We start from the raw sequence: 94,797 nt of genomic DNA, 5'->3' as shown, positions 1-94,797 counted from the left end.
CGCGTCTTATCAGGCCTACAGCCGTTGCCGAATGTAGGCCGGATAAGGCGTTTACGCCGCATCCGGCAATCAACGCCTGATGCGTCGCTGTCGCGTCTTATCAGGCCTACAGCCGTTGCCGAATGTAGGCCGGATAAGGCGTTTACGCCGCATCCGGCAATCAACGCCTGATGCGTCGCTGTCGCGTCTTATCAGGCCTACAGCCGTTGCCGAATGTAGGCCGGATAAGGCGTTTACGCCGCATCCGGCAATCAACGCCAGATGCGTCGCTGTCGCGTCTTATCAGACCTACAGCCGTTGCCAGATGTAGGCCGGATCGCATCAGGCAATTGTGGGTTACGATGGCATCGCGATAGCCTGCTTCTCTTCAAGCAGCTTCTCGACCACGCCAGGATCGGCAAGCGTCGAGGTATCGCCCAGGTTGCTGGTATCGCCCGCCGCAATTTTGCGCAAAATACGGCGCATAATTTTGCCGGAGCGGGTTTTAGGCAGGGAGTCGGTCCAGTGCAGCACGTCTGGCGTCGCCAGCGGGCCAATCTCTTTACGCACCCAGTTGCGGACTTCTGCGTACAGTTCTGGTGACGGTTCCTCCCCGTGATTAAGCGTGACGTAGGCGTAAATCGCCTGGCCTTTAATATTGTGCGGAATACCGACCACCGCGGCTTCGGCTATCTTCGGATGCGAAACCAGCGCCGATTCAATCTCCGCAGTCCCCAGACGGTGACCAGAAACGTTCAGTACATCGTCCACACGCCCGGTGATCCAGTAATAACCATCTTCATCACGACGCGCGCCGTCGCCGCTGAAATACATATTTTTGAAGGTGGAGAAATAGGTCTGTTCAAAACGTTCATGATCGCCAAACAGCGTACGCGCCTGGCCCGGCCAGGAGTCAGTCATCACCAGGCTGCCTTCGGTCGCGCCCTCCAGCGGATTGCCTTCATTATCTACCAGTGCCGGTTGCACACCGAAGAACGGACGCGTTGCCGAACCGGCTTTCAGTTCGGTAGCGCCAGGAAGTGGGGTAATCATGAAACCGCCGGTTTCGGTCTGCCACCATGTGTCGACCACCGGGCATTTCTCGTTGCCGATCTTCTTCCAGTACCACTCCCACGCTTCCGGGTTTATTGGCTCGCCTACTGAACCGAGAATGCGCAGCGACGAACGGTCGGTGCCTTCAATCGCTTTATCGCCTTCCGCCATCAGTGCGCGAATGGCTGTTGGCGCGGTATAGAGAATATTGACCTGATGCTTATCCACCACTTGCGCCATACGGGCAGGCGTCGGCCAGTTTGGCACACCTTCAAACATCAGCGTGGTCGCGCCGCAGGCCAGCGGGCCGTACAGCAAATAACTGTGCCCGGTAACCCAGCCCACATCGGCGGTACACCAGTAGATATCACCCGGATGATAATCAAAGACGTATTTAAAGGTGAGCGCCGCGTAAACCAGATAACCGCCGGTAGTGTGCAGCACGCCTTTCGGTTTTCCGGTAGAACCGGAGGTATAAAGAATAAACAGAGGATCTTCGGCGTTGACCTCTTCCGGCTGGTGCTGATCGCTGGCTTGCTCAACCAGGTCGTGCCACCACAGGTCGCGGCCTTCCTGCCAGCCGATTTTTCCGCCAGTACGCTTCAGTACAATGACATGTTCAACGCTGGTGACATTCGGGTTTTTCAGTGCGTCATCAACGTTTTTCTTCAGCGGAATGCTGCGCCCGGCACGCACGCCTTCATCAGAGGTGATCACCAGTCGTGAGTTAGAGTCGATAATGCGCCCGGCCACCGCTTCCGGCGAGAAGCCGCCGAAAATCACCGAATGCACCGCGCCAATACGGGCGCAGGCCAGCATTGCGACCGCAGCTTCCGGCACCATTGGCATATAAATCGCCACAACATCGCCTTTTTTAATGCCCAGCCCGAGCAGGGTATTGGCGAAGCGGCAAACGTCGCGATGCAGCTCTTTATAGCTGATATGTTTGCTCTGGCTGGCGTCGTCGCCTTCCCAGATGATGGCGGTACGATTGCCATTTTCTTGTAAATGGCGATCAAGGCAGTTTACCGCCAGATTCAGCGTGCCGTCTTCGTACCATTTAATCGAGACGTTACCCGGAGCAAAGGAGGTGTTTTTCACCTTCTGGTACGGTTTGATCCAGTCGAGAATTTTTCCCTGTTCGCCCCAAAAAGTATCTGGTGCGTTAATGGATTGTTGGTACATCGCCTCATACTGCTGAGGGTTTATCAGGCAATGGTCTGCGATGTTGGCAGGAATAGTGTGTTTGTGAATTTGACTCATGCTTTTGTTCTCCTTGTAGGATGTTAATAATATGTGGCATAAGCGTTAAATGTAGGGGTATTGGTAGTTTTGTTTAGTATTTGGGCGGCAGATCACGCAAAAGCAGAATAGTGCAAATAAACGGCAGGGTATTTTTGAAGGTCACTAACAAAAGTTGATTAATTCTTTGAGGAACATGCAGTTATGCATACCGTTGGAAACGGGAAAAATACCGACTAACTCTAAAGTGGTATTTTACATGCACTTACAATTGATTAAAGACAACATTCAGAGTGTGGTTATTTGTTACACATAGGGGCGAGCAATGTCATGACAGTGTATGTGCGGTTACTGTCATGAAAAAACAATAAAAACTGCCATTGCCTCAATGGCAAAATTTGGATGAAGCCCCTATGACAAGGATAAAAATAAACGCACGCCGTTTCTTCAGCTTGTTGGTTCCTTTTTTCTTTCTCACTTCTGTTCACGCTGAACAAACGGCCGCTCCCGCGAAACCTGTAACTGTGGAAGCGAAGAATGAAACCTTTGCCCCGCAGCATCCCGATCAATATCTCTCCTGGAAAGCCACCTCGGAACAGTCAGAGCGTGTTGACGCACTGGCGGAAGATCCACGACTGGTGATCCTGTGGGCGGGGTATCCTTTCTCGCGCGATTACAACAAACCGCGCGGCCATGCCTACGCCGTTACCGATGTGCGCGAAACCCTGCGTACCGGTGCGCCGAAAAATGCCGAAGATGGCACGATGCCAATGGCCTGCTGGAGTTGTAAAAGTCCGGACGTGGCGCGTTTGATCCAGAAAGACGGAGAAGATGGTTACTTCCACGGTAAATGGGCGCGCGGGGGCCCGGAAATCGTCAACAACCTGGGCTGCGCTGACTGCCATAACACCGCTTCGCCAGAGTTCGCCAAAGGCAAACCAGAGTTAACTCTTTCCCGTCCGTATGCGGCACGTGCGATGGAAGCCATTGGTAAGCCTTTTGAGAAAGGTGGTCGTTTTGACCAGCAGTCGATGGTCTGCGGTCAGTGCCACGTGGAGTATTACTTTGACGGTAAAGATAAAGCCGTTAAGTTCCCGTGGGATAACGGCATGAAAGTCGAAAATATGGAGCAGTATTACGACAAAATTGCCTTCTCCGACTGGACCAACTCCCTGTCGAAAACGCCGATGCTGAAAGCGCAACACCCGGAATATGAAACCTGGACTGCGGGCATTCATGGCAAAAACAACGTGACCTGCATCGACTGTCACATGCCGAAAGTGCAGAACGCGGAAGGCAAACTCTACACCGACCATAAAATTGGCAATCCGTTTGATAACTTCGCCCAGACTTGTGCGAACTGTCATACCCAGGACAAAGCCACGCTGCAAAAAGTGGTCGCGGAGCGTAAACAGTCGATTAATGACCTGAAAATCAAGGTTGAGGATCAACTGGTTCACGCTCACTTCGAAGCGAAAGCGGCACTGGATGCAGGCGCTACGGAAGCCGAGATGAAGCCGATTCAGGACGACATCCGTCATGCCCAGTGGCGTTGGGATCTGGCGATCGCTTCCCACGGCATTCATATGCATGCACCGGAAGAAGGTCTGCGGATGCTCGGCACGGCGATGGATAAAGCCGCTGATGCGCGTACCAAACTGGCGCGCCTGCTGGCGACCAAAGGTATCACCCATGAAATCCAGATCCCGGATATCTCGACCAAAGAGAAAGCCCAGCAGGCAATTGGCCTGAACATGGAACAAATCAAGGCCGAGAAGCAGGACTTTATCAAAACGGTGATCCCGCAGTGGGAAGAGCAGGCACGTAAAAACGGTCTGTTAAGCCAATAACCCCGTTCCGCCTCGCAAGGGGCGGAAAACACAATGGAGTGAATATGAGCGTATTACGTTCGTTATTAACTGCCGGGGTGCTGGCGTCGGGCCTGTTGTGGAGCCTGAACGGAATTACCGCTACCCCTGCAGCGCAGGTATCTGATGATCGCTACGAAGTTACCCAGCAGCGTAACCCGGACGCCGCCTGTCTGGACTGTCATAAGCCAGACACCGAAGGTATGCATGGCAAACATGCTTCCGTTATCAACCCGAATAACAAACTGCCGGTTACCTGCACCAACTGTCACGGCCAGCCGTCGCCGCAACATCGCGAAGGGGTGAAAGATGTGATGCGCTTTAACGAGCCGATGTACAACGTTGGAGAGCAGAACAGTGTCTGTATGTCCTGTCATCTACCGGAACAGTTGCAAAAAGCATTCTGGCCGCACGATGTTCATGTCACTAAAGTGGCGTGCGCCAGTTGTCATTCCCTGCATCCACAGCAAGATACGATGCAGACGTTAAGTGACAAAGGACGGATTAAGATTTGCGTCGATTGCCACAGCGATCAGCGCACCAATCCGAACTTTAACCCGGCGTCTGTTCCGTTGCTTAAGGAGCAGCCATGACCTGGTCTCGTCGCCAGTTTCTCACCGGCGTCGGCGTGCTGGCAGCCGTCAGCGGCACCGCAGGGCGCGTGGTGGCGAAAACGTTGAATATCAATGGCGTGCGTTACGGCATGGTGCATGACGAGTCGTTATGCATCGGCTGTACCGCCTGTATGGATGCTTGTCGGGAAGTGAACAAGGTGCCGGAAGGTGTTTCGCGCCTGACGATTATTCGCAGCGAGCCGCAGGGCGAATTTCCTGATGTGAAATATCGCTTCTTCCGTAAGTCTTGCCAGCACTGTGACCATGCGCCGTGCGTTGACGTCTGCCCGACCGGTGCATCTTTTCGCGATGCCGCCAGCGGGATTGTCGATGTTAATCCTGATCTCTGCGTCGGTTGTCAGTACTGCATCGCCGCCTGTCCGTACCGCGTGCGCTTTATCCATCCGGTCACGAAGACCGCGGACAAATGCGACTTCTGCCGTAAGACCAATTTGCAGGCCGGTAAGCTGCCCGCGTGCGTTGAGGCTTGCCCGACGAAGGCGCTGACATTTGGCAATCTGGATGATCCCAACAGTGAAATTTCAAAACTGCTGCGCCAGAAAACCACTTACCGCTACAAGCTGGCGCTGGGAACCAAGCCGAAGCTGTACCGCGTGCCGTTTAAATACGGGGAGGTAAGCCAATGACTCAGGCTTCCGCATTTCATTTTGAATCGCTGGTGTGGGACTGGCCGATTGCCATCTATCTGTTTTTAGTGGGAATTTCTGCGGGGTTGGTGACGCTGGCTGTGTTGCTGCGTCGTTTCTATCCACAGGTGGGCGGTGCAGACAGTACGTTGCTGCGTACCACGCTGTTTGTCGGGCCTGGCGCGGTGATCCTCGGTTTGTTGATCCTCGTCTTCCACCTGACGAAGCCGTGGACCTTCTGGAAACTGATGTTCCACTACAGTTTTACCTCGGTGATGTCGATGGGGGTGATGCTGTTTCAGCTCTACATGGTGGTGCTGGTGCTGTGGCTGGCGAAAATCTTTGAACAAGATTTGCTTGCCCTGCAACAACGCTGGTTGCCGAAGCTGGGGATCGTGCAAAAGGTTCTGACCCTGCTGACGCCTGTTCATCGCGGGCTGGAAACGCTGATGCTGGTGCTGGCGGTGTTGCCGGGGGCTTATACCGGTTTTCTGCTGTCGGCGCTGAAATCGTATCCGTTCCTCAATAACCCGATTCTGCCGGTGCTGTTCCTGTTCTCCGGCATCTCGTCCGGTGCGGCAGTGGCGCTGATCGCCATGGCGATACGCCAGCGCAATAACCCGCATTCCACGGAAGCGCACTTTGTTCACCGTATGGAAATACCCGTTGTATGGGGTGAAATCTTCCTGCTGGTGGCGTTTTTCGTCGGTCTGGCGTTGGGCGATGACGGTAAAGTGCGGGCGCTGGTGGCAGCATTGGGCGGCGGTTTCTGGACAGGGTGGTTCTGGCTTGGCGTTGTCGGGCTGGGGCTGATTGTGCCAATGCTGCTCAAACCGTGGGTGAATCGCAGTTCCGGCATTCCCGCCGTGCTGGCGGCGTGTGGAGCCAGCCTGATCGGTGTGTTGATGCTGCGCTTTTTCATTCTCTACGCTGGGCAGTTGACGGTGGCGTAGGCCAGAAAAGAGGTGGTTTCTGGACGTATTCCTTCCTGAAGTCGGTTTTCTGGCGTTGTTGTTAAGTCTCGGGGTCAACGTGTTGACCCCGTTGACGACCTTCGTGGGTGTGCGACTGCGCTGGCCTGCTATGATGCGGCTCACCAGCATCGGCACTCTGGCACAGTTCGCGCTCCTGCTGCTTGCCTTTGGCGTACTGACGTATTGTTTTCTCACCAGCGATTTCTCGGTTATTTATGTCGCTCAACATAGCTACAGTTTGCTGTCGTGGGAACTCAAACTGGCGGCGGTGTGGGGCGGTCATGAAGGTTCGTTGATGCTTTGGGTGCTGTTGCTTTCCGCCTGGAGCGCGCTGTTTGCCTGGCATTATCGGCAGCAAACCGGGTCGCTATTTCCGCTCACGTTAGCCGTTTTATCTCTCATACTCGCCGCGCTGCTGCTGTTTGTGTTGCTGTGGTCTGATCCCTTTGTGCGCATATTCCCACCAGCAATCGAAGGCCGCGATCTCAATCCGATGCTGCAGCATCCAGGTCTTATCTTCCATCCGCCGCTGCTTTATCTCGGCTATGGCGGTTTGATGGTGGCGACGAGTGTGGCGCTGGCGAGTTTACTGCGCGGCGAGTTTGATGCAGCCAGCGCCCGTGTCTGCTGGCGATGGGCGCTGCCGGGGTGGTGTGCATTAACGGCGGGGATCATCCTCGGTTCCTGGTGGGCCTATTGCGAACTGGGTTGGGGCGGCTGGTGGTTCTGGGACCCGGTGGAAAACGCCTCCTTATTACCCTGGCTTTCTGCCACTGCGCTGCTGCACAGTTTGTCTCTGACTCGTCGGCAGGGAATTTTCCGCCACTGGTCGCTGTTGCTGGCGATAGTTACGCTGATGTTGTCGCTGCTGGGTACGTTGATTGTTCGTTCCGGCATTCTGGTTTCGGTTCATGCGTTCGCGCTGGATAACGTTCGCGCCGTGCCGCTGTTCAGCCTGTTTGCACTGATTAGCCTTGCGTCTTTGGCGCTGTATAGCTGGCGGGCGCGGGACGGTGGCTCTGCGGTGCGTTTTTCGGGGGTATCGCGGGAAATGTTAATTCTCGCAACGCTGTTACTGTTTTGCGCGGTGCTGCTGATCGTACTGGTGGGAACGCTGTATCCGATGATTTACGGCCTGCTGGGCTGGGGGCGTCTCTCCGTTGGTGCGCCGTATTTTAATCGCGCGACATTACCGTTTGGTTTGTTGATGCTGGTGGTGATTGTGCTGGCGACGTATGTCTCTGGCAAACGTGCACCGCTTCCGGCGCTGCTGGCACATTCTGGTGTGCTGTTATTTGCCGCCGGGATCGTGGTTTCCAGCATTAGCCGTCAGGAGATCAGCCTGAATTTACAGCCGGGTCAGCAGGTGACGCTGGCGGGTTACACCTTCCGTTTTGAACGCCTCGATCTGCAAGCCAAAGGCAATTACACCAGCGAAAAAGCGGTAGTGGCGCTGTTTGACCATCAGCAACGTATTGGTGAACTGACGCCGGAGCGGCGTTTTTATGAAGCGCGCCGTCAGCAAATGATGGAGCCGTCTATTTGCTGGAACGGCATCCATGACTGGTATGCAGTGATGGGGGAGAAAACCGGGCCAGATCGATACGCTTTTCGTTTGTATGTACAAAGCGGCGTGCGCTGGATCTGGGGGGGAGGGTTGTTGATGATTGCGGGTGCATTGCTAAGCGGATGGCGGGGGAGAAATCGCGATGAATAAATTGCTTCTCACGTTACTGTTGATATTTGCCTGTTTTGCACACGCCCAGGTCGTAGACACCTGGCAATTCGCCAATCTGCAACAACAGGAACAGGCGTTAAATATTGCCAGTCAGTTACGTTGCCCGCAGTGTCAGAATCAGAACTTACTGGAATCCAACGCGCCGGTGGCAGTCAGTATGCGTCATCAGGTTTACAAGATGGTGGCGGAGGGGAAAAGCAAAGCTGAGATTGTCGGCTGGATGACCGAACGCTACGGTGATTTTGTCCGCTATAACCCACCGCTGACCAGCCAGACGCTGCTCCTGTGGGCGCTGCCAGTGGTGTTGTTACTGCTGATGGCGCTGATCCTCTGGCGGGTGAGGGGGAAACGATGAAACAGCCTCAAGTGCCGGTAAAAACGCTGGTGGCGCTGGCGGTTGTGATGGCGCTGCTCTGTATCGGCGGTTATCTGTTAAGTCCGAAATGGCAGGCGGCACGTGCGGAGTATCTGCGCCAGCGCGATCCGTTACATCAGTTTGCCAGCCAGCAAACACCGGAGACACAGCTTCAGGCATTGCAGGATAAAATTCGCGCCAACCCGCAAAATAGCGAACAGTGGGCGCTGCTGGGCGAGTATTACCTGTGGCAAAACGATTACAGTAATTCGCTGCTGGCGTACCGTCAGGCGCTGCGACTGCGCGGTGAGAACGCTGAACTGTACGCGGCGCTGGCGACGGTGCTTTATTACCAGGCCAGCCAGCATATGACCGCCCAGGCTCGTGCGATGATCGACAAAGCCCTGGCGCTGGACGAAAACGAAATCACCGCCCTGATGCTGCTGGCTTCTGATGCGTTTATGCAGGCGAACTACGCGCAATCCATCGAACTATGGCAAAAAGTGATGGATCTCAACTCACCCAGGGTAAACCGGACACAGTTGGTTGAGTCGATTAATATGGCAAAACTGCTGCAGCGGCGATCGGATTAATCATCCGGAGCTGAAGATTATGTTATTGAGCTGCATAAAAATTAACCGAATGAACGCATTCAGAAAATAATCACCAATCAGTATTATTGCAAATTAAACAAATAAAAATCTTTCCATAACAAATGGTTATGCATTAATCTTGCCATAAACTCGCGTTATTATGCATTAATGCAGCGAAAAGCTCTGTTGTTAAAGGGTTGCGCAACATACCGCGCAAATGATACTGATCATAAGCGTTAAAAAAATCTACAAACCAACGCAACACAATTCATGCCCTGGCAGTATGTCACGTTCTCACGTTTTTGAACGGGAGAGCGGCGCTCCATTGAGGAAGTTATTCTGATGAAAAATATAAAATTCAGCCTGGCCTGGCAGATTCTGTTTGCTATGGTGCTGGGCATTCTCCTGGGAAGTTACCTGCACTACCATAGCGACAGCCGCGAATGGCTGGTCGTCAATTTGCTCTCTCCGGCGGGTGATATTTTTATCCACCTGATCAAAATGATTGTTGTGCCGATTGTTATCTCCACGCTGGTTGTTGGGATTGCAGGTGTTGGTGATGCTAAACAACTCGGACGAATTGGCGCGAAAACCATTATCTACTTCGAGGTGATCACCACCGTCGCTATCATTCTGGGGATCACTCTGGCGAACGTCTTCCAGCCCGGTTCCGGGGTGGATATGTCGCAGTTGGCGACTGTCGATATTTCGAAATATCAGAGCACCACGGAAGCGGTACAAAGCAGTTCCCACGGCATAATGGGCACTATTTTGTCGCTGGTGCCGACGAACATTGTGGCGTCGATGGCGAAAGGCGAAATGCTGCCGATCATCTTCTTCTCGGTGCTGTTTGGTCTGGGACTTTCCTCCCTGCCCGCGACGCATCGTGAACCGTTGGTGACCGTGTTCCGCTCCATCTCCGAAACCATGTTTAAAGTGACTCACATGGTGATGCGTTACGCGCCGATTGGTGTGTTTGCGTTGATTGCGGTGACAGTAGCTAACTTTGGTTTTTCTTCTCTGTGGCCGCTGGCGAAACTGGTGCTGCTGGTGCATTTTGCCATTCTGTTCTTTGCTCTGGTGGTGTTGGGAATTGTGGCGCGCCTGTGCGGGTTAAGCGTCTGGATCCTGATTCGTATTCTGAAAGACGAGCTGATTCTGGCGTACTCCACTGCCAGCTCTGAAAGTGTGCTGCCGCGGATTATCGAGAAGATGGAAGCCTACGGCGCACCAGCATCAATCACCAGTTTCGTGGTGCCAACTGGTTACTCCTTTAACCTCGATGGTTCGACGCTGTATCAAAGTATTGCCGCTATCTTCATCGCCCAGTTGTATGGCATTGACTTGTCCATCTGGCAGGAAATCATTCTGGTACTGACGCTGATGGTGACCTCGAAAGGGATTGCTGGCGTGCCGGGCGTGTCGTTTGTGGTGCTGCTGGCAACGCTGGGTAGCGTGGGGATCCCGCTGGAAGGCCTGGCGTTTATTGCCGGTGTTGACCGTATCCTCGATATGGCGCGTACTGCGCTGAACGTGGTGGGTAATGCGCTGGCGGTGCTGGTAATTGCCAAGTGGGAACACAAATTTGACCGCAAAAAGGCGATGGCCTACGAGCGTGAAGTGCTGGGCAAATTTGATAAGACTGCGGATCAGTAATTGAAGATTGCCGGGAAGTTATATCCACCCGGCAATGTGTGGATGCCTGATGCGACGCTTACCGCGTCTTATCAGGCCTACGCCAGACTGCACAATAGCCTGATTTAGCGTAATTTTTGTAGGTCGGATAAGGCGTTTACGCCGCATCCGACACCCCAATTTTAGCCATTAGTTAACTTTTCAAATTCTTCACATCCGGTATCAAACCCTTCCATACAGCTCAGGTTCAACCAGTGCAGCGCCTTTTGTTTGTTCTTCTCGATAAAACCTTCTTCACCGTTTAAGAACATCATTCCCGCCCAATACTCGGAATACCCGGTACGGGAAATGGTAGAGCTACGCTTGAAATACCAGGTTGCTTTGTCATCGTCGGCCTTGATGCCCACGCCGTTGGCGTAAATTAAGCCAAGCAGCATTTGGGCATCAACGGCGGAGTCGTTCTCCAAATCTTCCGAGGCGTTTTCTAACAGTGAAATCGCTTTCGGATAATCCGGTTTACCTGCCTGGGTATTAACCAGAATATGTGCCAGCGTCACTTCACCTTCTTTACTGCCCGCTTGCACCGCTTTTTCGGCAAGCACTTTTGCTTGTGGATAGTCCAGACTGACCGGATTAGTGATTTTGATCTGCGCTAACAGCGCGCAGGCATCGGCATCACCGCTGTCAGCGGCTTTCTGTGCCCAATATTCGGCTTTGCTCAAGTCGCCGGAGCTAAACCAGCTATCGGCAAGAAAATATTGTGCGCGTTTATCTCCGGCCTCTGCTGCCTTTACATACTGGCTGCCTGGCTCGGAGTCGTCCGCGTGGGCAAAGAATGTCAAAAATAACATCAAAGTGATAATTTTTTTCATTTTGATAATGAGGTTTGGTAGGGTATAGACAGTATAAAGTGTTCGGATGGACAAAAAAACAACTGTAAAAAGACCTGCAGGCAGAATGATTTAATGCGATGTAAGGATTTTTAATCCATCCGATGCTCACCTTTTTCCAGAGCGTTGCGATCGAAAAATCGCTGAATTTTCCCTCCATCCATCATTGCCGCCCGGTCAGACATGTGCGCGATGACATCTGCATCGTGGCTGACCAGCAGATAGGTCATTTGGTGCTTCCGCTTCAGTTGATTCAACAAATTAAGAATTTCCGCTTGTACCGACATATCCAGTGCTGAGGTGGGTTCATCCAGCAGAAGAAGTTGTGGCCGTAATAATAGGGCGCGAGCAATAACCACACGTTGTCGCTGACCACCGGAAAGTTGATGCGGGTAGCGGCGAGCGGCGTCGGCAGGTAAACCAACTTGTTCCAGTGCGGTATGGACGTGTTTTTCTATTTCACGTTCACCACGGATTTTGAGCGGTTCAGCCAGCGTTCGCCACAACGTATGATTGGGATGCAATGAGGCATAGGGATCCTGAAACACCATTTGCACATTGCGGCGGAGATCGCCCTGAAAACGCATGCCTGGTTTGATGGTGCGCCCAAACAGCGATACCTGGCCGCGCCAGTCGCGCTGTAATCCGGCAATTACGCGCAAAATTGTGGATTTTCCACAGCCTGATTCGCCAATTAAGCTAAATGTTTCTCCGGCATTAACCGAAAAACTGGCGGCTGAAACTGCGGTTTTCTCAGCAAAAGTAACCTGCAAGTGATTAATTTCAACAATCGTCATGGTATTTCTCCGGCGTCATCGCCGTCCTGTCCAGCGTCGGCAGCATCTGTCCGTAAGTTTGCGCACTCGGGCGGCAAGTCCACAGTGTGCGCGTGTAAGGGTGTGTTGCTGTGGGTAGCGCATCGGCGCGCATTTCATCCACCTTACTTCCCTGATACATCACCAGCACCCGGTGGCAAAATTGGGCAACTAATGGCAGGTCGTGACTGATCAGCAGCATCGCCATCTGTCGTTGTTCACACAGGGTCACCAGCAGTTCCAGAATCTGATTGCGCAGGCGAACATCCAGTGCCGATGTTGGCTCATCGGCAATCAATACCCGGGGATTGTTGATGAGCGCAATTGCAATCATCACTCGCTGCCCCATCCCGCCAGAAAGTTCTCGTGGATAGCTTTGCAACACTCGCGTATTAAGGCCGACAGCCTGAATTGCGGTATTTATTTTCTCTTCTTTTTCGCGGCGACTCAGGCGTTGGTGAAGCGTAAGTGCCTCTTCCAGTTGCGCTTTCACAGTTTTCACAGGATTAAGTGCATAACGCGGATCTTGCAATACCATTGCGATATCGTTACCGCGCAGTTGTTGCCATCCACGCGCGTTAAGGGTGAGCGCATCACGACCCAGGATGTTAAGTGTGTCTGCGGTTACCACTCCGGGTTTGCGTACCAGCCCCATCAGGGCGCGGGCGGTCATCGACTTACCCGAACCTGACTCACCGACCAGCGCCAGACGCTCATTGCCTAATGTAAAACTGATATTGTTAACGACCCGGGAACCCGGATAGTCGACACAGAGATTGTTGATACTAAGGCTCGGATCAGTCATGTTGTGGCTCCAGAACATCGCGCAAGCCATCGCCCAGTAGATTAAAGGCCAGGCTGGCAATTAAGATAATTGCGCCGGGCGCGGCGGCAATCCACCATTGATCGAAAATGACCTGCATACCATCAGCGATCATGGCTCCCCATTCCGCCATTGGCGGACGAGCACCAAGACCAAGAAAACCCAGGCCAGCAGCCGCCAGAATGATGCCTGCTAAATCCAGCGCCAGGCGGACAATGGCCGATGGCAGGCACAATGGCAAAATATGACCAATAAGCAGACGCCAGCCGCGGATGCCCATCATCTCTGCAGCAGCAAGATAATCACTGTGTCGTAGACGTTGGATCTCACTGCGCGCCTGACGCGCATAATCGAGCCAGGTGGTTAACGCCAGCGCCAGCGCGCCGTTAACCAGCCCCGGCCCCAGCATGGCAACGAAAGCAAAGGCCAGAATCAAACGCGGCATTGACATCACCACGTCAGTAAAACGCATCAGCACGCGTTCCAGCCAGCCGCCATAGTATCCGGATAAAATGCCAATCAGCAGACCGACCGGGAGTGTAATGATGGTCACCAGTGCCACCAGACCCAGCGCTGGTCGGCTGCCGTAGATTAAACGTGAAAGCAGATCTCGCCCGTAACTATCTGTTCCGAGCCAGTGCTGGCTACCCGGCGCTTGTAACCGTGCAGCCGCATCCTGCCAGTTAGGATCGTGAGGAGCCAGCCACGGCGCGAAGAGCGCAATTAGCATCAATAACAGGATAATTATCAAACCGCAGAACGCGGCGGGTGAATGACGCAAACGGCGTAAAAAGAGAAACATCGGCATCAGCGCAACCTCGGATCGGTCAGCCAGACCAGCAGGTCGGTGAGGTTATTTATCAACACAAAGCAGACGCCAATCAGCAATGTTCCCCCCATGATTGCTGTAGTGTCGCCCGCGAACAGAGCCGTGGTGAGATAGCGCCCAATGCCAGGCCATGAAAAGACAGTTTCTGTCAGTACCGCGCCTTCCAGCATCGATGTATAGGCGAGAGCGATAACGGTGAGCAAGGTGCCGCGAATGTTGGGCAAAACATGACGTAGCAAAATTGTCATCTCGCTGGCCCCTTTGGCGCGCGCCAGCAGAATATATTCTTTATTCATTTCGCCAAGACAAGCGGAACGTGTCAGGCGCGTAATACTGGCGAGTGAGAAGTACGCCAGTAATAAAACCGGCAGTATCAAATGGTTGATGGCATTGGTAAACGCCTCGCGATCGCCAGAAAGCCACGTATCAATCAGCGCAAATCCGCTGCGGGGTTCAATGGTGAATTGATAAATATCATCCAGCCGGCCCGGTCCGGCACTCCATTGCAGTCTGGCGTAAAACAGTGCCAGCATCAGCAGACCAAGCCAAAAAATGGGGACGGAATTTCCCAGCAGAGTCAGTGTCCGCACGGCGAAATCCAGCGGTGAACCGACATAACGGGCGCAAAGTACACCCGCAATAACGCCGACAACGGAGCCGACAATAAGCGCCAACGTCGCCAGTTCCAGGGTCGCCGGAAACGCCGATAGCAAGTCCTGGAGAACCGGTTGCCCGGTAGCGCTGGCAATGCCGAGATCGCCGTGAGCCAGATTCACCAGGTAATGCCAGAACTGGACGGCTAACGGTTGATCTAACCCTAACTGGTGGCGCACCTGATCATAGGTGGACTGGCTGGCGTGATCGCCAACGATTTGCAGTACCCGATCGACCGGTGAGAGGGCCGAAAGCGCAAAGGTAATCAGCAGCAGGCCGAGCAACGTCAGAGAGACGGTAAACAGTCCCTGCAAGAACGCGAGCAGAGGGCGTTTGCCTCGCCATCTCGCGTGAGTGGAAAAAGCGGCAGACATGATCTTTCCATACAGTGAAAAATCAGCGACTGGTCTGCAGTGCGGACCAGCCCTGGTAACCGCGCCCGATAACGTTGTCGGGCGCGAGTGGCGTACAGGATTATTTGGTTACCTGATCAAACCAGACCATATCGGCATTCAATCCTTGTTGATAACCCTGCACATTATCACGCATGACAATTTGCGTTTTGCCTTGATCAATAAAGACATACGGGGAACTACGTTGCAGTTCTTGTTGCATTTTTTTATATAAATCAAGACGTTTAGCATTATCGGGTTCAGCGACTGCCGCCAGCGTTTCTTTGTTCAGTTCCTGGATTTTCCAGCTATTTAACCCGGCAACGGTGCTGGATTTGCCATCGTTATAGGCGAAAGAGCTGGCGTTGGAATGTGCGTCAAAATAATCAGGCAACCACATACGAATGGCCCCCTGATGCTGATGGGCGCGAACCCGTGAGTAAACCTGGCTCCCCGCGGCTGGCAGCAAATCCACTTTTACACCACCCTGAGCAAAGCTGGCCTGAATTGACTGCGCGATGGTAATAAATGGCGGTTTATTTTCGACATCAAGCGTGAAGTGCGGGTCTTTGATTCCAGCTTTAGCGAGGATCTCTTTTGCTTTGGCAGGATTAAAGGTGAACGGTGTCTCTTCCAGTGCTCCGGGGAAACCTACTGGCAGGAAACTTTGATGGGTAAAGTATTGTCCTTTCAGCAGATTTTTGGTGATGCCGTCGTAATCGACCAACCAGCGAGCAGCTTCCCAGAACGCAGGATTACTCATCAGCGGGTTATCCTTGTTGCCGGTATTAAAGGCCAGATAGTTCTGCTCAGCGGAGGCAATACTCATCACTTTGACGCCAGGTTTACCCTGTAATGCATCAATTTGGTCTGCCCCCAGATCGCGAGCCATATCAGCATCGCCTTGTTGGATCAGCAGGCGACGCGTTGCAGGATCGGGAACATTTTTGATGATGACGCTTTTCAGCTTCGGTGCGCCGGTCGGTGAACTGGCGTTGGCTTCCATCACGATGGCCTGATGCGGTTGGTAGGTACGCATTTTAAACGCGCCGCTGCCAGCGGAATGCATCTTCAGCCATTCATTACCAAAGTCGTTATTTTTGGCGTTTGGCGCAACCAACTTCTCGTCAACAATTGAGGCAATTGGCGTAGAGAGAATATTCAGCGCCAGCGCCGGACTGACGTCAGCACTCCACTGTACCTGGACAGTATGGTCGTCGATTTTCTTCAACTGGCTGGCGATATTTTCCGGTTGCCAGCCCAGTACATTGAGAATAAACGCACCGGACTTATTCAGCGTGACGGCACGGACATAAGAGTAAATCACATCTTCCGGGCGCACCGGATTACCGGAGGCAAATTTCGCATCGCTTTTGAGTTTTATGGTCAGCGTTTTTGCTACAGGATCAGCCTGCCAGCTTTCGGCCAGAATCGGAGTGATTTTCGCGGGATCGTTACGATCCGGCTGCACAACGCGTTGATACAAGCTTGGTACAGTCTGAATACTGGAGAGTTCATTAGCTTCTGCCGGATCCAGACTCACAATATCATCCAGTCCCTGGGCAACAACCAACGTATTCGGCGGTGTCGCGGCAAAGGCGGTGGCGGAAATTGCGCTTAATACCAGTAAAGATAATAGTTTTTTAATCATATGCTTCCCAATCCCTGAAGTTACTTTGAGGTTATCAATACGCTATCTGACGGGGCATTACTGCATAAATTGCGCCAAAATATCCCTTTAATAGAGCATGTTAGACGGTCGATGATTTCTCACCTTGCCGAAATTTTAATCATCAAATGTAAAGTATTATTACGTTAGGTCGCGATGAGAATTGAGTAAAGATAATTCTCATTTGCACTTGTGATTGGATGAGAATAACAACGGAGAGGATGTCGCTGATAACCAGGATGGACTGGTCTGACTGCGCGGGTATGTATAAAAAATCCGGAAACGGATGAGCGTTCCCGGATTGATACAAAGGCGTTGGGTAATACCGTCGCCTTTAACGTGAGTTAAAGCGGTATTACGCCAGCGCCGCTTCGCGCAGGCGAGTTTTCAACTTGTTGTACTCGTCAATCACGTACTGCTCGGCGGCGCGCTGATCGGAAATCGGCTCGACGCGCACGGCGCAGTATTTGTACTCCGGCGTTTTGGTAATCGGGCTTAAGTTTTCGGTAACCAGCTCGTTACAGGCACCAATCCACCACTGGTAGGTCATGTAAATCGCCCCTTTGTTCGGACGATCGCTGACCTGCGCGCGGGTGATAATTTTGCCTTTACGCGAGTGCACCCAAACTAGTGCCTCATCTTCAATACCCAGACGTTTTGCGTCTTCGGTATTGATTTGTGCGTAGCCAGGTTCATCAGCCAGAGCTGCCAGTGCCGCACAGTTACCGGTCATCGAACGACAGGAGTAGTGCCCAACTTCACGCACCGTTGACAGTACCATTGGATACTCGTCGGTGAGTTTGTCGATTGGCGCTACCCAGTCGCAGGTGAAGAACTGCGCCAGGCCGTTCGGGGTATCAAACTTCTCTTTAAACAGATAAGAAGTCCCCTGATCGGCATCTGAAGTATCGCGGCAAGGCCACTGAATGAAGCCCAGTTCGCCCATTTTCTCGTAAGTCGCACCGTAGAAATCCGGGCACAGATGACGCAACTCATCCCAGATCTCCTGGGTATTGTTGTAGTGCATCGGATAACCCATACGGGTGGCAATTTCACTGATGATTTGCCAGTCCGTTTTCAGATCCCACTTCGGTTCAACCGCCTTGAAGAAACGCTGGAAACCACGGTCAGCCGCAGTATAGACACCTTCATGTTCGCCCCACGAGGTTGACGGTAAAATGACATCCGCCGCTGACGCAGTTTTGGTCATAAAGATGTCCTGGACGATGACCAGTTCCAGATCTTCAAAGGCTTTACGTACTGCCGACAGTTCCGCGTCAGTTTGCAGCGGATCTTCGCCCATAATGTACGCCGCACGGACTTCGCCATGCGCTGCGCGGTGCGGTAACTCGCTGATGCGGTAACCGGTATGGGCTGGCAGACTTTCTACACCCCAGGCTTTGGCGAATTTCTCGCGGTTAGCCGGATCTTTCACGTACTGATAGCCAGGATACGTATCTGGCAGTGCGCCCATATCGCAGGCACCCTGCACGTTGTTCTGACCACGAACCGGGTTAACGCCCGCATGCGGCTTACCGAGGTTACCAGTCAGCATTGCGAGGCTGGTCAGAGAACGCACGGTTTCCACGCCCTGATAGAACTGGGTAACACCCATGCCCCACAGAATGGATGCGCTTTCCGCCTGGGCATACATCCGCGCCGCCTGACGAATCTCACTGGCACTGACGCCGGTGATATCTTCAACCGATTCCGGCGTGTAGCCTTCAACGATTTTACGATACTCTTCAAAGCCTTCCGTACGGGAAGCGACGAACGCTTTGTCGTACAGATTTTCTTCAATAATGACATGGCCCATCGCATTTAACAGCGCGATGTTCGAGCCGTTTTTCAGTGCGATGTGCATGTCAGCAATGCGCGCAGTTTCAATTTTGCGCGGATCGCAGACGATAATTTTCGCCCCGTTACGTTTAGCGTTAATCACGTGATTCGCTACGATCGGGTGGGAATCCGCTGGGTTATACCCAAAGACGAACACTAAATCAGTATTATCAATTTCGTTAATGGCATTGCTCATTGCGCCGTTACCGACCGATTGGTGCAGACCTGCAACCGATGGGCCGTGTCAGACGCGAGCGCAGCAGTCAACGTTATTAGTACCAATAACGGCGCGCGCAAATTTTTGCATTACATAGTTGGTTTCGTTACCCGTACCGCGCGAGGAGCCGGTCGTCTGGATGGCATCCGGACCGTACTTCTCTTTGATGGCGCTCAGGCGCTCGGCAACGTAATTTAGTGCCTCATCCCAGGAAACAGGTTCGAGTTTGCCGCCACGCTGGCGACGGATCATGGGGGTTTTCAGGCGCGGGGTCAGGATCTGGGTATCGTTAATGAAATCCCAGCCATAATAACCCTTCAGACACAGAGTACCCTGGTTGGTTTTCCCCTGCGCTGCCTCCGCCCGGACGATTTTGCCGTTATCGACGACCAGGTTGATTTTGCAACCTGATGCGCAATATGGGCAAACCGTGACGACTTTTTTCATCGGTCTCGCTCCAGTTAATCAAATCACGCATACGCGCTCTCGACTACAGTATGCATCTTTTATGCCACCTTTTATTTGGGGACATTCCCTGATATTACGGGCGCTTTTTGTTCAAAACTCTGACGAAAAACAGGCTGTCGTCAGTTTTGACGTGACGAAACGATATGCCGCGTGACAGCCATCACGCGACGTCTGTTTTATTTCTTCTCAACGATCGGGGCAGTCTGATACCCGCCGCCCAGCGATTTCATCAACTGAATACTTTGAATCACGCGGCGACTATCCAGCATGAGTAAGGACATTTCTTCGGCAAGTACCGGCAACTGGGCTTCGGTTGCCTGTAAGCGGCTGGTTAATCCACGTCTGTAGGCGGCGTCGGCGGCGCGCTGGGTGAAGCGAGTCGCTTCTACGCGTTCTGCCTGCATCTCCCGTTCTTCATTCAGCGTTTGCAAACGCGTGCCATTGACTGCAACGTCGCGCACCGCGTTCAGTACTGACTGGTTGTAACGTTCAATCATTATGTTGCTGGCGGCGCGCGTGCCTTCGAGATTGGCATTCAGGCGTCCACCGTCAAACAGCGGCAATTTCAGACCTGGTATGAAGTTGAACTGGCGGCTGGTTTTTTTGAACAAGGTGTCCAGGTGAATGGAATCCAGTCCGAAAAACGCTTTGATATCAAAGCTCGGGTAGAACAGCGCCCGTGCGGAATCCACCTGATTTAATGACGCCTGAACATACCAGCGCATGGCTTGCAGATCCGGACGTCTGGCGAGCAACTCATAAGAGAGCGTCGCCGGAATGCCAGTCTGTACTTGCGGTAACGCCACCGGTTTGATCTCTGGCATATCGCTGGCTCCCGCGCCAATCAATGCGCGCAGGGATTCTCGCGTTTCGGTGATTTGCCCTTTGACGGCAGCAATTTGTTTATCGACCGCCAGAATCTGTGCCCGCGCGCCGTGGAAAGGCACTTGCGCTTCCAGACCATGCGTCACTTTACTCTGGTGCGCTCTCACCGCGTAATCAATCACACTGCGGGTTTGTTCTAACAGATCGAGCATCTGGTAGCTGGCCTGCATACTGTAATAAAGCTGCGCCACGCCAGTGGTCAGCGATAACTCCACCGCGGCGGTTTCTGCCAGAGCCGCGTTATGCGCGCCAATGGCGGCAGCAAGCGCTGAGCGATGCACACCCCACAAATCGAGATCCAGTCCAGCAAACAAACCTACTGTAGCTTCGGTATAGTACGGCCCGTCCATTCCCAGTGCGGGCGCATCCATCGCATAAGGGCTTAAAAAGCCGTTTGCCGAAACGCGCTGGCGGTTAAGCATCCCTAACGCCGCAACCTGTAATTGTGAACCGGCATCTAACAAATCAGCTTGCGACTGCGTTTTTTCCTCCCGCAATTTCGCTTCAGCGAGGGTGTGCGAACCGCTTAACGTCCGTTGGATCAGCGCATCCAGTTGTGGATCATGAAACTGTTTCCACCACTGTGCTTGTGGCCAACCGGAACTGGCCAGATGGATATCATCGGCAAGTTTGATTTGCTCTGGTTCAAGTTGTTGATGAGGGGCTGAATCCTTACGCACCAACGCACAACCGGAAATCAGCGTCGCGCTGCTGAGAATGCTGCACAACAACAAGCGTGAAAGTTGACGATTGATCATTGAGTGGCTCCTTGTGCCTGTTCCGTGGCGGGCGTTAATGCCGGGGCAGTCCAGTCTGGCAAGTGGGCGATGAGCTGACAGACGTGTTGCTCCTGTTTTAATAAGGTGGGCAGGATGGCCTGCGAGGCAGGTGTCTCTTCAAGCGCTATCACTGGCGAATGGCTGATTGTGGTTGCCAGACCCGTGGAGTATTTCTCCAGCGCCTCAGCAAACTGGCTTGCCCTGTCCGGCTGGAGCGCGTGATCCAGTGCCTGCGCCGAGTTCCAGGTAGCGTCCCAGGCGTGAAGAAGGTCACGGCTCTGGCGAATCACTGTTTGCGAACGTTCAACCAACAAAGCACGCTCTGAGCTATCTAGTTGACGCTCCAGCGCCACACGTTGACACATCTCTTCACAGGCATTAATCGCTGCATGCAGACCAATACGAATTTGTATATAGGTACGCAGCGTTGTAGCTTCCTGCTGGCGAGGAATACGCATCAGTTTGCTTAACATACCCAGCGCGCCAGCCAGTTTTTGCGGTAGTGTGCGCGCTTCGCTTTCAGGCCAGACAAAGGTGTAAATCACTGCCGATACCGCAGTGCCGATAAGAATACCGATGGCGCGATCGCGTATTTCCACCAGGTCATACACCGGACCAAAAACGTTTTCGAGTGTGGCGAGCGCGAAGGTCACCACCATCTGCGTTCCGATATAAGAAGAACGTTCAGAGCTGGTGGCAACCCACGCCCCCAACAGGAAAATCGGTGCCAGCACAAACAGCAATTCGACAATATTGTCCAGCCAGGGGATGACTAAAATGGTCATTAGCAGCGCCAGAATTGCCCCACAAAAAGCCCCGCCAAAACGCAACGCCATCTTCTGGTACGATGAACCAACATTTGGGTTAGCGACGATCACGCAGGTCAACATACAGGTGTGAATGCCTTCCCAGTCCACGCCGCTATAGAAGGTGTAACAGATTAAACAGGCCAGCAGCGTTTTCACTGCATAGCGCATATAGTCCGGATTGGTAAAGGCATCGGGTACAAATGAAGGTGGTTTGGCGGCGGGTGTCGGCGGCGTATGCGGGTCCATCTGACCAAGCTGTAACAGCGTCTGGCAGATATTCTCCAGGTTACATTCCCGCGCCGCCATTGCTTCCTCTTCACTTAGCCGCCAGTTGCTTTTCCAGCATTGACCTTGTGCAATAGCATGTTGCAGTTTGTTGATTTCCAGGGCTAGTTTTTGCCGGAACTCAATGATTGCCAGCGAGTCAGCAAACGCGGTGGGATCGTAGCGATTCAGCGTCGAGTAAATGTAGGTTACCGTTGCCACGCAGCTTTGCCACCATGCGCTATGGGTTCGCCAGTCGGCGTCATCCGCGAGGCAAAAGACACTGAGTTTTTGCAGCGCCAGCGCCTCTCTTTCAATCCGCGTTTCAGGTAGTGGCGTGAGGCTTTCTGTCATGTGGCTTACCGCTTCATCAAGTCGGTCATTAAGTGCCTGATGCATTTGCGTGATGGCGCGGCTGGGAAACCACAACACGCCGATTAACGTCATCAATAACGTCGGGTAGAGGCCGACAACAATACACCACAGCGTTAAGCGCACGACGACTTCCGGATAATCGAGCATGGCGGGGAAGGTTTGCCCGTAAATGGCGACGATAGCGACGGCAAAAAAGACCAGCCCCAGCCGATGGGTGCGCATCAAAAACATACAGCCCATCAGGATCGGCCCGGCGATGATCAGTCTGATCAACGGTTCGCTGTAAGACCATTTGTAGATCAAAAACAGGCTGCCGATCTCCAGCACTGTGGCGACCACAAACAGGAACGCCACAAATTTGGTGTAAAACGCGTTCGACTGAATACCGTAAAACAGCACTGCCAGTGATAACGCCACGAAGGGGATCTCGAAGGTCATCGAGATTAGCACTACCAGCAGGCAGCCTACCCAGAGCTGCACGGTCTGCGGCACGCGACCTGGCCGTTGCTCGCTTAGCTCTTCATGAAAGAACGCCAGCAGCCTGACCACCGATAATGGCAGGGAGTTGAGGGCGCTCATTATTGCGGCTCAAGATTAGCGATTGCCGATGCGCCGATACGGAACATTTCCGGGTCAGGTTTATCGACCATTATTTTGACCGGAAAACGCTGGGCAACGCGGACCCAGTTAATAGAACGAGACACTTTCGGCAGACCGCCAAGCACCAGACCACCATCATCCGGCAACACACCGTAGCCAATGGAATCCACTTTACCTTCGAAGGTTTTGCCGCTGTCGCTCATCAGGCGAATTGTCGCAGGCGTACCGGCATGAATGTTTTTCAGATCGGTTTCGCGGAAGTTGGCGATCACGTACCAGTGACGGGTGTCGATTAGCGTGAAAATAGGATGCATCGCGGAGGCAAATTGCCCAACCGAGGTTTTGAGGGAAATCACCCGACCATCGAACGGTGCGCGAACGGTGGCCATTTCCAGATGCAGTTTGGTTAGGGCAATATCCGCTTCGACCGCCGCGCGTTGCGCGACCAGTGCATCGACGCCGCTAACGGCGCTGGCGGCTGACTGTGCCTGCAACAATACAGCATTAAGATCGGCTTCTGCCGCACGCTGTGCGGTTCTCGCGCGGTCTACATCTTCCGCAGAGACAAAACCTTCCTTCAGTAGCGGCTCGGTACGGCGTAATGTATCGTTGGCCTGTTTGGCAGCGGCGCGAGCTTTTTCTACCGTGGCGTTAACCGAGTCAGCACCGAACTGTTGGGCATTAACGCTACGCTGAGTGAGCATAATTTGCTTATCCAGCGCGGCGAGGGAAGCTTCGGCTTTCGCCAGATTAGCTTCGTACGGGCGCGGGTCGATGCGAAACAGTAAATCACCTTGTTTAACTGCCTGGTTGTCGGTGACTGCCAGTTCTACAATGCGACCGCTGACTTCCGGTACTACATCAATGGTATCGGCTGACGCGTAAGCGTCGTTAGTTGATGGCGCACTGTCGACGCGCCAGATAACAAAAACAGCGGCAACCAGTGCCAGCGCAACCACCAGCAGGGCAGGGAATTTACTGCGAGGAGCTTTTTTCGGCGTACTTTCCATGAGCGCATCTCAAAATAGATTAGAAAAATGCCAGCCAGAACAGCATGGCGTAGAGAGCAAAAAGGGCGGTATAAATAATTCCGACAAATGCCAGATTGATATTTGCCCGCTGAATAATTCGCCTTGTGATGAGAGTCACAATAAGGCTGGCAATAACGCAGAAAAACCAGCCGGGATAATAAGCGCCGATTACCGGGATCGCCGGAGATAATGAGCATCCCGAAACCATGAAGACGGGAATTATCCAGGTTGCTTTTTTGAGTTGCATCACCATGCGAGAGAGAACTGTTGGCATAATAAATACATCCTGTCTGCTGCGAACAATATCTGTAGTGAATGTCAATATCCATTGAAGGCGTCAGTATGGCTATTTTCTTGTGGAATAAAAATAGCTTTATTCAGCCACCGCATTCATAACTTATTTATTTTATGTATTAGTTAATGATTTATATTTTTGATATAAATGCTTTCGGGAGCTTAATTGCCCCCGAAAGTGAGTGGAATTAATTTGGGGTAACGATATTCACCCACAAATCAAAATTATCCAGACAGGCAATAATTTCTTCCAGTTTCGCACCATTGCCAATAATTTTGGCTTTCTTCGCTTTTACCAGCTCTGCCATTTTCGCCTGTCCGGTCAGCACCGCGTGCAGATCTTCACGGCTGATGTAGAAAGCGGCGTTGGCTTCAGGCTGCAGCGTTTTACGGTAGTTAAGCACGCTATCGTTCAGCGTCAGGTTGAGGTTATCGCCGTTACTCATATTGAAGTTCAGGCTGATATTTTTGCCAGCGGCTTTTTCGCTATCGAGGCGCACGGACATAAAGTCGAACAGCATTTCGACTGACATCCCGCGAATGGTGTCCGGGGAACCGGTGGTGCCGTGGCTGAACTTATGTACTCCTTCGCGCAGCTCTTTCGCACCAGTCAGGTAGAAACCGCGCCAGGTGGCGGACTCGGCCTGATAACCAAGCTGTTCAAAGTTTTTGGCTTGCAGATTTTTCGCTACCTGGTCACCCGGATTGGCGGCAATCACCTGTTTCAGTAATTCTGCCGACCAGCGGTAATCCCCTTGCTTATTCGCTTCCTGTGCCAGGTTGATCACGCGCGCGGAACCGCCCAGCGCCTGTACATAACGCTTGCCCATCTCCACCTGACCATATGGATGCAGGTTAGCCGGATTGCCATCGTAGTAGCCAAGATAGAAGTTATACACCGCGCGGGCGTTATGGCTAACAGAGCCATAGTAGCCGCGGCTGGCCCAGTTGTTGGCAAGTGCTGGCGGCAACTTAATCATGTCTCCGATTTCATTCATGGTGTAGCCCTGGTTTGCCAGGTGCAGGGTCTGATCGTGAATGTACTTGATGGTATCGCGATATTTACCAATATAATCATTGATATGCTTATTGCCCCAGACTGGCCAGGTGTGTGGCATAAACAGTACTTCCGCTTCGTTACCCCACATATCCAGCGTTTCGTTCAGGTACTCGGTCCACTTGCTGGTGTCGCGGGTTTTCGCGCCGCGCAGGGTGTAGAAGTTGTGCAGGGTGTGAGTGGCGTTCTCGGCGGTGCACAGCGCTTTCAGGGCCGGAATATAGAAATGCATTTCCGCGGGTGCTTCGCTGCCTGGGGTCATCAGGAAGTCAAACTCCAGACCATCGATAATCATCTTCTCGCCAGTTCTGACAATTGTTTTGGTTGGCGCAATAATGCTCGGGTCGCCGGTCGCCAGCGTGACACCGAGGCCATTACCCACGTTGCCCTGTGCGTTGTGCGGCAGTAACAGGCCGTAAGAGTAAAGGGCTCGGCGGCTCATGATGTTACCCGCCAGCACGTTTTCGCTGATAGCTTCGTCCATAAAGCCTGCCGGAGCGATTACCTGAACTTTCCCTGATTTAACATCAGCTTCAGTGATAATGCCTTTCACTCCGCCATAATGGTCGGCGTGGCTGTGGGTGTAGATAACGGCAACAATTGGTTTTTGCGGACGATGCTGGAAGTAAAGGTCAAGTGCGGCTTTCGCGGCTGGCGGCGTCACCAGTGGGTCGATAACAATAATCCCTTTCTCGCCTTCAACGAACGTAATGTTAGAGATGTCCTGACCGCGCACTTGATACATTTTATCGGTGACTTTAAACAGGCCAGAAATGCCGTTGATCTGCGACTGACGCCACAGACTGGGATTTACGGTTTCCGGTGCGGCGGTATTAATATCAAATTTGTAATCATCTGCCCGATAATAAACTTTTCCGTTAGCATCACGCAGAATACCTTCATCCAGTAGCGGGGCGATAAATCCACGTTGGGCATCGTCAAAATCCTGACGATCGCTAAACGGCAATGATTTGGCGTAGTTCTGGTTAATTTGCTGAGTATATTGGCTGGCAGCCTGAGCTTCTTCCTTCGCGTAAGCGGTATTTACCATCATGCCACTGGCGGCGGTTAATGCAATAACAATCCTGCTCAAACGGAATAACCGTGAGTTATTCATATAAATCTCCATTTATCATTTGTGTCGTAAATATATGACCCATACAAAATACGTCATTTGAAACTGGCGTTATCATAATTGGGAAGCTTCGACTTTAATAAGAGTAAGTGTGAGCAGAACACGCTATTTTATTAGGCATTAGTGCTGAAGAAGGAAGACAGCGATAGTTTTATTTTTTCTATAAATAATACGAAACGGTTTATTCTTTAATTATATATATTAACGGTAATATCGTTAGCATAGCGGGATTTTGATTTGTGGTACAGGTGTCGGCATTTCGATAGCGGCGAACAAGTTTGCCGGAGTTCGTGCGGTCGTCTGTAGCGAACCTTATTCCGCGCAACTCTCGCGGCAACATAACGACACCAACGTGCTGGCTTTTGGTTCACGAGTGGTTGGCCTCGAACTGGCGAAAATGATTGTGGATGCATGGCTGGGGGCGCAGTACGAAGGCGGTCGTCATCAACAGCGTGTGGAGGCGATTATGGCAATAGAGCAGCGGAGGAATTGAGATTCATCCACTGTTTGCATGGATGAGTAATGACTAATGTGGATAGAGTCTCTTTCTGAGGTTAGTTAATGAAACGCTATCCGCTGTTATTTTTATTTACCCTGCTCACGCTGACCGCTGTTCCGGCTCATGCCGATATTATCGATGACACCATTGGCAATATTCAGCAGGCGATTAACGACGCTTATAATCCTGACCGTGGACGCGATTATGAAGATTCGCGTGATGACGGTTGGCAGCGTGAAGTGAGCGACGATCGTCGCAGACAATATGATGATCGCCACCGCCAGTTTGAAGATCGCCGCAGGCAACTGGATGATCGCCAGCGCCAGCTTGATCAGGAGCGTCGGCAACTGGAAGATGAAGAACGGAGAATGGAAGATGAGTATGGGCGTTAGTCGGATCGTTTTTGCCTGATTGCTGGTTAACCCCGGTTCCAGTTTATCCGCAACGATCGCCTTCAGAAGCGTAACTCACTCCTCGACTCTGTGTATAACAAAGTCACTTGTGACAAGAACGTCTGTTCACATCGCGGGAGGACGAGCCTCCCGGTGGGGCTTATTTTGTGGGCTGTTGTTTAACAACATTAATCATCCACGGCACTCCATATTTATCAGTGACTTTGCCGAAGCCATGCGCCCAGAAGGTTTCCTGCCAGTCCATTTCGATTTTTCCATTGGCGGCAAGGTTGTCAAACCAGCGTTTCCCTTCTTCGACCTGTTGCGAATCGAGCACCAGCGTAAAGCCGGAGTAGCTGGCTTTTCCTGACGGTATGGCATCGCTCATCATGATATCGCTACCGGCAATGCGCACGTTAGCATGGGCGATGGCAGTATCCGGGAATTGCATTCCTGATGGGCAGCCTTCGGCGCTTTCCTGTGCGGGTTTCGGCATTTCTCCGAAGCTGATTTTATACAGCAGTTCCGCGTCCAACGTGCGTTGATAATAGGCTATTGCGTCGGCACAGTTACCGGCAAAAGAGATGTAGGGACTTAACGGCATGATGGTGACCTCAGTGAAGAGAAGTCAGTTAAGTGTAGTTTGAATTTTGTACAGATGAAGAGTAGGCCTGATAAGACGCGGTAAGCGTCGCATCAGGCATTGGCACAGTTGCCGGATGGTGTGGGAATTTGTAGGCCTGATAAGACGCGGCGAGCGTCGCATCAGGCATTTGGCACCATTGCCGGATGCGGCGTAAACGCCTTATCCGGCCTACGGATAGCGCGGGAATTCCCCGGCCTGATACGATGTGCAAGCGTCGCATCAGGCATTGGCACAGTTGCCGGATGGTGTGGGAATTTGTAGGCCTGATAAGACGCGGCGAGCGTCGCATCAGGCATTTGGCACCATTGCCGGATGCGGCGTAAACGCCTTATCCGGCCTACGGATAGCGCGGGAATTCCCCGGCCTGATACGATGTGCAAGCGTCGCATCAGGCATTGGCACCGTTGCCGGATGCTTCGCACCCGGCAATCGAAATCAGTTCTTTTTCACAAACTCAGATTTCAGTTTCATCGGGCCAAAACCATCGATTTTGCAATCGATGTTATGGTCACCTTCAACCAGGCGGATGTTTTTCACTTTGGTGCCGATCTTCAGCATCGAAGAGCTACCTTTTACCTTCAGGTCTTTAATGATGGTAACGCTGTCGCCGTCAGCCAGCAGGTTGCCGTTAGCATCTTTAACGATCAGCTCGTCGCTTTCCTGTGCAGGTTCAGCGTCGTTCCATTCGTAGGCGCATTCCGGGCAGATGTACATGCCGTTATCTTCGTAAGTGTATTCGGAGTTGCATTTCGGGCAGTTTGGTAATGACATGTGGATTTCCTCAAAGTCAGCAGGGCAAAAGCGCCAAAAAACGGCAGATTGCCGAAAAAGGCCGCAATTATACACAAAATCCCTGAGTTTGTCGGGGGTACTGCTGATTTTAGACGACAAACGTTTTCATTTGAAAGACAACGCAAAAAGAAAATAATCTTTTTGCCTCCATTTATTATTTAAGTTAAGGTTAACTCTCTTCTTGTTCTTTTTTAATTCAATTATTATTTCTATCTTTCTGACATTTTAAATGTATCGGAAGAGGCTTATTCATTCGGATAAAAAGACTATATTAATTATAAGAGTTATTTACTGCTGTAATTATAAAATCCGAAAGCAGAACTAAAAAACAATCTGGCTAAATAAAAGTAATAAAATTTGCTTTAAGGAAGAATTTTCCATGTACACACAGACAATATATGAGTTAAGTCAGGAGGCTGAACGCCTGTTACAGCTTTCCCGACAACAGTTGCAGTTACTGGAAAAAATGCCTCTCTCTGTACCCGGAGAAGATACACCACCACTGACTTTGCCCTGGGGGCAGCATAATATCGACGAGCGTCATGCCATGTTGAGTAATGAGCTGCGTAAAATCTCCCGTCTGGAAATGGTGCTGGCGATTGTTGGCACCATGAAAGCAGGGAAATCAACCACCATTAACGCTATTGTTGGCACTGAAGTTCTTCCTAATCGCAACCGTCCTATGACTGCGCTACCGACGCTTATTCGCCATGCTCCGGGGCAAAAAGAACCGGTGTTGCATTTTTCGCATGTCGCGCCAATCGACCGTTTAATCCAACAATTACAACAGCGCTTGCGTGATTTCGATATTAAACATCTGACCGATCTGCTGGAAATAGATAAAGATATGCGCGCACTTATGCAGCGGATCGAAAATGGCATCGCTTTCGAAAAATATTATCTTGGTGCCCAGCCTATTTTTCATTGCCTGAAAAGTTTGAATGATTTGGTGCGTCTGGCGAAGGCGCTGGACGTCGATTTTCCCTTTTCTGCTTATGCCGCCATTGAGCATATTCCAGTGATTGAAGTGGAGTTTGTCCATCTGGCGGGGCTGGAGAGTTATCCCGGGCAGTTAACGTTACTGGATACTCCCGGGCCAAATGAAGCCGGGCAACCGCATCTGCAAGAAATGCTTAACGAGCAACTGGCGCGCGCCTCCGCAGTGCTGGCGGTACTGGATTATACGCAACTGAAGTCAATCTCCGATGAGGAGGTTCGTGAGGCGGTTTTAGCGGTGGGGAAATCAGTACCGCTGTATGTACTGGTCAATAAGTTCGATCAGCAGGATCGGAACAGTGACGATGCCGAACAGGTGAGGGCGCTGATTTCCGGGACGCTGATGAAAGGTTGCGTTACGCCTGGGCAGATATTTCCGGTGTCGTCGATGTGGGGCTATCTGGCGAATCGGGCACGCCATGAGTTAGTCAACAACGGTAAATTACCAGCACCGGAGCAACAACGCTGGGTGGAGGATTTTGCCCATGCGGCGCTGGGCAGGCGCTGGTGTAACGCCGATCTGGCGGATATCGACCATATTCGTCATGCTGCCGATCAACTGTGGGACGATTCGCTATTCGCCCAACCGGTTCAGGCGTTACTCCATGCCGCCTACGCTAACGCGTCGTTATATGCTCTGCGATCTGCATCGCATAAGTTGTTGAATTACGCCCTGCAGGCGCGGGAATATCTGGATTTTCGCGCACACGGGCTGAACGTCGCCTGCGAACAATTGCGGCAAAATATCCGCCAGGTTGAAGAAAATATGCAGCTATTGCAGCTCAATCAGGTACAGGTGAGTGGCGAGATTAAACATGAAATCAAGGTGGCCCTGACGTCAGCCACCGACTTTCTGTGTCAGCAGCAAAATGAGGTGAATGCCCAGTTAGCTGCGCTGTTTCAACATGATTCGTGGCCGTTAAGTGAGATCCGCACCCGCTGCGAGACGTTGTTACAGACGGCACAAACCAAAATCAGCCGTGACTTCACGCTGCGTTTTACTGAACTGGAATCAACCCTTTGCCGGGTGTTAACCGATGTTATTCGTCCCATTGAGCAACGGGTTAAAACGGAATTGAGTGAGTCCGGGTTTCGTCCTGGATTTCATTTTCCTGCTTTTCACAGCGCAGCTCCTCACTTCAATACTCGTCAGTTGTTCAGCAATGCAATATCTCGCCAGGAAAAAACGGATGAGCAGATCACCCGTTTTGGCATTGTGCGTGAGACTTTCTCGCGCTGGCTGAATCAGCCCGACTGGGGGCGGAGTAGTGAGAAATCTCCGCCGGAGGCTATTGATTACAGCGCGCTACAACGAATGTTAACCGCGGAAGTCGACCTTTATTGCCAACAAATGGCTAAAGCTTTGGCGGTTCAGGTCGATGATTCTGTCACGGCAGACATGAGCACTTTTTTTGCTGATTTCGCTTTATGCTTGACGGAATTACAGACGCGTTTACGCGAAAGCCTGGCTCTGCGTCAACAAAATGAATCTGTAGTTAAGATGATGCAGCAGCAATTGCAGCAGACTGTGATGACTCACGGCTGGATTTATACGGACTCTCAGTTGTTACGCGATGATATTCAAACACTTTTCACGGCAGAACGATATTGACTAAGACGTTACTGGACGGCCCCGGTCGCGTGCTGGAGTCGGTTTATCCTCGCTTTTTAGTGGATCTGGCGCAGGGCAATGACGCCCGCTATCCACAAGCCCATCAGCAGCAGTTTCGCGAACGGCTGATGCAGGAGATCCTTGCTCGCACACAGCTTCAGACGTGGGCGAACGCAGGAATGTTAAATGCGCCGCTTAGCCTGCGCCTGACATTGGTGGAAAAACTGGCGGCGATACTTGATCCCGCTCATCTGGCGCTGACGCAGGTCGCGCAACATCTGGCACTATTGCAAAAAATGGATCACCGCCCACAATTTGCTTTTCCGAAACTTCCGCAGCAAATTGCCGCGTTGTATGAGTGGTTTTCCAGCCGTTGTTGCTGGAAGGAAAAAGCGTTAATGCAACGAGGATTACTGGTGCAGGCGGGCGAGCAGAGCGCGCAAGTTTTTACCCGCTGGCGTGCTGGTGCGTATAACGCCTGGTCGTTGCCTGGGCGTTGTTTCATTGTTCTGGAAGAGTTGCGCTGGGGGGCGTTTGGTGATGCCTGCCGTCTGGGAAGCCCGCAAGCGGCGATGTTGTTGCTTGACGATTTGCGCGTGAAAGCGACGCAATATCTGGCCGAAAGTATCAACGCAGCACCGACTACTCGTCATTATTACCCTCAGTGGTTTACCTCTCCCACTACCCCGACTGGCGGAGATTATGCTGACTTTTTAAGCTGGCTGGGCAAGTGGTCCGATGCCGATAAACAGCCCGTTTGCTGGTCAGTAACCCAACGCTGGCAAACTGTCGCGCTGGGGATGCCACGGCTCTGCTCAGCACAGCGTCTGGCGGGGGCGATGGTAGAGGAAATCTTCACTGTAAATTAAGTGTAAATAATCGGTTACACCAATGGGTGTTAAACGAAATCCATGTGTGAAGTTGATCACAAATTTAAACGCTGGTAGGGTAAAAAGGTCATTAACTGCCCAATTCAGGCGTCAACAGGTTTGGTTGTACAGTTCTTAATCAGAACGTGTAAATAAACCCGCTACGCTTGTTACAGAGATTGCACCCTGCAATTCCCGCTCCCCTTTTGCGGGCGCCACGTCGATTTGCCTGACGTGTGCGGAAATGGGCTTACTCTGCGAGGAAAGCTATGCTGAAAAGGAAAAAAGTAAAACCGATAACCCTTCGTGATGTCACTATTATTGATGACGGTAAACTGCGAAAAGCCATTACTGCAGCATCGCTGGGTAATGCAATGGAATGGTTTGATTTTGGTGTTTATGGTTTTGTTGCTTACGCATTAGGTAAAGTCTTTTTCCCTGGGGCTGATCCCAGCGTGCAGATGGTTGCTGCACTTGCCACCTTCTCCGTTCCCTTTCTGATTCGACCGCTTGGCGGGCTCTTCTTTGGTATGTTGGGCGATAAATATGGTCGCCAGAAGATCCTCGCTATCACCATTGTGATTATGTCGATCAGTACATTCTGTATTGGATTGATACCGTCCTATGCCTCGATTGGTATTTGGGCACCGGTTCTGCTGTTGATTTGTAAGATGGCGCAAGGTTTCTCGGTCGGCGGCGAATATACCGGAGCATCGATATTTGTTGCGGAATACTCTCCTGACCGCAAACGTGGCTTTATGGGTAGCTGGCTGGATTTCGGTTCTATTGCCGGGTTTGTTCTGGGCGCGGGTGTGGTGGTGTTAATTTCTACCATCGTCGGTGAAGAGAACTTCCTCGACTGGGGCTGGCGTATTCCGTTCTTTATCGCTCTGCCGTTAGGGATTATCGGACTTTATCTACGTCATGCTTTAGAAGAGACACCAGCGTTCCAGCAACATGTTGAGAAACTGGAACAGGGCGACCGCGAAGGTTTGCAGGATGGCCCGAAAATCTCGTTTAAAGAGATTGCCACGAAGCACTGGCGCAGCCTGTTGACGTGTATTGGTCTGGTGATAGCCACTAACGTGACTTACTACATGCTGCTGACCTATATGCCAAGTTATTTGTCGCATAACCTGCATTACTCCGAAGATCACGGGGTGCTGATTATTATCGCCATTATGATCGGGATGTTGTTTGTGCAGCCGGTAATGGGCCTGCTGAGTGACCGTTTTGGCCGTCGCCCGTTTGTGATCCTCGGTAGTGTTGCGCTGTTTGCACTGGCGATCCCGGCGTTTATTCTGATTAACAGTAATATCATCGGTCTGATTTTTGCCGGACTGTTGATGCTGGCAGTGATCCTCAACTGTTTTACGGGCGTTATGGCCTCAACGCTGCCAGCGATGTTCCCGACGCATATCCGTTACAGCGCGCTGGCGGCGGCATTTAATATTTCGGTGCTGATTGCCGGTCTGACGCCAACGCTGGCGGCATGGTTGGTAGAAAGTTCGCAGGATCTGATGATGCCAGCGTATTACCTGATGGTAGTGGCGGTGATTGGTTTGATTACCGGCGTGACCATGAAAGAGACGGCGAATCGTCCGTTGAAAGGCGCGACACCGGCGGCGTCAGATTTGCAGGAAGCGAAGGAAATTCTCGTTGAGCATTACGATAATATCGAGCAAAAAATCGAAGATATTGACCACGAGATTGCCGATTTGCAGGCGAAACGCACTCGCCTGGTACAGCAACATCCGCGAATTGATGAGTAACCTGAAATAGATTACCTGATGCGACGCTGTCGCGTCTTATCAGGCCCCCAATCGGTCTGACCCGACTCTTAAGGTTCACTTAATCTCTGGCGTGCATACTCTCCTCCAGTTCAATGGAGGAGAGTGCAATGAAAAACCGTATTTATGAAAGTTTAACTACCGTGTTTAGCGTGCTGGTAGTAAGCAGCTTTCTTTATATTTGGTTTGCCACGTATTGATCTTTCTTCAGCCGTATCCAGGCGCGCGTGCCGGAAGTCTCTTCCCGGTTTTGCAGGAAAAACTGCCCGTGATGCAACTGCGTGATGCGGCTGACAATACTTAATCCCAGACCAATTCCGCCATAACGGCTGTCCATCCGTACAAACGCTTTGCTCAACTCTCCGCATTTACTCTCATCAATACCAGGCCCTTCATCTTCAACTGCCATTACCGCACCGCCATCTTCTTGCAGTTTAATCATAATGTTGCTGCCTTCGGGACTATAGCGATGGGCGTTTTCTACCAGGTTACGCAACAACATGCGTAGTAGAGTGGCGTCGCCCTGGACAGTGATGTCGGCGGCGCTTTCTGGCAACAGCAAGGTTTGCTGACGCTGGTCGAGCATGGTGCTGAGTTCGTCATAGGAGGGCAGGATCACATCATCCAGCAACTTTACATGCTGGTAATTACCCGAAGAGAATGACTGTCCGGCGCGCGCCAGTTGTAACAACTGGGAGACGCTGGCCATCATCTGATCGAGCCGCGCGACTAACGGCGCTACGTCAATGTTGTGCGTTTTCGCCATTAACTCCAGATGCAAACGTACCCCTGCCAGCGGCGTTCGTAGTTCGTGAGCGACGTCAGCGGTAAACAGCCGTTCGTTATCCAGCGTGCTGGTCAGGCGACTGACCAGATCGTTCAATGCAGAAACTACCGCTTCGATTTCGAGGGTGGCACTGTGAATAGCAATAGGTGTCAGGTTGTCGGCGGTACGCGCTTCCAGCTCTTTTTGCAGTTCCGCCAGTGGGCGGGTGATGCGAAGTACCGCCTGATAGCAGATAAACAGCGTCAGACTGACCATAAACACGCCAGGAACAATCAGACTGGCGACCGCCTCACGGATTTCACGCATGATGTGGCGATCGTTGTTGCGATTGTCGCGCAGCGCCTGCTCAAATAGCTGAATCTGCTCGGTGCTTTCATGCCATAGCCAGAAAACGCTGATCAGCTCAAACACCAGCAGAATTGCCCCAATGGTTAATATCAGCCGTTGACGCAGCGATATTGGTCGACGCAGAAAACGCATCAGGTTCAATTAGTTTTCCTCATTAGCGACCAGCATATAGCCAAAGCCGCGCACGGTGCGGATACGGGCTTTGCCCACTTTGTCGCGCAAGTTATGGATATGCACTTCCAGGGTATTCGTTGAGGGTTCGTTGTCCCAGTTGTAAATGTCGTTGTAGAGAATTTCCCGATGCACCGGACTACCCGCCTTGAGCATCAGGCGCGACAGCAGGGCATATTCTTTTGGTGTCAGGATCAGCTCTTCACCGCCCATCCATACCTGACGGCGACCCATATTCAGCATCAGGTTGCCAACCTTCAGCTCGCTTTCGCCCTGATTATTATGGCGTCGCAGCAGGGCGCGGATGCGGGCGTGCAACTCTTCCAGCGCGAAAGGCTTCACCAGATAGTCGTCGGCACCGACATCCAGCCCGGCGATTTTGTCGGTAAGCGTGTCGCGGGCGGTGAGGATCAGTACCGGCAGGGTGTATTTTTTCTGCCGGATACGAGCGAGAAAATGCAGTCCATCTTCGTCGGGTAAACCTAAATCCAGCACCACCAGGCTGTAATGACCGGCTTCCAGGCTTTGTTCCGCCATCCGCGCGGTCGTGACGCCATCACACGCGTAGCCTTCAGTTTGTGCCGCCAGAATCAATCCCTGCAATAACAGTGTATCGTCTTCAACAATTAGAATTTTCATTCAGTCGTTCTCCTGCATGCCTGCAGAATATCATCCGCGGCTTGATAATACTTCGTCTCGACGCCGGTTAATCCCAACAGGGTTGAGAATAAATTGTCCTGTGAATAGTGCTGCGTTTGTGCTTGTTTTTGCAGGCAGCTTTGATCAACCTGATACCGTTTTTGATAATCCTCCGACAACCACAGCAGCATCGGAACCTGCTTTTGGCTATCCGGGGCGATGCTATAAGGCAAGCCGTGTAGATAGATGCCATTTTCACCTAACGATTCACCGTGGTCAGAAAGATAAATCAGGCTGGTGGTAAATTTATCCTGATGTTCTTTCAGCAGATTAATCGCTTTATCAACAATATAGTCGACGTAGAGCAACGTATTGTCGTAAGTATTGACCAGTTGCTCTTTGGAACAGGTCTGGATCTCGTTGGTGTCGCAGGTGGGAGTAAATTTCCTGAACTGCGGTGGATAGCGGTTGTAATAGGTCGGGCCGTGGCTGCCGATGGTGTGTAAGACAATCACCCCATCGCCTTGCAGATTATTGATGTACTCCTCCAGCCCGTGGAACAGCACTTCGTCATAGCATTCGCCGTTGATGCACTGACCGGGTAAGTTCAGGGCAGTGACGTTCTGATGAGGCACGCGGTCACATGCGCCTTTGCAGCCGCCATCGTTGTCATTCCATAGTACGTTGATGCCTGCCCGCTGAATGATATCCAGCACGCCTTCCTGGTGTTGTGCCAGCTCTTCTTTGTAATGCTCGCGCGGCATATCTGAGAACATGCACGGTACGGAGACAGCCGTTGCTGTGCCGCAAGACGCAGTATTAGGAAAATAGATCACGTTATCTTTCGCCAGCCGCGGGTTGGTTTCACGCGGGTAGCCATTGAGTGAGAAATTCTCCGCCCGCGAGGTTTCCCCGACGATCAAAATGGTCAGGTTTTTCCGGTTTCCTTTTTGCATTAACGGGTTGCGGTGTGCGTCCTCACCAATGCGTACCAGTGGCAGATTTGCCAGTCGCTGGTGGGAATACCATGACCAACTGGCAACAATGCTGTTGGAGGGGCTTAAAGATTTCACCAGCTCTTTGTTGTTGCGAAACAGCGAGGCGTAGTCTTTATAAAAAAGCACGGCAACCAGCACAATCAGCAGTACAGATATCAGGATACTGGCTCCACGGAAAAGAACACTGCGCAGGCGCGAGGCAGCAGGTTTGATTTTTATCCAGCAGGCAATCAGCGCAGCAAGTACGCCGCTTAACCCTAGCGTTAGTAACATGCGTGGCGTCATCAACGCATAACTTTCCGCCGGTGTGGTATCAATGATATTGGCAATCATCGAACGGTCGATGACGATGCCATAAGTCATGATGAAATATTGCGCAGATGCGCCAACGAGAATAAACAGACAGGCTAGTGGTCGATTAAGCCATAAGAAAGAGCCTAGTGTCAGAACAATATTAATCACGCTGAACGCGACGACTGGCATCGACAAGAAAACCAGCACGTTATGCAGCGAATCCAGCGGTAACGCCTGTAACACCTGTTTAAAAAAGGCAATGTTCAGGCAGATAGCAATATAAAAAGAGGCCAGCAATAGCCAGGCGAGTAAATTCAAAGAGGGTCTTTTTAAAAGGCGCTTTAACATCACGGTGTTTCCATCGAACAAAGTGCGCATATGCTCGCAAAGCAAAGTTAAGCCAACCTTAAGTTCTTAAGGTTGGCTTTTATGTTTGCTGGATTAAGGAGGCTTAATCTTTGCTAATGGGTGGATCTAAAGGATACGGGTTTTTATGCAGCCGGTTGTAGTTCAGCGTGTACATAGCGGTGATCACCATCAGAGTGACAAATGACCACATGACTTCTTGTGCACCAGAACCAACCACCGCCCAGATGCAATAAAGGAAGGCGATAGTTGTGATGACCAGATACGCCGGACGCGCTTTGCCAAAGTGACCGTGGCCTAAAAGTAGTAAAGCTGCACAGGTATAAAGATAAGGCACCAGGGTAAAGATAACCGATACGGAAGAGACCAGACCGAACTCTTTGGTTGCGTTTGGTGAGATGCTGCTGAACTGGAAGATAGTCATCAGGATACCAACGATAATCAACCCGGCTACCGGTGTGCCTGCTTTGTTGACGCGGGCAAAAATCGGTGGGAACAAACCGTCATCGGCAGCGGCTTTCGCCGTTTGTCCAGCCAGTAACGTCCAGCCGCCGAGCGAACCCAGGCAACCAGCCGCCGCACAGAAGGAGACAATGGCTCCTGCGGTATCACCCAGCGCCATCCGTGCAGCATCACCGAATGGCGAGGCGGAAACGCGCAGTGCGGCATTCGGGATCATCCCCATAATTGCCGTGGTCGAGAGCACATAGCAGACGGCAGCAATCAGTACCCCACCAATGGTGGCAATAGGGACGTTGCGTTTCGGGTTTTTCACTACACCCGCTGCAACAGAAGCACTTTCTACCCCGATAAATGACCACAGCGTTACGTTTAAGGTGCTTTGAATTGCGCCGAAAGTGCCCAGACCGCTAACGTTCCAGGCCGCCATATAGGTTTCTCCGTGGAACCAGAACCAGCCGAATACGGCAATCCCGACGATGGGGATCAGCGCCAGTACAGTGGCGATGGCCTGCACGTGGGTAATCATTTTCGGCCCGACGATATTAAGCAGAACGAAGATCCACAGCACCACAACACAGGTGATAGTTAATACCAACGGATCTTTCAGTACCGGGAAGAAATAGCTCAGGTAGCCGACGCCAATGACCACCATAGCAATATTGCCGATCCAGCAGGCCAGCCAGTAGAGAACGTTAGTTTGATACCCGAGGAAAGGACCAAAACAGCGGCGCGCGTAGGCATATGAACCGCCAGGGCTGGGATCGAGGAACGACATTTTGGCGTAAACCATCGATAAAGCCAAAGCACCGATAATTGTCACCAGCCAACCATATATAGCAATCCCCCCCGTCGAGGCCAGATTTGCAGGTAACAGAAAAACACCTGACCCCATAATATTCCCCGACACCATTAGGGTGACGGGGATTAAGCCCACTTTGTGAGCATCAGCATCCGAAGACATAATAAAACTCCTGCGAAGGCGAGCTTCGTGACAATAAATTACGTCATATCATACGCCTGCATTCGCGCGTTGAATTATCGTCGGCTGGCTTATCGCTGATGCTGTTATTAATATATCTCTTCGTTAAGGTTATAAATCAGGCGATAGAACGTTCTCTATGCTGGCTAACATAATGGAGTGGGGTCATGCCATAGAAATCTTTAAATACAGAAATAAAGTAAGACGTACTGTTGTAGCCACAGGACTGTGACACCTGTGAGATATTTTTACCATCCATCATTAATTCATTTACGGCATAACGCATCCGGCAGGTGGTTATTATTTGGCTATAACTGGTGTTTTCGCTTTTCAGCTTTTTCTTTAACAAACTTGGGCTAAGGCATAAACAACTGGCTACCATACTAAGATTCCAGTCTTTATGGATATCGCTTTCAATGATTTGATAAACGCTGTCGCTAACACAATTACGTAACATATGCATTAGCAGTGAAAGGAATTTTTTACTGTCGAGAAAACGAGATAGTACAGTGAATAATAATGCACGTGTTCGTTCCTTTTCCGACTCTGTTTCAGCGGGCATTATGCTGTGTTGCGCTGCGACGCGAAACACCTCTGGTGTCAGGCATGACAGGGAAATAAAAGGTGTGGCGCTACGCTGCCAGACCGGTATTTTCGAGAGATCTTTATTCAGAAAACGGAGATAATCTTTGATGATGTCGAGGCTAATATACGCAACCAAAGTGTTATTCAGAGAGGAGACGTCGATAATATTGTTTTCACAACTTAATAACGTTATATGGTTAGCTTTCAAACTTATAGGTTCTTTCCCATTCACTCTTAGCCAGACATCTTTTTCAGTTAATAAAACTATACAAGGTTGGTTGCTGCAAATCCTCATACATGTACTCCTGAAATGCAAAGAAAATAGTGGATCTCGCCAACATAGAGAGATACCGGGGACTGGTTATATAATTGTATGACGAATCAAAACATGCATAAAAATAACGTGTTTTGCTAATATTACAAATTTTTATAGTAATTTCTCATGTACAAAAATTTTTACAGAGTGAAGAAGTGTAAATAACAAACAAAAAAAGCGCGGGGTGGGACCGCGCAAAAAGTATGACATTTTTGTTTGCAGCAATTTTTATGAAAACGTTGCCATACTCAAAAGGCCTCAGGCCAGGCGGCGTAATGTTATTTAAACAATTACGCCTTCAGCGGAATAGTGGTTACGCTTTCACACACATTACGTGGTAAATACCGTCAATAATTTCGGTGCCTTCCGTTTCGTGTTCAAAACCAGGGAAATGATGATCCCAGGATTGCAGTGAGCGTAAATAGCTTACTTGTGGGCTGTTTTTATCGCCAAAGTTTTCACCGGAAAGCAGCATTGGGATCCCGGGCGGATATGGGATGACTGAGTTCGCCGCAATACGTCCCGGCAGGTTTTCAATGGATACCAGTTCAACGTTGTTATCGACAATTGCGTTGTATGCTTCGCGCGGAGTGATTTCTGCCACCGGCAGGCCGGAATAGGCTTCGTTCAATCGTGCGCCAGGATTGTTTTCTTTCAGCCAGGCAAACATTTTGTCGCCCAGATCGTGAATACCCATGTTCGCATAAGTGTCAGGATATTGTTCAACAAGTTCCGGCATTACCTGAGCCAGCGGGGTGTTAGCGTCGTAGTGGCGTTTGAAGGAACAGAGGGTGTTAGCCAGCGTTCCCCATTTCCCACGGGTTACGCCCATTGAGAACAGGAACATAATCTGGAAGTCGGTGGTACGGGTGGGCACAATGCCGTGGCGACCCAGCCATGCGGTAACCAGTGCCGCCGGAACACCGGTTTCTTCCAGTTCACCGTCTTCACCCATCCCCGGAGCGAGGATGCTGACTTTAATCGGGTCAAGCATACTCCAGTTATCCGGAATATCTTTGAAGCCGTGCCAGCTTTCGCCCGGATGCATTACCCAGCAGTCCTGAACGGTGGTCAGCAGTTTGTGCGGTGCGTCGGCAAAGTCATAGGTTTTGCCGGTTTCCGGATCGGTAACCACTTCTTTATTCCACGGCTTAAAGAACCAACTACCTTCGTCAGCAAACTCTTTATACAACCGTGCCATTGCCTGGCGGAAATCGACCGCTTCGTCGATCACTTCCTGAGTCAGCGACAGGCCGCTGTTGCCGTCCATCATTGATACAGCCACATCGTTTGACGCGCAGATGGCATATAGCGGGGAAGTGGTGGCATGCATCATGTATGCCTGATTGAAGCGGGAGAAGTTAATCGCGCCGCGGCCTTCACGTACATGAATATAAGACGCCTGCGACAGTGCATTCAGCAGTTTATGAGTGGAGTGAGTGGCGAAAACGGTAGGACCGCTGTGATCACCCGGCTCACCGCGCATCGCGTAGTGATCGGCATAGATCGGATTAAAACGTGCGTAACCGTACCAGGCTTCGTCGAAGTGCAGACGATCGGCGGTTTTTTCCAGCAGATCCTGCGCGTCTTTGGCGTTATAGCATACGCCGTCATAGGTGCAGTTGGTTACCACGCAGTAAGAGGGTTTTTGCCCGACTTTGTCTTTGGTCAGCGGGCTTTCGCTGATTTTCTTCTGCAAGGTTTCAGGCTGCATTTCCTGCGGATAGATTGGCCCGATAATGCCGTAGCGGTTGCGGCTTGGCACCATGTATACCGGTTTCGCGCCAGTCAGCATTAAACCTTGTTCGATGGATTTGTGGCAGTTACGGTCAACAACAACCACGTCGTTATCTGTCATGCAGGCTTGCATGATGGTGCGGTTAGACCCTGAAGTGCCGACGACGACTGACCAGGAGTGGTCGGCACCAAATACGCGCGCGGCATATTTTTCGCTTTCGCCAAATGCGCCAGTATGGTCAAGTAAAGAACCGAGGGAAGTTCGTTCGATGCCCATGTCGGTGCGGAACAGGTTTTCACCATAGTAGTCATGGTAGAAACGTCCGGCGGGGGTTTTAGTGAAGCCAACACCGCCCTGGTGACCTGGCGCGGCCCAGGAGTACTCATGGATGTCGCTATATTTCATCAGCGCGCTGAACAGTGGCGGCAATAGCTGTTGGCGGTAGCGGGACATCGCTGCGATGGCGCGTCCGGCGATAAAGTCAGCGGTATCTTCCAGAATCCAGGCGAATTCATCGACAAGCTCCAGCAGATCGCGATCCAGCGCGGCGATTGATTTTTCCCGGTCGCCTAACAGGAATACCGGCACATTTTGCTGACGCTCATGAAGCTTACCGATCAATTCTCTGACATTTTGGTGTTCGTCCGGATGCTCCATTTGATAACTGAACATCAGACAATCAATGGCTTCATTTGAAGAGAGAATGGCAAAGCCATCATCAAAGGAGGTGGATTTAATCACGGTAACATTTTGTTGGCTCAAGGCATTTGCCAGACGCTCAACGGCGCTACCGACCCAGGTGTCCTGATGTAGAAACTCGCTTTCAACAATTAATACTTTCATCATTGCTTACCCGGTTGTGAAGGAATCTTCGCTGCGGGCAAGTATCTTCCGGGCATTTCAGGCTGTAAAGTGATTGAAAAACAAGCGTTTTTAAAATTTTTATATTATAAACAAAAGTTTAAATTAATTTTTTAATTAATTTTCAATGTTTATTATCGACAGCTAAATTATTTTTTTGGCTGATACTGATATCGTTTTTAGCCGGGAAGCATCTGGCGGCGTTGTTGGCTAAGTTTTCGGTATTGTTGCGGCGACATGCCGACATATTTGCCGAACGTGCTGTAAAAACGACTACTCGAACGAAAGCCTGCCGTCAGTGCAATATCGAGAATACTTTTATCGGTATCGCTCAGTAATGCGCGAACGTGGTTGATGCGCATCGCAGTAATGTACTGTTTCATCGTCAACTGCATGACCCGCTGAAATATCCCCATTGCATAATTGGCATTAAGTTTGACGTGCTCGGCCACATCGTTGATGGTCAGCGCCTGATCATAGTTATCCGCAATAAAGCCCAGCATCTGGCTGACATAAAACTGCGCATGGCGCGAGACGCTATTTTTGTGCGTGCGCGAAGTTTTATTGACCAGAATAGGCTCCCAGCCGGAGAGGCTAAATCGCTTGAGCATCAGGCCAATTTCATCAATGGCGAGCTGGCGGATTTGCTCGTTTGGGTTGTTCAACTCCTGCTGCCAGCGGCGTACTTCAAACGGACTAAGTTGCTGTGCCACCAGTGATTTAATCACCATGCCGTGAGTCACATGGTTTATAAGGTCTTTATCCAGTGGCCAGGAGAGAAACAAATGCATTGGCAGATTAAAAATTGCCATGCTCTTACAGGTTCCGGTATCGGTTAGCTGGTGCGGCGTACAGGCCCAGAACAGCGTGATATGGCCTTGATTGATACTTACGTGTTCATTGTTGATCAGGTATTCCACATCGCCATCGAAAGGCACATTTACCTCAACCTGACCATGCCAGTGGCTGGAGGTCATGACATGCGGCGCGCGAAATTCAATTTCCATCCGCTGATATTCCGAGTATAGCGACAGCGGGCTGCGGGTCTGCTTTTCATCACTGCTGCACATAAATGTGTCTGTATTCATCGATAGCCCTCTTTCCTGGATTATCAGAATCATGGCAGAAGTTGGCAGGGGTGACTGCGAATGACGGCACAAAACGTAAAGAGAGAGGAATGGACAGGGTTTTATAAGGGCTAATTACTCTGTTTTTTAGGCAATTTATTCCCGAAAACTCAGATTTACTGCTAAGCAACCCAGGATCTGAGTTTTTGGGAATGCTCAACGGGGAAGCAGGAGGTTTTCTGCGAAATCGCCTGCCATGATGAAATCATTCAAGCAAGCCAGGAGACCTGAATGATGTCTGCACCCAAAATTACTTTTATCGGCGCTGGTTCGACGATTTTCGTTAAAAATATTCTTGGTGATGTGTTTCATCGCGAGGCGCTGAAAACGGCGCATATTGCCCTGATGGATATCGATCCCACCCGCCTGGAAGAGTCGCACATTGTGGTGCGTAAGCTGATGGATTCAGCAGGAGCCAGCGGCAAAATTACCTGTCATACCCAACAGAAAGAAGCCTTACAGGATGCTGATTTCGTGGTGGTGGCATTTCAGATTGGCGGTTATGAACCCTGTACGGTCACCGATTTTGAGGTTTGTAAGCGTCACGGTCTGGAACAAACTATTGCCGACACGTTGGGGCCGGGCGGCATTATGCGCGCGCTGCGTACCATTCCGCATCTGTGGCAGATTTGTGAGGACATGACGGAAGTGTGCCCCGACGCCACCATGCTGAACTACGTTAACCCGATGGCGATGAATACCTGGGCAATGTATGCCCGCTATCCGCATATCAAACAGGTAGGGTTGTGCCATTCGGTGCAGGGAACGGCGGAAGAACTGGCGCGCGATCTCAATATCGATCCCGCTACACTGCGTTATCGTTGTGCAGGTATCAACCATATGGCGTTCTACCTGGAGCTGGAGCGCAAAACCGCAGACGGCAGTTACGTGAATCTCTATCCGGAACTGCTGGCAGCCTATGATGCGGGCCAGGCACCGAAGCCGAATATTCATGGTAATCCCCGCTGCCAGAATATTGTGCGCTATGAAATGTTCAAAAAGCTGGGCTACTTCGTCACGGAATCATCAGAACACTTTGCTGAATATACGCCGTGGTTTATTAAGCCAGGCCGTGAGGATTTGATTGAACGTTATAAAGTGCCGCTGGATGAGTACCCGAAACGCTGCGTTGAGCAACTGGCGAACTGGCATAAAGAGCTGGAGGAGTATAAGAATGCGTCCCGGATTGATATTAAACCGTCGCGGGAATATGCCAGCACAATCATGAACGCTATCTGGACCGGTGAACCGAGTGTGATTTATGGCAACGTTCGTAACGATGGCCTGATTGATAACCTGCCGCAAGGATGTTGCGTGGAAGTCGCCTGTCTGGTTGATGCTAATGGCATTCAGCCGACTAAAGTCGGTACGCTACCTTCGCATCTGGCAGCACTGATGCAAACCAATATCAACGTACAAACGCTGCTGACGGAAGCGATTCTCACGGAAAATCGTGACCGTGTTTACCACGCCGCGATGATGGATCCGCACACCGCCGCTGTGCTGAGCATTGACGAAATTTATGCTCTTGTTGACGACCTGATTACCGCCCACGGCAACTGGCTACCCGGCTGGTTGCACCGCTAATACGCTACTGCGCCGGGGTATGTCTTCCGGCGCACACCTCTGACGATACCAATAACAGAAGGCGGGCGTTGGTAACAGCGACCCGATACCCTATGAGCATTTCAATGACGACAAAACTCAGTTATGGATTTGGAGCGTTCGGGAAGGATTTTGCGATCGGCATTGTGTATATGTACCTGATGTATTACTACACCGATGTTGTCGGGCTGTCGGTTGGTTTGATTGGTACTTTGTTTCTGGTGGCGAGGATCTGGGATGCTATTAACGATCCGATTATGGGGTGGATTGTAAATGCTACGCGATCGCGATGGGGTAAGTTTAAGCCCTGGATCCTGATCGGTACGTTGGCTAACTCTGTAATCTTATTTCTTCTCTTTAGCGCGCATCTGTTTGAAGGTACTACTCAGATTGTCTTTGTTTGCGTGACCTACATTCTTTGGGGCATGACTTACACCATAATGGATATTCCCTTCTGGTCACTGGTTCCAACCATAACCCTCGACAAACGTGAGCGAGAACAACTGGTTCCTTATCCGCGCTTTTTTGCCAGTCTGGCGGGTTTTGTTACGGCAGGCGTGACGCTGCCATTTGTTAATTATGTCGGCGGCGGCGATCGGGGATTTGGCTTTCAGATGTTCACACTGGTGCTGATTGCGTTTTTTATTGTGTCGACCATCATCACTCTGCGTAATGTGCATGAAGTCTTTTCGTCAGATAATCAATCGTCTGTCGGAGAAAAACACCTGACACTAAAAGCCATCATTGCGCTTATTTATAAAAACGATCAGCTTTCCTGCCTGTTGGGAATGGCTCTTGCTTATAATATTGCCAGCAACATTATCACCGGCTTTGCTATCTATTATTTCTCGTATGTTATCGGTGATGCGGATCTGTTTCCCTATTACCTGTCGTATGCGGGAGCAGCTAACCTGGTGACGTTAGTGTTCTTCCCGCGTTTAGTTAAATCATTATCCCGACGTATTTTATGGGCCGGAGCCTCTATTCTTCCGGTATTAAGCTGTGGTGTTCTTCTGTTGATGGCATTAGTGGGCTATCACAACGTCGCTCTTATTGTGATAGCCGGTATTTTGCTGAATGTGGGGACGGCGCTGTTCTGGGTATTACAGGTCATCATGGTGGCAGATACCGTTGACTACGGTGAATATAAATTGCACATCCGCTGTGAGAGCATTGCTTATTCCGTGCAGACGATGGTGGTGAAGGGCGGTTCGGCATTCGCGGCTTTTTTCATTGCAGTTGTGTTGGGGATGATTGGCTATGTCCCGAATGTTGAACAGTCTACGCAAGCCATATTAGGTATGCAGTTTATTATGATTGCTCTACCTGCTCTGTTCTTCATGGTCACGCTGATTCTCTACTTCCGTTTCTATCGCCTCAATGGCGACACGCTGCGCAGGATCCAGATCCATCTGCTGGATAAATATCGTAAAGTGCCCCCCGTACCTGTTCATGCTGATATTCCGGTCGGTGCAGTGAGCGATGTGAAAGCCTGACGGACGTTGGCAATAGCGAATGAAAACATTGCCTGATGCGACGCTGGCGCGTCTTATCAGGCCTACAATAAGAAATTCAATTGATTGAATTTGCACATTTTGTAGGCAGAATAAGGCGTTTACGCCGCATCCGGCATAAACAAAACGCAGGTTGTCATCCGGTTATCAAGCCATAGCGCCGTAACTGGTGGCAGTGAAAGCGAGCGAGGAATATCACCGCGGTTAATGCGCCCAGCAGCGCACAGAACATATCGGATTGCGTATCCCACTGGTCGCCCTGGGTGCCGAGAAAATCATCCGCGCCCTGGCCCATCGCCAACGCTGCCCACCACTCAACCAATTCATACATTGCGCTTATCGCCAGCGCCACGCAGCAGACCAGAAACGCTACCATTTTACGTCCGCGCACGTACATCCCACGCACAAGGATCTCTCGCGCCACCAGTGCAGGCACCAGCCCCTGAAAAAAGTGCCCCAGCTTGTCATACGGATTACGACTCAGCCCCAGCCATTCCTGCACTTCAAAACCGATGGGAACTTTTGCGTAGGTATACTGACCGCCAACCATCAGGATGATGGCGTGAAAGAAAATCAGCGTATAGAGCAAGGGCGTTAATGGATAACGTCTGGCGGTGGCAAGCAGCAACGGTACGACAATAATCACTGGCGTCACTTCCATCAACCAGGTCAGTTTGTCATGAGCCGAAATGCCGGTGTAAATCAGGATGAATGTTAGCGCCAACGCGCCAGTGTTAAGAATTAACGGCTTGAGTGTGCGGAGCATGGTGAGTTCGCAAGTCAGGGAAAATACTGACTATTCACCAGTAAGCGTGAAATTACAATCGCAAAAGAGGTGGCCCGGGGGGATCACCTGGCAGTATACCGCCAGGCGCCGGGCCGAAGAGGTTACTTAGTGCAGTTCGCGCACTGTTGATTGACGATCTGCTGGAAGAAGTCGTTGCCCTTGTCATCGACCAGGATAAACGCCGGGAAATCTTCCACTTCGATTTTCCAGATAGCTTCCATACCCAGCTCCGGATAGGCAACACATTCCAGATGCTTAATGCTCTGCTGTGCCAGCACTGCCGCCGGGCCGCCAATGCTGCCGAGGTAGAAGCCGCCGTGTTTATGACAAGCGTCGGTGACCTGCTGACTGCGGTTACCTTTCGCCAGCATGATCATGCTGCCGCCGTGGGATTGCAGCAGATCCACATAGGAGTCCATACGTCCTGCGGTAGTTGGGCCAAGTGAACCGGAAGGATAACCAGCAGGCGTTTTGGCCGGACCTGCGTAGTAGATCGGGTGATCTTTGATGTACTGCGGCAGTTCTTTACCGGCGTCGATCAGTTCTTTCAGCTTAGCGTGCGCAATATCGCGACCAACGATAATCGTGCCGGTGAGCGACAAACGGGTGGAAACCGGATACTGCGAAAGCTGGGCGAGGATCTCTTTCATCGGACGGTTAAGGTCGACTTTCACCGCTTCGCCTTCACCTGCCTGACGTAGCTCTTCCGGAATGTACTGGCCTGGGTTGTGCTCCAGTTTTTCTATCCAGATACCTTCGCGGTTGATTTTTGCTTTGATGTTACGGTCAGCGGAGCAGGAGACGCCCATACCTACCGGGCAGGATGCGCCGTGACGCGGCAGACGGATCACGCGGATGTCGTGGGCGAAGTATTTACCGCCAAACTGCGCGCCGAGGCCGAGCTTCTGGGCCTCTTCCAGTAGTTCCTGTTCAAGCTGGACATCGCGGAATGCCTGACCGTGTTCGTTCCCTTCCGTCGGCAGTTCATCGTAATAGTGAGCACTTGCTAACTTAACGGTTTTCAGGTTGGTTTCAGCGGAAGTTCCACCAATCACAAATGCGATATGGTACGGCGGGCAGGCTGCGGTGCCGAGGGTGCGCATTTTCTCAACGAGGAAGTTTTTCAGTTTGCCGGGGGTTAGCAGGGCTTTCGTTTCCTGGTAGAGATACGTTTTGTTGGCAGAGCCGCCACCTTTGGCAACGCAGAGGAATTTGTACTCGTCGCCATCTACCGCGTACAGGTCGATTTGCGCAGGCAGGTTAGTGCCGGTGTTAACCTCTTTGTACATATCCAGCGGCGCGTTCTGTGAATAGCGCAGGTTATCTTCGATATAGGTGTTATAGACACCTTTTGACAGGGCTTCTTCATCACCGCCGCCGGTCCATACGCGCTGACCTTTTTTACCGACAATGATCGCGGTGCCGGTATCCTGGCAGGTCGGCAGCACGCCTTTGGCAGCGATTTCAGAGTTTCTCAAGAATTGCAGCGCCACATACTTATCGTTTTCGCTGGCTTCTGGGTCGTTAAGAATAGACGCAACCTGTTTCTGGTGGACCGGACGGAGCATGAAAGATGCGTCGTGGAAGGCTTGCTGCGCCAGCAGGGTCAGGGCTTCTGGTTCCACTTTCAGAATGGTTTCACCGTCAAATTCGGCAACGCTGACGTAATCGGAGGTGAGCAGATAATATTCGGTATTGTCTTTCCCCATCGGGAAAGGTGCCTGGTAGATAAATGGTTTGTTTGACATAGCTTCCAGCCTGTAACTCTGTATTTGTTATACGAAAATGGCGTGCCGCACAGCGACGGGCAGCACGCATAGTGCAATTACAAGAACCCGTACATCGCGGCGAAGATCCAGCCAAAGACGCAGGATACGCTCACGCCAATCAACCCTGGCAGAATGAAGCTGTGGTTGATGACGAAGCGACCGATGTGGGTGGTTCCGGAACGGTCAAACTGAATCGCTGCCAGGTCGCTAGGATAGGTCGGCAGGATGTAATAACCGTAGCAAGCCGGTGCTGAAGCCACGATGTATGCCGGGTCAACGCCGATCGCCAGTGCAACCGGAACAATGGCTGCCAGCGCTGCGGCCTGGGAGTTCACAAACTTGGAGACCAGCAACAGAACAATGGCATAAGCCCACGGATACTCTTTCACCATTTCGCCCAGTACGCCCTGAATTTCAGACATATGCGCACCGAACATGGTTTCCGCCATCCACGCGATACCGTACACCGCCACGATGGCGATCATACCGGAACGGAAGACTTCGTTTTTTGAGATAGACGCGGGATTGGTTTTGGTCAGGATAATAATCAGCGCCCCGGTCAGCAGCATAAACATCTGAATAACCAGTACCATTGATAGCGGTTTGCCACCAAAAGATGGGCGCAGGTCTGAATCAGCACCGAGAAGCGCGACCACGGCGATTGCCCCGAGGAAGATCCACATTGCCAGCCAGTTGCTTTTCGGCAGTTTTTTATCCAGCAGCGTAGCGGTATCACCGTAAACATACTCACGGTTTTCCGGTACAGAGATGAATTTCTGGAATTCTTCGTCTTTATCCAGATCTTTACCGCGGAACCAACTGAAGATACCGATCGCCAGGATTCCTAACAAGGTAGATGGGATGGTGATAGCGAGCAGGTCAAGGAATTCAAGATGACGACCGTCAAAGGTGACGTTACCCAGCATTGCGACGAGTGATACTACCGCAACGGACACCGGACTGGCGATAATTCCCATTTGCGCGCCGATAGAACTCGCCGCCATCGGGCGTTCCGGGCGAATGTTGTTCTTAATGGCGACGTCATAGATGATCGGTAGAATGGTGTAGACCACGTGGCCAGTACCGCAAAGAATGGTCAGTATACAGGTGACAAACGGCGCGACAATGGAGACATATTTCGGGTTGCGGCGCAGCAGTTTTTCGGCAATTTGCAGCATGACGTCAAGGCCGCCAGAGGCTTGCAAGGTCGCAGATGCCGCCACCACCGCGATGATGACCAGCATTACATCAACGGGGGGTTTACCCGGCTGAAGGTGGAAGACGAAGACCAGAATGACCAGGCCGATACCGCCTAATAACCCCAGCGCGATACCGCCCTTTCTGGCACCATAAAACAGACATATCAGTATTATGATAAGTTGGATAGTAAATAACATGTGTGAACCCTCGCGATAATCCCATTTAAATTCTTGTCGAATAGATCACAGTCACGTTCTGTTTTGGATGAACTGTTTTCAGAGCCTGACTAAATATCCGTTTGGTCGTTACTGGCTTGAGTAAATACTTCACAGTAAATATTGGCTGATTAAAACAGCAGAAAATTTATGCACTGTGATAAGTGACTTTTTCAGAGAGAAATACTCTCTGGCGATGGGTTTATCGTTTATGTTTTGCAGATGTTAATGACTTGTTTGTTTGCTATCTTGTTGATATTTATCGGTCTGTTTTTGTTCTACAGGAAGATGCCATTAAGTTTATAGATTATTCTGATCTACCTATTTGTGGGTAAAAATACACATAATGCAGGTAACATAATAGTTAATTAACTTTTGTTAGCGTTTTGAAATTAAAAACTCTATTTATCCGAAAGGATATTAATTTGCTGGACTGAAGAAGGGAAATTATATTTGATCTGGCACAAGTTTTACTGATAGGGGATGTAACTTGTGCCAGTGCTGGTTTGCGTTACTACAATAATTGTTACTTCCAGATAACGAATAACGCTTTATTGACAATATTGCTTCAGTAATGAGTAATGCTCTGCCTGAATACGGTAACGATAAACCGGACGACCAGTGACACCATAATGGATGCTGGTAACTAAGATGTGGCAATTCACCAGCCAGATCAAATATTTACGGCACGAAACGCGTGAGATGTTAACCTCGTTGGCCAACTCGTCGGTTGAAAACTCATAGTCCTGATGAGCGTCAATCCACTGGCACAGCGTGCGTAAAGTCTGTGGCGTTAAGCCTTTCGGCAGACGACGCGTATCCTGTTCGTTGGATGAACTGCCATGAATTAGCTGGTCCAGTTCCGCCTGGTCGTAATACTGCTGCTTCTCCAGCGCCATTTTTTTTTGTCGCCAGCCGGTGAGTGCCTCTTCAAAACGTGATGCCTGGAAGGGTTTAATCAGGTAATCAACGACGCCGTAATGTAGTGAATCTTTAATAGTTGCGGCATCGGCAGCGGAAGAGATGACAATCACATCGCTTTTGCAGTGAGCGTTGTGCAGGGCGGGCAGTAAATCGAGTCCATTCTCTTTTTGCATATAGATATCGAGTAATATCAGGTCGATGGAGGTGTCGCTGTTGAAGATAATCTCTTTGGCTTTCTCAAGCGTAGAGGCGGTGCCGCAGCACTGAAAGCCCGGTATCTGTGCGACATAGCGGCGATTTAGTTCCGCTACCATTGCGTCGTCATCGATAATTAATACATTAATCATTTGCTCGACCTCTCCCCATCCCAGGGTAATTGGACAAAAAATTGTGTGAAAATTCCGGGTTCTGATTCCACGGCAATGCTGCCGCCGAGATTTTCAACCTGTTGTTTGACAAGTGCCAGACCGATGCCTCGTTCGCTTCCTTTTGTCGAGACACCTTTGTCAAAAATGTGATCGATTTTATCGGGGGGAATCCCCGGCCCATCATCGTTAATTTCACAGTGCAGCAAGCCGTGACGGTAGTGTAACGTGACGCTGATTTCGCCACCAGGTTGCGGCCCTAATGCCTCCAGCGCGTTTTCTATCAGGTTTCCCAGCGTGGTAATTAGCGTCGCGACCTGATCTTCACTACCACTGTCTGGCAACTGGCTTTCACTGTTTAAAATCAGCGTATGGCCTAAATCGGTCGCACGGTTAATCTTGCTGATTAAAAAACCAGCGATAACCGGAGATTTGATCTTACCCAGCAGAGAGCCAATCTCTTCCTGATAGTTGTTGGCTGTTTTGAGAATGTAATCTTCCAACTGCTTATAACTCTTCAGATGCAATAATCCGAGAATCACGTGCAATTTGTTCATAAATTCGTGGGATCGTTCACGAAGGGCATCGGCATAGTTGACCAGACCGTCCAACCGTTGCATCAGCTTACGAACTTCTGTTTTGTCTCTGAAGGTAGAGATGGCTCCGATGATAATGCCATTACTGCGCACCGGAACGGTGTTGATCAGTAAGAGTCTGTCTTTAACGGTCACCTCTTCATCTCGTCGCGGCGTGCCGTCGCGTAACACTTCCGAGACATCAACTACCTGCGACCATGCCTGACTAAGTGTCGATAACTTTTCGTCATCCTGCGATTTGTGGTAGTTGAGCAGTTCTTGCGCGGCATCATTAATTAGTGTGACTTCGCCACGAGCGTCCACGGCAACGACGCCTTCCTTGATCGATTGCAGCATTGCCTGGCGTTGCTCAAACAGAGTAGAGATTTCGTAGGGTTCCAGGCCGAACAGGATGCGCTTAAGTACTTTGACCAGTATCCAGGTGCCCAGACCGCCAACCAGCACACCGAATAAAATTGACCAGATAATGCTCCAGCGGCTGTCATTGATCTGCTGTGTTACACGGCTTAACTCCAGACCAATCGCCACCACGCCGATCTGTTTATGATTTTCGTCGTAGACAGGGGTAAATACGCGTAAGGCTTGCGCCAGAAAACCGTGATTAATAGCAACATTTTCCTCGCCGTTCAAAGCTTTAAGGATGTCATCACCTTTAAATGGCTGACCAATTCGCGGGGCTTCAGGGTGTGAGTAGCGAAGACTTTGCATATCGGTAATGACAATAAACAGCAGATCGTTCCGTTTGCGTACATCTTCAGCGATGGCCTGGATACCGCTCTCCTGCGGTGTTTTTTGTAAGCCCCGGCGGATTTCCGGCGAGTCAGCAAGGGTTCGCGCCACAGCCAGCGCCTTGTTGGCTAGTCCGTCACGCGTCATATCGCTGATCTGCGAGAAGTAAATCAGATGCACTACCAGCAACACCGAGAACAGCACTGCGCTGACCATTAAGATCACCGTGGTACTGAGTTTCATCGGACGTTTGCGTAACATGCGGCAGGGCAGTGAATGTCTCATCAGCTTCCTTGTATGACAAATTTCCTAAGCATTATCCCTGATGATGCGGGTAATTCAAAGGGAGTAAGGGGGATTGGCTATTTGGAGCAGAGGAGCTGGTCATTGAAACTGCCAGTGTCGTCTGGCGATTCGGGAGCTATGCTTATAGCGAAAACCATACTTTTGATGGGGGAAGGTCATGGATCAAGCTCTACTGGATGATGGTTATCGCTGCTATACCGGCGAAAAGATAGATGTCTGGTTCAACACCGCGATGTGTCAGCATTCCGGCAACTGCGTACGTGGCAACGGCAAGTTATTTAATCTCAAACGTAAGCCGTGGATTATGCCGGATGAAGTTGACGTCGCTACCGTAGTGAACGTTATTGATACGTGCCCAAGTGGCGCACTGAAATACCGTCATAAATAAGCGAGGGAAAAATGGAAATACGTGAGGGCCATAATAATTTTTATATTAATGATGCGCAGGGAAAGCAAATAGCAGAAATTGTCTTTGTGCCAACCGGAGAAAATTTAGCCATTATCGAACATACCGATGTTGATGAAAGTTTGAAAGGGCAGGGGATTGGTAAACAACTGGTGGCAAAAGTCGTGGAAAAAATGCGCCGGGAGAAACGAAAAATTATCCCGCTGTGTCCGTTTGCGAAACACGAATTTGATAAAACGCGTGAGTATGATGATATTCGTAACTGATGGGAGAGTGTGGAGTAATGATATTTTCATGTTCTGCGTAACGTCATTCAGGAGAGTATCTGAAGGGTAGGGGGATGCACAAATAATGGTCAGAGAGAGCGTTTTTTTGTCCCAAATCATCCCCTCTATTGAGCAAAAAAAAAAGAATATCTCCTATATGAGAATCATCAATCGGGGTTAATAAACTTTACATCCCCAGGGCGTATAATATTGATAGGAGTCATTTTATGGAAGGTATAAACAGGTTCAAAACTTACGTTGTTTCTTTTGATTATCCATCATCTTATTACTCAGTTTTCTTAAGGTTAAGGTCGTTAATGTATGATATGGATTTCTCCTCTATAGTTGCTGATGAATATGGAATACCACGACAATTGAATGAGAATGCTTTCGCAATAACGACATCATTAGCCGCAAGTGAAATTGAAGATTTAATCAGGCTCAAATGCTTAGACTTACCAGATATTGATTTTGACCTCAACATTATGATAGTCGATGACTATTTCCGTCAGTTCTACAAATAGATGGGAAGGATAAGAAGATATTCAAAATGGCACTATTCTCTAAAATATTAATTTTTTATGTGATTGGTGTGAACATATCCTTTGTCATTATCTGGTTTCTCTCACATGAGAAAACACATATTCGTTTACTTAGTGCATTCCTGGTAGGAATAACCTGGCCAATGAGCCTGCCCGTGGCATTACTTTTTTCTCTCTTTTAGGAGCTGTGGTTGAGTGGACCCGCTGGTTATCTTGAAACGAAGCGTCTCTCCTCAAAGCTGGACTTGCGGAACGACGAACGAAGCAGTCATCAGGCTGCTTCGTTCATTAAAGTAAAACTTATTTCTGTGGGCGCATAGCCGGGAAGAGAATAACGTCGCGGATAGTATGACTGTTAGTAAACAGCATAATCATTCGGTCGATACCAATACCTAAACCAGCGGTTGGCGGCAGACCATATTCCAGCGCAGTAACGTAATCTTCATCGTAGAACATGGCTTCGTCGTCACCTGCAGCTTTAGCGTTAACCTGCTCCTGGAAACGTTCTGCCTGATCTTCTGCGTCGTTTAATTCGCTAAAACCATTACCGATTTCACGACCACCGATGAAGAATTCAAAACGGTCGGTGATTTCCGGGTTAACATCATTACGGCGCGCCAGCGGCGACACTTCCGCCGGATACTCAGTAATAAAGGTTGGCTGAATCAGATGTGCTTCTGCCACTTCATCAAAGATTTCGGTGACAATACGTCCCAGCCCCCAGCTTTTCTCTACCGTAATACCGATAGATTCGGCTAATGCTTTAGCGGCATCAAAATTATCCAGGTCTGCCATATCGGTTTCTGGACGATATTTTTTGATTGCTTCGCGCATGGTGAGTTTTTCAAACGGTTTGCCAAAATCAAACACATGCTCACCATAAGTGACTTTAGTTGTACCCAGTACCTCTTGTGCCAGGGTGCGGAACAGTGACTCCGTCAGTTCAATCAAATCGTGGTAATCCGCATACGCCATGTAGAGCTCCATCATCGTGAACTCAGGATTATGACGAACAGAAATACCTTCATTACGGAAGTTACGGTTGATTTCGAATACTCGTTCAAAACCACCTACAACCAGGCGTTTCAGATACAACTCTGGCGCAATACGCAGGTACATATCCAAATCAAGAGCATTGTGATGGGTAATAAACGGGCGAGCAGATGCCCCACCTGGAATTACCTGCATCATCGGGGTTTCTACTTCCATAAACCCACGAGCGACCATGAACTGGCGGATAGCGGCCAGAATTTTTGAACGAACAACAAAAGTTTGACGGGATTTATCGTTAGCGATCAGATCCAGATAACGTTGACGATAACGGACTTCCTGGTCCTGTAAGCCATGAAATTTATCTGGCAAGGGACGCAGTGCCTTAGTCAGCAGGCGTAACTCAGTACAGTGAATGGAAAGCTCGCCAGTTTGTGTCTTAAACAGCGTACCGCGTGCGCCGATAATGTCACCCAAATCCCATTTTTTAAACTGGTCGTTATAAACACCTTCTGGCAGGCTATCTCGCGCAACGTACAGTTGAATACGGCCACCTACATCCTGCAACGTTACAAAGGAGGCTTTCCCCATGATGCGACGGGTCATCATTCGGCCAGCAACCGAGACTTCAATGTTTAAGGATTCCAGTTCCTGGTTATCCTTCGCATCAAATTCCTCGTGCAACTGGTCAGAGGTATGGTCGCGGCGAAAATCATTGGGAAACGCCACACCTTGCTGACGCAGTGCTGCCAGTTTTTCGCGACGATTTCTCAGTTCATCATTAAAATCAATAGCCTCATTGGCTCCCCGTGTTTCTTGTTCAGACATTTTGGTTCCTCTAAATCCAGCTTTCAATTTAGCGTAGATAAAGAGACAGATCGGTACACTGTATTATCTGCCTCGACTATTAATAACTCAGTTTATCTTATCGAAACCAACGCTCACCTCAAGTTGATATCACTAATAAATAATCATAAAAATAGTTTAAATATCTTATTAATCTTGATTTGCTAGTGTGATTAACTAAAAGTCAATTGATTCATAACCAATTGTTTTCACGGCAGTTAATCGTTGCTTTCCTGTATCATATTGGTCGGCGTGCTAAACAGAAATCGGGTAGCAAAGGCCAATACCACGATGATCGCGACACAAGCCAACGTCCACTCTCCCATCTGGGAAAAGAATCGCTGGTAAGCTGCAATTGCCATACCGCTAATTTGCGACTCTGTCGTCTGTTGTGCCACTACGCCTGCCAGCCAGTTGGCGACCGCGCCTGTTGCCAGCATATAAATACCGGTTAATACGCCAGACATTTTCAGGCGCGTGATTTGCGCAATCGCCACCGGATCAATAAAGAGTTCGGCAAAGCCCATTAGCGCCAACCCGGATATCATCACGCCCATTGACGCTTGACCGCCAGCCGCTGCATGTCGGGCATCAAATGCCAGCAACATAAAGCCACAAGCCATCAGCAGTAAGCCAAAGGCAAACTTCAGCCAGACGCGCAATGTTGAGTTGCCGCGGCTTTCTGGCGACGCCAGCCAGGCAAGTACAACCCCAGCGAGCATCACCGCAATTGCATTCACCGACTGGAATAGCGCAGTAGGTACTTCAATATTGAATGCCTGACGATTCACAAAGCGATCGATAAACAAGCTGATGGTACTGCCGCCCTGTTGTGCCAGTACCCAGAACAACGTCCCGACAAACATCAACAATACAATTTGCCAAAGAGCACGGCGGTGTTCGGGGAATTTGATCATCATGCGGGCAATGATTTGTGCAGCAATAAGGCAAACGATCGCCAGCAAATATCCGGACCAGTCGTTTTCCAGCAATAGGGTAAAAAATATCGGGGCTAAACAGAGCATCACCACCAACCAACTCCATACCGGCAAGGCAAACTTCACGCGAGTGAGTGCTTTTTTATCCATACCTCGCGTGGATTGGAAATGACGATGACCACTCAGGAATATCAACAAACCGATAAACATGCCGCCGCCCGCAAGGGCAAAGCCAACATGCCAACCATACCACTGTGCAGCCAGGCCACAGGCGATGGGGGCGGCGATAGAACCGATATTGCCCGCGGCATATAGCAGCGAAAAACCACCATCACGTCGATGATCGTCCGCGTCATAGAGCTCGCCAAGTAAACAGCTAATGTTTGATTTGAATAAACCGTAACCACAAATAATGATTGCCAGCGCCAGATACAGGCTAAAGGTTGAATTTGTATCAATGCCCAGTACCACATGGCCAAGGGTCATTAACAGCGCGCCGGCAATTACTGCAGTGCGGTTGCCGAGCAGGCGGTCGGCAAGCCAGCCGCCGAGAATAGGGGTAACATAAACCAGAGATGCATATGCGCTGAACAGGCTGATGGCATGGTTATCATCAAAACCAAGCTGATGGGTGAGATAGAGAATGAGTAAGGCACGCATGCCGTAAAAACTGAAGTACTCCCAGATCTGGATCGCCACGATATAGTATATCGCGCGCGGCTGTGAGGGTGTTTTCATGTGTTCTCCTTATGAGCAAAAAAGGGAAGTGGCAAGCCACTTCCCTTGTACGAGCTAATTATTTTTTGTTTTCTTCTTTCAATACCTTAACGGTATAGCGGCCATCAGCCTGACGGTATGCACCGTGAATGTCGGTTTCAAAGCCCGGATAGTGAGCGCCGATTTCACACAGCATCTGCAGGAACTCCAGAACCGGACGGCTTTCTTCGGTGATCATTTCACCCGGCATTACCAGAGGAACTCCCGGCGGATACGGAAGGATCATATTGGCGTTAATACGACCTACCATTTCGTCGAGGTAAACTTCTTCGGTCATACCGTGCAGCTCTTTCTGGAACGCAGCATACGGAGTCATTACCATCGTCGGCAGAACTTCAAATGCGCGATACATCAGATCCGGCAGATTGTGGTGAACAATCAGTTTGTGGATATTCTGCGCCAGTTCCTGAATACGCATGTTTTCATAGAATTCAGGATCTTCACGATACAGAGACGGCAGCATGTTTTTCACACGCAGGTTCAGGTCGAACGCACGTTTGAAGTCAGTCAGAGCACGCAGCAGGCTCAGTGCTTTGGTCTTATCGATACCGATGCTGAACAGGAACAGCAGGTTATACGGACCGGTCTTCTCAACAACGATGCCATGTTCGTCGAGGTATTTCGCCACGATGCTGGCCGGAATACCGAACTCGCTCATGGTGCCGTCTTTTTCCATCCCCGGAGTCAGCAGGGTGACTTTGATCGGGTCAAGATACATGTGTTCATTATCGATGTTTTTGAAGCCGTGCCAGGTGCTGTCAGAACGCAGCGGCCAGCATTCAGTGGTATCGATATGATCCGGCTGCCATACATCAAAGAACCAGCCATCAGATTCCGTTCTCAGGCGTTTGATCTCTTTACGGAACTTGATCGCACGTTCAATGGAACCGTTGATCAGACGCTTACCGGCATTACCTTTCATCATCGCCGCAGCGGTTTCAGTGGAGGCCACGATACCGTAGTGCGGAGAGGTGGTGGTGTGCATCATGTAGGCTTCGTTAAAGGTTTCTTCGTTTACATCACCTTTAACGTGGATCATGGAAGCCTGAGAGAATGCCGCCAGCAGTTTGTGAGTGGACTGGGTTTCATAAATCACTTTCCCTTCTACACGGCCACCGCTCATACCACATTTACCTTCGTAAATTGGAGAGAAGTTGGTGTAAGGCACCCATGCGGAGTCAAAGTGGATGGATTTTACATCCAGTGTTTTCTTGATGAAGTCGGTGTTGTACAGCAGACCATCATAGGTAGAGTTAGTAATTACGGCATGTACCGGCCAGGTTGCGTTTGGTGTTTCTTTAACGCGCTTAGCAATGGTAGCGTGCTGGAATTCACTCTGTGGGATACCACCAAGAATACCGTAAGCGTTACGGGTCGGGCGGAAATAGATTGGTGTAACATCGCTCATCATCATCAGATGGGTCAGCGATTTGTGGCAGTTACGGTCAATCAGAATGGTGCTGCCTGCCGGAGCCGAGTACATACCGACAATTTTGTTGGCAGTGGAAGTACCGTTAGTCACCATGTAGCTGCGGTCTGCGTTAAATACGCGGGCGATATACTGTTCTGCTTCTTTGTGTGGACCGCTGTGATCCAGCAGAGAACCCAGTTCAGATACTGAAATGGAAATATCAGATTTCATGGTGTTCGGACCAAAGAAATCATAGAACAGGCTACCTACCGGGCTTTTCTGGAATGCAGTACCGCCCATGTGACCAGGAGTACAGAAAGTATATTTACCTTCACGAACATATTTAAACAGTGCTTTGGTCAGCGGAGGCAGAATAGTGTTGATATATTCGTCAGTGGTCTGCTTGATCTTGTTAGCAATATCATCAGCAGCACCCAGCGCATATTCAAAGAAGCTAATCTGTAAACGCAGATCGTTCAGGCTTACATCGAGAGTGGAATACGTATTAGCGAACGCGTACAACGGCAGGTTCTCGTTCATTTTGCTAATTTCTTCGCACAGCTCGAGATTATATTTATCCCAGTCAAAAATAACACCGCACAGACGCGCATTGTTTTCGATCAATTTTAATAAGTCGTCACGGTCGTTCGGGTAAACAATCTGGAAGTTCAGACGTTCAAGCGCGCGATGAAGTTCACGGATGGGTTCTTCTTTAAAATAAACCCCCATGTGATTCAATATTGCAATAACGTTCATAGTCATATCTCCAGGTAAAGAAGGCCCCTCCCAACACATGGGACAAAATGAAAGGAGGAGCCTCGGAAAATACTTTTAATTAATGTGCGTTAGATGCAGTGTGGTTATCCATTGAGTGGCTCTGGCGCTCGTGCATTTTGCGAGCGTAGAACATCAGGATAATCAGGCTGACGATGAAGGTTCCTGCCAGCTCGAAGGAGCTTGCCCCCATCAGAGCGATGAAGCAGAACACGCAACCCAGTACAGAGCAGATCAGGCTGACAAAGTTGCGGATGTTAACGCCTTCAAAACGAATCAGGTCAACGCAAGAGTAGAAGTACGGCAGCATAGTCAGCAGTACTGCGATACCGGTCAGTTCACCAAACAGGTCAGATGCTTTACCACCGGCAGAGTTCATCAGGGTGATCAGGATCATCAGGGCAGTCATTTTCACAGCAGCCAGCAGCAGACCTTTTTTCGGAATACCGTTGCTGTCGACTTCGCCATAAACTTTCGGGAAGTTACCGTCGTTAGCGGCACGCACACCTGCCTGGCCTACCAGCATCATCCAGGAACCCAGAGACGTCAGGCATGCAAAGGCGGTGAATGCAGAAACCAGCGGCGCAGCCCAGTTACCCAGGATAGTAGAAGCACTGATTGCAAACGGAGCACCGGAAGCTGCCATTACAGAAGACGGATACATACCGGAAAGCACTTGAGTTGCAGCAATATAAACAATACCTGCTAAACCAGTACCCAGCATGGTTGCCAGTGGAACGGTACGTTTCGGGTTTTTAACCATACCCGTACTTACCGCTGCGGATTCCACACCCACAAAGGCCCACAGGCAGAGCAGAATACTTTTAATGATCGCATGGCCATCAGTGGTATTAGCAGTGTTCCAGTTAGCTGCATAAGTTGCAGTATCAAACCAATGCCAGCCAACAATAGCAGTCATAACTACAGGAATAAGAACCAGCACCAGACCAATAGTGGTTAAACGGCTTACCCAAGTACCGCCGAGCATATTTACAAAGGTAAATATCCAGACGATAGCAATACAGGCGATACCCGCCGGGACAGGATCATTTAATACCGGGAAGAAGGTGGAAAGATAAGATACAGCGGTAATACCAATCGCCAGGTTACCAATCCAGTTAGCATGGTAATAAAGAACACCTGTCTGAAAACCAAATGCAGGAGAAATTTCTCCGGCATAAGCAATTGGGCCACCTTGTTGCGGGTTTTTTGTTGCCAGTCGGGCATATACATAAGCCAACGACATTGCACCAATAATAGAGATAATCCAACCCCAGATAGCAATACCACCGATACTTGCAAGGTTCGCAGGTAATAATGCAATACCGCTCCCCATCATATTACCGGCAACAACACCGGTACAGGCAAATAGCCCGATCTTCTTGGCAGAACTCATGCTCTTCTCCTAATTTCATTTTTGAATTTGGAGTCCGGGTCATGATGCGTAACTATTTACTGACCAGACCAAACTGGCGACAAGATTACTCAAAAAAAAAGATTAATCCTAAAGATTAGGTGAAATAATACAAAAGTTTATGTAAGTGAGAATTTGAGCTCTCCATTAACAGATAAGAATCGCAAGTTGATATCATGAAAAGATAAACACTTAATGTTTACAATGGGTTATGTGCATATTTGTGGTTAAAATTATGTAATAAAAATTATGCGACAAATAAAATGCCGCAACATATTACACCAGTAAAAACACACAAAAATTCAACATCCAGTATTCCCGTGCATGAATCAACGCGGGAGTCACTTATTCTGAAGCGAGAAATTTGTCGAGATAAGGAACAACATAAGGAACAGAAGTCTGGAATATACCATTTTCAATCCAGTAAAGGGTGTTTGTACCAGGACGTAAATTAAAGGCTGTGAGATATGCATCAGCAGCTTCACGGTTCATCCCCTTCATTTCGTAAACTTTGCCAAGCAACACATAGTTTAGCCAGGACATTTCAAGATCAATTCCAGTATTTATCGCCTGATACGACTCCTCTATTTTTCCATTTTCCAGGGCACTGACAGCTTTTATTTGATAGAAAATGGCTAGATTATTCATGCCCGGCATTGTAGCAATGTTATCAATTTCTGTATTCAGTGCTGCTAATTGTTTTTCATCTAAAGGGTGCTGAGAATGACGTACTATATCAACTAATGCTTTTTCTGCTCTCGCATAGATAAATTCAGGAGATGATTCAATAATCTCACCTAATAATTCACTGGCACGGTTCAATGATTTTTCATCACCATGCATTAAATAATCATGCGCTTGATAAAAATTAGTTAATAAAGCACCTCGATGAGGCAATATTTGTTGGAACATCTCCTGCATTCGTTGTGGCCACGGTTGATTCAATGCCTTTGATAAACTCTCAAGTAAATCATTTTGAATTGCCAACTGGTTACCGTTAGTGATGACATAACGTTTATCCAGCATGGTTGAACCATCTGCATTGTCTACCAATTTCACCGACATAAAGCACTGCTGAGCGCGGTATTGGCGTTGATTAACAAATGCAATAGATAACGTTTTACCAGAGCTGCTCGGTTCATCAATGTTGTAGTTAATTTTGTCATGCACCATAAAGGTGGAGAAGGTATTAAGTGACGTAGCCACCAAATCGCCCACACCTATCGCGTAAGAGCGCTGATACGGAGAAGTCCAATTGTTACAACTGTTATTCACCATATTAATGTCAATATCGCGTGGATTGAGCAAAATACGCGATTTACTCAAAGGAAGACGCGTTTCCAGGCTGGAGAATGCCACGAGTACGACACAGATACCTAACGACAACAGGAAAAAAAACCATACCCAAAAGGCAGTTAATCGTTTGCATCTAACTGGGGGATGTTCAGGTGGCTTTGGGGGGTATTGGATATCTGGACTGTGGATGGGGGGATCTGTGTCAGGAGTCGCCTCTGGTATAGGAGGAGACGAAGATAACATCATTTCCTCCCCTTCCTCTTCGCTGCACCATATAACCGGAACCATTAATTTATAACCGCGCTTCGGTACAGTAGCGATATAGACAGGACTATCTTCATCATTATCTTTTAATGACTTACGCAGTTCTGAGATACTCTGTGTTACAACGTGATTGGTGACGATACTCCTCTTCCACACATTATCGATAAGTTCATCTCTACTAAGTACTTCACCACTATGTTGAGCAAAGAAAACCAGAAGATCGATTAATCGTGGCTCCAGGGTTAGTTGACGCCCGTTGCGACTTATTTGGTTTATGGACGGAGTAACAAGCCATTCGCCAACGCGAACTACAGGTTGTTGCATAATAGAAACTCACTCGAAAAGGGACTGGCCCAATGATAATTGCCATAACCTATTTTTACCATCTATTGATGAATGTCTTTACATATTATTGGTGAATAGAATACGTTATTCTTACCAGCCATAAACTTCTTGATTACATAGCCTTACGAAAGAACTTTAATGAGAACCAGAAGTAATTTGCCTTACCATCAAAATTCATCATCTTTGCCAAAGAAAAATGTTCAGAAAATAATTCCCGGAAAATGGCCCGAAGCGCTTACTATTTTAATGGATTGTTAGTCTTTGCATGAGCAAACGGACTGATACATTTTTCTTTGTTCGCATTCAGAATCTCATCAGTCGGCGTTCTGTTTATGGATGCATTACGCTCCTGATGACGTCATTTGACGTTCAACAGCATTACGGGGCCGCGCGACATTTCGCGTCAGTCAGTGCTATAGCTTAGGGACAAATTTTCTCGAACCGGGATATACCCGCAAAATGCTGGTGATGTGGGGGAGAATCGGGTTGAGTTCGGCAGAATTGATTTGGAGGCAGAACGCTTAAATTGTGGCGTCCTGAAACGAAAAACGGACCTCCGTGGAGGTCCGTTTATATGAATTTGGTGCCCGGACTCGGAATCGAACCAAGGACACGGGGATTTTCAATCCCCTGCTCTACCGACTGAGCTATCCGGGCAACGGGGCGCATTAAACCGTAATCTGCACATCTCGTCAACCTAATTTCAGTAAAAACGATTCAATTGCTTAAGTTTGCGGCAAATCGCTTGTTTTCTGTATTTCTGTCAGGTCAGTGCCCCGCCCTGACGGCAGCGGGCGAAGCGCAGGATATCTTCCGCCAGTCGGTGTGCGGTGTCGACATCCGCCTGGCTGCGATTCACCAGCATGCGACTTAAACACCCTTCCAGCACCAGTTCCATCTGCTTTGCCACCATTGCCGGGTCGTCAACTTCCAGGGTGGTTAACAGTTCGTGGGTGAAATCATACGCCGCGCTTTTTTGCTGATCGGCCAGTTGATGGATAGGGTGGTCGGGATCGGGATAAAACGTGCAGGCAGCGATAAACAGACAGCCCGGATAGCGGTTGTTTTTAACGCATTCTGATAATGCCTGATAACGCGCCAGCAGCTTTTGTTCAGCAGATTGCGTTTCATCCAGCATCAGTTGACGACGCCAGACATCTATCTGTTGGCTAAGATAGCGCAGCGCATCGTAGAGGATGGCCTCTTTGTCTGGCCAGAAACGCTGGAGCGCTTCCAACGGATAATCCACTCGTTCAGCAACCATCTCCAGCGTAGTGTTAGCAATCCCTTGTAACTCTAATAATTTCAGGGCTTCTCCCAGTACATCTTCACGTTGCACGCTATTTTCCTCCGTCTTTCCCACTGAAGTGTCGTTCACGGTTGGCGATCGCGCAAATGTGCGCTGAAGGTTTCTGCATCCATAAAGCCCGTGACTCGCGCTTGTGGATGCTCCTGACCTTGTCCGTCAAAAAACAGAATCGTCGGTAGGCCAAGGACATTTAGATGTTTTAACAGCGCCACATCTTGTGCGTCGTTGGCAGTGACGTTGGCCTGAAGTAATACCGTGTCTGCTAACGCTTTTTGCACCTGCGGGTCACTGAAGGTGTATTTTTCGAACTCTTTACAGGCGACGCACCAGTCGGCATAGAGATCTAGCATTACCGGTTTGCCTTTGGCTGCAACGAGCGCCTGATTTAACTCATCTACTGTTTTGATTTTTTTAAAGTTGAGATGGGCCTGAGATTGTGCCGTGCTCGTCGCGCCAAACGCCCAATCCTGGAGTGGGCGCACGCTTACCAGCGCGGCTGCCAGCAGGATAATTTGTACCATGCGCATCCAGCCGCGTTTGGCTTGTAAGCTGGTGACAAACGCCCAGCCAAAGAACGCGACGCCAAGCGCCGACCACAAGCGTAATCCCCAGGCATCGCCAATCACCCGCTCCAGCAGGAAGACCGGCAGCGCCAGGATTACAAAACCAAACGCGGTTTTGACCTGTTCCATCCACGGACCGCTTTTCGGCAGCAGACGGTTGCCGAAGACAGTAATGAGTATCAGCGGTAGTCCCATGCCCAGCGCATAGAGATAAAGTGTACCGCCGCCCAGCCACATGTTCCCGCTTTGGGCGATATACAGCAGAATCGCGCTAAGTGGCGCGGTAGTGCATGGTGAACAGATCAATCCGGCAATTGCGCCCATAACAAACACACCGCCAGGCGAGCCGCCTTGCTGGCGATTACTCATCAGCGTGAGGCGTGTTTGTAGGGAAGAGGGAAGTTGCAGGGTAAACAAGCCAAACATCGACATCGCCAGCAAGGTAAAGACGATAGCGAGGCCGATAAGCACGTAAGGATGCTGTAGCGCCGCCTGGAACTGTAATCCCGCGGCGGCAACCACCAGACCCAGTGCCGTGTAAGTCAGCGCCATCCCCTGAACATAAATAAAGGTCAGCAGCAATGCTCTGGCGGTGGATAGCCGCTGTTTACCGCCCAGTACGATGCCGGAAATCAGCGGGTACATCGGCAGCACGCATGGTGTGAAGGCGATGCCGATACCGATCAACAGCGCCCAGAGTGCAGAAAAGGGCAGTTGCGCGGCGGGTTGCTCTTGCTGCGGAACTGGCGCAGGTTGTGGCGCCGCGTTGTTGGTGAGCACTTCGCTTAACGGCACTATTTTAGTTTCTGGCGGATAACAGAAACCGGCGTCGGCGCATCCCTGGTAAGTAATCGTCAACGTCGCACCAGCACCCGCCTGATTGATGGTAACGGGAAGCGTCAGCCGCCCACGGTAAATCTCGCTTTTGCCGTAAAACTCATCTTCATGCCAGACACCTGACGGCAGTTGCACGTCGGCAATCTTCGCCTGTTCAGGCGTAATACGGATCTGTTTACGGTAGAGGTAATAACCGTCTTTGATCTGCCAGCTCAGATTAAGGTCATGCTGGTTTTGCTGAAAATCAAAAGCAAAGGCTTGATCCGCGGGGACAAATTGGGAACGTCCAGGCGCGTCGAATAATCCGGCAAAAACGGAAGTGCTGCAAAATAGCAGGATCAGCGTAAAGATGCGTTGAGCCATGAGAGGTAATCTGTGTCTCCATGTGTAACAGGTAAAACCAGAAGTTCAGGTGTTTGATAAGGATGATGAGCCTTCAGGCATTCCAGCAGTGCCTGCTGGTGAGCTTTATCGGTTTTTAAGATCATCTGTACTTCATATTCCTGTTCCAGCTTACCCTCCCAGTAATAGAGAGAGGTTGCACCGGGGATCAGGGTTGCGCAGGCTGCCAGTTTTTCTGCCAGCGCTTTGGCAGCCAGATCCTGGGCTGTCGCTTCATCCGGCGCGGTACACAGCACCACGACAGACGCGGTATTCGAACTTTTTTCATCAAGCATAAACACCTCGCTAGAACAGATGGAACCGCAAGAGAGAGGTCACTATACAACGGACGAGGGAAGGATGTTAGTCGGTGGGAAAGAAAGCGGGGCGTGAACGCCCCGCGATTTGTTATTACAGCATCACACTGCCCAGCAGGAAGCCGAAGCAAACGGCCAGGGCAACACCCAGAGTACCCGGGATGAAGAACGGATGGTTGAAGACGAATTTACCGATACGAGTTGTACCCGTGTCATCCATCTGTACCGCAGCAACCAGCGTCGGGTAGGTCGGCAGAATGAACAGGCCAGACACGGCTGCGAAAGAAGCAACAGCGGTCAGCGGAGAAACGTTCAGCGCCAGAGCCATCGGCATCAGTGCTTTTGCGGTTGCAGCCTGAGAGTACAGCAGAGCAGAAGCAAAGAAGAAGATGACAGCCAGCAGCCACGGATGACCCTGAATCACTTCACCAGCGGTATCTTTGATCCAGTCGATGTTGTTGGAAACGAAAGTATCGCCCAGCCATGCAACACCCAGGATACAAATACAGGCGCTCATACCTGCTTTGAAGGTGCTGGAGTTGAGGATGTTGTCGGTATCCACTTTGCAAAGAATAGTGGTCAGGGTTGCAACACTCAGCATGATAATCAGGATGGCGTTAGTGGTGTTCATCAGCGGTTTCTCAACCAGACCCATGCTCGGGCTGTTGATGATCGCATAGATAACCACGCCGACTACGCCCAGCAGGAACAGCCAGACGGACGCTTTCGCGCCTTGTTTGATTTCAATCTGCTTCTCACCGCGCAGTTCAACTAAACCTTCTTCCAGACGCTTGCGATAAATCGGATCGTCAGACAGCCTGGAGTTGAACAGCATGGTGACCAGGAAGGACATCACCAGAACCGCCAGCAAGGTGGACGGGATGACCACGGAGAGCAAATGGAGGTAGCTGATGCCATGACCTTCCATTACGGAAGACATGTAAACCACTGCCGCAGAGATTGGCGATGCGGTGATCGCAATCTGCGCGGAAACTACCGCAGTAGACAGTGGACGGCAAGGTTTAACGCCTTGTTCCTTCGCTACTTCAGCGATAACTGGCAGCGTTGCCAGAGAGATGTTGCCAGTGCCCGCAAAGATGGTCAGGAAATAGGTCACGATCGGTGCGAGGATCGTGATGTATTTCGGGTTACGGCGCAGCAGCTTTTCTGTCTGGTGAACCAGATAGTCCAGACCGCCAGCAACCTGCATGGCAGAAATAGCAGCGATAACCGCCATGATAATGGAAATTACATCGAACGGAATGTTACCAGGCTTGACGCCGATAGCGGCAAGAACCAGCACCCCCAATCCACCTGCAAAACCAATACCAATTCCCCCTAATCTGGCGCCCAAAAAGATCGCCAGCAAAACGATGATGAGTTCTACAACTAGCATATTAGCCTTCCTTGTTTTTTAACAAGTTGATATCAGGTTGTTGTTTTTAAGTTACTGCTCACAAGAAAAAAGGCACGCCATCTGACGTGCCTCTTTTATTTGTACTACCCTGTACGATTACTGTTCGCTTTCATCAGTATAGCGTTTTGCTTTGTAAGCCGGATGCATCAGGTTCTGTACGGAGAAAATATCGTCTAGTTCCGCTTCAGTCAACAGACCGCGCTCCAGAACGACTTCGCGCACGCTCTTACCTGTTTCGGCACAGATTTTACCCACGATGTCACCGTTGTGGTGACCGATGAACGGGTTCAGGTAAGTGACGATACCGATAGAGTTGTAAACGTAACCTTCACACACTTCTTTGTTAGCAGTGATGCCGTTAATGCATTTTTCCAGCAGGTTGTAGCAAGCATTGGTCAGAATGTGAACGGATTCAAACATCGCCTGGCCAATGACCGGCTCCATAACGTTCAACTGAAGCTGACCTGCTTCTGCTGCCATGGTAACAGTGGTGTCGTTACCGATGACTTTGAAGCATACCTGGTTAACTACTTCCGGAACTACCGGGTTTACTTTTGCTGGCATGATAGAAGAGCCTGCCTGCAGTTCCGGCAGGTTGATCTCATTCAGGCCGGCACGTGGGCCAGAAGAGAGCAAGCGCAGGTCGTTACAGATTTTGGACATCTTCACAGCCAGGCGTTTCAGCGCGCCGTGAACCATAACGTAAGCGCCGCAGTCAGAGGTCGCTTCGATGAGGTCTTCAGCCGGAACGCATGGGAAGCCAGTGACTTCAGCCAGTTTTTTCACTGCCAGCGGAGAGTACTCTTTCGGCGTGTTCAGGCCAGTACCGATGGCAGTTGCGCCAAGGTTAACTTCCAGCAGCAGTTCAGAGGTACGTTGGATGTTTTTCACTTCCTCTTTCAGCAGGATGCTGAAAGCGCGGAATTCCTGACCAAGGGTCATTGGTACTGCGTCCTGCAGTTGGGTGCGACCCATTTTCAGGATGTCCTGGAATTCGACAGCTTTACGCTCAAAACCTTCGCGCAGTTGGTTAATAGCATCTACCAGTTTAATCAGGGAAGAGTAAACTGCGATGCGGAAACCGGTCGGGTAGGCGTCGTTGGTGGACTGACATTTGTTAACATGGTCGTTCGGATTCAGGTACTGATATTCACCTTTCTGGTGTCCCATCAGTTCCAGACCGATATTGGCCAGCACTTCGTTGGTGTTCATGTTTACGGAAGTACCTGCGCCGCCCTGGTAGACGTCTACCGGGAACTGATCCATGCATTTTCCGTTATTCAGGACTTCATCACATGCAGCAATGATTGCATTCGCTACACTTTTAGGAATGGTTTGCAGCTCTTTGTTTGCCATAGCTGCGGCTTTTTTAACCATTACCATACCGCGAACAAATTCAGGAATATCGCTGATTTTGTTGTTGCTGATATAGAAGTTTTCAATCGCTCTCAGAGTGTGAACACCATAGTAGGCATCAGCTGGAACTTCCCTGGTACCCAACAGATCTTCTTCGATACGAATGTTGTTTGACATGTGAACCTTCTTTTTCAAGCTGCCAATGATTTGCTTTAAACACACAGAATATATGTGGTTTCGAATGTTTTTCGACCGACGATTATCCCCTGCATCAGTCGAATACTCGGGATCATATGTTGCTTGAGGATTTCTACCGTAATCTGGATCACTTTAAGTGTCGGTTTTTACCCCTTAATTATTAATTTGTGAAATAGATCACCGCTTTGGGATTACTACCAAAAATAGTTGCGCAAACGTCTTGAAATTTTGCTAATGACCACAATATAAGCTGAACGCGATTCGCAAACCATTCAGGCGGCCGGATTTAACCGGTTGTTATTACAGGAGAAACCTTTGCGCTGGTTACCTTTTATTGCCATTTTCCTTTATGTCTATATTGAGATTTCAATCTTTATTCAGGTTGCCCACGTATTGGGGGTATTACTCACTCTTGTGTTGGTTATATTCACGTCAGTTATTGGTATGTCGCTGGTACGTAACCAGGGATTTAAGAATTTTGTGCTGATGCAACAAAAAATGGCGGCGGGAGAAAATCCGGCGGCGGAAATGATTAAAAGTGTTTCGTTGATCATTGCCGGTTTGCTGCTTTTATTACCGGGCTTTTTCACCGATTTCCTCGGTCTTCTTCTTTTATTGCCACCAGTGCAGAAACATCTGACCGTGAAGTTGATGCCGCATTTGCGTTTTTCCCGTATGCCGGGCGGTGGATTTAGTGCCGGAGCCGGTGGCGGCAATACTTTTGATGGTGAATATCAGCGTAAGGATGACAACCGCGATCGCCTTGATCATAAAGACGATCGTCAGGATTAATGTTGAAACGCCGGATTATGTGGTTATGCCATTTTCCGGCGTTTTTCGTTTCGGCAGGAACAACCACAGCCCCGCCAGCATGATCAATGCATACACGCTTTTCCAGCCGACCATCGCCAGCAACAGGATGCATAGCAGTCCGCCAATCACCGCCAGTAGCCGATAACGTCCCTTCAATAATTTACAGCCAGCCAGCATGCACAGCAGATAGATCATAATAAAGATGCCGTTGGCATAAATGATGAGTGCGTCCAGATTGATCTCTAAAGTGTGAATCACCAACGTGCTCACCACGCAACAGCCGAGCACTGCATTGAGGGCATTGTTCGGGATATGGCGAGAAGAGAGGCGCGCCAGGTAGTGGTTGGGTTTATCTTGCGCCTGCGACCAGACCAGGCGGGCGAAACTCTGTATATAAATATTGAGGCTGGCAAAGCAGGCCAGATAGCCAATCACGCAGGCAATCCACAGCGCCCCTACACCGAACAGTTGCACCACAATTTCCGGAAGCGATGCTGCCGCCGCCATTTTTTCACCGTAGGCGTCGAAGTGTAAGACGACAACCGTACACCCCCAGTAGACTAAACCTGCCAGCACCAGACCAATCATCAGAGCGCGGGGGAAATCACGCTCCGGATTTTTAAATTCTGAGGCAAGGTGAGCAAACGCCTCCAGACCGACAAAGCACCAGAACATTACCGATAACGCAGCAAATAGCCCGGAAAGTTCGATATCACCTGGCGCAGGGAAGGGGATATTCGCAGGTTTAATATCGGCTGCCCACCAGACGGCGACAATCAGCGCGACGATAAGTCCGGCAATAACCGTTTGTAGATTCGCACTGGAACTGGCACCGCGAGTACCGATATACCACACCAGCGCCAGCGTACCGAGTTCAGCCATCAACAGTTGCCAGCCATGCCAGCCAAACATCGCCTGGCCGAATCCGGCGGCAATTTGCAGCGCAGCGGGCAAGCCAACGGGAATAACTGATAAAAATAACCAGCCTGTGACTCGCTCAAGCCGCGAACCGAACGCCATGCCGACAAAATGCGCCACACCGCCCGCGCTGGGGTAGTGGCGACCCAGAATCGCAAACACGATCGCAATCGGGAAAACTAAGATTATCAGAACAGGCCAGGCCCACAGGCTATTATTGCCTGCCACCAGGGCGGCTAAGGCAGGAACGGCAAACACGCCGGTGCCTAACAATGAAGTCGATAACAGGCCGATGCCCTGGGCCAGCCCCAGTTCTTGTTTGAGTCCACTCATGGGTTGATGTCCGATTGCGCCCAAATTTTGGGCAACTGCGCAGGTTTTTGATGGTAGCACAATCAGATTCGCTTATGACGACGATGTCGAAATTGCGATGAAACGTGAGGTGAATCAGGATTTTTACCCGATTTTGTGCTGATCAGAATTTTTTTTCATTTTCCCCCTTGAAGGGGAGAGGCCTCATCCCCATTTCTCTGATCACCAGCCGGGAAACCACGTAAGGTCCGGCGTCACCCATAACAGATACGGACTTTCTCAAAGGAGAGTTATCAATGAATATTCGTCCATTGCATGATCGCGTGATCGTCAAGCGTAAAGAAGTTGAAACTAAATCTGCTGGCGGCATCGTTCTGACCGGCTCTGCAGCGGCTAAATCTACCCGTGGCGAAGTGCTGGCTGTAGGCAATGGCCGTATCCTTGAAAATGGCGAAGTGAAGCCGCTGGACGTGAAAGTTGGCGACATCGTTATTTTCAACGATGGCTACGGTGTGAAATCTGAGAAGATCGACAATGAAGAAGTGTTGATCATGTCCGAAAGCGACATTCTGGCAATTGTTGAAGCGTAATCCGCGCACGACACTGAACATACGAATTTAAGGAATAAAGATAATGGCAGCTAAAGACGTAAAATTCGGTAACGACGCTCGTGTGAAAATGCTGCGCGGCGTAAACGTACTGGCAGATGCAGTGAAAGTTACCCTCGGTCCGAAAGGCCGTAACGTAGTTCTGGATAAATCTTTCGGTGCACCGACCATCACCAAAGATGGTGTTTCCGTTGCTCGTGAAATCGAACTGGAAGACAAGTTCGAAAATATGGGTGCGCAGATGGTGAAAGAAGTTGCCTCTAAAGCGAATGACACTGCAGGCGACGGTACTACCACCGCAACCGTACTGGCTCAGGCCATCATCACTGAAGGTCTGAAAGCTGTTGCTGCGGGCATGAACCCGATGGACCTGAAGCGTGGTATCGACAAAGCTGTTACCGCTGCAGTTGAAGAACTGAAAGCGCTGTCTGTACCGTGCTCTGACTCTAAAGCTATTGCTCAGGTTGGTACTATCTCCGCTAACTCCGACGAAACCGTAGGTAAACTGATCGCTGAAGCGATGGACAAAGTCGGTAAAGAAGGCGTTATCACCGTTGAGGACGGTACTGGTCTGCAGGACGAACTGGACGTGGTTGAAGGTATGCAGTTCGACCGTGGCTACCTGTCTCCTTACTTCATCAACAAGCCGGAAACTGGCGCAGTAGAACTGGAAAGCCCGTTCATCCTGCTGGCTGACAAGAAAATCTCCAACATCCGCGAAATGCTGCCAGTTCTGGAAGCTGTTGCAAAAGCAGGCAAACCGCTGCTGATCATCGCTGAAGATGTTGAAGGTGAAGCTCTGGCAACTCTGGTTGTTAACACCATGCGCGGCATCGTGAAAGTGGCTGCGGTTAAAGCACCGGGCTTCGGTGATCGTCGTAAAGCAATGCTCCAGGATATCGCTACTCTGACCGGTGGTACTGTAATCTCTGAAGAGATTGGTATGGAACTGGAAAAAGCAACCCTGGAAGACCTGGGCCAGGCTAAACGTGTTGTGATCAACAAAGACACCACCACCATCATCGATGGCGTGGGTGAAGAAGCTGCAATCCAGGGCCGTGTTGCTCAGATCCGTCAGCAGATTGAAGAAGCAACTTCTGACTACGACCGTGAAAAACTGCAGGAGCGCGTAGCGAAACTGGCAGGTGGCGTTGCAGTTATCAAAGTGGGTGCTGCTACCGAAGTTGAAATGAAAGAGAAAAAAGCACGCGTTGAAGACGCCCTGCACGCGACCCGTGCTGCGGTAGAAGAAGGCGTGGTTGCTGGTGGTGGTGTTGCGCTGATCCGCGTAGCGTCTAAACTGGCTGACCTGCGTGGTCAGAACGAAGAGCAGAACGTGGGTATCAAAGTTGCACTGCGTGCAATGGAAGCTCCGCTGCGTCAGATCGTACTGAACTGCGGTGAAGAGCCGTCAGTTGTTGCTAACACTGTTAAAGCTGGCGACGGCAACTACGGCTACAACGCTGCAACCGAAGAATACGGCAACATGATCGACATGGGTATCCTGGATCCAACCAAAGTAACTCGTTCTGCTCTGCAGTACGCAGCTTCTGTGGCTGGCCTGATGATCACCACCGAGTGCATGGTTACCGACCTGCCGAAAAACGATGCGGCTGACTTAGGCGCTGCTGGCGGTATGGGCGGCATGGGTGGCATGGGCGGCATGATGTAATTGCCCTGCACCTCGCAGAAATAAAGAAACCCTCAGGCAGAAATGTCTGGGGGTTTTTCTTTTAGTCATCTTTCTAGTATAAGATTCAAACACGGACGACGCGAGGGGCGTCCAGCTCATTGATTATGGGGAATAACATGCACGTAAAATACTTAGCAGGGATTGTCGGTGCCGCGCTACTGATGGCGGGTTGTAGCTCCAGTAACGAATTGAGTGCTGCCGGTCAGAGTGTTCGCATTGTGGACGAGCAACCAGGCGCAGAGTGCCAACTTATTGGTACTGCGACAGGTAAGCAAAGTAACTGGCTTTCCGGACAACACGGCGAAGAAGGCGGTTCTATGCGTGGTGCGGCAAACGATCTGCGCAATCAGGCTGCCGCAATGGGCGGTAACGTGATTTATGGTATTAGCAGCCCGTCGCAGGGGATGTTGTCCAGCTTCGTTCCGACTGATAGCCAGATTATCGGCCAGGTTTATAAGTGCCCGAACTGATGTGATTCCGAGGCTGGGTGACAAACGTATAATTGCCTGATGCGCTTCGCTTATCAGGCCTACATCAGGCATTGCAACTGATTGAATGTTTGAGAATTTATAGGCCGGATAAGGCGTTTACGCCGCATCCGACATGATCAACGATCACGTTATCAGTCATTTCAGGCTGGATGGCTCCAGCCTCGCATTAGCAAAGATGGGATTATTTCGCTTGTGGCGCGGCTTTGCTGATGGACTGAACGCGTAGGTGATGCAGTACGCGTAAGCATTGATCCAGGGTCAGCGGTTGGGCGTTATTTGCCGCTACGGTGCGAACGTAGACCTGACACGGCACTCCAGCGAGCTTTTTCAGTCGAGGGCTGAAATCAAGCATCCGGCGGGTGATGGCCTCCACTTCTTTACTTGCTGTCGCTTCACGTGTTTTCACCACTGCGCCGCTAAATTGTTCTTTGCCACTTTCATCTTTAAAGCGATAAAGCACCGCCAGATAATGGCTAAACAAGTTTTGTTTCCATTCTGGCTGTGAATAGGTGTCATATTCCAGATTACCATTATCCTGGCAGTCGACGTCATATAATGGCAGGAAATCTAACAGCGATGTAATACGTAATGCCAGTTCACGCATTTCCGCATTATTAATTGCGTGAATGATTGCTCGCGCCAGCATTTCAATTTGCAGTTCATTGACAACTAATTCAGATTTGCTGCCGTCATGCAGAGTTAATAGGAATGTGAGATTTTCACCCTGATTATCGGTAAGTGCCAGTGTATTTACACGGCGATTAATATCAGCATTTTTAAGTTCTTCAATCTGAATTTGAGGAATATTTTCTGCCATCTTTTTCATGGCCTTATCACGCGCTTGCTCATACTGAAGTCGATGATCAGCCTCCAGTTTATGCTTTTGATGCAGACGGCTTTCCAGCGCTATCAGCAGGTCGCGCAGTTCCATCACAGACATGAAGAACAACGATTCTTTATTGCGAGGCTCTTTTATTTTCAGTGCCAGTGCAATGAAGTTATTACTCTTGCGAATAACACCAGTGTTAACACCCTTGATGCTTATGGCCATGTAGGTTCTCCCTAACCATTTCTCAATAAAATAAATAATATTAATTTATAAGCCAGATAAATGGGCTTGGTAGTAATAGTTGTTAAAATAACATAAATAGCGGCGCTCGCTCTATATAAACAGAAAAGAAAGGTTAATTATTGATGTCAGCTATATAAATAATAAAAATAGCAAAGCATATGAATAATTAATGGTTATGCAACGGAAAAGATTAAACTTCCCTATTTAATGGCAGGTCGCTGTACGCGTGTTCGTTGCTCTTGCCGGATGCGACGTAAACGCCTTATCAGGCCTACAGTTCATTGAAAATTCAATCAGTTGCAATGCATCATGTAGGCCTGATAAGCGCAGCACATCAGGCAATTTCACATTTATCATCAGCTTCAACCTCCCTGTTGAATCAGTTATTGCTGACGTAGCTGCAAATCCAGCGGTGTTTTGCTGGGTTCTCCGCCTATCTCACGCGCCAGTTTTGGCACCAGATATCCCGACACCAGCGTCAGCAACTCACGCATAATCTGCCGTGCTTCATCATCGCTCACCATGAAATGCGCCGCGCCCTGCACTTTATCGAGCACATGCAGGTAATAGGGCATCACGCCCGCGTCAAACAACGCATTACTCAGGTTTGCCAGCGTTTGCGCGTTGTCGTTCACGCCACGTAACAGAACACTCTGGTTAAGCAGGGTGACGCCCACGCGTTTTAACTTAGCCATCGCCTGACGGAATGTTTCATCCACTTCATTGGCATGGTTGATGTGATTCACCAGCAGGATTTGCAGCGTAGAACGGGCAAAGCGTTCAACCAGCGCCTCAGTGATGCGCGCCGGGATCACAATCGGCAGACGGCTGTGAATACGCAGACGTTTGATGTGCGGGATGGCTTCCAGTTGCGTGAGCAACCAGTCCAGTTCGCGATCTTTCGCCATCAGCGGATCACCGCCGGAGAAAATGATCTCGTCCAGTTCTGGATGTGCGGCAACATACTCAAGTGCAGTCTGCCAGTTACGCTTGTTGCCCTGATTTTCGGCATACGGGAAGTGGCGACGGAAGCAATAGCGACAATTTACCGCACAGCCACCTTTCACCAACAGTAATGCCCGGTTGTGGTATTTATGCAACAAACCAGGCACCACGCTGTGCTGTTCTTCCAGCGGGTCGGTGGAAAAACCGGGGGCAGTGATATACTCATCTTGCGAGGTAAGTACCTGACGCAAAAGTGGATCGTCAGGATTGCCTTTTTCCATGCGATCGATAAATGAGCGGGGCACGCGCAGGGCAAACAGCTTTTTGGCGCTGCGTCCGGCCAACAGTTTTTCGTCCGCGTCTATATTCAAAAGACGCAGAAGTTCATCAGGATCGGTCACAACATCGGCAAGTTGCGCTAACCAATCTTCTCTGGATGGGGTGTTTAGGGTTACAATATGCGCCATTTTGTGGCTTAGCTACCAATTAACAAATTTCAGAGGGCCTTATGGCAACGTACTATAGCAACGATTTTCGTGCTGGTCTTAAAATCATGTTGGACGGCGAACCTTACGCGGTTGAAGCAAGTGAATTTGTGAAGCCGGGTAAAGGCCAGGCATTTGCTCGCGTTAAACTGCGTCGTCTGCTGACCGGTACTCGTGTAGAAAAAACCTTTAAATCTACGGATTCCGCTGAAGGCGCTGATGTTGTCGATATGAACCTGACTTACCTGTACAACGATGGTGAGTTCTGGCACTTCATGAACAACGAAACCTTCGAACAACTGTCTGCTGATGCAAAAGCAATTGGCGACAACGCGAAATGGCTGCTGGATCAGGCAGAGTGCATCGTGACTCTGTGGAACGGCCAGCCGATTTCCGTTACTCCGCCGAACTTCGTTGAACTGGAAATCGTTGATACCGATCCAGGTTTGAAAGGTGATACCGCAGGTACTGGCGGCAAACCAGCTACCCTGTCCACTGGCGCTGTGGTTAAAGTTCCGCTGTTCGTACAGATTGGCGAAGTTATCAAAGTGGATACCCGCTCTGGTGAATACGTATCTCGCGTGAAGTAATACGGTTGTGGTGCGGCCTGATGGCTGCACCATCACTTTTCAGGTCAGAGATGATGAAACGCCTTATCCTTCTTGTTTTGCTTGCCAGTACGCTGCTCACGGGCTGTAACACCGCTCGCGGTTTCGGTGAAGATATCAAACATCTCGGCAATTCCATTTCCCGCGCTGCCAGCTAATTTCCTCTTCACTTCCGAAAAATCATCAGATTCCCGTCATTTTTGGTGATGTTGTCTATTATTAATTTGCTATAGGCAAACACAAATAACATTACCTAAAAGGAAGATATTATGGTGAAGAAGACAATTGCAGCGATCTTTTCTGTTCTGGTGCTTTCAACAGTATTAACTGCCTGCAACACCACGCGTGGCGTTGGTGAAGACATCTCTGATGGCGGTAACGCGATTTCTGGCGCAGCGACGAAAGCGCAGCAATAAGCAATAACGGTACGACAGGTTTGTCGTGCCGTTTGTTTTTCCCGGCGGTAATCACTGCTGTAACCGTTGAAATTTCCTCTTAAATCGGCAAAATGCTTCTTTCACTATCAGCTTTGCGGGACGACCCGCAAACGCATCGTTTCACCGGGGACGGCCCCATTTCTCCGGAGTATTATATGTCCTGGATTATCCTGTTTATTGCTGGTTTGCTGGAAGTCGTCTGGGCGGTAGGCCTGAAATACACCCACGGTTTTAGTCGTCTGACGCCAAGCGTAATTACCGTGACGGCGATGATTGTCAGTATGGCGTTGCTCGCCTGGGCAATGAAATCGCTACCGGTAGGTACAGCTTATGCTGTCTGGACGGGGATTGGCGCAGTCGGGGCGGCGATCACCGGTATTGTGCTGCTCGGTGAGTCTGCTAGTCCGATGCGCCTGGCGAGTCTGGCGTTAATCGTACTGGGGATAGTTGGTCTGAAACTCAGCACCCATTAACTGCCGGGTTGCTGTACCCAGATAAACTTACTGACATCAAATCCTTCCCGGGTTGCGACCGCCAGCATCTCCTGTTTAACTTCGCTAGAAATAGTTGGCGTGCGGGAGAGTATCCACAGGTAGTCGCGATCCGGGCCGCAAACCAGCGCGTGGCGATACTCCCGGTCGAGCGCAATGACGTTATAGCCGCCATAGAAAGGGCCAAAGAATGACACTTTCAGCGCTGCGCGATGCGGATCTCCGGTAAAGTACGCTTTCCCTTCGCTCTGTTGCCACATCTCCCTGTCCGGATTATAGCCTTTGTTGATGACATTCAATCCACCATCATCCCGCAGGCTATATGTCGCGGTGACTTTCTCCAGTCCGCGTTCAAAGCGGTGATCAAAACGGGCAATCTCATACCAGGTGCCAAGATAGCGCTTAGCGTCGAAATTATTCACTACGGTCACGCCACGCGGCGGCGTAGGTGAACTACAGGCAACGACAAGAAATGCCGCTGTCGCTGCGGCAACAAGAGGGAGCAGGCGCATAGATGTTTCCTTACTGGTTTTTTTCTAAGTGTAGATGACAGCAAGGAAAAGCGGAGAAAAGGCCCGTAAATTCGGGCCATCTTCGTTGTTATTGCAAAGCGTTGAGGATCTGCCAGGCGGCGGCGACTCTCACCGGGTTTGGATAGTTTTTGTTAGCCAGCATCACAATACCCAACTCTTTTTCTGGGATAAATGCGACATAGCTACCAAATCCGCCGGTCGCCCCTGTTTTATGTACCCATGATGCGCGCACAGCAGGAGCAGGGGGCGTAATCGCTTTTACTGGTCGTGCTGCCAGTGCAATTTTATTGTCGCTGCCATTAATGATGCTGTCAGGATTTACCGGCCAGTCCAGCATTTCCCAGCCGAGGCCTTGATACATATCGCCAATTTTCCAGTAGCGAGATTGCGCCAGTTGGATACCTTGCTGAAGTGTTTTGTCATTGATATTACGAGGATCTATATTGCTTTGTAGCCAGCGGGCCATGTCTTCAATCGTCGATTTCACACCGTAAGCTTCAGCATCTAACGCCCCTGGCGAAACATGCACCGCTTTACCTTCGCGATATCCCCAGGCGTAATTCTTTTCTTCTGCAGGCGGCACATTAATCCACGTATGGGTGAGTTTGAGTGGCTGGAAGACACGGGTATCCATTGCCTGTTCAAAGCTCAAACCAGACGGCTTCACAGCTAGCGAGCCGAATAAACCGATACTGGAGTTGGCATACAGACGTTGTGTTCCTGGCGTCCAGTCAGGCTGCCAGTTTTGATAGAAGCGCAGCAAGTCGCTTGAGGATTTAACGTCATCCGGCACTTGCAATGGCAGGCCGCCAGCGGTGTAGGTTGCGAGATGTAATAGCGTGATCCCGTTCCACTGTTTAGCGGTAAGTTCAGGCCAGTATTTTGTGACGGGATCGCTTAGATTTATTTCCCCTCGAGCAATAGCGTCGCCACCAAGTACGCCCGTAAATGTTTTGCTGACCGAGCCTAACTCAAACAACGTTTGCTGCGTGACGGGCTGCTTTTTATCTACGTCCGCATAGCCCCAGGTAAAGTAATAAGGTTTGCCCTGGTAAATCACTGCAACGGCCATGCCCGGGATTTTTTGTTGTTCTATAAGCGGAGTCATTGTGCGATGCACAATATCGTTGAGCTGTTGGGGGGCGGCAAGTGCGGAGCAAGAGGCGGTAATCAGTAAGGCGCAGAGCGTCATTTTGAGCATAAGGTCTGGTTCCCATACAAAACGGCCCGCCATAGGCGGGCCGGATTTACATTGGCGATGCGTTAGATTGTAACGACACCAATCAGCGTGACAACTGTCAGGATAGCAGCCAGACCGTAGAAAACCCATTTGCCCGCAGGCACGTGGATTTTCAGATCGTGCATCGCGTGGTGCATACGGTGTAAACCACACCACAGCGGCAGAACGATCATCAGGAACAGGAATACGCGACCAATGAAGCTCTGCGCGAACGCCAGAACGCGTTCGTAGCTCAGAGCATCACCCGGAAACAGTCCCAGCGGCAGCATAATGCCGACCAGCAGGATCATTACCGGTGCAATGATTGCGCTCCACATACCACCGGCCCCGAAAAGGCCCCAGAATACCGGTTCGTCAGAACGCTTTGGATTTGGATTAATCATCTCAGGCTCCTTACCAGTACAGGGCTACAAACAGGATTACGATGGTGGCAACCACGGTTACCGCCCAGAGACTTTTGATAATTGGCTCTGGTCCCATTTTTTCGTCTTTTACAATGATATTGGCCGCTTTCGGTGCCAGTTCAAACCAGGTTTTGGTGTGCAGCAGAGCTGCCGCCAGAGTGATCAGGTTAATGATCACGATAACCGGGTTTTGTAAAAAGTCGACGAATCCCGCCCAGGCTTCCGGGCCATTTTTCAGGGCAAACAGCCCGAAAATCAGTTCAATGCTGAACCACACAGCCGGAACCGCCGTGCCTTCGCGCAGCATGTAAAAGCGATAAAACGGCAATTTTTTCCACCAGGTGGACGTCATTGGCCGTACATACGGTTTACGTTTAGTCGTCATGTTGCACTCCTTAGCGTGGTTTCAGGGTCGCGATAAGAAAGTCTTTCGAACTTTCTACTTTGCCCTGCTGAATGGCCGCAGCCGGATCGACGTGTTTCGGGCAGACTTCGGAGCAGTAGCCCACGAAAGTACAGCTCCATACGCCGTTCTGGCTGTTCAACTGCGCCATACGCTCCTTCTTACCGTGGTCGCGGCTATCTTCGTTATAACGATGCGCCAGCGTAATGGCAGCCGGACCGATGAACTCTGGGTTCAGGCCAAACTGCGGGCACGCGGCGTAGCACAGACCACAGTTGATGCAACCGGAGAACTGATGATACTTCGCCATCTGCGCCGGGGTCTGGATGTTAGTACCCTGATCCGCGGTGCGGGAGTTGCCAATGATGTATGGTTTGATCGCTTCCAGACTTTCGATGAAGTGGGTCATATCGACGACCAGATCGCGTTCGATCGGGAAGTTAGCTAGCGCTTCAACCTTCATACCGTCGGTGTAGTCACGCAGGAAGGTTTTACATGCCAGTTTCGGCACGTTGTTGACCATCATGCCGCAGGAACCACAAATCGCCATACGGCAGGACCAGCGGTAGCTCAGATCCGGTGCCAGGTTGTCTTTGATATAGCCCAGCGCATCCAGTAATGAGGTGGTTGCGTCATAAGGCACTTCATAAAATGCGCTATGCGGTGCGGTATCGACTTCCGGGTTATAGCGCACCACCTCGATTTTCAGGTTCTTCATCTCAGCCATTCGCCTTCTCCTTCTTATTGGCTGCTTCCGCCTTATCGGCTGCATCCGCTTCGCCACCGTAAACGCGTTTAGCTGGCGGCAGCGTAGTAATCTTCACGTCGCTGTACTCCAGGCGAGTAGTGCCATCAGCATCGCGGAAGGCGAGGGTGTGTTTGAGGAAGTTGACGTCGTCACGCTCGGTGCAACCTTCGTCCAGACGCTGGTGCGCGCCGCGAGACTCTTTACGCGCCATTGCGGAGTGCGCCATACATTCGGCAACGTTCAGACCGTGGCCCAGCTCGATGGTGTAGAGCAGGTCGGTGTTGAACACGCTGGAGGTGTCGGTGATGCGCACGCGCTTGAAGCGTTCTTGCAGCTCCGCCAGTTTGTCGATGGTTTTCTGCATCAGTTCCGGCGTACGGTAGATACCGCAGCCTTCTTCCATGGCCATGCCCATTTCGTCGCGGATCTTCGCCCAGTTTTCGCCGCCGTCCTGGTTAACCAGATCTTTCAGACGCTGTTCAACGGCAGTAGCCTGTGCATTGATTGCCGCATCGTTGCCATTACCAGCGGTAGATGCGCGCTCCATAGCTTGCTCACCGGCCAGACGACCGAAGACCACCAGTTCTGCCAGTGAGTTGGATCCCAGACGGTTTGCACCGTGCAGACCTACAGAGGAACATTCACCGACGGCGAACAGACCCTTAATACGGGTTTCGCAGTTCTGATCGGTTTCGATACCGCCCATGGTGTAGTGCGCGGTCGGACGTACCGGAATCGGTTCTTTAACCGGATCGACGCCAACGTATGCTTTTGCCAGTTCGCAGATAAACGGCAGACGTTCGTGCAGTTTTTTCTCACCCAGGTGACGCAGGTCGAGGTATACCACATCGCCGCGTGGTGTGGAGATGGTGTTGCCTTTACGCCATTCGTGCCAGAAGGCCTGAGAAACTTTGTCGCGCGGACCCAGTTCCATATATTTGTTTTTCGGCTCGCCCAGCGGAGTTTCCGGGCCCATGCCGTAATCTTGCAGATAACGGTAGCCATTTTTGTTGACCAGAATACCGCCTTCACCGCGGCAACCTTCGGTCATCAGGATACCGGAACCCGGCAGACCGGTCGGGTGATATTGAACGAATTCCATGTCACGCAGCGGAACGCCGTGGCTCAGTGCCATGCCCATACCGTCGCCAGTAACAATGCCGCCGTTGGTGTTGTAGCGATATACGCGACCCGCGCCGCCGGTAGCCATAACCACCGCATTAGCACGGATTTGCACCAGCGTACCTTCCATCATGTTCATTGCCACCAGGCCGCGAACGTGACCATCATCGACCAGAATATCCAGCACGAAGTGTTCATCAAAACGCTGGATCTGCGGGAATTGCAGAGAGGTCTGGAACAGCGTGTGCAGCATATGGAAGCCTGTCTTATCAGCGGCGAACCAGGTACGCTCGATTTTCATACCGCCGAAGCGACGTACGTTGACGCTACCATCCGGGCGACGGCTCCATGGGCATCCCCACAGTTCCAGTTGAGTCATTTCAGTTGGGCAGTGGTGGACGAAATAATCCACGACATCCTGCTCACACAACCAGTCGCCACCCGCTACTGTATCGTGAAAGTGATATTCGAAGCTGTCATGATCCTGCGCGACAGCGGCGGAGCCCCCTTCTGCGGCAACGGTATGGCTGCGCATCGGGTATACTTTTGAGATTAGTGCGATTTTTGCATTTGGATTTGCCTGCGCGGCAGCAATTGCAGCACGTAATCCCGCGCCACCGGCACCTACAATGGCAAGATCGGCTTGAAAGGTTTGCACGACATTCCTCCAGATTGTTTTTATCCCGCAGCACCGTACTTCAGGGTAAGTGTCTGAAAGCTACGGTCTGCGAACGCTATTCCACTGCTCCTTTATAGGTACAACAGTATAGTCTGATGGATAAGTCTGAAATTTGACGAGATCGATTTTTTTAGCGTGCCGGGAGGCTAAATTATCACTGAAGATGATTAATTTAATTACTAAACCATCATATTGCGGTTTTTTTAGTCACTGCCCACCGTTGATTGATTTCTGCGTAAAATTTGTCTCGCCGTCGCGTTGCGAGTAGACTTCGTGCCCTTGTCAAAAACTGGAGATTTTACTATGAGCGAAACGGCATCCTGGCAGCCGAGCGCATCCATTCCTAACTTATTAAAACGCGCGGCGATTATGGCGGAGATCCGTCGTTTCTTTGCCGATCGTGGAGTGCTGGAGGTGGAGACGCCTTGTATGAGCCAGGCGACGGTAACCGATATTCATTTGGTCCCGTTTGAGACACGTTTCGTAGGCCCCGGGCACTCGCAGGGGATGAATCTCTGGTTAATGACCAGCCCGGAATACCACATGAAACGCCTGCTGGTTGCCGGTTGTGGTCCGGTATTCCAGTTGTGCCGCAGCTTCCGTAATGAAGAGATGGGACGTTATCACAACCCTGAGTTCACTATGCTGGAGTGGTATCGACCGCATTATGATATGTATCGGTTGATGAATGAGGTGGACGACCTCTTGCAACAGGTGCTGGACTGCCCGGCGGCAGAAAGCCTTTCTTATCAACAAGCTTTCTTGCGTTATCTGGAAATAGACCCGCTTTCTGCTGACAAAACGCAACTGCGAGAAGTCGCGGCGAAACTGGACTTGAGTAACGTTGCAGACACCGAAGAAGACCGCGACACGTTGCTGCAACTGCTGTTTACCTTTGGCGTGGAACCGAACATTGGTAAAGAAAAACCAACGTTTGTGTACCATTTCCCGGCCAGCCAGGCATCACTGGCACAAATCAGTACGGAAGATCATCGGGTCGCGGAACGCTTCGAGGTCTACTACAAAGGTATTGAGCTGGCGAATGGTTTCCATGAATTGGCGGACGCTCGTGAACAGCAACAACGCTTTGAGCAGGATAACCGTAAACGTGCGGCGCGTGGTTTACCACAACATCCTATCGACCAGAACCTGATTGACGCCCTGGAAGTTGGTATGCCTGACTGTTCCGGCGTGGCGTTAGGTGTTGACCGCCTGGTGATGCTGGCATTGGGCGCTGAGACACTGGCGGAAGTCATTGCCTTTAGTGTCGACCGGGCATAATTCTGAAAAGCTAGCTCAATCGCAACACAGAATGGCGTAGCTGACGCCATTCTGTAGCAGATGTTTTCATTTTCCCGCTAAAGCGCACAATTTAAGACTGGATGTTTGCTATCATCCGGGTATCAATTCTGTATTAGTTTTATTGTTGCCTGCCAATCGGTGGGTAGTGCAGTTAATTGGCGCGTTTAATATATGCGCTGAAATGAAGGATGATTCCATGCCTCACACGATAAAAAAGATGAGTCTAATTGGGCTCATATTGATGATCTTTACTTCAGTATTCGGTTTTGCGAATAGCCCATCGGCTTATTATTTAATGGGTTATAGTGCGATTCCATTTTATATATTTTCTGCATTATTATTCTTTATTCCATTCGCCTTAATGATGGCTGAAATGGGGGCGGCCTATCGCAAAGAAGAGGGCGGTATCTATTCCTGGATGAATAATAGCGTTGGGCCACGTTTTGCTTTCATCGGCACCTTTATGTGGTTTTCCTCTTATATCATCTGGATGGTGAGTACTTCCGCTAAAGTTTGGGTGCCGTTCTCAACATTCCTCTATGGTAGCGACATGACTCAGCACTGGAGTATTGCCGGGCTGGAGCCTACGCAGGTTGTTGGTCTGTTGGCTGTAGCATGGATGGTTCTGGTTACCGTCGTCGCCTCAAAAGGGATTAATAAAATAGCCCGTATTACTGCGGTAGGTGGTATAGCAGTAATGTGTCTTAATTTAGTATTACTGTTAGTGAGCGTTGCTATTTTGTTATTAAATGGTGGTCATTTCGCACAGGATATTAATTTTGTGGTATCTCCAAATCCGGGATATCAGTCCGGTCTGGCGATGTTATCTTTTGTCGTATTTGCTATTTTCGCTTACGGTGGAATTGAAGCTGTTGGCGGTCTGGTTGATAAAACGGAAAATCCTGAAAAGAATTTTGCTAAAGGTATTGTTTTTGCCGCTATTGTTATTTCGATTGGTTATTCCCTGGCAATATTCTTATGGGGCGTCAGCACTAACTGGCAGCAGGTATTAAGTAATGGTTCGGTTAACCTTGGCAATATTACTTATGTACTGATGAAGAGCCTTGGGATGACGCTGGGTAATGCACTGCATTTGTCGCCCGAAGCATCATTGTCGCTGGGGGTATGGTTTGCGCGTATTACCGGACTTTCGATGTTCCTCGCTTACACGGGGGCGTTCTTTACGCTTTGCTACTCGCCGTTGAAAGCAATCATCCAGGGGACGCCGAAAGCATTGTGGCCGGAACCAATGACGCGTCTGAACGCGATGGGAATGCCGTCTATTGCGATGTGGATGCAGTGCGGGTTGGTTACTGTCTTCATCCTGCTGGTTTCGTTTGGCGGCGGCACCGCATCGGCGTTCTTTAACAAGCTGACGCTGATGGCGAATGTCTCCATGACCATTCCGTATCTGTTCCTTGCCCTGGCATTCCCGTTCTTTAAAGCGCGTCAGGATCTCGACAGACCGTTTGTTATTTTCAAAACGCACATGTCAGCAATGATTGCCACAGTGGTTGTCGTATTGGTGGTGACGTTTGCTAACGTCTTTACCATCATCCAGCCAGTAGTCGAAGCCGGAGACTGGGATAGCACATTGTGGATGATTGGCGGCCCTGTCTTCTTCTCGCTGTTAGCAATGGCGATTTACCAGAACTATTGCGGCCGCATGGCGAATAAGCCTGAGTTAACCTTAGATTGATTGTATGCAATAACAACTCATCGCCAGCCCGGCGATGAGTTGTCTGAAAAGGAAGATGTCATGGATGGCACGGGTCGGGGCCCGCTGATAACCGAAGATCAAGTCAGAGCACTGCAATTTTCTGCTGGGGATGTAGCGGAAATAGAGCAGACTATTCTCTCTTTTTTCGATGCCTGCCACACCCGTAAAATAGCGATGGTGGTCGGCAATACCATTAATACCCTCAAAGATCGAGACCGGAATCGGTGGCGAAACCTGTCGGATATTTATTGCGCTTACCTTATCAGGTTCCTGGTTTTTCGTGGCGAATTGGTCGGATACGGTGATTTGTTCAGAATGCGTTTTAGCGAAATGAAACTGTCGGTTGAAACGTCATGAGTGCACATCAGTTTATTTTATGCTGCATTTGGTTCTTCGTATCTGTTCTCTGGATTCTGATACTGTCCACGCTGGACAAAGAATGGATGATTGATGGACGCGGGATTAACAACATCTGCGATGTGTTGGAGCATCTGGAAAATGACGATACTCGCGATGTCGGTGTGATAATGACGTTGCCGCTGTTTTTCCCTTTTCTTTGGTTCACGCAGTGGCGAAAAAAACGCGGCTGGTTTATGTACGCCACCGCACTGGCGATCTTCGGCTACTGGCTATGGCAGTTTTTCCTGCGCTATCAGTTTTGTTGGTGATTGAAACTGCCAGAGTCGCCTCCGGCAGTTTCTCACGTTACAAGCTTCCTGCCTGACGCCCTTTACCCGCAGACGTTAATGTTCTGCCCGTTTGTTTACCGTTAAGACTTTCCAGACGCATCTGGAACGGCGGGAATGGCATATCGATACCGTGGGCGTGGAAGCCCGCCAGAATTAACTGGTGGATCTCGTGGCGCAGCGGCATACGGTGACCCATTTCCGCGGCGTAAATACGCAACTCGAAAATCTGAATCCCCTGTTGTAGATCGACCAGGAAGACTTCCGGTGCCGGGTTGTCGATGACCAACGAGCAGCGACGCGCTGCGGTTAGCAAGATTTCCGTCACTTCTTCACTGTTGGCATCGGCAGGAGCCGGAATCGTCAACACCACGCGCGTGACCGAGTCAGAAAGCGACCAGTTGATAAACTGCTCAGTAATGAACGCTTTGTTCGGCACAATAATCTCTTTGCGATCCCAGTCGCTGATAGTGGTGGCGCGGGTGTTAATTTTCGTCACACTGCCAGTAAGATCGCGAATTGTCACCGTATCGCCAATGCGAATCGGTTTTTCGAACAGGATAATCAGACCAGAGATAAAGTTGGCGAAAATCTCCTGCAAACCAAAACCGAGACCAACACCGAGTGCAGCGACCAGCCACTGCAATTTCGACCACTCAATACCAATCATCGAGAAGCCGACCAGCCCGCCAATCAGCATCAGCAGATATTTGGTGATGGTGGTGATGGCGTAACCTGTACCTGGCGTTAAATCAAGGTGCTGCAAAATCGCCAGTTCCAGCAGCGCGGGCAGGTTGCGCACTAGTTGCGTGGTGATGATAAACACCAGAATGGCAATCAGCACTGCACCGAGAGTAATCGGTTCCAGACTTTCCACGCCCTGCACTGTGGAGGTGACATCCCACAGCGAAATATTTTCGAGGAAGCCAAAAGCGGAATGAATTTCTGACCACAGCACGATGACTGAAAGAAGGGCGATCAGCATCAGGATTGAACGCACCAGCCGCAAGGATTGTGCACTGATAGCATCGAGATCGACTTCGCTTTCATCCACTTCAATCGCCCCTTCCGGGCTACTGTGATGATGCGCTTCTTCTTCGCCACGCGCGCGTTGTGCCAGCATTTCAGCACGGCGATGCTTCGCCCGGTCAAACGCCAACCTGCGGCGTTGGATCAGCATCCAGCGGCGGATAACGTGATAAATCACCAGTAACAGGAACCAGATGGCGACCGATGTTTCCAGCCTTGCCAGCAGAGCCTGCGCTGTTGCCAGATAACCCACGGCTGCGGCGAGAATAGCGACCAGTGGCGCGCCAATCATCATGTTCCACAGCATATGGTTGGCAATGTTGTCACCACTGCCTTCTTTGTTAAGATACAGTGGGATCCCGGCTTTTTTCAGGCTGAGCGTGACCACTGCCAGTGCACCGCAAATGAGGATAAAGCAAAGACGTCCCAGTGAGCCGGAAAACTCGCGGTCGTCGAGATTATCAAACATCATCAGCGCCATAATCAGTGGCACGATAAGCCCAATGCTCATCAGGTAGTAGCGCATACCACGGGAAACACGTTCGCGCGGCCAGCCGAAATGGGCGATAAACAAGCCGTTCGGGCGAGCAAAGGTGGCGCAAATCATCACCACCCACAGCAGTGGCACGGTGGCCGTTACACCATCGCCAATCGCTACCGCCAGCGGATAAGGCCACGCCTCGCGCAAGCCGTAACCCAGCGTCATCCACAGCACTGGTAGCGGCGAAGCGACGAGGATCGACCAGAAAAGCGTCCGTAACGTCAGCCAGAAATGATCCTGAGTGACTTTGCCGACTTTAGCCGCCGAACGTTCAAGAAAACGGGTGAAATAGCGGCGCGAGTAAATGCTGCAACCGACCAGAATCAACGCGCCAAACAGCGGTAAAATAGTCTCTTTGCTGGTCAGCATCATCATGGTGGCTTTACCTAACTGACTGAAGGTGTCCAGCGAGATCAGACGACGCAGATCCTGGGCGATTTCCAACGGCCAGGCGATGGTCATCGGGCGCACATCAGAGGTCCAGAACAGATAGCGGTGTGTCGCTTCGTTGACCTCTTTCAGCGCATCTTCCAGTTGCCCGTTGGAAACTTTCAGCTTGGTTAGCTCAAGCAGTAGCGTGTCGCCGCCCTGGAGTAATGAGTTAAGCAACTCGCGCTGAGTACGCAATTGAGCTTCGAGTATCCGGTTTTGCTCGGCAGTCAGCGGCTGGCCGTCGGCCTGAAGGATCTGTCGCAGTTGTGGCTGTTTATTGAGGAGATCTTCATAATGCAACCGTTGCACGCGCAACTGAGCCATCTCGGTATCAAGCTGTTGCGGTTTCGGCATTTCCGGCAGGCGTGCCACCTGCGCCCGCAGTGCTTCACCGAGCAAGTTTGATGAACCCAGCCATTGCGACTGTTCACGCAGCGTATTCAGCGCCTGCCGGACTTGCAACGTCTGGCTGGCAGCCTGACGCTGCTGTGAGGCGACGAGATCCATCCGCTGCGCTTGTTGATTCAACGCCGCCGATAGTTCACGGTTAATTTTGAATTGAGCAACGATATCTTCCGGCAAATCGGCACTGCTTTCTGCCAGTAATTCAGTGCTTTCCAGCGCCCGCTCTGCCTCAAGCTGGCGTTGGCTGTTCAACTGGTTGCGCAGGGCCTGCAAATACGCATCCAGTTGCTGACTCTCTTTTTCTGCCAGTGCCGAGCGCAGACGAGCCAGTTCCTGACGGTTATTGGCAGAAAGTTGCGCCAGCTCGAGTTCATCGACCAATGATTTCAAACGTGCGGAGTCGGCCTGCAACGCGAAATTTTGTGCCTGATTAAGCGGACTATTTCCCGTGAGTGTCCCCAGTCGGCGCTCAATTTCATTCAACTGGCGGCGGGCGTCAGTTTGCTGTTGTGGTAATTGATTAAGCGAATCCGCAATCTCGCGGGCGCGTTCCTGCTCTTGCTGGGCCTGACGGCTTTTATCCAGCAACTGACTGCTGACCTGGAGTATTTCCTGATTCAGCGCGTCGGTAGACATCCCCGGCGACACGCTGCGCGGCTCATCACGCATATTGTTTAACTGTGCGCGCAGAGTAGCGGAGAGTTTCGGGTAGTTATCAATGACTTCTTGATATTGCTTGATGCGCTCAAGGGAACCTTTACGTTCCTCAAGCGCATTTAAGGCAGACTGGAGCGCCTCTACGACTTCCGGCTGCGCGGGTTTCGCCGCTTTTGCCTGCTCCAGTTCCTGGGTGATTTGTTTACTATCGGGGGCCGTCGCGGCGTACGCCCCCCAACTGAGGCACCAGGCCATCAGAAAAGTGATAATCAGGCGCACGTCAGCGTTTCCTTTGATGGATTAGACCTGGTCTTTTTTGTCGTCAACCAATGGGCTGGCGTCGTGTTCTGCCTCGATCTCTTCAGCAGGAAGCGGGGCCGGTTCAGTTTCTGGCGTAACAAAGGTTTCGGTAGATACAGCCAGCGGCTGACCAATCTTAGTGACAGAAAGGCTTGCCAGTTGCTCAACCAGATTCACTTTACCCGGCGCAAACAGGTTGATAACAGTAGATCCGAGTTTAAAGCGCCCCATTTCCTGGCCTTTCAGTAGCGCCACAGAATCGTCGTTTTCCCCGGCAGGCCAGGTCCAGCGTTTGATGATGCCTTCGCGCGGTGGCGTAATGGTGCCTGCCCAGACAGTTTCAATGCTGCCAACAATTGTCGCACCGACCAGAATCTGTGCCATCGGGCCGAATTCGGTATCGAAGAGACAGATTACGCGTTCGTTACGGGCAAACAGATTTGGCACGTTCTGGGCTGTGAGATGATTCACCGAGAAGAGATCGCCCGGCACGTAGATCATCTCACGCAGGATACCGTTGCACGGCATATGTACGCGGTGGTAGTCACGCGGGGAGAGGTAAGTGGTCACAAACGTACCGTTGCGGAAGAGATCCGCCATCAGGTAGTTACCCGCCAGCAGGGCTTCAAGACTGTAGTTGTGGCCTTTGGCTTGCAGGATTTTATCTTCTTCGATTTTACCTAACTGGCTGATAACACCATCGGCAGGCATGACCAGAACATTCGGGTCGGTATCGATCGGGCGTACATCGTCACGCAGCGGACGGACAAAAAATTCGTTAAAGGTACGGTAGCTGGCGGTGTCCGGTTTCTGCGCCTCTTTCATGTCGACCTTGTAGTATTTAACGAACAGATCGATAACCAGTTTTGTCAGCCATCCTGCCCGCTTGCTTGCACCCCAACCCGCCAGGCGAGTAAGCCATAGTTTCGGCAGAATATACTGTAGCGAAAGTTTGAATGAATTTAACAAGGTAGCCTCCAGGCCATTGTTTTGTCGTTCCTGATCCGGCGTACATGCCGGATCCTGAAAAAAAGGGGACGATTCTAACGACGGTTAGCTTAATTGTCAGTCATCCGTATCAGAAAAGTTTTTACGCGTTTTTACCTGCGCCATGCTTTCCAGAATACGGTGATAGTTTTCGAAACGAGTTTCCGCGATTTTCCCATCTTCAACCGCTTCACGGATAGCGCAGCCCGGATCGGTATCGTGTTTGCAATCGCGATACTTACACAGGCCTAAGTAATCATGAAATTCGACAAAGCCTTGAGTGATTTGTTCCGGTGCCAGGTGCCAGAGACCAAATTCACGCACGCCAGGGGAATCAATCACATCACCGCCGTGCGGGAAGTGATACAGCCGCGCGGCGGTGGTGGTGTGCTGACCCAGACCAGAGTTGTCCGAAACATCGTTGGTCAGGATCTCTTTTTGCAGCCCCAGCAACGCGTTCAGCAGACTGGATTTACCGACGCCAGACTGCCCGGCAAAGATGCTGATCCGCCCGGTCAACGCCTCTTCCAGCGGTTTCAGGCCATCCTGAGTATGGCTGGAAACCATTAATACGCGATAACCAATGTTGCGGTAAATATCCATCTGCTCGTTGACAAATGCCATGCCGTCATCGTCCAGCAGGTCGATCTTGTTGAGCACAATAATCGGCTCAATCTGCAAGGTTTCGCAGGCCACCAGGTAACGGTCGATAATATTGAGCGACAGCTCCGGCAAAATGGCGGAGACAATGACGATCTGGTCGATGTTGGCGGCAATGGGCTTCACGCCGTCGTAAAAATCCGGGCGTGTCAACACCGAGGTGCGCTCATGCACCGCTTCAACGATCCCTTTGACATTAATACCTTCCGCCGCCGGTTTGCCCGGACGCCAGACAACGCGATCGCCAGTCACCAGCGAACGGATGGTGCGGCGAATATTGCAGCGGTGAACTTCGCCATCGGCGGATTCCACATCAGCATGCATGCCAAAACGGCTGATGACGATACCTTCATCAGGCTCGCCAAACAGATTGTCGTCGTAGTCGGGCTTCTCCTTAGACGTTTTAAGACGACGCTGGTGATTGGCGTTCACACGGCGCTGCTGGCCTTTGGAGAGTTTATTTTTACTCAATCGTACTGACTCCTGGTCGCCCCTGATGGGCAAAACATCTATGATACACGCAATTGCGAATCAATATAGTCACTGTGAATGGGTGGAAAATAGCATGAGTGCCAATGAAAACAACCTGATTTGGATCGATCTTGAGATGACCGGTCTGGATCCCGAGCGCGATCGCATTATTGAGATTGCCACGCTGGTGACCGATGCCAACCTGAATATTCTGGCAGAAGGGCCGACCATTGCAGTACACCAGTCTGATGAACAGTTAGCGTTGATGGATGACTGGAACGTGCGCACTCATACCGCCAGTGGGCTGGTGGAGCGTGTGAAGGCGAGCACGATGGGCGATCGGGAAGCGGAACTGGCGACGCTCGAGTTCTTAAAACAGTGGGTGCCAGCAGGAAAATCACCGATCTGCGGTAACAGTATTGGTCAGGATCGTCGCTTCCTGTTCAAATACATGCCGGAACTGGAGTCGTACTTCCACTACCGCTATCTCGATGTCAGCACGCTGAAAGAGCTGGCGCGCCGTTGGAAGCCGGAAATTCTTGATGGTTTTACCAAACAGGGGACGCATCAGGCGATGGATGATATCCGTGAATCGGTGGCGGAACTGGCATACTACCGCGAGCACTTCATCAAGATGTAAAATTTTTCCTGGTCACGTAACCGCCGAAATCCACTTGCGGCGGCGTGATTTTGACGCTAAATTGAACGTCTTGCCGATAATTTCAGCACTTGAGATAAAAACTCAAAAAAATTTTTTTAGGGGGGTTGCAGAGGGAAAGATTTCTCGTATAATGCGCCTCCCGTAACGACGCAGAAATGCGAAATTACGAAAGCAAAAATTAAGTAGTACGCGGGAATAGCTCAGTTGGTAGAGCACGACCTTGCCAAGGTCGGGGTCGCGAGTTCGAGTCTCGTTTCCCGCTCCAAAATTTGAAAAGTGCTGAAAGGCACAGACCACCCAATCGCAGTATTTCGAATTGCGACAAGGCGGAAACTGAACGAATCCTTCGGAGCTTACAAAAGTAAGTGATTAAGGTGAGTGAAGGCAGCCAAGGCAGTAGCGATTTGAAAGACGAAGATTAAGCGGGAATAGCTCAGTTGGTAGAGCACGACCTTGCCAAGGTCGGGGTCGCGAGTTCGAGTCTCGTTTCCCGCTCC

Annotated in this window: 82 protein-coding genes, 3 tRNA genes and 1 pseudogene; 35 read left to right on the top strand and 51 right to left on the bottom strand. The window is 50.4% G+C overall.

The window, feature by feature from the left end:
• Window positions 1–336 precede the first annotated feature (336 nt).
• Window positions 337–2,295 carry an acetate--CoA ligase gene (gene acs, locus BEA93_RS16935; RefSeq protein ID WP_105224788.1) on the bottom strand — a complete coding sequence of 653 codons (1,959 nt, stop codon included), beginning with the start codon at window positions 2,293–2,295 and terminating at the stop codon, window positions 337–339.
• 392 nt (window positions 2,296–2,687) lie between these two features.
• Between acs and nrfA the strand changes: the two genes are divergently transcribed.
• From nrfA to gltP, 8 genes are all read left to right on the top strand, one after another.
• Window positions 2,688–4,124, top strand: a complete 1,437-nt coding sequence (gene nrfA / locus BEA93_RS16925; RefSeq protein WP_000196871.1) for an ammonia-forming nitrite reductase cytochrome c552 subunit — start codon at window positions 2,688–2,690, stop codon at window positions 4,122–4,124.
• Window positions 4,125–4,168: 44 nt separating this feature from the next.
• Entirely contained in the window at window positions 4,169–4,735 is a 567-nt protein-coding gene (gene nrfB / locus BEA93_RS16920; RefSeq protein ID WP_010377524.1) for a cytochrome c nitrite reductase pentaheme subunit, read from the top strand.
• A complete protein-coding gene (gene nrfC, locus BEA93_RS16915) occupies window positions 4,732–5,403 on the top strand; it encodes a cytochrome c nitrite reductase Fe-S protein (RefSeq protein ID WP_000220276.1) in 672 nt (223 codons plus the stop codon). Before nrfB ends, nrfC begins: the two co-directional genes overlap by 4 nt.
• Window positions 5,400–6,356 (top strand): cytochrome c nitrite reductase subunit NrfD, encoded by a 957-nt coding sequence (nrfD, locus tag BEA93_RS16910; RefSeq protein ID WP_105224787.1) that lies wholly within the window; start codon window positions 5,400–5,402, stop codon window positions 6,354–6,356. The genes nrfC and nrfD overlap by 4 nt, the downstream gene beginning before the upstream one ends.
• A 19-nt stretch (window positions 6,357–6,375) precedes the next feature.
• On the top strand, window positions 6,376–8,094 hold the full coding sequence (locus BEA93_RS16905) for a heme lyase CcmF/NrfE family subunit (RefSeq protein ID WP_072024168.1): 1,719 nt from the start codon (window positions 6,376–6,378) through the stop codon (window positions 8,092–8,094).
• Window positions 8,087–8,470 carry a heme lyase NrfEFG subunit NrfF gene (gene nrfF, locus BEA93_RS16900; protein ID WP_001037812.1) on the top strand — a complete coding sequence of 128 codons (384 nt, stop codon included), beginning with the start codon at window positions 8,087–8,089 and terminating at the stop codon, window positions 8,468–8,470. Before BEA93_RS16905 ends, nrfF begins: the two co-directional genes overlap by 8 nt.
• Entirely contained in the window at window positions 8,467–9,063 is a 597-nt protein-coding gene (gene nrfG / locus BEA93_RS16895; RefSeq protein ID WP_000812997.1) for a heme lyase NrfEFG subunit NrfG, read from the top strand. The genes nrfF and nrfG overlap by 4 nt, the downstream gene beginning before the upstream one ends.
• Window positions 9,064–9,405: 342 nt before the next feature.
• Entirely contained in the window at window positions 9,406–10,719 is a 1,314-nt protein-coding gene (gltP, locus tag BEA93_RS16885) for a glutamate/aspartate:proton symporter GltP (RefSeq protein WP_000789606.1), read from the top strand.
• Window positions 10,720–10,880: 161 nt separating this feature from the next.
• On the opposite strand, the gene yjcO is transcribed toward gltP, so the two are convergent.
• The 12 genes from yjcO to yjcS all read right to left on the bottom strand — a co-directional run bounded on the left by yjcO (window position 10,881) and on the right by yjcS (window position 26,505).
• Window positions 10,881–11,570: a Sel1 family TPR-like repeat protein YjcO gene (yjcO, locus tag BEA93_RS16880; protein WP_105224786.1), complete on the bottom strand. Its 690-nt coding sequence runs from the start codon at window positions 11,568–11,570 to the stop codon at window positions 10,881–10,883.
• A gap of 110 nt (window positions 11,571–11,680) precedes the next feature.
• Window positions 11,681–12,385: an ABC transporter ATP-binding protein gene (locus BEA93_RS16875; RefSeq protein WP_016262783.1), complete on the bottom strand. Its 705-nt coding sequence runs from the start codon at window positions 12,383–12,385 to the stop codon at window positions 11,681–11,683.
• The gene (locus BEA93_RS16870; protein ID WP_105224785.1) at window positions 12,372–13,208 is read right to left on the bottom strand and encodes an ABC transporter ATP-binding protein; all 837 of its coding nucleotides are present in this window, start codon (window positions 13,206–13,208) and stop codon (window positions 12,372–12,374) included. Before BEA93_RS16870 ends, BEA93_RS16875 begins: the two co-directional genes overlap by 14 nt.
• Window positions 13,201–14,034: an ABC transporter permease gene (locus BEA93_RS16865; protein ID WP_105224784.1), complete on the bottom strand. Its 834-nt coding sequence runs from the start codon at window positions 14,032–14,034 to the stop codon at window positions 13,201–13,203. Before BEA93_RS16865 ends, BEA93_RS16870 begins: the two co-directional genes overlap by 8 nt.
• Window positions 14,034–15,083, bottom strand: a complete 1,050-nt coding sequence (locus BEA93_RS16860; RefSeq protein WP_105224783.1) for an ABC transporter permease — start codon at window positions 15,081–15,083, stop codon at window positions 14,034–14,036. The genes BEA93_RS16865 and BEA93_RS16860 overlap by 1 nt, the downstream gene beginning before the upstream one ends.
• A 100-nt stretch (window positions 15,084–15,183) precedes the next feature.
• Window positions 15,184–16,752, bottom strand: a complete 1,569-nt coding sequence (locus tag BEA93_RS16855; RefSeq protein ID WP_105224782.1) for an ABC transporter substrate-binding protein — start codon at window positions 16,750–16,752, stop codon at window positions 15,184–15,186.
• Between the two features lie 373 nt (window positions 16,753–17,125).
• Complete coding sequence (gene fdhF / locus BEA93_RS16850) at window positions 17,126–19,273, bottom strand: formate dehydrogenase subunit alpha (RefSeq protein ID WP_077627668.1); 2,148 nt, start codon at window positions 19,271–19,273, stop codon at window positions 17,126–17,128.
• Between the two features lie 197 nt (window positions 19,274–19,470).
• Window positions 19,471–20,937: a multidrug efflux transporter outer membrane subunit MdtP gene (gene mdtP / locus BEA93_RS16845; RefSeq protein ID WP_105224781.1), complete on the bottom strand. Its 1,467-nt coding sequence runs from the start codon at window positions 20,935–20,937 to the stop codon at window positions 19,471–19,473.
• Window positions 20,934–22,985: a multidrug efflux transporter permease subunit MdtO gene (mdtO, locus tag BEA93_RS16840; protein ID WP_105224780.1), complete on the bottom strand. Its 2,052-nt coding sequence runs from the start codon at window positions 22,983–22,985 to the stop codon at window positions 20,934–20,936. Before mdtO ends, mdtP begins: the two co-directional genes overlap by 4 nt.
• A complete protein-coding gene (gene mdtN / locus BEA93_RS16835) occupies window positions 22,985–24,016 on the bottom strand; it encodes a multidrug efflux transporter periplasmic adaptor subunit MdtN (RefSeq protein ID WP_105224779.1) in 1,032 nt (343 codons plus the stop codon). Before mdtN ends, mdtO begins: the two co-directional genes overlap by 1 nt.
• 19 nt (window positions 24,017–24,035) lie before the next feature.
• Complete coding sequence (locus BEA93_RS16830; protein ID WP_001517588.1) at window positions 24,036–24,311, bottom strand: YtcA family lipoprotein; 276 nt, start codon at window positions 24,309–24,311, stop codon at window positions 24,036–24,038.
• 208 nt (window positions 24,312–24,519) lie between these two features.
• Window positions 24,520–26,505 (bottom strand): alkyl sulfatase YjcS, encoded by a 1,986-nt coding sequence (gene yjcS / locus BEA93_RS16825; protein ID WP_105224778.1) that lies wholly within the window; start codon window positions 26,503–26,505, stop codon window positions 24,520–24,522.
• Window positions 26,506–26,749: 244 nt separating this feature from the next.
• Here yjcS and rpiB point away from each other — a divergent pair.
• Window positions 26,750–27,016, top strand: a pseudogene (gene rpiB / locus BEA93_RS16820) (bifunctional allose-6-phosphate isomerase/ribose-5-phosphate isomerase RpiB); the annotation flags it as partial.
• A gap of 68 nt (window positions 27,017–27,084) precedes the next feature.
• Window positions 27,085–27,414, top strand: a complete 330-nt coding sequence (gene yjdP, locus BEA93_RS16815) for a DDRRRQL repeat protein YjdP (protein WP_061090609.1) — start codon at window positions 27,085–27,087, stop codon at window positions 27,412–27,414.
• A 160-nt stretch (window positions 27,415–27,574) separates the two neighbouring features.
• On the opposite strand, the gene yjdN is transcribed toward yjdP, so the two are convergent.
• The 3 genes from yjdN to BEA93_RS16805 all read right to left on the bottom strand — a co-directional run bounded on the left by yjdN (window position 27,575) and on the right by BEA93_RS16805 (window position 28,831).
• Window positions 27,575–28,018, bottom strand: coding sequence for a VOC family metalloprotein YjdN (yjdN, locus tag BEA93_RS16810; protein WP_001131293.1), 444 nt, complete (start codon window positions 28,016–28,018; stop codon window positions 27,575–27,577).
• A 161-nt stretch (window positions 28,019–28,179) separates the two neighbouring features.
• Entirely contained in the window at window positions 28,180–28,356 is a 177-nt protein-coding gene (locus BEA93_RS26375) for a hypothetical protein (protein ID WP_157942462.1), read from the bottom strand.
• A gap of 139 nt (window positions 28,357–28,495) precedes the next feature.
• Window positions 28,496–28,831: a zinc ribbon domain-containing protein YjdM gene (locus tag BEA93_RS16805; RefSeq protein ID WP_000056775.1), complete on the bottom strand. Its 336-nt coding sequence runs from the start codon at window positions 28,829–28,831 to the stop codon at window positions 28,496–28,498.
• Between the two features lie 400 nt (window positions 28,832–29,231).
• Here BEA93_RS16805 and crfC point away from each other — a divergent pair, with 400 nt between their 5' ends.
• From crfC to pmrR, 4 genes are all read left to right on the top strand, one after another.
• Window positions 29,232–31,460: a clamp-binding protein CrfC gene (gene crfC, locus BEA93_RS16795; RefSeq protein ID WP_001517594.1), complete on the top strand. Its 2,229-nt coding sequence runs from the start codon at window positions 29,232–29,234 to the stop codon at window positions 31,458–31,460.
• Complete coding sequence (locus BEA93_RS16790; RefSeq protein ID WP_105224777.1) at window positions 31,457–32,329, top strand: diguanylate cyclase regulator RdcB family protein; 873 nt, start codon at window positions 31,457–31,459, stop codon at window positions 32,327–32,329. The genes crfC and BEA93_RS16790 overlap by 4 nt, the downstream gene beginning before the upstream one ends.
• Window positions 32,330–32,598: 269 nt before the next feature.
• Window positions 32,599–34,101, top strand: coding sequence for a glycine betaine/L-proline transporter ProP (gene proP, locus BEA93_RS16785; protein ID WP_001517596.1), 1,503 nt, complete (start codon window positions 32,599–32,601; stop codon window positions 34,099–34,101).
• Between the two features lie 128 nt (window positions 34,102–34,229).
• Entirely contained in the window at window positions 34,230–34,319 is a 90-nt protein-coding gene (gene pmrR / locus BEA93_RS26225; RefSeq protein WP_001517597.1) for an LpxT activity modulator PmrR, read from the top strand.
• Here the strand turns inward: pmrR and pmrB are convergent.
• The 7 genes from pmrB to melR form a co-directional block, all read right to left on the bottom strand.
• Window positions 34,295–35,395, bottom strand: a complete 1,101-nt coding sequence (pmrB, locus tag BEA93_RS16775) for a two-component system sensor histidine kinase PmrB (RefSeq protein ID WP_001052120.1) — start codon at window positions 35,393–35,395, stop codon at window positions 34,295–34,297. The genes pmrR and pmrB overlap by 25 nt on opposite strands.
• Window positions 35,396–36,064 (bottom strand): two-component system response regulator BasR, encoded by a 669-nt coding sequence (gene basR, locus BEA93_RS16770; RefSeq protein WP_016249486.1) that lies wholly within the window; start codon window positions 36,062–36,064, stop codon window positions 35,396–35,398. It abuts the gene before it with no gap.
• On the bottom strand, window positions 36,061–37,704 hold the full coding sequence (gene eptA, locus BEA93_RS16765) for a phosphoethanolamine transferase EptA (RefSeq protein WP_001517598.1): 1,644 nt from the start codon (window positions 37,702–37,704) through the stop codon (window positions 36,061–36,063). Before eptA ends, basR begins: the two co-directional genes overlap by 4 nt.
• A gap of 103 nt (window positions 37,705–37,807) precedes the next feature.
• Window positions 37,808–39,145: an arginine/agmatine antiporter gene (gene adiC / locus BEA93_RS16760; protein ID WP_105224776.1), complete on the bottom strand. Its 1,338-nt coding sequence runs from the start codon at window positions 39,143–39,145 to the stop codon at window positions 37,808–37,810.
• A 136-nt stretch (window positions 39,146–39,281) separates the two neighbouring features.
• A complete protein-coding gene (locus BEA93_RS16755; protein WP_001217088.1) occupies window positions 39,282–40,043 on the bottom strand; it encodes an AraC family transcriptional regulator in 762 nt (253 codons plus the stop codon).
• Window positions 40,044–40,377: 334 nt separating this feature from the next.
• A complete protein-coding gene (gene adiA / locus BEA93_RS16750) occupies window positions 40,378–42,645 on the bottom strand; it encodes an arginine decarboxylase (RefSeq protein WP_077633379.1) in 2,268 nt (755 codons plus the stop codon).
• Window positions 42,646–42,842: 197 nt separating this feature from the next.
• Window positions 42,843–43,751, bottom strand: coding sequence for a transcriptional regulator MelR (gene melR / locus BEA93_RS16745; RefSeq protein ID WP_016249487.1), 909 nt, complete (start codon window positions 43,749–43,751; stop codon window positions 42,843–42,845).
• 270 nt (window positions 43,752–44,021) lie between these two features.
• On the opposite strand from melR, the gene melA reads away from it, so the two are divergent.
• Together melA and melB are read left to right on the top strand one after the other, a co-directional pair.
• Window positions 44,022–45,377, top strand: a complete 1,356-nt coding sequence (gene melA / locus BEA93_RS16740) for an alpha-galactosidase (RefSeq protein WP_000986613.1) — start codon at window positions 44,022–44,024, stop codon at window positions 45,375–45,377.
• 92 nt (window positions 45,378–45,469) lie between these two features.
• A complete protein-coding gene (melB, locus tag BEA93_RS16735) occupies window positions 45,470–46,891 on the top strand; it encodes a melibiose:sodium transporter MelB (RefSeq protein ID WP_000028086.1) in 1,422 nt (473 codons plus the stop codon).
• Window positions 46,892–47,045: 154 nt separating this feature from the next.
• Here the strand turns inward: melB and BEA93_RS16730 are convergent, their stop codons facing one another.
• The 5 genes from BEA93_RS16730 to BEA93_RS16705 form a co-directional block, all read right to left on the bottom strand.
• Window positions 47,046–47,675, bottom strand: coding sequence for a DUF2238 domain-containing protein (locus tag BEA93_RS16730; RefSeq protein ID WP_001517602.1), 630 nt, complete (start codon window positions 47,673–47,675; stop codon window positions 47,046–47,048).
• Between the two features lie 122 nt (window positions 47,676–47,797).
• Window positions 47,798–49,444: a class I fumarate hydratase gene (fumB, locus tag BEA93_RS16725; RefSeq protein ID WP_105224775.1), complete on the bottom strand. Its 1,647-nt coding sequence runs from the start codon at window positions 49,442–49,444 to the stop codon at window positions 47,798–47,800.
• Between the two features lie 77 nt (window positions 49,445–49,521).
• A complete protein-coding gene (gene dcuB, locus BEA93_RS16720; protein WP_000899515.1) occupies window positions 49,522–50,862 on the bottom strand; it encodes an anaerobic C4-dicarboxylate transporter DcuB in 1,341 nt (446 codons plus the stop codon).
• Between the two features lie 569 nt (window positions 50,863–51,431).
• The gene (dcuR, locus tag BEA93_RS16710) at window positions 51,432–52,151 is read right to left on the bottom strand and encodes a two-component system response regulator DcuR (RefSeq protein ID WP_000611294.1); all 720 of its coding nucleotides are present in this window, start codon (window positions 52,149–52,151) and stop codon (window positions 51,432–51,434) included.
• Window positions 52,148–53,779, bottom strand: coding sequence for a sensor histidine kinase (locus BEA93_RS16705; protein ID WP_001216442.1), 1,632 nt, complete (start codon window positions 53,777–53,779; stop codon window positions 52,148–52,150). The genes dcuR and BEA93_RS16705 overlap by 4 nt, the downstream gene beginning before the upstream one ends.
• A 178-nt stretch (window positions 53,780–53,957) precedes the next feature.
• On the opposite strand from BEA93_RS16705, the gene yjdI reads away from it, so the two are divergent.
• The 4 genes from yjdI (at window position 53,958) to ghoT (ending at window position 55,196) form a co-directional block, all read left to right on the top strand.
• On the top strand, window positions 53,958–54,188 hold the full coding sequence (gene yjdI, locus BEA93_RS16700) for a 4Fe-4S mono-cluster protein YjdI (protein ID WP_000371696.1): 231 nt from the start codon (window positions 53,958–53,960) through the stop codon (window positions 54,186–54,188).
• An 11-nt stretch (window positions 54,189–54,199) separates the two neighbouring features.
• Entirely contained in the window at window positions 54,200–54,472 is a 273-nt protein-coding gene (locus BEA93_RS16695; RefSeq protein WP_000405652.1) for a GNAT family N-acetyltransferase, read from the top strand.
• A gap of 227 nt (window positions 54,473–54,699) precedes the next feature.
• Window positions 54,700–54,996, top strand: a complete 297-nt coding sequence (gene ghoS, locus BEA93_RS16690) for a type V toxin-antitoxin system endoribonuclease antitoxin GhoS (protein ID WP_001517605.1) — start codon at window positions 54,700–54,702, stop codon at window positions 54,994–54,996.
• Between the two features lie 26 nt (window positions 54,997–55,022).
• Complete coding sequence (ghoT, locus tag BEA93_RS16685) at window positions 55,023–55,196, top strand: type V toxin-antitoxin system toxin GhoT (RefSeq protein WP_001173345.1); 174 nt, start codon at window positions 55,023–55,025, stop codon at window positions 55,194–55,196.
• A gap of 118 nt (window positions 55,197–55,314) precedes the next feature.
• Here the strand turns inward: ghoT and lysS are convergent, their stop codons facing one another.
• The 11 genes from lysS to aspA all read right to left on the bottom strand — a co-directional run bounded on the left by lysS (window position 55,315) and on the right by aspA (window position 70,426).
• The gene (lysS, locus tag BEA93_RS16680) at window positions 55,315–56,832 is read right to left on the bottom strand and encodes a lysine--tRNA ligase (protein WP_001295074.1); all 1,518 of its coding nucleotides are present in this window, start codon (window positions 56,830–56,832) and stop codon (window positions 55,315–55,317) included.
• Window positions 56,833–57,068: 236 nt separating this feature from the next.
• A complete protein-coding gene (gene dtpC / locus BEA93_RS16675; RefSeq protein ID WP_105224774.1) occupies window positions 57,069–58,526 on the bottom strand; it encodes a dipeptide/tripeptide permease DtpC in 1,458 nt (485 codons plus the stop codon).
• Between the two features lie 58 nt (window positions 58,527–58,584).
• Window positions 58,585–60,732, bottom strand: coding sequence for a lysine decarboxylase CadA (gene cadA / locus BEA93_RS16670; RefSeq protein ID WP_001517607.1), 2,148 nt, complete (start codon window positions 60,730–60,732; stop codon window positions 58,585–58,587).
• 79 nt (window positions 60,733–60,811) lie between these two features.
• Window positions 60,812–62,146, bottom strand: a complete 1,335-nt coding sequence (gene cadB, locus BEA93_RS16665) for a cadaverine/lysine antiporter (RefSeq protein ID WP_000092898.1) — start codon at window positions 62,144–62,146, stop codon at window positions 60,812–60,814.
• Window positions 62,147–62,509: 363 nt separating this feature from the next.
• A complete protein-coding gene (gene cadC, locus BEA93_RS16655) occupies window positions 62,510–64,048 on the bottom strand; it encodes a lysine decarboxylation/transport transcriptional activator CadC (RefSeq protein WP_001187163.1) in 1,539 nt (512 codons plus the stop codon).
• Between the two features lie 602 nt (window positions 64,049–64,650).
• A tRNA-Phe gene (locus tag BEA93_RS16650) sits at window positions 64,651–64,726 on the bottom strand.
• Between the two features lie 106 nt (window positions 64,727–64,832).
• On the bottom strand, window positions 64,833–65,408 hold the full coding sequence (locus BEA93_RS16645) for a transcriptional regulator (RefSeq protein ID WP_001188522.1): 576 nt from the start codon (window positions 65,406–65,408) through the stop codon (window positions 64,833–64,835).
• 35 nt (window positions 65,409–65,443) lie between these two features.
• Window positions 65,444–67,141 (bottom strand): protein-disulfide reductase DsbD, encoded by a 1,698-nt coding sequence (dsbD, locus tag BEA93_RS16640; protein ID WP_105224772.1) that lies wholly within the window; start codon window positions 67,139–67,141, stop codon window positions 65,444–65,446.
• Window positions 67,117–67,455, bottom strand: a complete 339-nt coding sequence (cutA, locus tag BEA93_RS16635) for a divalent cation tolerance protein CutA (RefSeq protein ID WP_001517610.1) — start codon at window positions 67,453–67,455, stop codon at window positions 67,117–67,119. Before cutA ends, dsbD begins: the two co-directional genes overlap by 25 nt.
• Window positions 67,456–67,570: 115 nt before the next feature.
• The gene (dcuA, locus tag BEA93_RS16630; RefSeq protein ID WP_000961962.1) at window positions 67,571–68,872 is read right to left on the bottom strand and encodes an anaerobic C4-dicarboxylate transporter DcuA; all 1,302 of its coding nucleotides are present in this window, start codon (window positions 68,870–68,872) and stop codon (window positions 67,571–67,573) included.
• A gap of 117 nt (window positions 68,873–68,989) precedes the next feature.
• Window positions 68,990–70,426, bottom strand: a complete 1,437-nt coding sequence (aspA, locus tag BEA93_RS16625; protein ID WP_001517611.1) for an aspartate ammonia-lyase — start codon at window positions 70,424–70,426, stop codon at window positions 68,990–68,992.
• 336 nt (window positions 70,427–70,762) lie between these two features.
• Here aspA and BEA93_RS16620 point away from each other — a divergent pair, with 336 nt between their 5' ends.
• On the top strand, window positions 70,763–71,239 hold the full coding sequence (locus BEA93_RS16620) for an FxsA family protein (protein ID WP_001267441.1): 477 nt from the start codon (window positions 70,763–70,765) through the stop codon (window positions 71,237–71,239).
• Window positions 71,240–71,254: 15 nt separating this feature from the next.
• On the opposite strand, the gene yjeH is transcribed toward BEA93_RS16620, so the two are convergent.
• Entirely contained in the window at window positions 71,255–72,511 is a 1,257-nt protein-coding gene (gene yjeH / locus BEA93_RS16615; protein ID WP_000015807.1) for an L-methionine/branched-chain amino acid transporter, read from the bottom strand.
• A 275-nt stretch (window positions 72,512–72,786) separates the two neighbouring features.
• Here yjeH and BEA93_RS16610 point away from each other — a divergent pair, with 275 nt between their 5' ends.
• The 3 genes from BEA93_RS16610 (at window position 72,787) to BEA93_RS16600 (ending at window position 75,261) form a co-directional block, all read left to right on the top strand.
• Window positions 72,787–73,080, top strand: a complete 294-nt coding sequence (locus BEA93_RS16610) for a co-chaperone GroES (protein ID WP_001026276.1) — start codon at window positions 72,787–72,789, stop codon at window positions 73,078–73,080.
• A 43-nt stretch (window positions 73,081–73,123) separates the two neighbouring features.
• Window positions 73,124–74,770: a chaperonin GroEL gene (gene groL / locus BEA93_RS16605; protein ID WP_000729132.1), complete on the top strand. Its 1,647-nt coding sequence runs from the start codon at window positions 73,124–73,126 to the stop codon at window positions 74,768–74,770.
• A gap of 137 nt (window positions 74,771–74,907) precedes the next feature.
• Entirely contained in the window at window positions 74,908–75,261 is a 354-nt protein-coding gene (locus BEA93_RS16600; RefSeq protein WP_000558209.1) for a DUF4156 domain-containing protein, read from the top strand.
• A gap of 202 nt (window positions 75,262–75,463) precedes the next feature.
• On the opposite strand, the gene BEA93_RS16595 is transcribed toward BEA93_RS16600, so the two are convergent.
• Together BEA93_RS16595 and epmB are read right to left on the bottom strand one after the other, a co-directional pair.
• Window positions 75,464–76,333, bottom strand: coding sequence for a YjeJ family protein (locus BEA93_RS16595; RefSeq protein WP_105224771.1), 870 nt, complete (start codon window positions 76,331–76,333; stop codon window positions 75,464–75,466).
• 404 nt (window positions 76,334–76,737) lie between these two features.
• On the bottom strand, window positions 76,738–77,766 hold the full coding sequence (gene epmB / locus BEA93_RS16590; RefSeq protein WP_016262795.1) for an EF-P beta-lysylation protein EpmB: 1,029 nt from the start codon (window positions 77,764–77,766) through the stop codon (window positions 76,738–76,740).
• A 41-nt stretch (window positions 77,767–77,807) separates the two neighbouring features.
• Between epmB and efp the strand changes: the two genes are divergently transcribed.
• The 4 genes from efp (at window position 77,808) to sugE (ending at window position 79,302) form a co-directional block, all read left to right on the top strand.
• Entirely contained in the window at window positions 77,808–78,374 is a 567-nt protein-coding gene (gene efp / locus BEA93_RS16585; RefSeq protein WP_000257278.1) for an elongation factor P, read from the top strand.
• Window positions 78,375–78,424: 50 nt separating this feature from the next.
• Complete coding sequence (gene ecnA, locus BEA93_RS16580) at window positions 78,425–78,550, top strand: lipoprotein antitoxin entericidin A (RefSeq protein ID WP_000977753.1); 126 nt, start codon at window positions 78,425–78,427, stop codon at window positions 78,548–78,550.
• Between the two features lie 111 nt (window positions 78,551–78,661).
• Window positions 78,662–78,808 (top strand): lipoprotein toxin entericidin B, encoded by a 147-nt coding sequence (gene ecnB / locus BEA93_RS16575; protein ID WP_000239596.1) that lies wholly within the window; start codon window positions 78,662–78,664, stop codon window positions 78,806–78,808.
• Window positions 78,809–78,984: 176 nt separating this feature from the next.
• Entirely contained in the window at window positions 78,985–79,302 is a 318-nt protein-coding gene (gene sugE, locus BEA93_RS16570; RefSeq protein WP_000118465.1) for a quaternary ammonium compound efflux SMR transporter SugE, read from the top strand.
• Here sugE and blc read toward each other — a convergent pair.
• The 6 genes from blc to frdA all read right to left on the bottom strand — a co-directional run bounded on the left by blc (window position 79,299) and on the right by frdA (window position 84,428).
• A complete protein-coding gene (gene blc, locus BEA93_RS16565) occupies window positions 79,299–79,832 on the bottom strand; it encodes a lipocalin Blc (protein ID WP_001238372.1) in 534 nt (177 codons plus the stop codon). The two genes, sugE and blc, sit on opposite strands and share 4 nt — an antisense overlap.
• 88 nt (window positions 79,833–79,920) lie before the next feature.
• On the bottom strand, window positions 79,921–81,054 hold the full coding sequence (locus BEA93_RS16560) for a BlaEC family class C beta-lactamase (RefSeq protein ID WP_001517615.1): 1,134 nt from the start codon (window positions 81,052–81,054) through the stop codon (window positions 79,921–79,923).
• Window positions 81,055–81,116: 62 nt separating this feature from the next.
• Window positions 81,117–81,476 carry a fumarate reductase subunit FrdD gene (frdD, locus tag BEA93_RS16555; RefSeq protein ID WP_000609664.1) on the bottom strand — a complete coding sequence of 120 codons (360 nt, stop codon included), beginning with the start codon at window positions 81,474–81,476 and terminating at the stop codon, window positions 81,117–81,119.
• A 10-nt stretch (window positions 81,477–81,486) separates the two neighbouring features.
• A complete protein-coding gene (gene frdC / locus BEA93_RS16550) occupies window positions 81,487–81,882 on the bottom strand; it encodes a fumarate reductase subunit FrdC (protein WP_000208757.1) in 396 nt (131 codons plus the stop codon).
• 10 nt (window positions 81,883–81,892) lie between these two features.
• Window positions 81,893–82,627 (bottom strand): fumarate reductase iron-sulfur protein, encoded by a 735-nt coding sequence (gene frdB / locus BEA93_RS16545; RefSeq protein ID WP_000829498.1) that lies wholly within the window; start codon window positions 82,625–82,627, stop codon window positions 81,893–81,895.
• On the bottom strand, window positions 82,620–84,428 hold the full coding sequence (gene frdA / locus BEA93_RS16540) for a fumarate reductase (quinol) flavoprotein subunit (protein ID WP_001517616.1): 1,809 nt from the start codon (window positions 84,426–84,428) through the stop codon (window positions 82,620–82,622). Before frdA ends, frdB begins: the two co-directional genes overlap by 8 nt.
• Window positions 84,429–84,752: 324 nt before the next feature.
• On the opposite strand from frdA, the gene epmA reads away from it, so the two are divergent.
• The 4 genes from epmA to BEA93_RS16520 all read left to right on the top strand — a co-directional run bounded on the left by epmA (window position 84,753) and on the right by BEA93_RS16520 (window position 88,139).
• Complete coding sequence (gene epmA, locus BEA93_RS16535) at window positions 84,753–85,730, top strand: elongation factor P--(R)-beta-lysine ligase (protein ID WP_105224770.1); 978 nt, start codon at window positions 84,753–84,755, stop codon at window positions 85,728–85,730.
• A 217-nt stretch (window positions 85,731–85,947) separates the two neighbouring features.
• Window positions 85,948–87,450 (top strand): glutamate/gamma-aminobutyrate family transporter YjeM, encoded by a 1,503-nt coding sequence (gene yjeM, locus BEA93_RS16530; RefSeq protein ID WP_016262797.1) that lies wholly within the window; start codon window positions 85,948–85,950, stop codon window positions 87,448–87,450.
• Window positions 87,451–87,510: 60 nt separating this feature from the next.
• Entirely contained in the window at window positions 87,511–87,828 is a 318-nt protein-coding gene (gene yjeN / locus BEA93_RS16525) for a protein YjeN (RefSeq protein ID WP_000349123.1), read from the top strand.
• Window positions 87,825–88,139, top strand: a complete 315-nt coding sequence (locus BEA93_RS16520) for a YjeO family protein (RefSeq protein WP_001272717.1) — start codon at window positions 87,825–87,827, stop codon at window positions 88,137–88,139. Before yjeN ends, BEA93_RS16520 begins: the two co-directional genes overlap by 4 nt.
• 37 nt (window positions 88,140–88,176) lie before the next feature.
• On the opposite strand, the gene mscM is transcribed toward BEA93_RS16520, so the two are convergent.
• The 3 genes from mscM to rsgA form a co-directional block, all read right to left on the bottom strand.
• Complete coding sequence (gene mscM / locus BEA93_RS16515; RefSeq protein ID WP_001236833.1) at window positions 88,177–91,500, bottom strand: miniconductance mechanosensitive channel MscM; 3,324 nt, start codon at window positions 91,498–91,500, stop codon at window positions 88,177–88,179.
• A gap of 21 nt (window positions 91,501–91,521) precedes the next feature.
• Window positions 91,522–92,490: an archaetidylserine decarboxylase gene (gene asd / locus BEA93_RS16510; protein WP_000934902.1), complete on the bottom strand. Its 969-nt coding sequence runs from the start codon at window positions 92,488–92,490 to the stop codon at window positions 91,522–91,524.
• 96 nt (window positions 92,491–92,586) lie between these two features.
• Window positions 92,587–93,639: a small ribosomal subunit biogenesis GTPase RsgA gene (gene rsgA / locus BEA93_RS16505; RefSeq protein WP_000041983.1), complete on the bottom strand. Its 1,053-nt coding sequence runs from the start codon at window positions 93,637–93,639 to the stop codon at window positions 92,587–92,589.
• A gap of 94 nt (window positions 93,640–93,733) precedes the next feature.
• Between rsgA and orn the strand changes: the two genes are divergently transcribed.
• The 3 genes from orn to BEA93_RS16490 all read left to right on the top strand — a co-directional run bounded on the left by orn (window position 93,734) and on the right by BEA93_RS16490 (window position 94,795).
• Entirely contained in the window at window positions 93,734–94,279 is a 546-nt protein-coding gene (gene orn / locus BEA93_RS16500) for an oligoribonuclease (RefSeq protein ID WP_001517620.1), read from the top strand.
• A 210-nt stretch (window positions 94,280–94,489) separates the two neighbouring features.
• Window positions 94,490–94,565: transfer RNA gene (locus BEA93_RS16495), tRNA-Gly, on the top strand.
• A gap of 157 nt (window positions 94,566–94,722) precedes the next feature.
• Window positions 94,723–94,795 (top strand) — tRNA-Gly (locus BEA93_RS16490).
• Window positions 94,796–94,797: the final 2 nt, after the last annotated feature.

This window comes from Escherichia sp. MOD1-EC5950 (assembly GCF_002965345.1).
Taxonomy (GTDB): domain Bacteria; phylum Pseudomonadota; class Gammaproteobacteria; order Enterobacterales; family Enterobacteriaceae; genus Escherichia; species Escherichia marmotae.
Note: the sequence above shows the minus strand (reverse complement) of the source record. Positions and strands in the feature narration are given on the sequence as shown.

Excerpts from the sequence above, each read along its gene's own strand:
- cadA (WP_001517607.1), bottom strand. The coding sequence starts at position 60,732 with ATGAACGTTATTGCAATATTGAATCACATGGGGGTTTATTTTAAAGAA.
- cadC (WP_001187163.1), bottom strand. The coding sequence starts at position 64,048 with ATGCAACAACCTGTAGTTCGCGTTGGCGAATGGCTTGTTACTCCGTCC.
- melA (WP_000986613.1), top strand. The coding sequence starts at position 44,022 with ATGATGTCTGCACCCAAAATTACTTTTATCGGCGCTGGTTCGACGATT.
- aspA (WP_001517611.1), bottom strand. The coding sequence starts at position 70,426 with ATGTCAAACAACATTCGTATCGAAGAAGATCTGTTGGGTACCAGGGAA.
- BEA93_RS16855 (WP_105224782.1), bottom strand. The coding sequence starts at position 16,752 with ATGATTAAAAAACTATTATCTTTACTGGTATTAAGCGCAATTTCCGCC.
- yjdI (WP_000371696.1), top strand. The coding sequence starts at position 53,958 with ATGGATCAAGCTCTACTGGATGATGGTTATCGCTGCTATACCGGCGAA.
- cutA (WP_001517610.1), bottom strand. The coding sequence starts at position 67,455 with ATGCTTGATGAAAAAAGTTCGAATACCGCGTCTGTCGTGGTGCTGTGT.
- groL (WP_000729132.1), top strand. The coding sequence starts at position 73,124 with ATGGCAGCTAAAGACGTAAAATTCGGTAACGACGCTCGTGTGAAAATG.
- acs (WP_105224788.1), bottom strand. The coding sequence starts at position 2,295 with ATGAGTCAAATTCACAAACACACTATTCCTGCCAACATCGCAGACCAT.
- lysS (WP_001295074.1), bottom strand. The coding sequence starts at position 56,832 with ATGTCTGAACAAGAAACACGGGGAGCCAATGAGGCTATTGATTTTAAT.
- dcuA (WP_000961962.1), bottom strand. The coding sequence starts at position 68,872 with ATGCTAGTTGTAGAACTCATCATCGTTTTGCTGGCGATCTTTTTGGGC.
- ecnA (WP_000977753.1), top strand. The coding sequence starts at position 78,425 with ATGATGAAACGCCTTATCCTTCTTGTTTTGCTTGCCAGTACGCTGCTC.
- yjdP (WP_061090609.1), top strand. The coding sequence starts at position 27,085 with ATGAAACGCTATCCGCTGTTATTTTTATTTACCCTGCTCACGCTGACC.
- dcuB (WP_000899515.1), bottom strand. The coding sequence starts at position 50,862 with ATGTTATTTACTATCCAACTTATCATAATACTGATATGTCTGTTTTAT.
- nrfC (WP_000220276.1), top strand. The coding sequence starts at position 4,732 with ATGACCTGGTCTCGTCGCCAGTTTCTCACCGGCGTCGGCGTGCTGGCA.
- yjcS (WP_105224778.1), bottom strand. The coding sequence starts at position 26,505 with ATGAATAACTCACGGTTATTCCGTTTGAGCAGGATTGTTATTGCATTA.
- BEA93_RS16520 (WP_001272717.1), top strand. The coding sequence starts at position 87,825 with ATGAGTGCACATCAGTTTATTTTATGCTGCATTTGGTTCTTCGTATCT.
- efp (WP_000257278.1), top strand. The coding sequence starts at position 77,808 with ATGGCAACGTACTATAGCAACGATTTTCGTGCTGGTCTTAAAATCATG.
- pmrR (WP_001517597.1), top strand. The coding sequence starts at position 34,230 with ATGAAAAACCGTATTTATGAAAGTTTAACTACCGTGTTTAGCGTGCTG.
- BEA93_RS16610 (WP_001026276.1), top strand. The coding sequence starts at position 72,787 with ATGAATATTCGTCCATTGCATGATCGCGTGATCGTCAAGCGTAAAGAA.
- mdtN (WP_105224779.1), bottom strand. The coding sequence starts at position 24,016 with ATGGAAAGTACGCCGAAAAAAGCTCCTCGCAGTAAATTCCCTGCCCTG.
- dtpC (WP_105224774.1), bottom strand. The coding sequence starts at position 58,526 with ATGAAAACACCCTCACAGCCGCGCGCGATATACTATATCGTGGCGATC.
- epmA (WP_105224770.1), top strand. The coding sequence starts at position 84,753 with ATGAGCGAAACGGCATCCTGGCAGCCGAGCGCATCCATTCCTAACTTA.
- proP (WP_001517596.1), top strand. The coding sequence starts at position 32,599 with ATGCTGAAAAGGAAAAAAGTAAAACCGATAACCCTTCGTGATGTCACT.
- yjeH (WP_000015807.1), bottom strand. The coding sequence starts at position 72,511 with ATGAGTGGACTCAAACAAGAACTGGGGCTGGCCCAGGGCATCGGCCTG.
- frdC (WP_000208757.1), bottom strand. The coding sequence starts at position 81,882 with ATGACGACTAAACGTAAACCGTATGTACGGCCAATGACGTCCACCTGG.
- epmB (WP_016262795.1), bottom strand. The coding sequence starts at position 77,766 with ATGGCGCATATTGTAACCCTAAACACCCCATCCAGAGAAGATTGGTTA.
- sugE (WP_000118465.1), top strand. The coding sequence starts at position 78,985 with ATGTCCTGGATTATCCTGTTTATTGCTGGTTTGCTGGAAGTCGTCTGG.
- gltP (WP_000789606.1), top strand. The coding sequence starts at position 9,406 with ATGAAAAATATAAAATTCAGCCTGGCCTGGCAGATTCTGTTTGCTATG.
- BEA93_RS16865 (WP_105224784.1), bottom strand. The coding sequence starts at position 14,034 with ATGCCGATGTTTCTCTTTTTACGCCGTTTGCGTCATTCACCCGCCGCG.
- crfC (WP_001517594.1), top strand. The coding sequence starts at position 29,232 with ATGTACACACAGACAATATATGAGTTAAGTCAGGAGGCTGAACGCCTG.
- BEA93_RS16875 (WP_016262783.1), bottom strand. The coding sequence starts at position 12,385 with ATGACGATTGTTGAAATTAATCACTTGCAGGTTACTTTTGCTGAGAAA.
- BEA93_RS16870 (WP_105224785.1), bottom strand. The coding sequence starts at position 13,208 with ATGACTGATCCGAGCCTTAGTATCAACAATCTCTGTGTCGACTATCCG.
- BEA93_RS16595 (WP_105224771.1), bottom strand. The coding sequence starts at position 76,333 with ATGGCCATAAGCATCAAGGGTGTTAACACTGGTGTTATTCGCAAGAGT.
- yjeM (WP_016262797.1), top strand. The coding sequence starts at position 85,948 with ATGCCTCACACGATAAAAAAGATGAGTCTAATTGGGCTCATATTGATG.
- mdtP (WP_105224781.1), bottom strand. The coding sequence starts at position 20,937 with ATGATCAATCGTCAACTTTCACGCTTGTTGTTGTGCAGCATTCTCAGC.
- ghoS (WP_001517605.1), top strand. The coding sequence starts at position 54,700 with ATGGAAGGTATAAACAGGTTCAAAACTTACGTTGTTTCTTTTGATTAT.
- adiA (WP_077633379.1), bottom strand. The coding sequence starts at position 42,645 with ATGAAAGTATTAATTGTTGAAAGCGAGTTTCTACATCAGGACACCTGG.
- nrfD (WP_105224787.1), top strand. The coding sequence starts at position 5,400 with ATGACTCAGGCTTCCGCATTTCATTTTGAATCGCTGGTGTGGGACTGG.
- BEA93_RS16830 (WP_001517588.1), bottom strand. The coding sequence starts at position 24,311 with ATGCCAACAGTTCTCTCTCGCATGGTGATGCAACTCAAAAAAGCAACC.
- cadB (WP_000092898.1), bottom strand. The coding sequence starts at position 62,146 with ATGAGTTCTGCCAAGAAGATCGGGCTATTTGCCTGTACCGGTGTTGTT.
- blc (WP_001238372.1), bottom strand. The coding sequence starts at position 79,832 with ATGCGCCTGCTCCCTCTTGTTGCCGCAGCGACAGCGGCATTTCTTGTC.
- BEA93_RS16560 (WP_001517615.1), bottom strand. The coding sequence starts at position 81,054 with ATGCTCAAAATGACGCTCTGCGCCTTACTGATTACCGCCTCTTGCTCC.
- nrfF (WP_001037812.1), top strand. The coding sequence starts at position 8,087 with ATGAATAAATTGCTTCTCACGTTACTGTTGATATTTGCCTGTTTTGCA.
- adiC (WP_105224776.1), bottom strand. The coding sequence starts at position 39,145 with ATGTCTTCGGATGCTGATGCTCACAAAGTGGGCTTAATCCCCGTCACC.
- mdtO (WP_105224780.1), bottom strand. The coding sequence starts at position 22,985 with ATGAGCGCCCTCAACTCCCTGCCATTATCGGTGGTCAGGCTGCTGGCG.
- nrfB (WP_010377524.1), top strand. The coding sequence starts at position 4,169 with ATGAGCGTATTACGTTCGTTATTAACTGCCGGGGTGCTGGCGTCGGGC.
- dcuR (WP_000611294.1), bottom strand. The coding sequence starts at position 52,151 with ATGATTAATGTATTAATTATCGATGACGACGCAATGGTAGCGGAACTA.
- basR (WP_016249486.1), bottom strand. The coding sequence starts at position 36,064 with ATGAAAATTCTAATTGTTGAAGACGATACACTGTTATTGCAGGGATTG.
- fumB (WP_105224775.1), bottom strand. The coding sequence starts at position 49,444 with ATGTCAAACAAACCATTTATCTACCAGGCACCTTTCCCGATGGGGAAA.
- melR (WP_016249487.1), bottom strand. The coding sequence starts at position 43,751 with ATGAATACAGACACATTTATGTGCAGCAGTGATGAAAAGCAGACCCGC.
- melB (WP_000028086.1), top strand. The coding sequence starts at position 45,470 with ATGAGCATTTCAATGACGACAAAACTCAGTTATGGATTTGGAGCGTTC.
- BEA93_RS16695 (WP_000405652.1), top strand. The coding sequence starts at position 54,200 with ATGGAAATACGTGAGGGCCATAATAATTTTTATATTAATGATGCGCAG.
- BEA93_RS16805 (WP_000056775.1), bottom strand. The coding sequence starts at position 28,831 with ATGTCATTACCAAACTGCCCGAAATGCAACTCCGAATACACTTACGAA.
- frdB (WP_000829498.1), bottom strand. The coding sequence starts at position 82,627 with ATGGCTGAGATGAAGAACCTGAAAATCGAGGTGGTGCGCTATAACCCG.
- BEA93_RS16600 (WP_000558209.1), top strand. The coding sequence starts at position 74,908 with ATGCACGTAAAATACTTAGCAGGGATTGTCGGTGCCGCGCTACTGATG.
- BEA93_RS16860 (WP_105224783.1), bottom strand. The coding sequence starts at position 15,083 with ATGTCTGCCGCTTTTTCCACTCACGCGAGATGGCGAGGCAAACGCCCT.
- dsbD (WP_105224772.1), bottom strand. The coding sequence starts at position 67,141 with ATGGCTCAACGCATCTTTACGCTGATCCTGCTATTTTGCAGCACTTCC.
- BEA93_RS16730 (WP_001517602.1), bottom strand. The coding sequence starts at position 47,675 with ATGCTCCGCACACTCAAGCCGTTAATTCTTAACACTGGCGCGTTGGCG.
- eptA (WP_001517598.1), bottom strand. The coding sequence starts at position 37,704 with ATGTTAAAGCGCCTTTTAAAAAGACCCTCTTTGAATTTACTCGCCTGG.
- ecnB (WP_000239596.1), top strand. The coding sequence starts at position 78,662 with ATGGTGAAGAAGACAATTGCAGCGATCTTTTCTGTTCTGGTGCTTTCA.
- nrfG (WP_000812997.1), top strand. The coding sequence starts at position 8,467 with ATGAAACAGCCTCAAGTGCCGGTAAAAACGCTGGTGGCGCTGGCGGTT.
- yjcO (WP_105224786.1), bottom strand. The coding sequence starts at position 11,570 with ATGAAAAAAATTATCACTTTGATGTTATTTTTGACATTCTTTGCCCAC.
- yjeN (WP_000349123.1), top strand. The coding sequence starts at position 87,511 with ATGGATGGCACGGGTCGGGGCCCGCTGATAACCGAAGATCAAGTCAGA.
- BEA93_RS16755 (WP_001217088.1), bottom strand. The coding sequence starts at position 40,043 with ATGAGGATTTGCAGCAACCAACCTTGTATAGTTTTATTAACTGAAAAA.
- ghoT (WP_001173345.1), top strand. The coding sequence starts at position 55,023 with ATGGCACTATTCTCTAAAATATTAATTTTTTATGTGATTGGTGTGAAC.
- yjdN (WP_001131293.1), bottom strand. The coding sequence starts at position 28,018 with ATGCCGTTAAGTCCCTACATCTCTTTTGCCGGTAACTGTGCCGACGCA.
- frdD (WP_000609664.1), bottom strand. The coding sequence starts at position 81,476 with ATGATTAATCCAAATCCAAAGCGTTCTGACGAACCGGTATTCTGGGGC.
- BEA93_RS16705 (WP_001216442.1), bottom strand. The coding sequence starts at position 53,779 with ATGAGACATTCACTGCCCTGCCGCATGTTACGCAAACGTCCGATGAAA.
- nrfA (WP_000196871.1), top strand. The coding sequence starts at position 2,688 with ATGACAAGGATAAAAATAAACGCACGCCGTTTCTTCAGCTTGTTGGTT.
- BEA93_RS26375 (WP_157942462.1), bottom strand. The coding sequence starts at position 28,356 with ATGCCTGATGCGACGCTCGCCGCGTCTTATCAGGCCTACAAATTCCCA.
- orn (WP_001517620.1), top strand. The coding sequence starts at position 93,734 with ATGAGTGCCAATGAAAACAACCTGATTTGGATCGATCTTGAGATGACC.